Origin of the sequence: Zhongshania aliphaticivorans (assembly GCF_902705875.1) — a bacterium.
Lineage (GTDB): Bacteria > Pseudomonadota > Gammaproteobacteria > Pseudomonadales > Spongiibacteraceae > Spongiibacter > Spongiibacter aliphaticivorans_A.
In genome coordinates this window covers 2,018,497-2,133,839 of the sequence record NZ_CACSIK010000001.1, presented here as the reverse complement: position 1 = coordinate 2,133,839, position 115,343 = coordinate 2,018,497, and the positions used below count along the sequence as shown (strand labels likewise).

Sequence of the window (115,343 nt, the reverse complement as noted above, 5' to 3'; positions counted from 1 at the left end):
AACATCTATGCAGATTCAGCGCGATTTGGGCGCTGATATTGTGATGATTTTTGATGAGTGCACACCGTATCCCGCCACAGAAGCTGAAGCGAGAACGTCTATGGAGTTATCCCTGCGTTGGGCGGCTCGTAGTAAGGCGGCTCATCAAGGTAATGACGCTGCGTTATTTGGAATTGTGCAGGGTGGTATGTATCCGGAATTGCGTCAGCAGTCTTTGCAGGGTTTGAAAGATATTGATTTTGATGGCTTTGCTATTGGCGGACTTTCTGTTGGTGAGCCAAAAGATGAAATGTTAAAAGTCTTAGATTGTCTTGCCGAGGATATGCCGACAGAAAAGCCCAGATATTTGATGGGGGTGGGTAAGCCTTCGGATATCTTAGAAGCAGTTATGCGTGGTGTTGATATGTTTGACTGTGTAATGCCAACGCGCAATGCACGTAATGGTCATTTATTTACATCTACAGGGGTAATCAAAATTCGCAATGCCATTCATCGTTATAGTGATGCGCCACTTGATGAAAAATGTGATTGCTATACCTGTCAAAATTTCTCGCGGGCTTATTTGCATCATCTAGACAAATGTAAGGAAATTCTTGGGGCGCAGCTTAATACCATTCATAATCTTCGTTATTATCAAAATCACATGGCGGCAATTCGCCTAGCGATTGAAGAGGGGCGCCTAGCTGAATTTGCTGAGGAGTTTTATCGCGAGCAAGATGGTAGGGCTGATGTATAAGCTGGTGTTCTTTGTGCCCGTGTCTCATTGTGAGGCGGTGAAGCGGGCAGTGTTTGATGCCGGTGCTGGTGGACAGGGTGAGTATGAGAGTTGCAGTTGGCAGGTGCTTGGCCAGGGGCAATTCCTACCTTTAAAGGGCAGTCAGCCGTTTGTTGGCAGCCATGGGAAGCTAGAGATCGTTGATGAATTTAGAGTAGAAACATTGTGTGAGAAAGATTTTATTCATGGGGTAGTGGCTGCATTGAAAAAAGCACACCCTTATGAGGAGCCAGCTTATGAAATTTACAAGCTTGAAGTGATTTAAGCGAGGCCTATTGAGGGCTCTTAAGGGGGAATGCATGTTATATCAGCTTGGTGAGCGCCGTGTGCAGCTTGAAGGTAGTGGCCATTTTATTGCAGATAATGCCACTTTGATTGGCTCTGTGGTGTTAAAAGAAAACGCGAGTGTTTGGTTCAATGTGGTTATTCGTGGTGATGTCGACGATATCGTTGTTGGGGCACGTAGTAATATTCAGGATGGTTCGGTATTGCATACGGACGCGGGTTACCCAATGCACATTGGTGAAGACGTCACTATTGGTCACAAGGTGATGCTTCATGGCTGTACGATTGGCCAAGGAAGTTTGATCGGGATTAACGCGGTCGTGCTTAATGGCGCTAAAATTGGCAAAGGCTGTTTGATTGGTGCAAATGCATTGGTCACAGAGGGTATGGTGATACCAGATGGTTCGATGGTGCTTGGCGCACCGGCAAAAATCCGCCGCAACTTGAGTGCGGAAGAGCAAGAGGCGTTGATGTTGTCGGCCGCACATTATGTTGAGAATGGTCATCGCTTTGCTGCAGAGTTAAAGCCACAGGATAGCCTGTGAATAAGGTCAATGATAAGCCTGTAGCCTCACCTTGTGTATCCGTTTGTGCTTTGGATGAGGATGATGTGTGTACCGGCTGTTATCGTACAGTTAACGAAATTGGTGACTGGTCCGAGATGGATAACGCTCGTAAACGTGAAGTGATCATACTGGCTAACCAGCGATGTCGTAGCCGGTATGGCGATTTCGGGTAGTTGTGGGCTTGGTGCAAAAAAGCCGGAATTAGCGCCGGCTTTTTGCTTTGCTGTAGGCACGTACGGACTGAATTAGATTCCCTTTCATCTCTAAAATTTCAAAGTTATATTGATTGATGGTAAGGCCTACCGACCCTTCGGGGAATGATTCAAGCTTTTCTAATAGCAGGCCGTTCAGTGTTTTGGGGCCATCGGTTGGCAGGTCCCATTTCATGCTTTTATTAATATCGCGAATCGTTGTGGTGCCATCGACAAGGTAGCTACCATCAGATTGATGGATGATGTCTTCAGGGTTTGTGCTGAGATTAGAGGTAAATTCACCGACAATTTCTTCAAGTAAATCTTCTAGGGTAACGATGCCCTGCATAACGCCGTATTCATCTACAACAATACCAAGCCGGCGTTTTTGCTTTTGAAAATTAAAAAGCTGGGTATTGAGTGGTGTGCCTTCCGGTATAAAATAAGGAGTCCTAACCGCCTGCATTAATGCATCGCGTTGAACGCGGCCCTGAGCGTCAACACTGCTAATGATATCGCGTTGATGCAAAATGCCGACGATGTTGTCGATATCATTTTGGTATACCGGAATTCGTGTGAATTCGGCATCTCGTAATTTGCGAATAATAGTGTCGGTATCGGCGTCGGCGTCAATGCCGAAAACCTCATTACGGGGAATCATAATGTCATCCACGGTAACTTGTTCGAGGTCGAGGATGTTCATTAACATCCCCTTATGATGCTTGGGAATTAAGTGCCCAGCTTCGCCAACAATGGTACGAAGCTCATCTAGGCCAATATGCTCCGATCCATCATTTTTTTCTATTCGCGTAAGCTTAAGTACAAACTGTGTGACGTGGCTGACTAGCCAAATAACGGGAAACATAATTGACTTTAACGGCAGTAACACGTGGCTAACAGTGTAGGCCACAGCTTCTGATTTATAGGCCGCGATGGTTTTGGGGATGATTTCAGCAAAGATGAGGAAGACTAGGGTAAGGAGTATCGACGCTGGTACTACCGCATTATCACCATACAGTCTAATGGCGAGAATCGTCGCAATCGCGGCAGCTAAATTGTTAACTAAATTATTACCAATGAGAATGGTGCTGATTAGACTGTCTGGTTGCTCCAGCAGTTTAGAGGCGCGCTTTGCCCCGCGATGGCCAGACTTTGCGCGGTGACGAAGGCGATATCGATTAAGGGACATCATGCCAGTTTCTGACCCAGAGAAAAAACCGGACAGGACAATTAATGTAGCTAAAATACCAAAAAGAAGACCCAGCGGTGCCTCGTTCAAAAAGCCCAAAACCCATAGTTGCTAAAATAAGCGCTAATCTTGACTAAAAAACGAGGCTGCGACAAGCGTAATATTGACTACTGGTATATTACACAATAATTGATAGTGCGATTTTAGTACCGAGATAACCCAGTAATAAGCAGGCAAACGCCCAAAGCGTCCAGCGGATTGCTACTTTTCCACGCCACCCCAGCGCTACACGACCGCAAAGTAGAATGGCCAGTAACACCCAAGATAGTACTGAAAAAACGGTCTTGTGGATTAAGTGCTGGGCAAGTAGGTCATCAACGTAAATTCCCCCGGTTACAATTGCTAAGGTTAGCAATAGAAAGCCAGCCCAAATTAATTCGAACAACATGGCTTCCATGGTTTGTAAGGGCGGTAAAATACTGGGGAGGCCCTTTAAGTGGTGTTCGCGCAGCATTCTGTCTTGAAGTGCAAGCACTATTGCCTGAGTGGCGGCGATGGTTAGCACGCTGTAAGCCAAAATAGAGAGTAGAATATGGCAAAGCACGCCTAATGGCTGATGTTGCAGTAATTGCTGGCGCTCAGGGATAAATATTTCTGCTATTAGACTGATGGCAGCTAGAGGGAATAAAGGAATAAGCAGGCTGTGAAGCGGTCTGTGCATGCTAGCGAAAAGTATAATAAGGCAGATTAACCAAGTGATAAGCGATAGTACTTGGATAACACCTAAATCCATGCCGTTTTCGGTGTTAATCGCGGTAAAGGCGGCCATTGCGTGGCAGAGTGAGGCAGCGAGCCCCGTCATGAGGCTGGCTTTACTTAAGTGGCGATTCAGCGCTCGGTATTGCATGCTGGTTGCAATGGCGTAGAAAATAATGGCTGCGATGCTAGTGTATAAATTCATTGGTTAGTGTGGCCGTTATATCCGTTTGTGTGTACTGAGCGTTGGGTATGGATGATGACTCAGTTATACTGCTGCATTGTTTTGAGCATACCTTGATTTGTTGTGCTCAGCGTCCAGATTGTAAGCGGGTTCGTAATAGTATGTCGACACGAACCGTATTTTCATCTTAATCACTTATAGATTTCAGAGAGTTTGCGCATGTTTGAGAATTTAACCGAACGTCTATCCCAGACCTTACGCCATGTTACCGGACAGGCGCGGTTGAGTGAGGATAATATCGCCGATGCGATGCGTGATGTGCGTATGGCCTTGCTAGAGGCGGATGTGGCGCTGCCGGTTGTTAAAGATTTTGTTGATGCGGTAAAGGCTAGGGCTGTCGGGCAAGAGGTCAGCAAGAGTTTAAGTCCGGGGCAAATGTTTATTAAAATCGTCCAGCAGGAGCTGGAGCGAATTATGGGTACTCAAAATGAGACCTTAAATTTGGCGACGCAGCCGCCTGCTGTGATGTTAATGGCTGGTTTGCAAGGTGCAGGTAAAACCACCTCTGTTGCTAAATTGGCGAAATTTCTCCAAGAAAAGCAAAAAAAGAAAGTGTTGGTTGTTAGTGCCGATATTTATCGCCCTGCCGCTATCAAGCAGCTTGAGACATTGGCGGCAGATATAGGTGCGGGCTTTTTCCCCAGTAATATAGAGCAGAAGCCTGTTGATATTGCGAATGCCGCCATCGCTGAGGCGAAATTACGCTTTTATGATGTGGTTATTGTCGATACTGCGGGTCGTTTGCATATTGATGCTGACATGATGACCGAGATAAAGGATCTACATGCGGCGATTAAACCTATAGAAACCTTATTTGTTGTTGATGCAATGACAGGGCAGGACGCGGCTAATACCGCAAAGGCTTTTGGTGAAGCGCTGCCGCTAACCGGTGTTATATTAACCAAGGCAGATGCGGATAGCCGAGGCGGTGCAGCATTGTCTGTTCGTCATATTACTGGTAAGCCAATTAAATTTATTGGCGTTGGTGAAAAAACGGATGCGCTTGATCCGTTTTATCCTGACCGTATTGCGTCGCGTATTTTGGGTATGGGTGACGTGCTGTCACTTATTGACGAGGCTGAATCTAAGCTTGATAAAGATAAAGCTGAAAAACTGGCTAAAAAGCTCAAGAAGGGCAAAAAGTTTGATTTAGAAGATCTGCGCGATCAGTTGCAGCAAATGCAAAATATGGGTGGCATGAAGGGGTTGCTAGACAAATTGCCGGGAGTGGGCAATATGGCGCAAATGGCTCAGAGCCAAATGGATAACAAGATGTTTACTCGTATGGAGGCTATTATTAATTCCATGACGCCTGCTGAACGACGTAATCCTGATTTGCTAAATGGCTCACGTAAGCGTCGCATCACAAATGGTTCAGGTACTGAAATTCAAGATTTAAACCGCTTGCTAAAGCAACATAAGCAAATGGCTAAGATGATGAAAAAGATGGGCCAAAAAGGTGGGATGGCAAATATGATGCGAGGTATGGGTGGGATGATGCCACCTGGTGGTGGGCGTTTCCCTGGAATGTAATGAGTGCTTTTGCATTGCAGGGGTGGGTATCAGTACCGCCTCTGTAATGTGGAGGTACATTAGCTTTTCCAATTAACTGGATGATATTAAAGGCTATCCTTGGTGCTTGGTTTTGTAGAGATTGAGCATTTTCTTGGAGGTCTGTGAAATCGGCGCGATTCGCTAAGAAAAAGTGCGCTAAGTGTTTCATATATCATCTATTTCCCTTATAATTCCGCGCCTTTATGGCCTTGGTCATATAATCGCTTCGAATTTTTCGATAAGCAGGTTTGAAAACCTGCCCAATGTTAGGAAATGAAACAAGAATGGTCACTATTCGTTTGGCACGCGGCGGCTCTAAAAAGCGCCCATTTTATCATTTGACAGTTACTGACAGCCGCACTTCACGTGACGGACGCTTTATTGAGCGTGTTGGTTTCTTTAACCCAATTGCTCGTGGTAATGAAGAGCGTTTGCGCGTTGATAACGCGCGGGTTGATCACTGGGTTGCTCAAGGCGCTCAATTATCTGATCGCGTTGCAAAGTTACTTAAAGACTCAGCGGTAGCTGCGGCATAAGTGGCTGTGTTTACCCCGGAGAATCGGGTCGTAATTGCTAAGATTTCGGCAGTATACGGGGTGAAAGGGTGGGTAAAGGTGCACTCCTTTACTGACCCCATGAGTAATTTTTTTAATTATCGTGATGTCTATTTTTGCAAGTCTGGAAAATGGCAGCGAGCAGAGTTTGATGAATGCAAGGCCCATGGTAAGGGGATTGTCGGTCATTTGAAGGGCGTCGATGATCGTGACGTTGCTGCGACCTACTGTGGCCTAGAGCTGTCTGTAGCGGAAGCTCAATTACCTGCCTTAACGGGTGGTGAGTTTTATTGGCACCAGCTTGTGGGATTAAAGGTGGCGACAGTCTACGCGGTATCTGAGCCTGTATTGTTAGGTGAAGTGAAGCAGCTTCTTGAGACCGGCTCGAATGATGTTCTCGTGGTGGGTAAGTGTCCGGAAAGTTTGGATGATAAGGAACGGTTGATTCCTTATGTGCCAGAGCAATTTATTAAAGATATCAACCTTGAAAGTGGTTTGATATTGGTGGACTGGGATCCTGAGTTCTAGTTAAACAGGGCTAAGGAGGCGGTGTTTTTGGACATATCGGTGGTTAGTTTATTTCCCGAGATGTTTGCCGCAGTGAGCGATTACGGTGTAACGGGTCGCGCAGTTCAAAAAGGTTTGTTGAATGTTTCGTGCTGTAATCCTCGAGATTTCACCACGGATCGACACCAAACGGTAGATGACCGACCTTATGGTGGTGGTCCCGGCATGGTAATGATGACGGCGCCGTTGGAGCAGGCTATTCATGCTGCAAAAGCGTCGGTGGCACCAGGGGCAACGGTTATTTATTTGTCGCCACAAGGGCGCCAACTAGATCAGCAGGGCTTGTTAGGCTTAGCCCAGCGATCATCGCTCGTATTGTTGGCGGGCCGCTATGAAGGTGTAGACGAGCGTTTGGTAGAGGCCGAGGTTGACGAAGAGTGGTCTATCGGCGATTACGTATTAAGTGGTGGTGAGCTTGCTGCCATGGTAATGATTGATGGGATAAGTCGATTATTGCCTGGTGTGTTAGGGCATCATTTGTCGGCGGAGCAAGACTCATTTGCCGACGGTTTGTTAGATTGTCCGCATTACACGCGGCCAGAATATTACCGTGATAAAGCGGTGCCTGGTGTGTTGTTGAGCGGGAATCATGAGGCAATACGGCGCTGGCGCCTTAAGCAGTCGCTAGGTCGAACGTGGTTGCGTCGCAGAGATTTACTGCAACATGTAGAGTTGAGCGACGAACAAAATACACTGCTTGCGGAATTTATCCGCGAGCTTGACGATTAACTGACATCTAGCTGTGAAGCTATAAACTTTAGAATTTAGGAGCATGCCATGAGCACCAACAAAATTATTGCCGAACTGGAAGCAGAGCAGGCCACCAAAGAACTGCCGGACTTCAGCCCCGGTGACACTGTTGTCGTTCAGGTGAAGGTGAAAGAGGGCACTCGCGAGCGTCTTCAGGCTTTCGAAGGTGTTGTTATCGGTATTCGTAATCGCGCCCTTAACTCTGCTTTTACCGTGCGTAAAATCTCTCACGGTGTGGGTGTTGAGCGTACTTTTCAAACTTACAGCCCATTGATTGACAGTATTCAAGTAAAACGTCGTGGTGATGTTCGTCAAGCTAAACTGTACTACTTGCGTGAACTTAGCGGTCGTGCAGCGCGTATTAAAGAAAAGCTGGGCGCAAAAGCGTAAGTTTTTCTTGGTTTCAAAAAAGGCAGCCTCTGGCTGCCTTTTTTGTTTTTAGGGTACAAAGGCGAGAGACTCTTTAAGTTGTAGCTTTGTGAGTGGGCTTTGTTTAATTTAGCTAAAGCGCTTTGTCACTTGTTTCTTTCCAAACAAGATTCTTGCTGAAATAATGGTCGTGTAGATTTGTGATAGGTCGTGTTTTTTTGCCTAAATTTTAGGGTAGACGAAACTTGTCGTAATATAATCGTTCATAATTGAATGATTAGTATTGGTTGAATTTGGAGAAGTTATTTGAACAGTCATATAAAGGGTATTTTGAATCGTCTGCTTATGGTGATGGCCTTAGGGAGTGTGTTGCTGCCAATATCTGCTCAGGTGGCTGCCTCAGTAATTNTTGATAAGGCGGCAGACGAGGCGATTCGGGCTTCTTTTAAGGCAACAAGACCGGATATTGTAATTACAAATATAGAAGCGAGTGGTATACCCAGTCTTTATGTAGTGACAATGGATAATGGTCCAACCGTGTATTCAAGTGCTGACGGTAAATACTTTATTGCTGGTGATATGTTTGAAATTAGTGCCGCAGGTATTGAGAGTGTTGCTGAGAAAAAACTAAAGCCGGTAAGAAAGGAGCTACTTACACAGGTTAAGCGTGAAGACATGATTATCTTTAGCCCAGAAGGTGAAAGCAAAGGTGCTATATATGTCTTTACTGATGTTGATTGTGGCTACTGTCGTAAATTACATCAAGAGGTCCCCCAGTTAAATGCCATGGGTATAGAGGTGCGCTATCTCGGCTATCCTAGAGCCGGTTTGTCAGGGCCAACTTACGATAAAATGGTGTCGGCTTGGTGTGCTGATGATCCGAAATTAGCGATGAATGCTCTGAAAGAGGGGGGCTTGGTAGATCCAAAGACCTGTACAAATCCTATTGCGGCTGAGTATCAACTTGGCGCCCAAATGGGAGTGACCGGTACACCAGCTATAGTGTTAGAAGATGGAAGTATGATCCCTGGGTATAAAACGGCGGTTCAGTTAAAGGCTGCTGTGCTTAACTAGGCTTATTATCACCGATTGTTTGGGTAGCCCCTGAAAATTGATCTCTTGTCATTATGTGAGGTTTATAGTGGCGGTGGAGGTTTAAGCAGTTAGTTATTTTGTTTTTTAAAACCCCGATATTAAATCAATATTGGGGTTTTTTTTGGAATGCTAAAATTAGCGGATGTTTTCTAGGTGGGGCCGTATAGCTTGTAAAATACCTTTTAGGCATTTTGGGTTGGCGGCTACAATGTTGCCACTTTCATAGTAATCACCACCACCTTTGAAGTCGCTGACTAAACCGCCAGCCTCGCGGACCAATAAGATTCCTGCAGCGATATCCCACTTGCTTAGTCCCATTTCCCAGAAGCCATCTAAGCGTCCTGCGGCAACGTAGGCTAAGTCTAGCGATGCAGCGCCAGCGCGGCGGATACCAGCTGTTTCACTAGCAATAGCTTCTAGCCCCTTCATATAAGCAGAAATATGCTCTTCGCAGTGTGCTTTAAAGGGGATACCTGTGCCGATCAGTGCGCCTTCAAGGCTTGCGTTCATTGTTACCCGTACGCGGCGACCATTAACTTGGGCTCCACGCCCACGGCTTGCTGTAAATTCTTCACGGCGTATTGGGTCAAGGATCACAGCATGTTCTATTTGGCCTTGATGTACACAGGCGATAGAGATGGCGAAATGGGGGATGCCATGAATGAAGTTGGTCGTGCCATCAATGGGGTCGATTACCCACTGGTAAGGGCTGTCGGCGTTACCTGTTTGGCCTGATTCTTCACCTAGAAAGCCGTGGTCAGGGTACGCTTTTTGTAAATGGTAAATGATTTCTTGTTCGGCCTTGCGGTCTATTTCGGTGACAAAATCATTTTCGCCTTTGGTTTCAACCTGGACTCGGTCGATTTGTTCTGAGGCGCGCGCAATTAGGTCGCCGGCTTTGCGGGCGGCGCGCAATGCGATATTCAGCATGGGTTGCATAGTACTAAGGCCTTGATGTGCAAGCAATTGGACGCGCATTATAACAGAGACTAGCCGAGCTACGGAGGCCTAATTTAATTGTTTCGTTATGGCCTTCCTGTTAGACTGACGTCCCATCTCGTGGGGGCGGATAAACACAGTATTTGTCAGGCCCCTATATCTCTTAGCACTATCTAAAAAGGCATTACATGGCGCGTTTTATATTCGTCACCGGCGGTGTTGTTTCGTCCTTGGGTAAGGGCATTGCGTCAGCATCATTAGGTGCCATTCTTGAGGCGCGTGGTCTCAAAGTAACAATGCTCAAGCTGGATCCTTACATTAATGTAGACCCAGGCACGATGAGCCCTTTTCAGCATGGGGAAGTTTTTGTTACCGAAGACGGTGCAGAAACTGACTTAGATTTAGGGCACTACGAACGATTTATTCGTGCCAAAATGGCCAAAGGTAATAATTTCACTGCAGGTAGAGTGTATGAAACCGTATTGCGCAAAGAACGTCGCGGTGACTATCTGGGTGGTACGGTGCAAGTTATCCCCCATATCACCGATGAAATTAAGCGGCGTGTAATGGCGGGTGCGGGTGACGCTGATATTGCTATTGTTGAAATTGGCGGCACGGTTGGTGATATTGAAGGATTACCTTTCTTTGAGGCTGCGCGACAGTTAAAAGTTGAGTTAGGTGCTAAGCGCGCAATGCTTATGCATTTAACTTTAGTTCCTTATATTGCCACGGCGGGTGAAACCAAAACTAAACCTACCCAGCATTCTGTAAAAGAGCTTCGGTCTATAGGTCTACAGCCAGATATTTTACTTTGTCGCTCAGATCATGAAATTGACCAAAGTAGTCGACATAAAATCGCTTTGTTTACCAATGTTGAATCTCGTGCGGTTATTCCGTTGCGGGATGTGGACTCAATTTATCGAATTCCCTCGCTCTTAGCGGCGGAAGGCTTGGATGAGCTTGTAGTTGAGCGTTTTGGTTTGGAGTGCCCTGCTGCAGATTTGACCGAATGGGACCGAGTAATTGAAGGTGATTTACACCAAGATCAAACGGTTACTATCGCCATGGTTGGTAAATACATGGAGCTTCTCGATGCCTATAAATCACTTAATGAGGCATTAAAGCACGCAGGCATCCACAGCCGAACCAAAGTCGAAGTACGTTATATTGATTCGGAAGTTATTGAAAAAGAGGGCGTTGAATTACTGGAAGGTGTCGATGGTATTCTTGTTCCCGGTGGTTTTGGCAGTAGGGGTGTAGAGGGTAAAATTCGCACGGTCCAGTACGCCCGTGAAAATAAAATCCCTTATTTAGGGATTTGCCTTGGCATGCAAGTGGCCGTTATTGAATTTGCGCGCAACGTTTTAGGCTTAAGTGATGCTAATAGTAGTGAATTTAATGATGACGGCAAAAATCCAGTCATTGGTTTGATTACCGAATGGGTAACGGCTGATGGCGAAGTAGAGCAGCGGGCCCACGACGATGATCTGGGTGGCACCATGCGGTTGGGTGCACAGGTCTGTCATTTAGTTGAAGGTTCTGTCGTTGCCTCAGTGTATGGCGAAGAATCAATTACAGAGCGTCATCGTCATCGCTATGAAGTAAATAACACCTATGTTGATAGATTACAGGCCGGTGGCTTGAAGGTGGGTGGTTGGTCAGCAGATAAGAGCCTTGTTGAGGTCGTTGAAATCGCCGATCATCCTTGGTTTATCGCTTGTCAGTTCCATCCAGAATTTACGTCTACTCCGCGGGATGGACATCCCTTATTCTCAGGTTTTGTTAACGCAGTTATCGCGCATAGCAGTGAATAGGTATTGTCTGAGCGGTTGCGTAAAAAGGACGAGATATGAAAGATAAAGTCGTAAGTGTATCGGGTATTGAAGTGGCAAATGATCTGCCATTTGTACTGTTTGGCGGTATGAATGTACTGGAATCGCGGGATCTTGCCATGCAGGTTGCGGAGCATTATGTTGAAGTTTGTGGAAAGATGGGTATCCCCTATGTTTTCAAGGCATCATTTGATAAGGCTAATCGCTCCTCAGTTCACTCCTACCGAGGCCCAGGCATGGAGGAGGGCTTAAAGATATTTCAGGAGATTAAGCAAACGTTTAAGGTTCCTGTTATTACTGATATTCACGAAGTGCATCAAGCCGGCCCGGTTGCGGAAGTCTGTGATGTTATTCAGTTGCCGGCTTTTTTAGCGCGTCAAACAGACTTGGTTGCGGCGATGGCGGCGACAGATGCGGTTATCAATATTAAGAAACCGCAGTTTCTTAGCCCAGGTCAAATGAAGAATATCGTTGAAAAATTTGCCGAGTGCGGCAATGAAAAAATTATGCTGTGCGAACGCGGCAGTAATTTTGGTTACGATAATTTAGTTGTCGATATGCTAGGGTTTCGAGTTATGCGCGAAGCGAGCGGCGGGGCGCCCTTAATTTTTGATGTCACCCATGCCTTACAATGCCGAGACCCAATGGGGGCGGCATCTGGTGGTCGTCGAAATCAAGTTGTGGAATTAGGCCGGGCAGGAATGGCTTTGGGCATAGGCGGTTTATTTTTAGAAGCTCACCCTGATCCAGACAACGCCAAATGTGACGGCCCTAGCGCACTACCTTTGTCAGCATTAACCCCATTTTTAGAGCACATGAAAGCGGTGGACGAGACAGTGAAGTCCTTACCCGCATTGGATATTAAGTAATTTTTTAACTTACAACGGAGAAAGTTAATATGTCAGAGATTGTCGATATTAAAGCGTTTGAAGTCTTGGATTCACGGGGTAACCCCACTGTTGAAGCTGATGTCGTATTGGCGTCAGGTGCAGTAGGTAGTGCCTGTGCACCCTCAGGCGCATCGACAGGTTCACGAGAAGCATTAGAGTTGAGAGATGGCGATAAATCGCGTTATTTGGGTAAAGGCGTATTAAAGGCTGTAGCTAATATCAATACGACGATTCGCGATTTGTTGATCGGATTGGATGCGGACGATCAACGCGCCCTTGATGAAGCCATGATTGCTGCTGATGGAACTGAAAGTAAGTCAAATTTGGGCGCCAATGCAATTCTGGCAGTATCTTTGGCTGCGGCGAAAGCGGTCGCTATTGAAAAGGGTATTCCTCTCTATCAGCGTATTGCGCAAATTAACGGCACTGAGGGGCAGTACACCATGCCTGTGCCAATGATGAATATTATCAATGGTGGTGAGCACGCTGATAACAATGTTGATATTCAAGAGTTCATGATTCAGCCTGTTGGCGCTGAGACTTTTGCTGAAGCATTGCGTCAAGGTGCTGAAATTTTTCATGCCTTGAAAAAAGTGTTGGTTGGTCGTGGTTTGAATACAGCAGTTGGTGATGAAGGTGGCTTTGCACCAAACTTACCATCAAATGAAGCAGCCTTAGAAGCGATTGCAGAAGCCGTGGCCAATGCCGGCTATGAGTTGGGTAAAGATGTTACCTTGGCCTTAGACTGTGCATCATCTGAATTTTATAAAGACGGTAAATACTCTCTGAGTGGGGAAGGCAAAGAATTTGATGCTGATGGCTTTGCCGCATACCTTGATGAGCTAAGCCAGAAATACCCGATTATTTCTATTGAAGACGGTATGGATGAAAGTGACTGGGACGGTTGGGCTACGTTAACTCGTCGTGTTGGAGATCGGGTTCAGTTGGTGGGTGACGATTTATTTGTCACAAACACCAAAATCCTTAAGCGTGGTATTGATAACAGTATCGCTAATTCAATTTTGATTAAATTTAATCAAATTGGTTCGTTAACTGAAACGCTGGATGCCATTAAGATGGCTAAAGATGCAGGTTATACTGCGGTTATCTCTCATCGCTCAGGTGAAACAGAAGATACCACGATAGCAGATTTGGCAGTGGCAACATCGGCTGGTCAAATTAAGACGGGCTCTTTGTGTCGCTCTGATCGTGTTGCTAAATATAATCGCTTATTGCGAATTGAGGCCGAGCTGGGTGCAGCGTACCGAGGTCGAGAAGAGTTCCGAGCGTAATATAAAGGGGCGGCCACGGCCGCCTTTTTTGTTTTAAAAGTTTGAGACTTTCTAGGATTTTGTTCTGGAACAAAAATGAACATAACTATCGCGCGAAAGAGTGAGCTATGACTCGCCGCCGGCTGCTTTTATTATTGCTGGTGATTCTGGCCCTGCTGCAAGTGCGGTTGTGGACGGGTACGGGAAGCTGGGAGCAAATTGCCAGTTTACGTCGTGATATTGCCGTTCAAAATGAGACCAACAATGAGTTACGTCTACGAAATGAACGTTTATATGGTGAGGTTCGTAGTTTAAAGCACGATTTAGATAGTATTGAAGAGCGAGCTCGCAACGATATGGGGCTGATTAAATCTGGTGAGACCTTTTATCTTATAGTTGATGAATAGAACCTTAGCTAAGAACAAGAACGACTTAAATTTAAAAGGGCAAAATCGCCGTGACCGATAAAAGTCGTTTATGGGCGATTGTTCCTGCAGCTGGACGCGGCGCGCGTTTTGGTAGCGAACTCCCTAAGCAATATCTTCAACTCGCAGATAAAACCGTGATCGAGCACAGTATCGCTAAGTTATTGGCTATCAGCGATATCGTCACCGTCGTAGTGGCTTTACATCCCGAAGATACTTTTTTTGATTCCTTAGCGTGTGCAAATGATCCGCGGGTATCACGTGTGGATGGCGGTCTGGAGCGATCTGACTCAGTAGCGTGCGCACTGCAGTCATTGAATGCAGAAGATACCGATTGGGTGTTGGTTCACGATGCAGCACGCCCCTGTGTTTCACACCATGATATTACGCAATTAATAGAACGTGGCTGTGCTCATCAGGTGGGAGCGATTTTGGCTGTTCCCGTGGTAGATACCATAAAGCGAAGCACTGAGGATGGTGAAATCCAGAAAACCGTAGACCGTGAGCGGATGTGGCGGGCTTTAACACCGCAGTTGTTTCGTTATGGAGCGTTAACAAAGGCACTTACTTATTGTCGAGAGCATCAATTGAAGATAACTGATGAAGCCTCTGCCATGGAGCATTGTGGCGATAAACCGGCGCTAATAGCTGGAAGTCATCGGAATATTAAAATCACATACCCTGACGATCTTGCGATTGCAGAGGTGTTTTTATCTAGGGGTGGGCAATGAGTGCTATCAGAATTGGTCATGGCTATGATGTTCACCGAATCGAAAATGGCGATGGCATTCAATTGGGTGGCGTCCATATACCTTGCCCGTGGCGTTTAATTGCGCACTCCGATGGTGATGTCGCTTTACACGCCCTGTGTGATGCGATGCTTGGTGCTTTGGCGCTGGGGGATATCGGTAAGCACTTTCCAGATACTGATCCGCAATATTCCGGCGCCGATAGCAGGGATTTATTGCGTTACTGCAATAAATTGGTAGCTGAGCATGGATATCACCTCGGTAATGTGGATATTACGATTGCGGCTCAACAACCAAAATTAGCACCTTATATATTGGCTATGCGTGAATCTATCGCAACTGTTTTGGACGTTGCCGTTTCAGAAATAAGTGTAAAGGCAACAACAACTGAAAAGTTGGGTTTTGTAGGCCGCAGCGAAGGGATTGCTGTAGACGCTGTGTTGTTATTGGAGCGTAGTGATGCTGCCTGACTGGCCTAAAGCGCAAGGTGTTACGAATGTTTCTGGTGTCATAAAAGCACAGCCGCAAGATTTTATTGTAGAAGAAGTATTCCACGTCGAATTTAGTGATGACGGTGAATTCGACTGGTTGTGGATTGAAAAGGTTGGTGATACCACCGAGCACGTTGCGCGACAATTGGCCCGTCTAGCAGGCGTACAGCCACGGGCAGTGACCTATTCGGGGCAAAAAGATCGACACGCGGTGACGCGGCAGTGGTTCTGTGTTCACCTGCCAGGTAAGAACAAGCCGGATTGGTCTGTGCCGGAGGGGCAAACATGGCGGATTTTACGTCAAGGGCGTCATCGTCAAAAACTGCGTTTAGGTAGTCATCGCTACAACCGTTTTATGTTGAATTTAACAGATTTGAGCGGTGACCTTTCCCTTATAGAGCCGCGTCTACATAATATTAAGCTAGGCTTCCCAAATTATTTTGGCGAGCAGCGCTTTGGTTATGGTGGTGGCAATATAGCGGCTTGCCGCCAATGGTTTGCCGGCCAACTTACGCCAGGACGTTTTGAGCGTGGAATGTATTTGTCAGCAGCAAGAAGTCTTATTTTTAACACCGTGTTAGCTCAGCGAGTGACGACTGGACATTGGAATAAGGGTTTGCCCGGCGATATATTTGCACTGCGTGATAGTGGGAGTGTATTTTCTGAGGTGCTGGATGATCACGTTATCGAACGGCTTGAAAGAGGCGATATTCATCCAACGGGGCCAATGTTTGGCAAGCTAGGAAAGTTGTCATCTAATGCCGAGGTGGCACAGTTAGAAGAAAGTGTATTTGCTGAATTTTCAGACTTGTGTAGTGGCTTAATGAAAAACAATCTGACGATGGAGCGTCGAGCACTTCGAGTAATTCCAAAAGAGCTTCAGTGGCAGAGTCTGGATAAAAGAACCCTATCGCTTGCTTTTTCACTGCCTAGGGGCTGTTTCGCTACAGCGCTTGTGCGAGAATTGATCAATTACTAAGGGCGTTCACTGCTCTGATGTTTACTGAGAAGACACGGTGACAATTTTAAATTTGCAAGGTATTGGGATGACATCCCAGCGAACTCGAGATCGTTTGATTGAGCGTTTGCTTGAACAAGGCATAACTGACAAAGCGGTGTTAAATGTGATTAGAGGGACTCCTCGTCATATTTTCCTTGATGAAGCTTTATCCCATCGTGCTTATGAAGATAGCTCGCTGCCCATCGGCTTTCAGCAGACCTTATCACAACCCTATATTGTTGCTCGTATGACGGAGCTGCTTTTAGCTAATGGCCCCAAAGAGCGAGTATTGGAAGTGGGTACCGGATCGGGCTATCAAACAGCAATTTTGGCGCAGATGGTAGAGCGTGTATTCAGTGTCGAGCGTATTCGCCCACTTCAAGAAAAAGCTCGCCAAAGGCTTCGTCAATTAGGCTTGCATAATGTGCATTTACGGCACGCTGATGGTGGTATGGGCTGGAAAGAGCGTGGCCCCTTTGACGCTATTCTTTCAGCGGCTGCACCAGAAGAGGTTCCTGCTGAACTGTTAGAGCAACTTGCAGTGGGGGGGCGCCTTGTTATTCCTGTTGGCCCTGTGGGTAAGCAGCAGTCTTTATATGTTTACGATAAAACGGAAGATGGCGTGGAAGAGATGCTGATTGAACCGGTGTTATTTGTGCCGATGGTTACCGGTGTTGTGGTCGCTTAGCGATATTATTGAAATACCCTACGGGTGATAAGGAATTTTATGCAGGGATTTTCATTAGGGACATTCATTCGCGGTATGGCGATGGGAGCTGCTGATGTTGTACCAGGGGTTTCTGGTGGCACTATTGCTTTTATTACTGGTATATACGACGAGTTAATTGAAAGCCTTAAATCTTGCAATATACATGCTCTGAAAACCTTGTTTAAATCTGGCCCCCTCGCTTTTTGGCAGTCCGTTAACGGAAATTTTTTAATTAGCTTGCTACTTGGTGTCGTAGCTAGCGTTGTGTCTTTGGCGCGGTTGATATCATATGGTCTGCAGGAATACCCTGTGCCATTGGCTGCTTTATTTTTTGGTTTGATCTTAGCTTCCGCTATTATTGTTTATCGACAAATACCCCAGGGAGGGCGTCAGCTTGGCTGGTTGGTATTTGGGGTTGTTTTTGCCGTTGCGATTGGTGAACTGCGTCCTGCCGAACTTGCGGCGACGCCGCTGACGCTTTTTTTGTCTGGTGCGTTGGCGATTTGCGCAATGATACTGCCAGGAATTTCCGGCAGTTTTATTTTGTTGTTGCTTGGTATGTATGAGCCAGTAATTAATGCGGTAAAACAGCTAGAAGTCGTTTCTTTATTCAGTTTTGTTACTGGCTGTGCCGTGGGGTTATTGTTGTTTGTGCGCTTGCTGTCTTGGTTGTTGCTTCATTATAGAGCGCGTTTGCTTGCTACTCTAACTGGTATTTTACTGGGGTCACTTACGATAATTTGGCCTTGGAAGCTGGATGCTAGTGGCCAGCTTTTGAGCGAGTCATTGGCGCCTGGTTGGCATAACGTATTACCTTGGGAATATGCCGCTCAAGGTGCTCCACAGTTAATGGTGTCGACGCTCTTAGCAATTTTTGGAGTGATTTTCGTGTTGCTAATAGAGAAAATCGCGAAAAACAGCTGATTTTTTAGAATATTTTTTTCTATAACGCTGTTTTTAAATGATGGTAAGTAATTAATAGGGTGTTGGTGCAATGCTGCCTATCAACGAATTGCGGTTTAGATGAGTAGGGTTAGTATTATTTCGTTAACAAAATAGGTTTTTTTTGTGCTTATAAGGATGTGTACATGATGGCTTTGCTGAGAGTGATTTTCAGCATAATCGTCCTAATTTTAAGCGTTTCTGCGTGTAGCAGCAATGGCGGTTCTGCGCCTATTTCTGATCGTTATAATCCTTCCGAGCGTCCTCCGCCTTATTATATTGTCAGTGTTGGCGATACCTTGTTTTCGATAGCATGGCGTTATGGCTTCGATGTTCAAGGGTTAGCGAACGCTAACGGATTGGCTTCGCCGTACACAATTTATCCTGGGCAGGCATTAATGTTACAGGAAAGTACGAAGGCTTCCGTTGCAAGCAATAAACCCAAATCGAGCCCAGCTAAAGCAATGCCAAACCCTCCCGTTGCAAAGGTGAGTAAGCCGGCCAAAAAGTCTAAGGTTGTTGCAGCCCCTCCTGTTGTTAAGCCTGCGGTCACTACTAATGCTCCAAGGGATTCTTGGCAATGGCCGATAACAGGCCCATTACTGCGTTTATTCGTTGCCACTGGTCAGGCTCATAAGGGTATTGATATTAAAGGCAAGATGGGGGAGCCTGTACGTGCGTCTAAGGCAGGCGTAGTAGTGTATGCAGGTAGCGGTTTGGTTGGCTATGGGAACCTATTAATTCTTAAGCATTCTGATCGCTATTTAAGTGCTTACGGACATAATCGACGTTTATTAGTTAAAGAGGGGGATAGTGTAAAGGCGGGTGCTGTTATCGCAGAGTTGGGCGATAGTGGTACGGATTCGCCAAAAGTACATTTTGAAGTTCGTGTAGATGGTAAACCGGTAGATCCTTTGAAATTACTTCCTAGGCGCTGAACGCTGATTTTTTAAGGAGTATTTTTAAAGTATCACTTAAGTCGAGCAATATAACGAAAAGAAGGATTCGACGATGCGGATACACAAAGATAATAAGACATATCGTACAGGCTTAATTGAAATTAACACCGATGCCGCCGAAACAAGGCAAAAGCAAGGTGCTGAACGTCCTATCACAATCAATAAAGTTTCAAAAACAACGCGGTCTCGACGGCAGNATTCTGATCTTGATGCCACCCAGATGTACCTCAGTGAAATTGGTTTCTCACCATTATTAAGTGCCGAAGAGGAAGTTCATTTCGCTCGTTTAGCACGGCAAGGTGATGAGGCTGGCCGAAAACGTATGATCGAAAGTAATCTTAGGCTGGTGGTAAAAATATCTCGGCGATATTTAAACCGCGGCTTGAGTCTTCTCGATTTGGTTGAAGAGGGTAATCTTGGCTTAATTCGAGCTGTAGAGAAGTTTGATCCAGAGCGTGGTTTTCGTTTTTCTACTTATGCAACTTGGTGGATACGGCAAACAATCGAACGAGCTATTATGAATCAGACTCGGACGATTCGATTACCCATTCACGTAGTAAAAGAGCTTAATGGTTATTTGCGTGCTGAGCGTGAAATGACCCAAAAATTAGATCATATGCCGTCACCAGAGGAGATGGCTGAGGCACTTGATAAACCGGTGTCTGAAGCGAAGCGCTTGTGCGGGCTGAAAGATCGCGTCGGCTCTGTCGATGTGCCGCTAGCACAAGATTCTGATCAGGTTTTGCTTGATACAATTGCCGATTCTAATGCTTTAAATCCGAGCGATATTCTTCAGGGTGAGGATTTATCCAGCAATATTGATGAGTGGCTTGATGAATTAAGTGCCAAGCAGAGAGAGGTCGTTGTCCGTCGATTTGGCCTTCGTGGACATGAGTCCGCTACATTGGAGGAGGTGGGGCGTGAAATTGGTTTGACACGGGAACGTGTTAGGCAAATTCAGGTTGAGGCATTAAAAAGTATGCGTGTTTTATTTGAAGAGAATGGCTTGAGCGCAACCTCATTGTTTGCAGATAGTTTTAGTTAGTGTGTCTATTCCTTCAGACCTAAAAAAGCCCGCAATAGCGGGCTTTTTTAGGTCTGAACAATACGTGTCGTGTATCAGCGCTCTAAGTATTGTAGTTTGTTCGGTTTTCCAGCCCACTCTTCTGCATCAGCGGGGCCATCTTTCATTTCGGTGATGTTTGGCCACACTTCTGAGAGCTCTGCATTTAATTCTAAGAAAACTTGCTGATCATCTGGTAGCTCGTCTTCTGAAAATATTGCATTAACAGGGCATTCTGGTTCACACAATGCGCAATCAATACACTCGTCAGGGTGTATTACAAGGAAGTTTGGCCCCTCATAAAAACAGTCTACCGGACAAACCTCAACACAATCTGTGTGTTTGCACTTGATGCAATCTTCGCCTACAACAAAAGTCATTTCTGGTCAGCCCCTTTTATCCTGACTTGGGTGGTAATTCTTTAAAGGCGCGTATTGTAACACCAGTGAAAAAAATCGGTATAGCCTTAGTCTTAACAATAATTTAGTTGTGGGTTATCGTTTTTACTCGTTAGCCATTATTTTAATGGCATTAAGTGAGCTTTGCCTTAAGTGTATACAGCAATTCATGTGCTTGCCGCGGACTTAAGTTGTCGGGATCAATATCGCCAAGGGCGTCAATAACAGGGTGGTCGTCTACGGGCAACGAAAATAAATCCGTTTGTGGTCCTGCCGTTGTTAATTGATTGTGGGTAATGGCTTGGCTTTCAAGTTCTTGTAGTTTGGTTTTGGCCGCATTGACAACATTTGCTGGGATTCCAGCAAGTTTGGCAACTTGTAAGCCATAACTCCGGTTGGCCGGCCCTTCCTGAACTCTATGTAAAAACACGATATGGTCATTGTGCTCGGTAACACCAAGATGCACATTGGCTGCTTTAGGATAGCTTTCGGGTAGAACGGTTAGTTCAAAGTAGTGCGTAGCAAACAAGGTAAAGCCTTGTACACGATCCGCGAGATCAATAGCGCAAGCCCAAGCAAGTGAGAGGCCGTCAAAGGTACTAGTTCCTCGTCCTATTTCATCCATGAGGATAAGGCTTTTGTCGGTGGCATTATGCAAAATGTTGGCGGTTTCAGTCATTTCAACCATAAAGGTGGAGCGCCCGCCTGCAAGGTCGTCCGATGACCCAATTCGGGTGAAAATCTGATCCACTAAACTGAGCTTCACCGATTTAGCTGGGACAAAGCTACCAATGTGTGCCAGCAATACAATAAGCGCAGTTTGGCGCATATAGGTCGATTTACCACCCATGTTGGGCCCGGTAATGATGAGAGTGCGGCGGTCGTCGGCAAGTTTTACATCATTGGCGATAAAGGGTTCATCTAAAACACTTTCTACAACTGGGTGTCGGCCCTGTTCGATATCGAGTATTGCTTGATGGTGAAATTCGGGTTGGCAGAGCTCCAGCTGTACGGCTCGCTCCGCTAGATTCGCAATGACGTCAAGTTCGCACAGAGCCTGTGAGGATAACTGCAGCGCGATGAGTTCTTTATTTAAGGTGTCCAGCAGTTGTTCATAAAGAAATTTCTCACGAGCCAACGCTCGGCTTTTACTGCTTAAGGCCTTGTCTTCGAAGGTCTTTAGTTCTGGAGTGATGAAACGTTCAGCGTTTTTCAAGGTTTGCCGGCGAATATACTCTACCGGCGCTTGTGATGCTTGCAGTTTACTTATTTCAATATAATAGCCGTGCACACGGTTGTAACCGACTTTTAGGGTGCTTAGGCCTGTTTTCTCGCGTTCACGTAATTCCATTGCCAATAGAAATTCGCCCGCATCAGTGCTCAGGCTGCGCAGCTCATCAAGCTCGCTGTCGTAGCCTTCAGCGATAACGCCACCTTCTCGAAGCACCATTGGCGGGTTTTCGGACACCGCTTTGGCAAGAAGGGCGTCTAGGGAAGGGAATTCGCTAAGTTCAGTGCGCAGAGCTTGGAGATACGGTATATCTAGTGGCTTCAGCTGGCTTTGTAATAATGGCAGCGCGGCTAGTGAGCGTTGTAAACGTGATAGGTCTCTTGGCCGAGCAGAGCGCAAAGCGACTCTTGATAATATCCGTTCTAAATCACCGATTTGTTTCAGTGTGTCTCTAACTGTTTCAAAGTGATAGTTTTCAATTAGCTCGGCTACGCCACTCTGGCGTGCGGTGAGCGTCGCTTGATTTCGAAGCGGCCTATGAAGCCAGCGGCGAAGTAAGCGGCTCCCCATGGCGGTTTGGCAGCGATCAAATACTGATGCTAGTGTGTTTTCAACACCTCCACTAAGGTTAATATCTAACTCTAGGTTGCGGCGAGTGGCGGCATCCATTGCCACGGCGTCATCTCTAGACTCATGTTTTAATTGACGGATATGGGGCAGGGCGCTGCGCTGGGTGTCCTTTACGTACTGCAGTAAACAGCCAGCTGCGCCAATACCTTGACTTAGTGTATCGCAGCCAAAGCCGGCAAGGTCTTGTACGCCAAAGTGTTGGCAAAGGCTTCGCGTAGCTGCGTCAATATCAAACTCCCAGGGGGGTAGCTGTCGCATTCCTACGATTGCTGGCATTTCTTCAATAATAAGGTCTTCAGAAATAAGCAGTTCAGCGGGGCGGAGACGCTGTAATTCACTTAGAAAAGCGGTGTGGCTGGGCACCTCTAAGACTTGAAACCGGCCACTACTCATGTCCAATACGGCAAGACCTATGTGCTGCCCTTGACCGCACGCGGCTAATAAAAGCGTGTCTTTGCGTTCGTCTAATAAGGCTTCATCGCTGATAGTACCTGGGGTGACGATTCGTGCTACAGCGCGCTTAACGGGGCCTTTGCTGGTGGCGGGATCGCCAATTTGTTCACATATAGCAACAGACCATCCGCCTTTAACCAGCTTTGCCAAATAGCCTTCTGCTGCATGGTGAGGCACCCCGCACATGGGGATAGGTTGACCGCCAGATTTCCCTCTCGCGGTCAGGGTGATGTCTAATAGTTCGGCGGCGCGTTTGGCATCGTCGAAAAAAAGTTCGTAAAAATCCCCCATTCGATAAAAGACAATTTCATTGGGGTGTTCAGCTTTAATTTTTAGGTACTGCTGCATCATGGGTGTGTGGTTGGCACTAGCCTCGATGCTAGTGTTGGCGTCGATAGTCATAATCCAGAAATAGGCCTTAGTGTTGATGTAGGGGGCAGCGGTAGCATAGTGGTGCTTTTTGATTGACCGCTAGGCACCATTATTCTAATAAAGATGTTGTCCTGAGATAATGGAGCAAGAATACCAAATCAATAATAAAACCACTATGAACGTTAAATTCGCTGTTGCGGACTTTGCCACCTTTTTTGGGCAAGGAAAATGGTATGTCGGCTACCTTTGCCGGGGCGTGCGCGAACGGTGTGGATAGTGACATTAAATTGGGCTTTTTTTAAGCGAATGGCAAACATGCTGTCAGGACCTGCCGACCAAATTGCCAATACCCCCTCTGGACGAAGGGTTTGCGAAATGGCCTCCAAACCTTGTTGGGAATACAGCCAGTTGTTGTCGGCTTGAGTGAGCCCTTCAGGGCCGTTGTCGACATCGAGTAATATTGCATCATAGCGTTCTTGTGCCGTGTTTAGGAGCTCGGCAACGTCGCCATAGTGGACAGTGGTGCGTGCATCGCGCAAGGGGTTGTTGGCGCAGTTACCCAGTGGACCTTTGTTCCACTCTACAACTTCTGGGATTAGTTCGGCCACCGTCACTTGTGCCGATGAAGCGATATTTGCCAAGCTTGCCGAGAGTGTATAGCCCATCCCTAGGCCGCCTACCAAGACATGTGCATCTGCTTTGTTTTGTATTGCTTTGCAGCCAAGTTCAGCAAGTACTTGTTCTGAGTTGTAAACTCGGCTGTTCATCAGCTCACCTCGAACACCGGAAAGGCGAATCGAAAACTCCTCGCCGCGCTGTGATAGCTGAAGTTCTCCGCCACTATTTGGTATTTTTGCGGTACCGAGTTTTTTCCAAGGTGTCATGGCGGCTCTATCAGCTGGAGGTGATTAAGGCTGCGAACTTTACCATAGTTCGCCACCATGCTTATATCTCAGTGTTAACAGCAAGGTAGAAGGCGTTTGGCGGGCAAATTATCGGTATAGAAAGAATTTTCATTAGAGCATTGACAAGCGTTTCGATAATACTGATCATATATACAGTTGTGTGGCCGGCAGTGCGCTTGAGCCATCGTCATTAAAATCAATCTCCACAAGGGGTAGCGAGCACATGGATCCTAATAAGCAAAAAGCACTCGAGTCGGCGCTAGGTCAAATAGAGCGTCAGTTCGGCAAGGGTTCTATCATGAAAATGGGCGACAGCTCTCGTGAAGTGATGCCCTCTGTTTCTACAGGATCACTCGGCCTTGATATTGCGCTTGGCATTGGTGGCTTACCCTATGGACGTATTGTTGAGATCTATGGTCCTGAGTCGTCAGGTAAAACCACGCTTTGTTTGCAAGTGATGGCTGAAGCTCAAAAAGCAGGAAAGACTGTTGCCATCGTAGATGCCGAGCATGCACTTGATCCTCAGTATGCTGAGAAGCTGGGTGTTAACTTAGATGATTTATTAGTGTCGCAACCGGATACCGGAGAGCAGGCCCTAGAAATTACCGATATGTTGGTTCGTTCTGGTTCAGTTGACGTAATTGTTATTGACTCGGTAGCAGCCCTAGTTCCTAAAGCTGAAATCGAAGGCGATATGGGTGATTCACACGTTGGGTTGCAGGCGCGCTTAATGTCTCAGGCTTTGCGTAAATTAACCGGCAGTATTAAACAAACCAATACGCTGGTTATCTTTATCAACCAAATCCGTATGAAAATTGGCGTGATGTTTGGGAATCCTGAAACAACGTCAGGTGGTAATGCACTTAAATTTTATGCCTCTGTTCGTTTGGACATTCGTCGAATTGGTGCGGTAAAAGACGGCGATGAAGTTACCGGTAACGAAACTCGCGTTAAAGTGGTGAAAAACAAAGTATCGCCACCATTTAAACAGGCTGAATTCCAAATCTTATATGGACGCGGTATTTATCATCTAGGTGAGGTAATCGACCTTGGCGTTAAATTGGGTCTGGTTGATAAATCTGGCGCCTGGTATGCCTATAAAGGCGATAAAATTGGTCAGGGTAAAGCGAATGCTGCAAAATATCTCGCGGAGAACCCTGAGTCTGCTGCCGAAATTGAGGCCAATATCAGAGAGCAATTACTTCCAAAGCCAAGTGCTAAAAAAGCTGTAGAGGAGGCCGCTGAAGACTAATTTATCAGCAATAATTAGTCTGTGGTTCACCCTTTTACGTTCACAGCTTAAAACTATATATGGCAGGCACAGAGCAAGGTTGCTTGTGTCTAGTCAACTATAAGCGCTGTGAGGGTTAATTTACTCTGATATCTGCTCTGAAGCTGCTATTAACAAGCCCCAGTGTTTTCTGGGGTTTGTCATTTCTGTATTTAATTATATCTATTAATTATGTGTCGTCCTCTTTTTGCATCACTTCTGTCAGCTAACGTCATAAAGTGAATGTAGCTAAAACACACTGATTAGCTGCTGAATTAGCTTCTGACTGTTTATTACAGCAGTCTCCTTATTTTTCTTTGTTCATTCAAATCGTTCATGTTGTGCTAAAACTGTAAGGAAATGTCAATTTTTTTGTCCTCTAACGACATGGCCTTACAAGCATCTTTTGTTTCAGAATAAGCACCATCATTATTGGCGTAGTGTCGTACGATGAAAACAGTGCTTTTGTGTGTTTGTTTTGTTGGCTTGTTGCCACAGCTCGAGTTCACAAATGAAAACTAAATCGTATGTAATCGCTTATTGAAAAATGATAATTCTAATTATTGATCATCACTAATACGGGAGAACATAGATGGATATCAAAGATAAGGTCGCGATTGTTACCGGTGGGGCATCTGGTTTAGGCGAAGGAACTGTGCGTGCGTATGTTGCTAAAGGTGGAAAGGTAGCCATCTTTGATATGAATGCCGAGCGCGGTGCTGTCATTGTTGAAGAGCTTGGTGCGGATAATGTGAGCTTTCATAATGTAAATGTTGCTGATGAAGACTCTGTTGCAACTGCGATTGCCGAAGTAGTTGCCAAGTTCGGCGCTATCCATATTTGTAATAATTACGCAGGTATTGGTAATGCGGCAAAGACCTTAAGCAAAAATGGGCCGTTTCCTTTAGATGCTTATAAAAATGTTATCAATGTGAATTTGGTGGGTACATTCAACGTTGCCCGTCTTGTTGCTGAGCAAATGGCTAAGAATGCACCTTATGATGGCGCGAATGCCCGTGGTGTTATTATTAATACTGCATCGGTTGCTGCATACGAAGGCCAGGTAGGGCAGGTTGCTTACAGTGCGTCTAAAGGCGGTGTGGTTGGTATGACCTTGCCAATGGCTCGCGACCTTGCTTCCTATGGTATTCGTGTTAATACCATTGTTCCTGGTCTTATCCATACCCCACTTTTTGAATCGATTCCTGAGGCAGCATATAAGTCTTTGGAAAACAGTGTGGTAAATCCTCAGCGTCTTGGGCGCCCTGACGAAATTGCTCATCTATCCGTAATGATCGCTGAAAACGAATATATGAATGGCGAGTCAATTCGTTTGGATGGTGCTATTCGTATGCAACCTCGTTAAGACGTAGCTACTAGCTACTTCTCGAAAATAGCGGCTGCGGACACGCGGCTGCTATTGGGTTTTATACCCAGCTAATAAAGATAAATTTGTTCCAATAGTTGTGTTAGGGCTTGCGGACGTGAGTTTACCCAGTCACTTAGGCGAAGATTAAATTAAAAGCCTATTCTAAATTTCTTGGTTCTGTGAAAAACGTGATTACTGCATTATTAGGAGTCACTCTTGGTGTGGATGCGGTTATAGCAATGAATTGAAAGCAGTCTTACAAAATGACTGTCAGTATTTTTCGGGGAATCACCTCTGGCCTGATTATTTTAATAACGATGTGTATGTTGAACGTGGAGAGCATTATGAGTGATGAAGTGTTGGTAAGTGTCGTAGATGGCGTAATGATTGTGACCATCAACCGGCCTAAAGCGAAAAACTCAGTAAATCTTGCGGTGGCAAAAGGTATCGCTGCGGCAATGGAAGAATTAGATAGTAATGATGATATCCGCGCAGCTATTTTGACGGGTGCAGATAATACCTTCTGTGCTGGGATGGACTTGAAAGCGTTTGTCACTGGCGAAATGCCCGTCGTTGAAGGGCGAGGCTTCGCTGGTTTGTGTGAAGCGCCGCCGAAAAAACCGTTGATAGCTGCAGTAGAAGGTTTTGCTTTGGCGGGTGGCTTTGAATTGGCAATTAGTTGCGACTTAATTGTTGTTGCTGAAAATGCAAAATTTGGTATTCCAGAGGCCAAAAGAGGTTTGGCAGCGGCGGCTGGTGGATTGATGCGCTTGCCTCGTCAGATTCCATCACGAATTGCGATGGAAATGGCGCTAACAGGTGATTTTATTACGGCACAGCGTGCTTATGAATTAGGTCTGGTAAATAAAATTGTTGAAGCGGAAGGTGCACTAGAAGGTGCAAAAGCATATGCCCGTAGTATTGCTGCAAATGGACCGATGGCGGTTATAGCCAGCAAGAAAGTCGTTATAGATTCTCAAGATTGGCAGCAAGACGAGATGTTCTCGGAGCAAGCCAAAATAGTGGATGGGGTATTTACAAGTCAGGATGCGATTGAAGGTGCTACCGCCTTTGCAGAAAAGCGCGTGCCTAACTGGAAGGGCTGCTGAGCCTTTGATTTAATTATGAGGAATTTGAAATGAAAGAAGCTTGGATTATTGATGCTTGCCGTACACCACGTGGTATTGGCAAGGCGGGCAAAGGCTCACTGGCAGGTATTCATCCACAACAGCTTGGTGCAACAGTCTTAAAAGCATTGGCAGAGCGGACGCAATTAAATACCGCAGATGTCGACGATATTATTTGGGGAACCAGCTCCCAGCGCGGTGAGCAAGGTGGCGATCTTGGTCGGATGGCCGCATTAACAGCGGGTTACGATGTGCGAAGCAGCGCTGTTACTTTAGACCGCTTTTGCGGTTCGGGTATTACGGTAGTAAACCTTGCTGCGGCTTCAATTATGTCGGGTTTAGAAGATGTAGTGATTGCCGGTGGTACAGAGATGATGTCCAATTATGGACAGAACGGCAATGATCCAGCGATGTTTCTAGATAATGGCAATATGGTGTTGCGTGAAGCTCACCCGCAGCCTCATCAGGGTGTATGTGGTGACGCAATTGCCACGCTTGAAGGAATTAGCCGAGAAGACTTAGATAAGCTTGCATTAACCAGCCAGCAGCGTGCGGCGCACGCGATTGAGAATGGTTATTTTGATAAGAGTCTTGTCCCTGTTTATCGCGAAGATGGAACTTTGGCATTAGACAAAGAAGAATTTCCTCGCCCCAGTACCACCCTAGAAGGTTTGGCTGCACTAAAGCCGGCTTTTGCTGAGTTGGCTTATTACCCATTAGATGAAGCGGGTACCACCTATGCAGGTCTAGTTAATAATGTTTATCCAGACTTGAAAATTAGCCATGTACATCACGGTGGTAATTCTTCAGGGGTTGTTGATGGCGCTGCGGCTATTTTGCTGACCTCCCCAGAATACGCTAAAGAACACAACTTGAAGCCTCGGGCGAAAATTGTGGCGATGGCTAATATGGGCGATTCCCCAACCTTAATGCTGAATGCCCCCGTTCCTGCGGCGTTAAAGGCACTAAAAAATGCGGGTTTAACCGTTGACGATATTGATTTGTTTGAAATAAACGAAGCCTTTGCGGTTGTTGCTGAAAAGTTTATTCGTGATCTCAAGCTAGACCGTGACAAGGTAAATGTTAACGGTGGCGCGATGGCTTTAGGGCATCCGATAGGGGCGACCGGATCTATACTGATTGGTACATTACTTGACGAGCTTGAGCGCCGTGATTTAAAACGTGGCCTTGTGACAATGTGTGCGGCTGGTGGTATGGCTCCAGCAATTATCATCGAGCGTATCTAGTGGCTTGGTGATTAAAGGCGGCTTCTATGAAGACGCGCATTACCGAAATGTTGGGGATTAACTATCCCATCATAAAGGGCGGTATGCAGTGGGTTGGGCGCGCCGAGCTAGCCTCGGCGGTGTCCAATGCTGGTGGTCTCGGTATTTGACTGCCTTAACTCAGCCCACTCCTGATGATTTATATAAAGAAATACGCCGCTGTAAAGAAATGACAGATTCCGTAGCCTCAACAATACGGCGGGTGTCTTTCGGAACGCCATTGCCGAGCAAGATATAAAATTAGAAAAACGAGAAGGCAAAACGGACTTCTTTGATATTCAGCCTCTGGTTGCTGGTTGCTGGTTGCCGGGGACGGCAAAAGGTATTGGAAGGTGGTGATATAGACGACGGTATTTGGACTGCAGGCATGGTTATTGGGTTAATTAATGATATCCCTAGCTGCCAAGCGTTACTAGATCGAATGATGAGTGAGGCGCAGGCCATTATCCAACGTCGATTAACGGGTTTTTACCGTTAAACAAGAGCAAAGCGCATTCTGACGGTGAAAACTTAGTCAGAATATTTTATGCCTCGCGGTTTTGGTGAAATCAAGCGCGAGGCTTTTTTATGAGCTCTAAAACTAAACTTTGTGCGAAAAAGAGGGCGCTTGCTAGCTTCTTCAAATGACATTCAATAGCTTTAGCGGCGAATTAAATAATTTCAATCCTCCTAGGCCATAGCCTTAGGGCTTCAGCTTGACTAAAATGCACAGCTTTCGGGTATATTACTCTGGTTTCTCCTCGATCTAATAAATGCGAGGAAACATGAGCGGCACGCCCTATGTATTACCTGACGTTTAAGGAGCAGCGGTGGATTCGGTCAAAGTAGGAATATGTGGTTTAGGAACCGTAGGCAGCGGTACATTTGCAGTGTTGAAGCGAAATGCGGCAGAAATCTCTGCCCGTGTTGGTGCAGACATTGTGGTGGCGCAAATAGGTGCTCGTCGAGACAACCCTAAGTGCGATACCGGTGACGTTGCCATTAATCGCGATGTTTTTGCCATTGCTGAAAATCCCGAAATAGATATTCTGGTGGAATTAATCGGTGGCACTACGGTTGCAAAAGAACTCGTGCTAAAAGCCATTGCCAATGGTAAGCACGTGGTCACGGCAAATAAGGCCTTGATTGCTGAGCACGGCAATGAAATTTTTGCTGCAGCCGCTGAGCAAGGTGTGACGGTTGCGTTTGAAGCCGCTGTTGCCGGTGGTATTCCCATTATCAAGGCGCTTCGCGAAGGGCTGGCGGGCAATAAAATCCAGTGGTTGGCCGGAATTATCAACGGCACGGGCAATTTTATTCTTTCCGAAATGCGTGAAAAAGGCCGCGACTTCGCCGATGTCCTTGCTGAAGCGCAGGAATTAGGTTATGCCGAAGCAGACCCAACCTTTGATGTCGAAGGAATTGATGCTGCACACAAACTGGTGATATTGGCTTCTTTGGCATTTGGTATTCCGCTGCAATTCGATAAAGTCTTTACCGAAGGCATAAGTAAAATTGCTCAAGAAGATGTGACTTATGCGGAAGAGCTTGGCTATCGTATCAAGCATTTGGGTATTGCTAGGGGAACCAGTGAGGGTATTGAGCTGCGAGTACACCCCACACTGATTCCTGAGAAACGCCTAATTGCCAATGTAAATGGCGTTATGAATGCGGTGCTGGTGCAGTCTGATGCTGTTGGCCCCAGTCTATACTACGGCGCAGGTGCCGGCAGTGAGCCAACGGCGTCGGCCGTCGTGGCGGATGTTATCGACGTCGCCCGGTCATTGAGCTCGTCTCAGAGCAGCCGAGTGCCTTATCTGTCTTTTAAAACGGAATCGCTCAGTGCGCATCCTGTATTGCCTATCGATGCAGTAGAAACCGCTTATTATTTACGTATGACGGCGGTAGATAAGCCGGGTGTACTGTCTAAAGTTGCCCAAATTCTAAGTGATGGTGGCATTAGTATTGAGGCTCTGATTCAAAAAGAAGCGGCAGACAATGCAAATTTGGTTCCCATGATTATTCTGACTAATCGCACTATAGAAGCGAAGCTGTCTGCTGCGGTAAGTCAAATTGAAGGCTTAGAAAGTATTGTTGGCGAAGTGACGCGGATCCGGGTTGAGTCATTGGCCGGTTAATATCGCATTGTAGTTTGGGCACGGATGTCTATGGCGTCTGTCTCCAGCTTACGGTGAGTAATTTTGCGAGTGCGCTGTCATAGATAGTGCACGGAAATAAAATTAAGTAATGAGTACACACAAGTGAAATACATCAGTACCCGCGGCAAGGCGCCCGCCCTGAATTTTGAAGACGTTCTGCTTACCGGTTTGGCGCCAGACGGTGGTCTTTACGTCCCTGAGTCCCTGCCTAAATACAGCAAGGAGCAGATCGCTTCTTGGTCGTCATTGTCGTATACCGATTTGGCTTTTCAGATTATTCAGCCGTTTATCGGTGGGTGTATTCCTGATGATGATTTAAAAGCGATTATCGATGATACCTATGTTGATTTTCGTCACCCTGCAATCGCACCACTAGTGCAATTAGATCGCAATGAATGGGTGTTAGAGCTGTTTCAAGGTCCAACCTTGGCGTTTAAAGATTTTGCACTACAAATGCTGGGACGTTTACTCGATTACGTGCTTGAACGCCGCCATCAGAAAGTCGTCATTATGGGGGCTACGTCCGGAGATACAGGTTCTGCTGCCATTCAAGGTTGTAAGCGCTGCAGCAATATCGATATCTTTATTTTGCATCCCTATAAGCGCGTGTCTGAAGTCCAGCGTCGTCAAATGACCACGGTGGTTGGCGACAATATCCACAATATTGCTGTGAAAGGTCATTTTGACCACTGCCAAGCCATGGTGAAAGCCAGTTTTGCGGATCAAAGCTTTTTACCAGAAGATCGACAGCTGGTAGCGGTGAACTCTATCAACTGGGCACGTATCATGGCCCAGATCGTTTACTATTTTTACGCTGCTTATGCTGTTGGCGCACCAGATCGCTCAGTGAGCTTTTCGGTTCCTACCGGCAATTTCGGCGATATCTATGCCGGCTATTTAGCTAAGTGTATGGGGTTGCCAATAGAGCAATTGGTGGTCGCGACCAACCAGAATGATATTTTGCATCGCTTTATTAGCGGCAATACATTTGAAAAGCACGAATTGCAGCACACCTTGTCACCCAGTATGGATATTGTGGTGTCTAGCAACTTTGAGCGCATGTTATTCGATTGCTACGATCGTGATGGTGCTGCCATTGCAGATTTAATGAAGCGCATGGATACCGAAACTGTGTCTATTCCTAGCACTGCTTTTGCCAAAGTTAGGGAGTTATTTGACAGCCATGGTGTGGATGACGAAGCTACGGTTGAAACGATTGCGTCAGTCTATGATGCAAGTGAATACTTGCTAGATCCCCACTCAGCAATTGGTGTTAAAGCTGCGCGCGAATGCCGCCGCGATACCGCGACCCCGATGATTACCTTGGCCACGGCTCATCCGGCTAAATTCCCCGAAGCGGTGATGAAGGCGGGCTATCCAAGTGCGCCGGCCTTGCCGCACCACATGAGTGATCTCTTCGAATTAGACGAGCGTTATGAAGTGGTAGAGAATAAGTTGGGAGACGTGCACGCCTTTATTGCTGCAAATATTCGCGCTTAATCGGTGACTGATTTCCCCAAAATAATTGTGCGTAGTTCTACTGCCCCTGCATTTGCAGGGGCGGTTCCTCCCTTGCTTCAGCGTCTTTACGCCGCACGTGGTGCGCTTTGTGATAGTGATATTGAAACAGGTTTGGAGACCCTGCCTAAGCCTGAAATGAAAGGTTTGGCCGCGGCCTGCACCATGCTGGCAGATGCGATTGAAGATCAAAAACGCATATTGATTGTAGGTGATTTTGATTGTGATGGCGCGACGAGCACGAGTGTGGCTATGCTTGGTTTGCGTGCGCTGGGGGCAGGGCATGTCGATTATTTGGTGCCAAACCGATTTGAATATGGCTATGGTTTAACACCAGAAATTGTTGAGGTAGCCGCCGAGCGCCAACCCGACTTAATTGTGACTGTCGATAATGGTATTTCCAGCATTGACGGTGTTGCGGCAGCCCATAAGCTAGGTATTCCAGTCTTGGTAACGGATCACCATTTGCCGGGTGATAACTTACCTGACGCAGCCGCGATCGTGAACCCCAATCAATATGGCTGTCCATTTCCAGCTAAGTCTTTGGCCGGTGTTGGCGTGATGTTCTATGTCTTGCTGGCATTACGCAGTGAACTAAGAAGTAGAAAGTGGTTTTCTGAGTGTCGCGCTGAGCCTAACCTCGCTGAATTGCTCGATCTAGTTGCACTAGGAACAGTGGCAGATGTGGTGCCCTTAGAGCATGCTAATCGCGTTTTAGTCAGCCAGGGTTTAAGGCGCATTCGAGCAGGACGCTGCCGCCCCGGAATTACGGCTTTGTTGCGGGTTGCCGGTAAAGAGGCGAATCGTATCGTGGCCGCAGATATGGGCTTTGCTATTGGTCCGCGTTTAAATGCGGCTGGTCGCTTAGATGATATTAGCCTTGGCATCCGCTGCTTGCTGACTGAGAATGATGAGCTGGCGTTGAATTTAGCTGCCGAGCTGGATGACCTAAATAAAGAACGCCGTGCTATTGAGCAGAGCATGAAAGACGATGCGGTGCGAGCCTTGGCTCACCTGCAGCTAGATGCTAGCAATATTCCAAGTGGCATTTGTCTATACGATCCTACCTGGCACCAAGGGGTTGTTGGTATTCTTGCTTCGCGGATTAAGGAGCGCTATCACCGTCCTGTTATTGCCTTTGCCGATGCCGATGATGAAGAAATTAAAGGCTCAGCGCGCTCGATTCCCGGTTTGCATTTGCGTGACGCTTTAGATTTGCTTGCTAAACGGAATCCTGGCCTGCTAAGCAAATTTGGTGGTCACGCGATGGCGGCTGGATTGAGTCTGGCTAAAGCTGATTATTCTCGTTTTGAAAAAGCCTTTGATAACATAGTGACGGAGCTGACCACGCAAGATCAGTTGACAGCTGTAGTGCTGAGTGACGGGGAATTACAGCCTGAGCATTTCTCAATTGAGTTGGCAGAATTGTTGCGAAATGCAGGTCCTTGGGGGCAGAATTTTCCAGAACCCAAGTTTCACGGTAGGTTTAATCTCGTTCAACAGCGAATCGTCGGAGCGCGTCATTTAAAAATGGTATTGTCGCCTGTTGACGCAAGTCAGCAAGTTATTGATGCCATCGCATTCAATATTGATACTGAGCTGTGGCCTAATTTACACGTTAAATGGGTAGATGTGGTCTATAAACTAGACAGTAACTTGTTTAGAGAGCGCTTATCTGTGCAGCTCTTGGTTGATCATGTGCAAGCAGTCGCTGATTCTTCTTAAAAGCATTGAGTAACTCCGTCATTCGCCACTTGTTTTTGGATTACCCGTGGTCAATGTCTGGCTGAGCTTTGCTCAGTGCTGCGCTTCAGGTAAAATGCCCGCCTTTTCCACGTCTTACCGGATACTGTTCCATGTTAGAAGTTAACGCCATTCGCCAATCCCTAAAGAGCATGAGTGAAAGAACTGATGTGCTCCGGGGGTATCTTTGACTATGCCAACAAGAAAGAGCGTTTAACGGAAGTTGAACTTGAATTGGGCGATTCCGCTGTTTGGGATGATCCTAAGCGAGCGCAAGAGCTAGGTCGTGAGCGGGCCTCATTAGAGGCAGTAGTGGCGACGATAGAAGAGTTGGATGGTGGCGTTGCCGATTGCAGTGAGCTGCTTGATATGGCGGTTGAAGAGGGCGACGACGAAACAATAAGCGGTATGCAGGGTGACGTAGATCGTTTAGAAGCCTCTCTTGCGACCCTAGAATTTCGGCGCATGTTCTCCGGTGAGATGGACCCCAATAATTGTTATCTTGATATTCAATCTGGCTCCGGCGGCACAGAGGCTCAAGACTGGGCCAATATGGTGTTGCGTATGTACTTGCGCTGGTGCGAAAGCAAGGGTTTTAAAGCCGATTTGGTTGAATTATCTGACGGTGAAGTTGCCGGTATTAAAAGCGCGACCATTCATGTACAGGGAGAGTATGCGTTTGGCTGGCTGCGTACTGAAACAGGGGTGCATCGCTTAGTTCGTAAATCACCGTTTGATTCTGGCAACCGTCGTCACACCTCATTTTGTTCAGTATTTATTTCTCCTGAAATAGATGATGATATCGAAATAGATATCAACCCCTCTGATGTACGTACCGATACATATCGGGCCAGTGGTGCGGGTGGTCAGCATATTAACAAAACTGATTCGGCAGTGCGCTTAACGCATATACCCACCAATATTGTGGTTCAGTGTCAAAATCAGCGCTCTCAGCATCAGAACCGTGACAGTGCATGGAAAATGCTTAAAGCAAAACTGTATGAGCTGGAAATACAGAAACGCAGCAGTGCGGCACAAGAACTTGAAGACAACAAATCTGATATAGGTTGGGGTAGCCAGATTAGATCCTATGTCTTAGATGACCAGCGTATAAAAGATTTGCGTACCAATGTACAAACCAGCAACTGCGGTATGGTTCTGGATGGTGATCTGGACCAGTTTATTGAAGCGAGTTTAAAAAGCGGTCTGTAATAGCAAAATAGAGCAAACCTATTCTTATTGTTTAACCCCAAACGCTATTTTAAAGCGTTTGAGTCAAGGAAATTATCATGTCAGAGCAACACAACGAAACTGAGCAAACTCAGGAAGAAAACCGCTTAATCGCTGAACGTCGCGCTAAATTGTCGGCAATTCGCGAAAAGCGGAACGCATTCCCCAATCATTTTCGTCGTGAAGATTATGCCGACAAACTGCAATTAGAGTTAGGTGAAAAAGAAAAAGAAGCCTTAGAAATCTTGGATCGGCAAGCCAGTGTTGCGGGCCGCATCATGGCCAAACGCGGTCCCTTTATGGTGCTGCAAGATATGACGGGCCGGATTCAAGTTTATGTTGATAAAAAACAGTTGCCAGCTGAATTAACAGAAGAAATTAAAACCTGGGATATTGGCGATATTATTTCTGCGTCTGGTCCAGTTCATAAGTCGGGCAAAGGCGATCTTTATATTTACATGAAAGAGACTTCCTTACTGACGAAATCTTTGCGCCCATTACCTGATAAATTCCACGGTTTGCAAGATCAAGAAATTCGTTATCGTCAGCGTTATGTTGATCTGATTATGAATGAATCATCTCGACGTACCTTTGCAATTCGCTCAAAGATGATCAGCTCTATTCGCAACTTCTTGCAGCAGCGTGATTTTGTCGAAGTAGAAACACCGATGATGCAAGTGATTCCCGGAGGTGCCAGTGCGCGGCCGTTTGTCACTCACCACAATGCGCTTAGCATGGATATGTACTTACGTATTGCGCCTGAGCTTTATTTAAAGCGTTTGGTGGTGGGCGGTATAGAGCGCGTATTTGAAATTAACCGCAACTTCCGTAATGAAGGTCTGTCGACGCGTCATAACCCAGAATTCACCATGATTGAATTTTATCAAGCCTATGCTGATTACAAGGACTTGATGGATTTAACAGAAGCCATGTTGCGCAATACTGCGCAAGAGGTTTTAGGCACCACCACCATTAGCTATCAGGGTAGTGAATACGATTTCGCCAAGCCCTTCACACGTTTGTCGGTATTTGATTCTGTATTGCACTACAACCCAAATATTAGTGCTGAGCAATTAGCTGATATAACCCAGGCCACCGCCATTGCCAAATCACTTGGTGTGGACGTTAAAGATAGCTGGGGCTTGGGCAAAATACAGATAGAAATATTTGAAGAAACGGTAGAGCACAAATTAGATCAGCCTACCTTTATCACTGAATACCCCACCGAGGTTTCACCGCTAGCCCGTCGCAGTGATAACAACCCCTTTGTGACAGATCGTTTTGAATTTTTTGTTGGTGGTCGAGAGCTGGCAAACGGTTTCTCGGAGCTTAATGACCCAGAAGATCAGGCAGAGCGTTTTATGGCGCAGGTTGCTGAAAAAGAAGGTGGTGATGATGAGGCCATGCATTACGATGCTGACTACATTGCCGCCCTTGAATACGGCTTACCGCCAACCGCCGGTGAGGGGATTGGTATTGACCGTTTGGTAATGTTATTTACCGATGCACCATCGATTCGCGACGTATTATTATTTCCCCATATGCGTCCAGAATAAGCCCATGCTTAGGCCCAGACACATTCCTTGTCTGGGCCTTGTTAATCTAGCTGCCATAATCTCTTCATAGTTTCCTATAAATCCTGTCTAGACAGTCGCTTGGGCAACTATGCTATAGTGTTTGTCACGCGTTTTTAGCACTGGGGAATAACAAGATGAGTATCGAAAACGTCGATTTATTTGACGGTCTGATGCCGGAAGAAATTCAAATTTTACGTGACACCAGTGTGGTGCGGGAATTTGCCAAGAATACAGTATTAATTCACGAGGGTGACGTGGCAGACTCGCTCTACGTGGTGGAGTCTGGTCGCGTGAAAGTCTATTGCAGCGATAAGGGCGGTAAAGACTTTGTGTTGAATATTCTTGAGTATGGCGATTATTTTGGTGAGCTAGCTTTACTGGATGATGATAAGCGTTCTGCATCAGTTCGTGCGATGGAAGCCAGTAAAGTCCGTATTATTTATAAAGAAGATTTTAAAGCGATTTTGGATTTGCACCCCAATATCACTCGTATTCTTAATAAAAACCTAACCCGTCGTATACGTAAATTAACAAATGATGTGAAAAGTCTTGCCTTGCAAGATGTGTATGGCCGCGTAGTGAAGGTGCTAACCAGTTTAGCCCAGCCTGCGGCTGAAGATGGCAGTATGCGGATTGATGAAAAACTCACTCAGCAAGAGATAGCAGACCGAGTGGGCTCCTCCCGTGAAATGGTGGCGCGGATACTCAAAGACCTAACCATTGGTGAATATATCGATGTTGATGGTCGTCATATCGTCATAAGACGTAAGCTTCCAGAAAGTTATTAATAGTTTGTAGCCAACGATGCAGGGTGAGATTTTTTCGCCTTGCATTCTCGTAGTTTTACCACTGGCAGGAAATGCCAAACGCTATTGAATAACCGCCAAAGGTTTCCTCGGCATCGTCGCCGATTGGAAATTGCGTATTGGTATATTTTCGAGACATGATCGGAATATATACATAGGCCAAGGAAGCTTTCCACTTTTCGGATAGTTGGTGGTTTGCACCCGCAGAGATATGCCATTTAGCTAGTAAGTTGTTAAGTGTGGACTCGTTGCCATGTTTTATAACATTGCCTGCATGGTTAATGCCGGCAGTAATCTGGGTGCGCTCATTAAGCTGGAATTGTGCTCCTATTGAGCTGGCAAATTGGTCTTGCCCGCCAAAATCTGTGCTAACTATTATCTCATTAGGTGCATTTGCTGTTTCGGTATTAGACAGCTGTGTTGTTACGTTGCCAAGTGCCTCACTCCAGCTATACCAGTTAAGGTCGCCACCAATGCTGAGTTGCGGTGTAGCTTGCCAAGCGAAACCAATGCCTAACTCTTTGGGTAATTTAAGACCGTCAATTTCTGCAGAGTTATATTTTACTCGTCCCAGTCCCATCGCTTCAAAGTTAACGACTGCACTGCCATTTTGGAGTGCGAGTTTGGTGTCTGAGCCATATGCGAGACCAAGTGTGAGGGCGTTGCTTACGTCGTACTGAATACCGGCGCGCCAAGCGTAGCTGATACCGCTAAGGTCCTTAATATGAAGGCCAGCAAATCCGGTTTCTGCATCTGAGGTGTTTGGGAAGACTTGCTGTTCTGCTTGAGAATAATTAACCGAAGCGCTAAACCCAATTCTCAGCTTATCATTAACGCGCCATGCAATTGCAGGTGCCATTCTAAACACACCTATCAGTGCGCTTAATTCATCTTGATTTCCAAAAGTTGTGTTTAGATTCTTGTACTCATAACCAATGCCGCCTTGGGCAAAAACACCAAGCCCTATAGTTATATCTGGTGCTTTCTCAAGAGGGGTGGTCCAACCAATAGAAAGAAATGCGGTTAAGTCGTTGCTTGAGGCTTGCATGCTGTTCAGCGAGTCAGCATGACGGATGTGGGTCATAAAATAGGGCTCAATAACGGTGGAGAGCTGTGATGTGGTGGATTTTGCTATACCTGCGGTATTGTTATTAATGCTTAGCGGGTCGTGTGAATACCCAATATCGGTGCCGGCCATCGCTATAGAGTCGGAACCAAAGCCCAATGGAATGACACCGATACTCGCTTTACTTGGGCTTGATATTGACGCTAAAAGTGCAGCGGCAAGGATACTAAATCGTACTGTTGGTTGTTTATTCGTATTTTTTGCCACGGTAGCTTTCCTGATGAATATAAAATATACCGATTGGTATTTTTTAAAATATACCAATCGGTATATTCTTGCAAGGATTTACCTGTGCAAGTAGCTTGCGTATAAAGGCGGTGTGATGTGATAAGTGAGAACGGATTAATGTCTGTGGGTGAGGTAGGCGGTAAGCGTGAGCGAACACGGGCTTTGCTATTACTGAGTAGTGCGCAACAGTTTGCTAAACATGGCTATAACGGCGTCAGCATAGACTTGCTGGCAAAAGCGGCGAAATTATCGAAGGGCGCTTTATATGATCATTTTAAAAGTAAAGAAGATATATACATTCAAAGCACATCGCATTATTTAGTTAGTGTGCTTAAAACCATTAAACCGAGTGATGTAGAGAAGGGTTTGAATGCGGAACAAGCGTTGTTTCTCTACTTGGGTAAGTTTTTAGAACTGCTGCATAATGATTGGGTTGCCAGACGTTTAGTGTTGCGTGTAATCACTGAATCTACTGGCGAAAATGTTCAAGCAATTGCCCGTAAAGTGCTTACTGAGCCTTTTGAGTATACAGCCAGTTTGTTGTCAGCTTTTCGCCCTGAACTTGATGCAGAAGAACACCTGTTTTCGTTTTATTGTAATGCGATATTGCGAGAAGACTTTAAGGGTGTGATAGGTGCATTGAGCCCAAATGTAGGCGCGCTTACTGATTCGGATGCATTGTTAGATCATTTCCGAAAAGTATGGGCCTAATGTGTTTGCTCATATCGCTATTTGTCAACGACTAGGGCTGCGCTACCCTTGCTAAATCGTGCCTCTAGCAAGTCTCCTTTTTCGAGTGAGGTGGCGTCCCGCACAATCTTGCCTTCTGCGGTTGTGACAATAGCATAGCCACGATGCAAGGTTTGATTTGGACCAAGGGTGTTCAATTGCTGCCCCAGGTTTTTTACGGTGATCCGCGATTGTTTAAGCTGCAGCGCGATGGCATTTTTTAATCGTCGGCGCAGTTCCTCAATGTCACGATGCTTGTTCTTTAAATGGCGCTCCGGATTAAGAAGAGCCAGTTGTTGAGTTGCCGAAGCAAGCGATTGCCTCCGCCGTTGCTGGCTCTGCAGCCACTGTCTGTTTAAGCGAATTTCTAAACTGTCTAACCGCTGGCTTTGTTCCTGAAGTTGGCTGCGTGGATCGCGCAAGCGTAAACGAAGTGAGTGAAGCTTTTCGCTAGCCCGTGTGAGCTTGCGCCTTTGGCTATTAATAAGGCGCCCTTGCAGTAGATTGATGCGTGACACTATTTCAGCTTGATTGGGGCTGAGCAGCTCCGCCGCCGCAGAAGGCGTGGCAGCCCGAATGTCGGCAACAAAGTCACTGATGCTGAAATCCACTTCGTGTCCAACAGCGCTAACAACAGGCAGGGCAGAGTTATGGATAGCTTCTGCCACTTTTCGTTCGTTAAATGGCCACAGGTCTTCTAATGAACCACCGCCTCGTGTCACCAAAATAACGTCGAAGTTTTTGCGACCTTGGCTCGCCCAGATATTGGCTTGTAGCACAGCGTCTGCAATTTGTTGAGCGGCTAAATCGCCCTGTACTAATACCGGCAGTAAGCTAATTTGCATGCTGGGCCATCGCCGCTGAAGCACAGATAATATATCGTGTATGGCTGCGCCAGTGGGGGAGCTAATAACAGCGATATGGCGAATAACCTCAGGCAGCGCTTTCTTGGTGTCAGCGTCGAACCAGCCGGCTGTTTTTAGTTCCTGCTTAAGTAGCTCAAAGGCTTGTGCTAAAGCGCCTGCTCCAGCAGGCTGCATGCTGTCGACAATTAATTGATAATCGCCACGACCTTCATACAGGCTAACTTTTCCACGAACATTCACTTGTTGGCCAGGTTGGGGAGAAAAGCTGACCCGTGAATTACGTCCTTTAAAAAAAGCGCAGCGGATTTGTGCTCGGTTGTCTTTAAGGGTGAAGTACCAATGGCCTGAACTTGGTCGAGAGAGCGTGGATAGCTCGCCGCTGACCGTTACTTGTGCAAAGCAGTCTTCGAGTAATTGTTTGGCCAAGCCGTTTAATTGGCTGACACTCAGAGTTTGTGGCGGTTCTTGTATTGTCATGCGCACATTATACCAATATATAGGGTTTGGTCGTGAAGTATCGGTTTACTCTAGCGCGTCCATCAATTAAAATTGCGAGGATTCTAGCCACAGGCACCGGAATCAAAATATGCTACGTATTGCCCAAGAAGCCCTCACATTTGATGATGTTCTTCTGCTTCCTGGTTACTCCGACGTAACCGCCAAAGATGTTACTCTTAAGACCCAGCTTACCCGTAATATTTCTTTAAATATTCCACTGGTTTCAGCCGCTATGGATACGGTTACTGAAAGCCGGCTTGCGATTGCTATTGCCCAAGAGGGTGGCATCGGGATCATTCATAAAAGCATGACCATTAAGCAGCAGGCTCAAGAAGTTCGCGCTGTTAAGAAGCATGAAAGCGGCATTGTAAAAGATCCGATTACCATTGAAGCAAGCGCTCCTTTAAGTGAGTTGTTTGAGCTTCGTCGTCGCCACAAAATATCTGGCGTTCCCGTTTTAGATAAGGGTAATTTGGTCGGTATTGTCACCAGCCGTGATGTGCGTTTTCAGGAAGAGTTAGACGTTCCTGTATCCAGTATGATGACGCCCAAAGAAAAGTTAGTCACCGTGAAAGAAGGTGTTGATATGAGTGTGGCGCGCGAGCTGCTGCACCGTCATCGCATTGAAAAAGTACTGGTCGTTAATGATGACTTTGAACTTACGGGAATGATTACCGTAAAAGACATGAACAATGCACAAACCTACCCCTTAGCCTGTAAGGATAGTTCGGGTCAGCTACGGGTAGGTGCCTCGGTTGGTACTAGTGCTGATACCGATGACCGTGTTGCCGCCTTGGTTGCAGCTGGCGTTGACGTGTTGGTTGTAGATACCGCGCATGGCCATTCATTAAATGTATTAAATCGGGTGCGTTGGATAAAAGAAACATACCCTCAAGTCGATGTGATTGGTGGCAATATCGCGACAGGCGCAGCCGCTCTTGCGTTGGTTGAAGCTGGGGCAGATGCGGTTAAAGTGGGTATTGGCCCAGGCTCTATCTGTACTACACGTATTGTTACTGGGGTGGGTGTGCCGCAGATCAGTGCTATTGCCAATGTGGCCGAAGCACTTAAAGCGACTAATGTTCCTCTTATTGCGGATGGCGGTATTCGTTATTCTGGTGACTTATCTAAAGCCGTCGTGGCTGGCGCTAGCGCTGTGATGATGGGGTCGATGTTTGCCGGAACGGAAGAAGCGCCTGGCGAAGTGGAATTATTCCAAGGCCGTACTTATAAGTCGTATCGCGGCATGGGGTCTCTTGGTGCGATGACTAAAACCCAGGGGTCAAGTGATCGCTATTTTCAAAATGCCGAAGATGGAGCTGAGAAATTAGTCCCCGAAGGTATTGAGGGCCGCGTTGCTTATAAAGGCTCACTTTCTGCCATTGTGCATCAATTAATGGGTGGCTTGCGTTCGGCAATGGGGTATACCGGAAGTATCGATATGAAGACGATGCGCACGATGCCTGAATTTGTTCGCGTTACCTCTGCGGGTATGAATGAAAGTCACGTTCACGACGTAAGTATCACAAAAGAAGCGCCAAATTACCCAACCTAGTAAGGTGCTATTTAAGCGCTGTTGCATACTAAGAAAACTCGCTGCTGAATAATGCAGCGAGTTTTTGTTTGTTTGAACTACTTGTAAATCCTACTGAAAAATAGTGAGAGAACTGCTGTGTCAATGCCTGATATACATGCCCACCGAATTTTGATTCTTGATTTTGGTTCACAATACACGCAGCTAATTGCACGCCGTATTCGTGAAATTGGAGTCTATTGTGAAATTCGTGCCTTCGATATCAGCGATGAGGATATTAATGAATTTAATCCTTCTGGGTTTATTCTCGCGGGTGGTCCTGAATCAGTAACCGAAGCTGGATCACCGCGAGCGTCACAATTGGTGTTTGAACTCGGTGTGCCAGTGTTGGGAATTTGCTACGGCATGCAGACCATGGCCGAGCAAATGGGCGGCAAAGTAGAGGGCTCACCGGTTCACGAGTTTGGCTACGCGCAAATTAAATTAGAAGCGGCTGGTAGCCTTACCGCAGACATTGCTGATCACATTGATAGCAGTGACGGTAAGGCGCTACTCGACGTCTGGATGAGCCACGGCGACAAGGTTATTCGTCTTCCTGAAGGCTTCGAAGTATTGGCCTCGACACCTTCTTGCCCGATTGCTGCCATGCAATGTGAGGCCAAGAAATTCTACGGCGTGCAATTTCACCCCGAGGTGACTCACACCCTGCAAGGTCAGCGCATTTTTGAACATTTTGTCTTGAAACTCTGCGGCTGCGAGGCCCTGTGGACGCCGGCTAATATAGTTGAAGACGCTATCGTTAAAGTGCGCGCCCAAGTGGGTAAGCAAAAAGTATTGCTGGGGCTTTCTGGTGGTGTAGACAGCTCGGTCGTTGCTGCATTGCTACACAAGGCCATTGGCGATCAGCTGACCTGCGTGTTTGTCGACAACGGTCTACTTCGTAAAAACGAAGGCGATCAGGTCATGGAAATGTTTGCCAAGAATATGGGGGTTAAAGTCATTCGCGCGGACGCGGAAGAGGCCTTTTTAAGTAAATTACTTGGCGAGTCAGATCCAGAGAAAAAACGCAAAATTATCGGTAATACCTTTATCGAAGTATTTGACCAAGAGGCGACCAAGCTTAAAGACGTTAACTTTTTGGCGCAGGGGACTATTTACCCTGATGTCATTGAGTCGGCGGCGGCAAAAACCGGTAAGGCCCATGTGATTAAATCCCACCATAACGTCGGCGGTTTACCGGATGATATGGCCATGGATTTGGTAGAGCCTTTGCGCGAGTTGTTTAAAGACGAAGTGCGCCGCATTGGTCTTGAGTTAGGACTGCCCTACGATATGGTTTACCGCCACCCGTTTCCAGGCCCCGGTTTGGGTGTGCGAATTTTGGGCGAGGTGAAAAAAGAATACGCCGATGTACTCAGAGAAGCCGACGCTATCTTTTTGGAAGAGTTGCACAAAGCTGGCTGGTATCACAAAACCAGCCAGGCTTTCGCCGTATTCCTTCCTGTTAAATCAGTTGGCGTCGTTGGTGATGCCCGCCGTTACGAATACGTCATTGCATTGCGCGCGGTAGAGACCATCGACTTTATGACCGCACGCTGGGCGCATTTGCCTTACGAACTGTTAGAAACGGTTTCAAATCGTATTATCAATGAAATCAAGCAAGTTTCCCGCGTGGCCTATGATGTTAGCAGCAAGCCGCCTGCCACCATTGAGTGGGAATAATAGATATTTGCTTAAGACCGATGTAGTAGACCTCTTTAGATAATAAGTCTTGACCCTTATAGTGTTACTCATGGTATGTCCTTCGGCTAGCTAGGGCGTGAATAACGATGCCATGAGTTTCACGTTAAAGCTGGCCGATTCTTTATTGCTCCTTATATTGTGGTCAGCCAATAAGTTTGGATTGTTGATCATAGTCGCTGAGTTTGCGGACTATCTGGCACTCAGATACGGTCTCGTTACGGCAGCTTTGTGCCAGTTCATTTAAGCTTTCTTCTAGTTTTTCCAATTCTTGAATTGTACTGCGAATTTTTTCTAGTTGATTTTGGATGGTCTGATTTATTTCAGCACAGGGGGCTTGCTTATCCATCTGTAGGCGGACGAGGAGTTTGAGTTCACTCAGTGGAATCTGTAATTCGCGGCATCGACGAATAAACACGATTCGCTCTATATCTGCCTCGCTGTAATCGCGGTAGCCGTTGGCACTCCGGCGGGCTTCGGGCAATAGGCCGATGTCTTCGTAGTAGCGTATAGTTTTGCTGGCCAGCCCAGTGTGTTCTGCTAGTTCATTTATTTTCATGGCGCTTGACCTTCCAGTTACTTGAAGGTTTAGTATAGCGATATCATTCTGAAAAGCGAATTCTACTATGTCTGATTGTTGTGGTACTGAAGCACGAAACCGCCAGGAACGGATTTTACTGTGGATAGTGTTGGTCTTGAATGGCGTGATGTTTTTTGTCGAGTTCATCGCCGCTTGGCTAGCGCATTCCAGTGGTCTCATGGCGGATTCTTTAGATATGTTGGCTGATACCCTTGTGTATGCTGTCAGCCTGTATGCGGTGGGGAAAGGTCTGTCACTAAAGGCTAAGGCCGCCTTTCTCAACGGCAGCTTACAAATGATTCTAGGGATTGGCGTTTTTATTCATATTGCTTGGCGAATCTGGGAGGGAAGTACTCCGAGCACGCATATTATGGGATGGATTGCCGGTTTGGCTCTGCTGGTTAATGTCAGCTGCTTTGCGCTGTTGTATCGTTTCCGTAGCGGCGACGTTAATATGCGGGCAAGCTGGATATGTTCACGCAATGACATGCTTGCCAATGCGGGAGTTATTCTCGCGGCAGGGCTGGTGCAGTATTGGTCTTCGCCTTGGCCGGATTATGTGATCGCTGTGATTATTGCCGGTATTGTGGTGCGTTCGTCTTATGGTGTACTGGTACAGGCGAGGGCTAGTTTAAAGCAGGCAATTGAAGAAAAAGCTGGCACTGCGAGTTTTAATCAAAGTTAATTAAATTGTACACCACTGCGTCGACGCAGTTAGCTATTAAGCTAACTGCTCATGTAAAGCGCGGCGATAAGCGATGACACCCGGAATAAGGCCGGTCACTAAAGCGGCGGTGAGAACAGCGAGTAGGTAGCTTGCTGATTGCATAGTGAAGAGATTTAGATCGATAAATACACTAAATCGCTCAGCAAGAAAATTCCCCGATACCACAGTGGCAAAGCTTAACAACATGATGGCCAAGAGCATCGCGCCAAAGGTTATTAAAGCCGCCTCGGCTTCAATCAACGCTAGAATGAACCATGGTGATGCGCCAATGGCTCGCATTACGGCAATTTCTTCTTTGCGTTCGCGTATTGAGGCCAGCAACATAGCCGCCAAGCCCAGCAGTGAGGCTAAGAGTATAAGCGCCGAAATCAGTCGTAAGGTGTGTTCTACTGTTGCCATTAGCTGCCAAAGTTGGCTTAGCGTCACCCCTGGCAGAATGGCGCGTAGTGGCTCATATTTGTAAGTGTTTATTTGGCGTTGGAGTTGAAAGGTCGCCATTCTGGACTTTAGTCCCACCATAAACGCCGAAATCGCCTCAGGGTTGCTGTGCGCGGCATTGATGTCTTGACTTGTACCGTTCGAACTTGCTGTCGTTACACGGCTTTGGCCTTTGCTATGGATTGCGTCAATACCTGCTAGGTGAACATGCAGGGTTTGATCGACCGGTGTGCCGGTGGGCTCAAGAATTCCTACCACTTTAAACGGATTGTCAGTGTGTTGGTTAAAGCTGGTACGGCCTAAACCGTGGGCGAGTATTAATGTATCCCCTAATTGATAGTTCAGTTCGCGCGCTACATCACTGCCCAGTACCACATCAAAAACACCAGTGAATATCTCGCCTTGTTTGATTGCCAGTGGCTTGTCTTGTCCATAACGGAAATAGCTGAAATAGTCGCCTGTGGTCCCCATGACAGAGTAGCCTTGGTGAGAGTCCCCCAGTGAAATGGGAATTGTCCACGCAATACTCGGATTTGAGGCAATGTTTTGATAGCTTTGCCAAGAAATGGTATTGCTGGCACTGCCGATACGGAACACTGAATAAAGTAGTAAATTTATATCGCCGGTACGGGCGCCGACGATAAGATCAATACCAGAGACCGTGTTGTTGAAACTACTTTTGGCTTGTTGGCGAATTTGCTCAACACCTAGTAAAACAAAAATACTCACTGTGATCGCTAATAGGGTAAGCAGGGCAGAGCCCTTGCGGTTTTTGAGGCTGGAGATTGCGAGGCGTAAAAACATTAAACTTGCTCCCCGACTTTATTGATGTCTGATATGGCTTCGACCCTAGAAAACATCTTTGCCAAAGCTAGGTCATGACTGACAAAAATAAGCGCGGTGCGGTGCTGATTCACTTGTTCTAAGAGTAATGACATAAATACATCACGGTTATACTCGTCTAATGCCGACGTTGGCTCGTCAACAATAAGCAGTTCTGGTTGGTTGATTAGAGCACGCGCTATGGCGACTCGCTGTTGTTGGCCAATACTGAGGCGCGCGGTTGCTTGTTGATGTAGTTGCTTATCAATTTTAAGCGAGATCAGTAGTTCAGTGGCGCGCTGGGTGGTGTTGCGGCTTCCGCCAAAATAGGCGGCGAGTTTTATATTCTCAATGGCGCTAAGATAGGGAATTAAGTTAAATTGTTGAAATACCACGCCGATATGCTGGGCTCGCCATTTATCGCGCTTCCGACCACTGAGCTTATTAATTGGCTTGTCCAAGATCGTAATAGTGCCAGAGTTTGGTAGCAAAATACCCGCAAGCATATTTAAAAGTGTGGACTTTCCTGCGCCAGAGGGGCCATGAATGAAAACCCGTTCGCCGGCTTGCAGAGACCACTGGGGGATTTCCAGTACTGGGCTTGTGGCATCGCCGTAAACCACACTTAGATCTTGAATTGATACAAGCAAGGCGTGAGTTCCTATTGTTTAATGATGAGTAAATTATTTATATGATATAACGTTTCATTTCTGTGGGCCACGTTTCTGGGTGACACACGTTGGAGGTTATTTTGGCACATCGTTGTTGGTATTGTTTAAAGCGATATATTGTTCCCTTTGCTTTAATTTTAATGAGTGTTTACTCCGTGCAGGGTCAGGCAGAAGGCGTTCAAAAGTCCGAATCCTATCTTGATATTGAGTGGACAGATTTGATGCCCAAAGACGACCTTGACGCTATTCTAAATCCACCAGAGTATCTAGATGATATTGTCGATGGCTCCGTTGAAGATCAGCTCAGTGAGCTGGGCCAACTGTCGCTACCGGAGGCCGATGATAGCCGTTATCAGCAGGCCTTGGTGTCGAGCCGAGTTGTAGAGGAGTTTGATGGAAAAGCCATACGGCTTCCTGGTTTTATTGTGCCACTGGCGTTTGGTAGTAGCCAGCAAGAGGTTACTCGTTTTTTTCTAGTGCCGTATTTCGGTGCCTGTATTCATGTGCCACCACCGCCACCTAACCAAATCATCTACGCTGAATTTGATAAAGGCTTTAAATTAGAGTCTTTGTACGACCCATTTTTCCTCTCGGGTGTGCTGAGTACTACCATGGTCGAACACGAGACAGCGACAGCAGCGTATGTCATTAAAGTTGAAAAAATAGAGCCCTATTCAGAATAAAAGCTAAGGTGAAACAACGCAGTCAAAGAGGTCTTTTTCGAGTTGATCAAGTGCGCTTTTTTCAATGCTGATGCATTCGATACGGCTATCCAAGCTATCATCGAGTTCGGCTTCGCTTAGAACACCATCGGCTTTATTGTACGTAACTATGCCTTGATCAGTGATAAAGACGCCTTTGATGCGCTCCGCATCAATGCCTAGAAATAGTTTGTAGAGGCTAGCAGCGCTAAATACCCATTGGGGGTTAAAGATCCAGCCGCGGCTGTAAAACCCCTCACCAGTATTGTCGATGCTAAGGTAACCTTCTTCCGTCATTTGCGGCGTTTCTAATACCGAGGCTCCAGTGTCATGCTCGTGGTGATGGCGGGGGTGGGTATGTTGTTCGGCTGACGTTAGTAGCCAGTCAATATCCATTTGCCCCTGGCTCACCTGGTAGACGGATTTATTGTCGAGGTTCATTATTTTATCGAGATAGTCTAATAATGCAGGAAAATCTTCGACTTGATATTGCTCGGCTTTGTTGGCAACAATAATATCGGCAATAGCCAATTGTTGTTTGAAGGTTGAATGCTCAGTGTAACGCGGGTCATGGACCTTTCTGGCGTCAACCAAGGTGATGGTGGCTCGCAGATCAAGGACTTCTTTGTAGTGTTCCGCTGCCAATACAGCAAGTACCTCTTTCGGGTGCCCAAGTCCGGTGGGCTCAATCAGTAATCGGTGTGGCTTGGCACGGCTGAGCAACATATTTAACGCAATTTGCATTGGCAAACCGGCCGCACAACACATGCATCCGCCGGGTACTTCACGGATAAATACGCCTTGCCCCTCAGTTTCTTGTCCACTGAAAACACTGCCGTCGATGCCAACTTCGCCAAACTCATTCACCAAAACTGCCCAGCGTTCATTGTCGGGTTTTTGCTTTAGTAAATGTAGGATGGCGGTCGTTTTTCCGACGCCAAGAAAACCAGTGATGACATTGGTTGGAATGGCTATTAATTTAGACATATTGTGCGTTTCCAAGATTCTGCGCGCGTTTTTATAAAGCGTATGGCACGGTCAGCCGATCTCATCATTTCTATGACGGACAGCCGTGTTTTAAATTATCCCATTTGTTGTATTGGGTCGGTATGTGTTTGGAATTCAATACTATGCGGGATGTTTTTCTGCATACCAAGCGTGGAGTAATCCAGCCTGAAAAAATTGTATGGGGATTTTAAAATTGCCGGCGGCAATGATATTAGCAACGTCCTCTGCTGGTAGCAGTGCAATGTCATCACGATAGTGTGCTCGAAGTTGTTCTATGTTTTCTTCGCTAATGACGTCACCGGTTTTAAGCATGTGTAACCAGGTTTCTAGCAGAGATTGGCCATGTTCAGAGCTTAAATCGGTAGCAAGGTCTGCACTTACCAAAAGACCAGCTGGGTTGAGGCGGTTGGCAATCTCCGAAAAAAACTGAATTCGTGTGTCCTTATTAAGAATAAAATGTGAGACTAATATTGAGCACGCTGCATCAAATTTTGTCGTTGTTTCTAAGCTGTCAAGATAGCCGTTATGGAAGGAACAGCGGTTCTCTAGTCCGAGTTTTGTGAGCCGCTGGCGACAGATAGTTAGCATGGCTGATGACGGCTCAACTGCGGTAAATGTCCAACTGGGATTGGTTTGCGCTAAGTTGATTATTTCTGAGCCAGTGCCTGGGCCAACACACAGAACATTGGCATTGTTGCTTAACTTGCTAAGGCTTGCGTTAATGAATACATGGAGGGCGTGGTGAAGCGGCGCCATTTTTTTCCATTGCTCATCATAGTTTGGCGCCACGTTTTCAAAATGCGCAGTTACTTTATCTTGTTGTGTATTCATTTTGCACTGTGTTGGCTGTTGCAGTGACAGCGAAGGCTGTTGCATAAGTTATGGTTGCGAATATGTCCGATGGTAATGAGCAGCGCACCGAATAATGACGCGATTTTTTCACCCGTCTCACCAAACAAGTCGTGCCCCCAAAAAGCAGTGAAGCTGAGTATGGTGAGCCCTAATATTCCGATAACCATAACGCTCATTTTTAGATGCTGGCGGCAACCCATTGTTAAGGCAATTAAACTTGTAGGCAGTACGGCCAATAAAAGCCACTGATGGAAGTGTTGGTCGGCAACAATATTGGTGGTTAGTACCGGTAGAATGACAAGCGCGACGGGTAGGATTAGGCAGTGTATGCCGCAAAGGACAGACAGGCTAATCGCGGCTTTGTCTATGTGGGAAGATAGGCTGTTCACATGTTCTCCAATTATAATTGTTGCAAGCGTGTTATTCGCTAGGCTGCGATTGTGGCGCAATCCTTACATAAGCAATGCAATTCGATTTGTGGGCTTTTGAGGAAATAATCCGCTTCTTCCACATTGTTTTTTAAGGTGTTAATGAATGTTTTTTTAATACCAATTTCTTTCACATTGTTACAATTATCACAGATGAGAAACTGAGGGATTTCGTGAGTATGGCCGCAGCTAATGTGAGAGCAGGCAACATATTTGTTTGCAATATGAAGCTTATGCGCCAAGTTTTCACTGGCGAGAAAATTCAGTATTCGATACATGGTTGTTGGCGGCAGCGTTTCGCCAAACTCTTCACGCATGTAATCAACAAGTTCATAAGCAGACTGAGCTTTCTGAGAGGTGAGTAAACCGGTCAAGACACGTCTGCGCTTTTGGGTGAACTTTACGCCATTTTTGCGGCAACTGGCTTCAGCGTGATCGAGGATTTGCTTAATATCACTCATAAACTGTTTACCTAAAGAAAACCTGATGCTGACTATTGTCTAGTGTGATCGCTCCTTGTCGGCCTTTTACTATCCACTGAACCTGCAGTGAATGGATGGCTGGGAAACGGTTGGTAAGCTGGGTAGTCAGTGAATATAACTTATCAGTTTGCTCACAATGGAAGAGGTAGTGAGACTCTATATCACTGTGTTCACTGTGTTCTTCGTGATCATTTTTTTTGGTCACTGAAGTAAAGTCAGCCGAATGGTTTTTCAGCTGACATAAATCATTTTCAAATTGAAATAGTGTCTTTGTATTTGCAAGAGATTGGCGTACATCATTTAGTAATGATTGCTGTTCCGTGGTTTCAGCGTGCCCCTCAAACCCCAGCAGATTTACCGCTGGGGAGTGAAGCTGAATACTAAGTTGATTACCTTCTAACACTACAAATAATTCGGCAGTACCATGCACATGAGCTTGACCAGATTCATGGTGTTCATGATGCTCTGAATGTTCATCATTTGCGGTGACGGTAGGGCTGCTTAGTAGCAGCACCCACAAAGTATTAAAGACGAAAAACCAGTATGACATTGTTACCTTAATCCCTTGTATGACGATATTTATAAAGACTTACCGTTAAAACTGTCCTCTTAGCCCGATGCTAAGTCCTCGTCCTGGTAAAGGTGCGAGATTTTTCAAAAAGGAGGAATGCACTCGGGCTTCTTCGTCGGTCAGATTGCTGGCATTAAAGTACACGGTGAGATCATTATTGCTGACTTCAAATGTGTATGCCATTTCAGCGTCAACTAGTGTGTAGCCGTCTGTTTCGGTCTCTAGGTCAGATGCCATATTTTGTTCAAAATAGTGCGATACGCTCAGAGCCGCATCCCAGCCTTGGTGTTGATAGCGTAATTGGCTACCTAGGCGTAATGGTGGGATTCTGGGTAGGTTGCCACCGTCGTCGAGTGTGCCACGTACTGAATCACCCCAGATATTTAGAGAGAAGGGCGTCGAAAACTGCCATGCGAGCTGGGCCTCAAGGCCGTATAAGGTTACGTCTGCTTGCTCAAATACATAGACAGGTAGGGCGCCGTGGTCATGCTCTTCTTCGTGCTCCTCTTCACCTTCGCCTTCTTCGTGATCGTGATCCTCTATGTCTTCACTGGTGTAGCCGGTGTTGCGCTCGTAGTAGTAATTTTCCACTTGGTTATAGAAAACGTTCACGACCCAGCCAATATTGCCGGAATGCTTACGTAGGCTTAAATCAATATTATTGGATACTTCTTCTTCAACATTATTGCCCTCATGAAAGTGGGGGTCTTCGCCGTCATGCAGCCAGAATAACGCACCTACCTCGAAACTGCCGGTGCCGATATGAGCGCCATACGAAAACAGTTCTGACGCGCTTGGCGCCCGCTGAGCGTGAGTCAATGAGACCGTTGCGTTGTAGTCTTCAGTGAAATCCCAGACTACGCCCACGGAGAGGCTGTAGGGATTGAAATCCAATTCGTCAAAATGTAGCAGCTCGTCTTCGTCATGGCCAAAAGCGATGGGGTCGGCATCAAGAGTGACTTTCTCGACGCGAGCACCTAATTGCCATAAGAAGTCGCCGAAGTGCTTTTCCTGCATCATCGCTATGGCGTAGCTTTCTGTGCGGCTTGGCGGCGTGAAGGCTTCTTCTCCAATAGCCTCAAAATCTGAGGTCTTGACCTCTAGGGAGAGGGCGCCACGCCAGCCGTCCATTTCTTGCAGAAGTAGGTCGACTCTAGCCTGTAAGGTTTCGTTGCTGAAAATGGTGCCAATGCCGCCATCTTCGATCTCGGCATGTTCGTAGTCGGTATAGCCAATTCGGGTGTTTACACCGCTTAACCAAGGGGTGTCTAAGGATAGCTCACTGATCAGTTGCCAGCGTTCTTGTTTGAGGTCGGAGAGGACGTTAGCTTCCTCTTCTTCATGCTCGTGCTCTTCACCTTCTTCCTCTTCTTCGTGTTCCTCTTCATGCTCATGGCCTGGAATACCGTTGACTCTCTCTAAGTGTCCGTAGGCTAAACCGATATAGCCATTGTCCAGAAGCAGACTGCCACCAATGTTGAAGCCTTTGCTTTCCGATGCACTATTTTCTAGTACGCCATCGGCATGTTCCTCGTGGCCTTCTTCCTCATGTTCTTCCTCGGTTTCAAGTACCGCGATGCCGGGTATTTCGTAGTCGCTACCATCGCGCCAGAAGGCATCCACATGGACGGCGATTTTATCGTTACCGCCGGTGTAGGCTGCAGAGATTTCGTCTTCATCAGATACGGTATTGTGTCCAACTGAGTACGCACCCTTAGCTTCGCTAGAAGAGGGGACGCGGTCATCGACGATATTAACTACGCCGCCAATAGCACCGGAGCCATAGAATAAGGTGGCGGGGCCGCGGAGTATCTCGATTTGTTCCGCTGTACTTGCTTCTGTAGCGACCACGTGGTCTGGGCCAACGCGGGAGGCATCACTGACATCTAAGCCGTTCTGAGTAATTAATACCCGAGGCCCATTTAAGCCCCGAATGATTGGGCTACTTGATACCGGTCCGAAATAGCTTGAGTGTACGCCAACTTCGTTCTTTAAGGTCTCTCCCAAGGTTGCAGCTTGTTTACGGCGAAGTTCGTCGCCGGCAACAACAGTAACGGGTTGAGCTGATTCCATAATGGATGCGTGGAAAGGGGTGGCGGTTACATCAATTTGCTCAATAGCAGAACGCTTAAGGGTAATCTGCTGAGAATCAGTTTGTCCGGGATTAAATAAAATATTTTTATGGCTATAGCCAGGTGCGGTGATGTGTATTTCACGGGCGGATGCTGGGTCTGCGTCTAAATTGAAGCGACCGTTGGCATCGCTACTCGCTTCTACCTTGCTGCCGACAATGCTAATTGAGGCGTTGTCGATAGGATCACCCGAGGCATCAATAATCTGGCCGGTAAGAGCGTGGCTTAAGCCTGAAAGGCCCAGTCCAGATACGGTTAATAGGGCGAGCATACTCGCGGAATGCTTCATTACAGACTCCTAATCACATATATATACTCAACTGTGCTTTGTTAAGCCTCTGTTGAAAAGTAAGACGAACTTCGTTTTTACGCTTGCAAAGGGCGCCCAAGCTGGGGCTATATTTTCTTTGGTGAGCGAATAATAATGAAATGATATAACGTATCTTAATATGGCTTGGCATGGGTGAGCAAGTGTCGATAGTAATTAATCTCAGTATTGAGGGCTTATAATGACGTAGTTGGAGTTTGTTGCCGTGTAGCGAGGGGGCGAATAGTGGCGCAGGGTTTGAAGTACTTTGACGATTGTTAACTACATGTTTGAAGACGTTTGTTATTGCTTAACTATGTTCGTTCAGGGTTTCTCTGTGTGGTTGAGTTGGTGTTTGAGCGATAGCTACTCTTTATGACCGCGTTGAGCAAAGCTAGAATGGCTTTTATCTACAGCGGAATTTTTAAAATCTTAGAAGGGTTCGCATGATATTAATTATGAAATCAGAGTTTGAAAACCTTCAGCATAATGATGACTTTTCCTACGATGTAGACAGCAACTCAAACAAGCAAGTGCTGAAAATCTATTGCGACGACGCTTTGATAGCAAAGAAAATAAAGTTAAAAAAATCGATACGCTATTTTGGTGTGCGTAATTACCAAGATTTTTTGACACAAGATTAAGTTGGCGTAAACCGTGTTGATTGATCCTTGGCATTGTATTTACTTAAGTGCGTCGCGCGTAATGAATCCTTCGTTAATGAGTTGTTTTAAAATAGTCCTGCACTTGTCTTGAAGCATATCTCTTAACAAGCGAATAGCAGGTGTAATCGATTGCCGGCTAGGACAGATCAACCAAAGTTCACTTGCTTTGGGGGTGTAATCAGGGATAAGCGTAATCACTCTTCCGGCGAGAATGTCTGATGACATGTCTAGGCATGACTTTATGGCGATACCTTTTCCTGCCACACACCAGCGTCTCACTAGGTCACCATCGTTAGAGGCACGATTGCCGTTCATTTTAATTTTGAAATCACTGCCAGCGCGTGAGAACGTCCATGTGTTGTGCAAAATATCGTGGAGTTGATAGAACAAGCCGTTATGTGGCGGAAGCTCGTGGGGATGCTTTGGTGTGCCGTATTTCTGGAGATACTCGGGTGTTGCACACAGTAGTGAAGGAACATTACATATTTTAAAACCGTAGAGGTTGGCATCTGCCGGTGAGCCATAGCGCAGTGCGACATCAACGGCGTCTCTGTAAAAATCGATGGTACTGTCACTAATATTAAGTTTGAGGCGAATTTTTGGGTGATTAGACATGAACTCATCCAACCATGGGCTGACCATATTACGACCCAAGTCTGATGACAGGGTAAGCCGTAATTCGCCCTCGACAGTATCGGGATCTTCTTGAATGTTCTGCTTGGCTAAGTCAAGCATTGAAACAGCTTGCTGGCACTGCGGAATATAGCGTTCACCGGCGTTCGACAGCCGAAGCTGCCTCGTTGTTCGGACAAATAACTCCGTCCCTAACGTTTTTTCGACTCGCTTCAATGCGGCACTTGCGGTGGCAACGCGCATGTCTAAATGGGCCGCAGCGGCGGTAATGCTGCGAAATTCAGCGACTTTGAGTATGACTTGGAGGTCTTCTAACAGCATATATTCAATTTATTTTTGATAAAGTTTCTATTATTATGCTGTTTATGAGGAGGTAATCAAGCGCTATTCTTTCATCAACTTAAATGATCCCTTGGAGAAAACGATGAAAGCTATTGGCTACCGACATTCATTAGCGATTGAAGACGCTGAGTCACTTGTTGATATTGAACTGGATACGCCCAAGGCGGTGGGGCATGACTTGCTTATTAAAGTGAGTGCCATCGCAGTGAACCCAGTAGATTATAAGATTCGCCAGAATGTCGCACCAGAAGACAATGCTTATAAGGTAATAGGCTGGGATGCGGTTGGTGAAGTCGTCGCTACCGGTGAGGCGGTTACGCAGTTTGAACCGGGCGACCAAGTTTATTATGCAGGGGATCTTACGCGCCCAGGCAGTAACGCTGAGTATCAATTAGTAGACGAGCGCATCGTTGGCCGTAAACCCAAAAGTTTATCTGACGCAGATGCAGCAGCCTTACCGTTAACGACAATTACCGCTTGGGAATTATTGTTTGAGCATTTAAAGATACCCCAGCAAACCCCCGGTTCTGCTGAAAGCTCAAATGACGTTATTTTAGTGGTCGGGGCTGCCGGTGGCGTGGGCTCCATCTTTATTCAGCTGGCGAAAGCACTGACTGGCGCAACGATTATTGCCACTGCGTCGCGAGAAAGCTCCGCCGCATGGGTGAAAAAACTAGGTGCCCATCATGTCGTTGACCATACCCAAGATCTCAAGCCACAGATTGACCAGCTTATTGCGGAGAAAGGTGTTGGGCCGGTCACGCATGTTGCTAGTCTTAATAGCACGGAAACCTATTTCGACAGCTATATAGATTTGCTTGTTCCCTTCGGAAAAATAGCGCTTATCGATGACCCAGAATCCTTTGATGTCGCTAAGATAAAACCCAAAAGCTTATCTTTACACTGGGAATTTATGTTTGCTCGCTCAATGTTTGATGCCGCAGATAAACACGAGCAAGGCCTATTACTGAACCGCGTCTCTGACTTGGTAGATCAAGGCTATATTCAAACCACGGCGGGTAAAAACCTAGGGACGATTAACGCGCAAAATTTAAAAACTGCCCATGCTGAACTGGAATCTGGCAGATCAATAGGCAAGATCGTATTGGCAGGTTTTTAGGCCTATTCAGTGATGATCATCGGCCTAAATGTCGCCATGTTAAGGCGCTATGTAGGCTGAGATTAATGGAATGCAATATCGAGTGGTGATGTTATGGGAAAAACTATTTTAATTACAGGAGCTACAGATGGCATTGGCTTGGAAACAGCCAAAGCACTGGTAACGCAAGGCCATCGAATTCTATTGCATGGCCGCAGTGAGCAAAAGCTGAACGAGGTTCAGTCAATGCTAAGCCAGTATGACAAGGGCGTGGTAGTCGAGTCTTACCTTGCTGATCTCTCCGATTTGGCGGCGGTCGAGGCATTTGCGAAGAAGATCATTGAAGGTCACAGTAAGCTCGACGTTCTAATTAATAATGCTGGGGTGTTTAAATTAGCGAAGCCGATGACATCAGATAAATTAGATACTCGATTTGCTGTTAATACTATTGCCCCTTATCTACTTGCCCAGCGTTTACTGCCACTTTTTTCTGCGGACGGGCGGATCATTAATTTGTCCTCTGCGGCGCAGGCGAGTGTTGATTTACGCGCAATGACGGGAGAGCGCGAACTGGACGATGACTTCACTGCTTATGCCCAAAGTAAATTGGCTATTACCATGTGGTCTTTCTATTTGGCCGGCGTATTGAAAGCGAGTGGGCCAGCGGTTATCGCGGTAAACCCTGGTTCAATGTTAGCGAGTAAAATGGTCAAAGAAGGCTTTGGTGTGTCGGGCAAGGACTTGTCGATTGGAGTTGAGGTACTTTGCCGCGCCGCGTTAGCAGAAGAATTCGCTGCGGCGTCTGGAAAATACTTTGATAATGATGCGGGCCAGTTTTCATTGCCTCATAGTGATGCCTTAGATTCCAACAAGGTTGAGGGCTTGGTGAGTTGTATTGAAGCGGTTTTACTTCGCGTATTAGGGTAAGAAGCCGCTAGATTAAGAGCGGTTATTTACAGCATTATGAATATTCAATGTTAACCCGCCCGTTTATCTGGTTTGCTGTTGTAGTGGCTTAATTGGATTACTGTTCTGAGGTACGCATAGATAGTTGGGTTGGCCTTCTGGTAGAATTCGAGTAATTTTTGTAATTAAATTACAATATTCGTTCGGTTGTTTCTATTTGGGAGTTGGGTTATATGGCGAAGTATATCGTTGGTGCATACGCGACGGTGCCGCAATCAGATAAATGGGATGCACAGTTACAAGCTGAGTACCTAGACGGTATTAAAGATTTAGATAATATTGGGGGCGTTGAGCATGCCTTTGCTGGCAGTTTACATCCCGAAGACGATGATTGGTTCTTGGCAAATATTAATCCTGAGTGGGATTTTGTCTTTACCGGTGTGCCCGGCATTATGGGGAATATTGCGGCGAATCCCAAATTTGGAATCGCTTCTGATGATGCTTCTGGTCGTGAAGCAGCGTTGGCATTTTATGAGAAAATGCGACTTGCCGTACATAAATTAAATACCTTTGTAAATCGTCAAGCCGTTACACATGTCCAATTGCAAACAAGCCCTAATCAGGCTGTTGCCGCGTCTTCAGCAGCGTCTCTCACAATGTCGTTGACCGAAATGCAGTCATGGGATTGGGGTGGCGCAACGCTAGTCATTGAGCATTGCGATACTTTTGTAGCAGGCCAAAAGCCGTCAAAGGGGTTTTTGTCTATTGAGGATGAGCTTGCTGTTATCGCTTCGCTTAATAAGGAGTTTGCTTGCAATATAGGCATTGCAATCAACTGGGGGCGTTCAGCGCTGGAAACACGGAGCATTGATGGCCCGTTGGAGCATATCAAACTGGCTGTTGAATCAGACTTGCTGCGCGGTTTGATGTTTTCTGGTGTGAGTGATGAAGCGTCGCCTTATGGTGTGTGGGAAGATACTCATATGCCGCCCGTGTTGCCATATGTTGATGGTCGGGATGTTTACTCAGCGGAAAAATCGCTACTCACAGAAGATCAAATTTCTCGCTGCCTTCAGGTGGTTGATTGGTCGCAGCTCCAATATTTGGGATTAAAAATAGGCGTGTGTCCCAAGACACTATCAGCCGCTGAGCGGGTGAGGTGTAATCAAGAAACTCTAGCTATGATTGTTAGACTGTCGGCGAGCTTTAACCCTTCATCAAGTCTGTAACAGAGTATTATTAACTAGATCTTTGATGACATAATACGCTAGAGAACGGGCGCTATCGTAGCGTGCGGTCGAAAAATACTTACGGGATTGCAGGGTAAAAGGTATATAGAACAGTAGTGGATGAATTTAGCGATGAATATTGGATGCACAAAGCACAGGCTTTGGCATTGCGTGCAGATGCCTTAAATGAAGTGCCTGTTGGGGCATTAATTGTTCGTGATAATGTGGTAATTGGTGAGGGTTTTAATCAACCAATTACTCAGCATGACCCAACTGCCCACGCGGAAATTATTGCTCTGCGAAATGCTGGGCAATCGGAAGCCAATTACCGACTTCCTAATGCCACTATGTATGTCACCGTTGAACCTTGTGCCATGTGCGCCGGGGCTATTATTCATAGTCGGGTATCGCGGCTCGTATTTGGTGCAACAGAACCAAAGGCGGGGGCAGTGTGCAGTCATTTGCAGTTGTTTGAGCAACCACAGATGAATCATCGAGTTACATGGCGAGGTGGTGTTCTGGCAGTTGAGGCGACAGCAATATTGAAGGCATTTTTTGCGAGGCGGCGTGAAGAAAAGCGCGTTTTAAAGAGTCAGACGCTTTAATTGCAAAATACTTACCAGAATGGTCGGACTGAGCTTTGACTGTTTGATTTTAGCTTGGTATGTCGGGGGCGTTTTGATTAATATCACTAAGATATTGCTACGTTAATAGTTTGAATAATATAACTGAAAAAAAATGTTTAGTAGACTTAAAATTTAGTGCCAGAAATCGCAATTGTAACGCTGGGGCATGAAACGTGCTTGTCACCGGTATTAGCAATTATTGTATCTGTTAAACCAGCAAGGATAAATAATTAGCTTCGGTGGTAAGCAAGCTTAGCGGCTGGCCATGGGGTTTCAGTAAATGAGTACGATTAAATTATTGCTGTATATGTACCCATTAGTTAATTTTACTCTTGCTACAAGTTTGCGCAGGATTTGTGCGTAAGGTTTACTAAATAGGCATAAACCGGTGAGTTTGCTTAGACTAATAATTGTACTTTTATAACCAATAATCACGAAAATAATTTGATTGAAGAGGCTTAGGTGAATCTCCTACATAACAAAACTGGTTCAGTCGCATTATGGTGTCTGTTAATTACTTTTTTTGTACCGGCTACAACGGCCGCTACCATTTCAGTACATAAAAAGTTCCACAAAGTAAAAGCCCTTGAAAAAAAAGCACTGCTTGCTAAAGAAAGTAAACAAATGCTCTTGTCAAAAACGGTTTCTATCGATGCGACTCGCGATGATATTAATCTAATTGAGCCGGTGAATAATTCAGATTTTAGTAATAAGTACCTTCCAATTTTCGGCGTAAATGGTGATTCTGAAATTCGGACAAGCTCACTCAGCACTCGCGGGCTCGGTAATTTCACTAATGCCATTGGCTTGCGATCGTCTAACCTAATCGTTTTTGATAGGGAGGTTTTACCCCGTCGGTCTATGTTAAATACCGCGATCGCAGATGTTGCTAAGGTAGAAGCTTTGCGGGGGCCGCAGGGCACACTTTTTGGTCAAAATGCCTCAACAGGTGTCATTCAGTATGAAACAAGGCGACCAAAATTAGACACGTTTATAGGACGGATCTCTGTACAGGCAACGGAATATGAGGGCTTGGAGACCAAGGCGGCAGTTAACCTGCCTGTAGGAGAACAGTGGGCTGTTCGTATGAACGCCCAACGCAGTGAAGTTGGTGGCTGGATTCGTAATGAATATCCTGGTGGCGAGGATATTGGTGCCGGATTATCTGAGGGACTTCGCGGACAATTATTATTTGCGGGTGATCCTCATTTCAATGTTCTGCTGCGGATGGAATATTCAGAAAGTATGAGCAATTGCTGTGCATCAGTGATTGACGAACTTGTTCCTGATTTTGGGCCGACACCGATTGTTCGCATTGATAATGGCGTGGTGTCGGCGTCCTCCTACAATATGATTGATCCTGAACCGAGCTTTAAGGAGTTTGGTATCCCGGTTGCCTCGAAAAATACCGCGGTTAGTTTCCAGAAAATTGAAAATTTCGGCGTATCGGCCGAGCTCAATTACACCTTAGCTAATGGAATACCCCTCAGTTATATCGCTAGTTTTCGCGATTTTGAGATTCACGGTAATTCTGGATCATCGTCATTTAAATTTCCTTTGGAGCGTGAAATCCGTGCCGGAACTGAGGGCGTGGGTGTCGTTCAGCAAGAGCTCAACCTAAGCTCGATTGGTGAAAATTTGTGGAGCTGGGTAGTTGGTGTGTTCTTTCATGATACCGTTGGCAGTCGTTCTGAAGTGACCGATGGCTGTATTGGTGGCGCCGGCGCGTCATCTCGAGGCGTAATAGAAGATGGGGTGCTAGTGGCTTGTGTGTCAAAGGATTCTGCACTTGCGTTTATTGATGATTATCAGCAGAAGGGCAGGCAAGATCGCACATTACTTCAGGCCGATCGTAATCTTTCGTCAGCTCAGTACACCTCTAATTTCACCAATACCGCAGTTTATGGACAGGTCGGGTATCAAATTTCACCTCAAATCGATGCCACTCTGGGCTTTAGGGCGCTGTACGAGAAAGGCTCCGCTGGTTTTACCTCACTATGGTTGCGCCCCCCAGAAGAGGGTTCTGGCCTAGAAAACTACGCGGAAGTAAAAGCCATGGCAAATGATGATATGTCATTGGTCCGCAGAGATTCCATCAGTGCGAACTTTGCAGATACAAATTTTGACCTTACCTACAAGTCGGTATTGGGCTACCAATTTAGTGACGCTATCCGTGGTTATGTGAATTATTCTACGGGTTATAAGGGGCCTTCTTTTCATGTAACGAGTAATTCAAATTTGCAGCAGCCTGAATACTTTCCTACGCGACCGGAAAAATCGACTAATTTTGAAGTCGGTTTGAAAACCACCTTATTCTCGAATCGCATGTTTTTTGATGTTACTTATTTTGATATGGCGATAAAAGATTATCAGGTTCAAACACAGCTACTAGCTGACGAATCTAGTGCCACCTATGGCGGCTTTATTAATGCTGACAAAGTCCGGTCTAGCGGTGTTGAGGCTGATATGGTGTATAAGTTTGCAGATAATTTAAAGTTGATCGGTAGTTATGCACTATATGATGCGGTGTACGATACTTTTTCAAGTACGAAGGTAAATTGCCCCGGTGGAAACTTACAGTATCGCTGTAGTGTTGTAGACGGTAAGCAAGTATTTGATCAAAGTGGGCTGGCCCTTCCGAATAATGCGGAGGAACAGTTGCGGATGACAATTAATTATCGGCGTAAACTAGGCCGCACTGACTGGAGTGCCGACATCCGTAGCGTATGGCGTTACGAAAGCGAGAAAACGCCAAACACTTCTTTACTCGTAGAGAACGCGGCACCTAATCCTGCTTTCGATGTATTGGATCTCTACCTAGGATTAGGTAACGCTAAGCTGCGGTTTAATTTTTTCTTAAAAAATCTGCTAAATCACCGCTACACAACGAATAAGTCAGTGAGTTCTGGCGGGGATCGTGTCGCTTACGCTTATCCGCGAGACTATCAACGGTATCTCGGAGGCAGTGCCAGTTACAATTTTTAATCCTTACTTTACTGCGTTGCTAAACAAGTGATGAGTTTGAGCGCATGAATTGGACTGTAGTCGACACACGTTAATGAAATGTGTGGCCAATAAGGAAAAATATCTAGTATTTATAGACACAAAAAAGCCGCCCGAGGGCGGCTTTTCAAGTACTTAGATCAGCTACTTACATTGTCACTTCAGTAATTTCTACAGAAGCAATGCGTTTACCTTCTTCAGCACCTTCCTGGAATGATGCGATTTGATCGAAGTTCATGTAGCGATAAATCTCGCCAGACATGGCATCCAAATCTTTGCAGTATTCCATGTATTCCGCTGGTGTTGGCAGGCGGCCTAATAATGCACCAACCGATGCCAGTTCAGCAGAGGTCAGATAAACATTAGCGCCATTACCTAGGCGGTTAGGGAAGTTACGAGTTGAGGTCGACAACACAGTAGCGCCATCGGCTACACGCGCTTGGTTACCCATACACAATGAACAACCTGGCATTTCCATGCGTGCACCAGATGCACCGAAAATGTTGTAGTAACCTTCTTCCATTAAGGTGTGCTGGTCCATTTTGGTAGGAGGCGACAACCATAGACGGGTAGATAGGGCGCCTTTGTTGGCGTCCAGTAATTTACCTGCCGCGCGGAAGTGACCGATATTGGTCATGCAGCTACCAATGAAGACTTCGTCGACTTTGTCACCAGCGACTTCAGATAGCAGTTTTGCATCATCTGGGTCGTTCGGGCAGCAAACCACAGGCTCTTTTAGCTGATCCAAATCGATTTCGATAACGGCTGCGTATTCTGCATCCGCGTCACCTTCGAGAAGGCTTGGGTTAGCCAGCCATGCTTCCATGTTTGCGGCGCGACGCTCAAGGGTACGCTTGTCACCGTAGCCTTCGCTAACCATCCAGCGAAGCAAAGTGATGTTTGAGCGCAGGTATTCAGAAATTTCTGGAATACCTTGCTTAATAGTACAGCCAGCAGCAGAGCGCTCTGCCGAGGCGTCAGATAATTCAAATGCCTGCTCAACGGTTAAGCCAGCCAAGCCTTCGATCTCAAGAATGCGGCCAGAGAAGATATTCTTCTTGCCTTTTTTCTCAACGGTCAAGTGACCTTCTTTGATCGCTTGGTAAGGTATGGCATGAACCAAGTCACGTAGAGTAATGCCAGGCTGCATTTTGCCTTTAAAGCGAACCAATACTGATTCAGGCATATCTAGTGGCATAACGCCGGTGGCCGCAGCGAAAGCAACCAAACCAGAACCAGCTGGGAAGGAGATCCCCATTGGGAAGCGTGTGTGTGAGTCGCCGCCAGTACCGACAGTGTCTGGCAATAACATCCGGTTTAGCCAGCTGTGAATGATACCGTCGCCTGGGCGCAGTGAAACACCGCCACGGGTCATGATGAAGTCAGGCAGATTGTGCTGCGTGTCGATATCGATTGGCTTGGGGTAAGCCGCCGTATGACAGAAAGACTGCATGGTTAAGTCGGCAGAAAAACCAAGACAAGCTAGGTCTTTTAGCTCATCGCGAGTCATGGGGCCAGTGGTATCCTGAGAGCCCACGGTGGTCATTTTAGGCTCGCAGTAAGTGCCTGGGCGAATACCCGTGCCTTCAGGTAAACCACAAGCGCGGCCAACCATTTTTTGCGCCAAGGTGTAGCCTTTACCGGTATCTTCAGGCTGCTCTGGCAGACGGAAAAGAGTAGATGCCGGTAAACCTAATGATTCACGTGCTTTGGTTGTTAGGCCGCGACCGATAATCAGATTGATACGGCCACCAGCGCGGACTTCGTCGAGAAGGACGGGTGATTTGAGTTCGAAGGTGCTCAGTGTAGCGCCAGTGTCTACGTTTTTGATAATGCCGTCGTAGGGACGGATTTCAATAACGTCTCCCATGTTGAGGTCGTCGACAGGAGCTTCAAATACCAATGCACCCGCGTCTTCCATAGTGTTGTAGAAGATCGGTGCAACTTTACTACCGATACAGACGCCGCCAGAACGTTTGTTGGGTACGCCGGGCATATCGTCGCCGAAGAACCACAGTACCGAGTTAGTCGCAGATTTACGTGAGGAGCCAGTACCCACAACATCACCTACGAAGGAGATAGGGTGGCCTTTTTTCTCTAACTCTTTAATCAGTGTCAGTGGACCAACACTGCCTTGGACGTCAGGCTTGATACCGTCGCGTTCCATTTTGAACATCGCGAGTGCGTGTAATGGAATGTCTGGGCGTGACCATGCATCAGGTGCTGGCGACAAGTCGTCGGTATTGGTTTCGCCGGTGACTTTAAATACGGTGTTAACAATACTTTCTGGTACTTCTGGGCGGTTAGTGAACCATTCGCCATCAGCCCAGCTTTGAATAACTTCTTTAGCCAACGCATTGCCTGCTTTTGCTTTTTCTTCTACGTCGTGGAAGGCATCGAACATCAACAAAGTGTGTTTAAGTTCTTTAGCGGCTGCTTCGGCAAGCTCACTGTCGTCGAGGAGTTCAACTAAAGTGACAATGTTGTAGCCGCCATGCATATTACCGAGTAGGGTTACTGCTTCTAGCTTGGTAATTAATGGGCTGCTGGCTTCACCTTTGACAAGTGCTGATAAAAAGCCTGCTTTAACGTAAGCAGCTTCATCAACACCGGGTGGTACTCGGTTGGTGATCAGGTCGACGAGCGTGGTTTCTTCGCCTGCAGGTGGGTTTTTGAGTAACTCAATAAGTCCCGCAACTTGTTCTGCATTCAGGGGCTGGGGAACAATCCCTTGCGCGGCGCGTTCGTCAACGTGTTTCCGGTATGCTTCGAGCACAGTGTAACTCCTCTTTTCAGTTTCGGTACCCGCATCCGCCGGGATCGCCGGGGCCGGGGCTATCGATGCCCATCATCGATGCGAAATAGGGGGCTGCAAGTATACTTAAAAACCCTACTCAGGTTAAGTGAATTACTGCACTTGCCAGCGCTTGGGGCCTTAGCTTACCCTTAATCCTTTAGTTTTGATTTTATTTGGAGTTTAGTTTGTCGGTGGTGATCCCGCGAGTAGTTACCCCTTGTATTGGTGTTTGTTCTACAGCGCTAGGGGATGACGTATGCCGAGGCTGTAAACGTTACAGCCATGAAGTGATAGCTTGGAATGGGTATACAGACAAGCAAAAACAAATTATTGATGAGCGTCTCGACGGTTTTCTCATCCAGGTAATGTCAAATAAATTAACAATTCGAGACCCGCAAGTTTTAGCGTGGCAGTGCCAAACCCAGCGGGTACGTTACCCCGCTCATAAAAGCCCGTATATTTGGTTGTTTCAGTTGCTGAGGGCTGGTGCAGGTCAGATTGTTGAACCCATTCAATTCGGTTTTATCGTTGATGTGCAATATCAGGATGTTTCTTTGTCTGAGCTTCGCGATATGGTAGATCGAGAGTTCTATTTACTTTCGGAAGCGCATTACCAACGGTATATTGGGATGTATTTGCAATCGGACAAATAAATTTTGGGGCTGCAGTTATGAATGGTTTCGGTATTTAGCTGCAACACTTACGCACGCGATGCGTACCGAGTTTGTTATACTTGACAGGTTTTTTGTCATTCGGATACCTGTTCATGTCAGTCGATATTAGCGAAATTCTAGCTTTTTTACCCTGTGAAACGCCCCAATCATGGGTGGATGCGGCGTTAATGCACCCTGAAGAAATGCTGATTGATCACGCTAATTGCGAAAAAAAGGCAGCTGGGACGGCGCTGAATTTAATGTTCCGTTATGTCGATAAGCCTGATTTGTTAACGAAAATGTCAAAATTGGCTAGAGAAGAGTTACGCCATTTTGAACAAGTCATGGCTATTATGAAAAAGCGCGGTGTGGCGTATCGGCATTTATCATCGGCTCGTTATGCAAATGGTTTACGCACTGAAGCACGGACAAGTGAACCCCATAAGTTAACCGATATCCTTATAATTGGTGCTTTGATTGAGGCGCGTTCTTGCGAGAGGTTTGCCCGCATAGCGCCCTTGCTAGATAGTGAGTTGAGTGCGTTTTATACGTCTTTATTAAAGTCTGAGTCACGTCACTTTAAAGATTATCTAAGCCTGGCAAAGCAATATGCCAATGAGGATATTGCACCTCGAATTGATGTTTTTAAACAGCAGGAACAGCTTTTAATTGAAAGCGAAGACGAGGTGTTTCGCTTTCATAGTGGGCCACTGGCTGCCTAATTTTAAACTTGCTGCATTAGATGAATGACCCAGTTTCTACAAGTTGTCGGGCGACTTCAGCTATAGGGCGGCCTTGTCGGTCAGCATTTTTGCTGAGTAAATCTTTGGCCTGTTCATCGGTAAGTCCATAGGTTTCGGTGATGAACTTCTTGGCGTTATTCAGGGTTTGGCGAGCGTCAATTTCAGGTTTAAGGGCTTGTACTTCAGTTTTTAAGCGGTCAATACTATAAAAATAACTCAAAGTAATGTCGATTAATGATTGCAATAGTACCGGCGGTATATCGTCAATGGCGTAGAGGCTGATACCCGCCTCAGCAGCTAGTCGGTTAATACTTTCTGACTGCTTTTTCCCAAGTTTAATAACAGTTCGTGGGCTTGATTGATCTAATTGCACCAAGTGTTCTAATGTGTCCCTGTTTGGGGAGTTGGTGTCTACTAGGATTATTTCTGGATGCATTGCCCCCACAAGTTGGTATATGTCTGTGTTGTGATCGTTGATATTGACTAATTCGATGCCCGCCCAGTCTAAAATGGGATCGATTTTATTTACACGGGTATCGTCGATGTCGATCAGCAATACTTTCATTTGAGCAGTTAAACCTCTTTTTGAATGTTGATAAGTCGTAATGCAGGGATATCTGCTTTAGAAAGGCTTTGTTGTTCTAGGTATTTAATAATACCGCCGACACTGATTACCTTACCGTCTAAAAACTGATTTGGGCCGATGTGTTGGGATTTCATCAGCATGTTTTTTTCATGTAAATTACCTTCGGTTTTCCGGTCAATGCTTGGGCTTTCAATACCTAGTGCCTCGGAAGCCATGCGGAATAGACCTGGCTTGTAAACAGCTGCGACGGTTTCCTCAATGTTGATTGGTGTTGTGAGCTGCCCCCAGCGATACATCTGCGATATGAACCATTCGGCATGATTCAGCCAAGGGAAATTTGCGGAGTAACGATGAAATACATGAAAGTCTTCAACTTTCTCCGGTGCTTGACCAAAATGCTTTAGCGACGATCCTGTCAGTGACATGGCTACCGTTTCTTCTGGCAGTGCAATATACGGCGCTTGACTGATTACCTTTGCTGTTGATTTACGGTTTTCTTTTTTATCAAGCCATACGCAGGCTTTAATCAAAGCTCTTAATATCGCTTGGTGAGTAGCAGGGTGCTCTTTTGCCCAGATTTCACTCACCGCGAAAACTTTTTCTGGGCTGTTGTTCCAAAGTTGGTATTTTGTGGCGACAACGTGACCAAGGTTTTGCTGCACAGCCAAGGTATTCCAAGGCTCACCCACACAAAATCCATGTATGTCACCATCGGTCATCGCTGTAACCATTCTTGGCGGTGGAATCACTACAATTTCAATATCGCGATCAGGATCAATTCCCGCACTTGCTAGCCAGTAGCGAAGCTCATAGCTCTGGGTGGAGCAGGGGTAGACAATGCCAAAACGCAATTTAGGCCGTTTATTGCGTTTGTTTTCTTCAACAACACATTGGAGTGCTTGGGCGGCAATAAGCGGACTGAATTCGCTTCGTGGGTCGATGGAAAACAAGTGATCGTAGAGGTCGTTATTAACAGTGATGGCGTTACCGTTTAAGTCGAGAACCATCGCACTAATCATGTCTATTTTTGGGCCACCCACGCCGAGCCGAGAGGCAACAGGAATGGATGCTAGCATTTGTGCTCCATCGAGAATGCCTAGCCCGACTTTATCGCGAATTCCAGCCCAAGATGTTTCTCTAGATAGGGAAACGTTTAATCCTTCGCTGCGGAAGTAGCCTTTTTCGTTTGCTATCACCAAGGGGGCGCAGTCGGTTAGGGGTATAAAGCCCAGAGTGATATCGGTTTTTTCTAGTTTCAAAGCAGTTTTTGAACTTGTAGGACTCATTTTAAGCTCCTTTTTTACTTGCAGCGGGTTTCATGTTGCTGATTGTTATATCGCTCTGGCTAGAAATGGGCGTTTTTTGCCCCTCGGGGTAAGCGTTAGTGCGTATTCTTGGTGCAAAAAATGAAAGGAGTGATGCGGCAAAATTTTTTTTGTTACTGGCATTATGACTTACATAAGTGCATTTTTGGAGGTGAGGGGGCATAAGTTGTGAGGGTGAATAACTTTTTCTCGTGTCCAAAGTGCAATGCGTATTTAGAAATCTTGTTTGTTTTGTTTTAAGTTTGAATGTTGTCATTGCGTTAGCGCTAAAGGCCATTGTGCCTTGGTGTATCAGTAACGCTTTTGCTTGAGTTTCTGATTCAGAGCCTAGATTTGAGTAATCCGTATGAGTGCCGGGTTGTGTGCCGGGCAGCATGTTGCTGGCTTGTAAATTATGTAGCAAGTTTTTACTGCGCTCCGCCTATGTAGTCCATTTTATAAATAGCTGGCCCACTAATGTATTTATATGATCGCTTTATACTCGTCATTAAGTGCCTTAAGGCGTTAGCACAATCTGGGCCATGTTGGCGTGTTTTTTCGTATAGGCTCTTTGCTTTTGAAAAAGCGCGGATACCCTTTTAATTTAGTTAAGTGGAGTGGTTTATTTGAGGAGGGGTTGCGCCTTTTTTGTATTTTTCTGTTACATAGTTACAGCGAGGTTGCCGTGACGTCATGGCCTTATGCCATATATTCTGACCTAGTAAGACGATGTGGTGGGTTGATGTTGCTTGGCGTATCTGGGCTTGCTAGTGAGTGGAGCTTAATACGATGATTTACCTGCTAGGTAATACGTGGAATTGCTTTGATTTTTTATAGCGGCTTGGACTGCAGTATTAATGAGTTGTCACTGGCTTCGAGGTACCAAAGTTTGCTATCCCAGTCACCAAGCACAATACGTTCAGCTTTTTGATGGCTAATGGTGAGTTGGTGCCGATATGGTCGATGAGTGTGTCCGTGAATGAGCCTAGTGCAGTGGTGTTGCTGCATAATGTTGCTTACCGCATCCGCATTGACATCCATAATGTCTTCGGCTTTGTTGCTGTTTGCTTCATTGCTAGCCATGCGCATGTGCTGGGCTATGGCGCGGCGCTCTTCTAGAGATTTGCTGAGTGCTTCGTGTTGCCACACAGGGTCACGAGTCATGGTTCTAAATTGCATGTAGGCATGATCATCTGTGCATAGGCTATCACCGTGCATAAGCAGTGTTGGCTCACCGCAGAGTGAAATAACACTGGGGTCTGGTAGGAGTGTGGCGCCTACTTCGGAGCAGAAGCTGCTACCTATCAAAAAATCTCGGTTGCCATGCATAATAAAAATTGCCACTCCGCGCTTTTTAAGAGTCGCTAAGGCTGACTTTACGGATTGTATTAGGTCAGAAGTATCGTCATCGCCAATCCAGCCTTCAAAAAAATCACCGAGGATATATAGAGATTTAGCCTTAAGGGCGGTGGTTTGAAGGAAATGGAAAAACGCCCGGGTTATATCCGGGCGCGTTTCATCCAGATGTAGGTCTGAGATAAATAGAGTGGTCATGCAGCTATCAGTCTACCCATACCGCTTTTTCTATAACCACATCTTCAGCGGGAACATCCTGATGGCCGGCGGCGCTAGTTGTCTTGACTGCTTTGATCGCATTAATGACGTCAAGCCCATCAACAACTTTTGCAAAAACCGCATAGCCCCAGCCTTGCATAGTTTTACTGCTGTGATTTAGGAAGTCATTGTTCTTTACGTTAATGAAAAACTGAGCGCTGGCAGAATGAGGGTCGCTAGTGCGTGCCATTGCTAGTGTGCCAAGTTCGTTTTTAAGGCCATTATCGGCTTCATTTTCGATTTGGCTGCGAGTTTCTTTTTGCTTCATACCGGGCTCAAATCCACCACCTTGAATCATGAAGCCATCGATAACACGGTGGAATATGGTGCCATCATAATAACCATCAACAACATATTGTTTGAAGTTTTCAGATGTTTTTGGTGCGTTTTCGAAGTCGAGCTCAATTTTAATGTCGCCGAAATTTGTAGTGAAGATAATCATTTACGCGGATCTCGCTTATAACCGGAAATTAAAGTCGCTATAATAAGGGTTTTGGCTTCGGGGCGAAACCGGCGGTAGTCGACAAGTAGTTATCTCGTGATAAATACTTTGCCTCAGCTGTTCCCTCTAAATGGCCGATATTGAACATCTGGAACCTTTCAATGACTGATAATGTAGTATCTGGTAATAATTTTCTTCGTACTATCGTAACGGAAGACATTGCTTCTGGCCGTTTAAGTGGTGAGCTTGTTACCCGCTTTCCCCCTGAGCCTAATGGCTTTTTACATATTGGTCATGCTAAATCGATTTGTTTGAATTTTGGTCTTGCAGAGCAATTTGGTGGCCGTTGTCATTTACGTTTTGATGACACCAACCCTGCAAAAGAAGAGCAGGCTTATATTGATGCTATTCAGGAAGATATACGCTGGTTGGGTTTTGAATGGTCGGGACCGATTCGGTACGCCTCTGATTACTTCGATACTCTTTTTGAATACGCGGTGCATTTGATTCGAAATGGAAACGCTTATGTCTGTGATCTCAGTGCCGATGAGGCAAGGGAATATCGTGGCACGTTAACGGAACCGGGTAAAAATAGCCCGTATCGTGAGCGCAGTGTTGAAGAAAACCTTGCATTGTTTTCGGATATGAAAGAGGGCGTCTTTGATGAAGGGCACTGCGTATTGCGGGCGAAAATTGATATGGCTGCCCCCAATATTAATCTTCGTGACCCCATCATTTATCGTATTCGCAAAGTTAGCCACCATCAGACTGCCGATAAGTGGTGTATCTACCCAACCTATGATTTTACTCATGGTCAATCCGATGCGCTTGAGGGAATAACCCACTCGATCTGTACCTTGGAGTTTGAAGACCATCGTCCTTTATATGAGTGGTTCATTGCTAATTTGCCGGTGCCAGCACAACCTAAGCAATATGAATTTGCTAGGCTTAATGTGAATTATACGGTGACCAGCAAGCGTAAATTGAAAATGCTGGTGGATGAAAAGGTAGTTGATGGTTGGGATGATCCGCGCATGCCGACAATTGCAGGAATGCGTCGCCGAGGGTTTACCCCAGCTTCATTGAAGCGCTTTTGTGAAATGGTGGGGGTTGCTCGCAGTGAAGGAGTGGTCGATGTGGCAATGCTTGAGCACGCTATCCGTGACGACCTTGATAAAAATGCGCCACGGGCAATGTGTGTTATGGAACCGCTGAAAATTGTCATCACTAATTACCCTAGTGAAAAAGTGGAGTGGTTGACTGCGCCAGGACATCCAAATCGCGATGACCTAGCTGAGCGCAGCTTGCCCTTTAGCCGTGAAGTGTTTATCGAGCGTGATGATTTTCGCGAAGAGGCAAATAAAAAGTTTAAGCGTCTAGTACTAGGTAAAAAAGTGCGTTTACGTAATGCTTATGTCTTACTAGCAGAGTCTGTGGTTAAGGACGCTGATGGAAATGTTGTCGAAGTGCATTGCACTTATGATGATGCAAGTCATGGTGCTGATCCGGCAGATGGTGTTAAACCGAAGGGTGTTATTCACTGGGTTTCAGCTAGTCATGGCAAGCGTGCGACAGTTAGACTTTATGATCGTCTGTTTAGTCATGAGTCACCGGATAGAGGCGGTGAAGAATTCCTTGACCATGTTAACCCTGACTCTTTGCGTGTATTGGAGGGTTGCTGGATAGAGCCAAGTTTGGCAGATGCTCTCCCCGAGGCGAGCTTTCAGTTTGAGCGTACGGGTTATTTTGTAGCAGATCGAGTTGAGCATCGCAGTGATGCGCCGGTATTTAACCGCTCTATTGCTTTGCGAGATACTTGGAATGGCGGCCAGTAAAACGCCTCACAGAAATGGGTAGCAAGGTCTGAGCTATTAAGGGCTCAGACACAAATTTTAACTAGGTTGTTAGCTGAGAGTTAATGGCCTTCTAAGGTTACAAACGATTTTTATGACGATTCAAATTTATAACACCTTAAGCCGGAGTAAACAGCCCTTAGTGCCATTATTGGATGGCAAAATTAATATGTATGTCTGTGGTATGACGGTGTATGACTATTGTCATCTTGGTCACGCACGGGTGTTGGTCGCCTTTGATGTGATTACCCGTTATTTGAGAGCCAAAGGCTTTGATGTCAATTATGTGCGTAATATCACTGATATCGACGATAAAATTTTACGTCGCGCTGAGGAAAATGACGAGCCCTATGAGGTGTTAACTGAGCGCTTTATTCAGGCTATGCATGAAGACGCTGCTCGCTTGGATATTATGCCCCCAGACCAAGAGCCTCGGGCCACGGCGCATATTGGCGATATATTGGCGATGATTGGACAGTTACTTGAAAAGGGATTTGCGTATAAGGCGTCAAATGGTGATGTGTATTATCGAGTAACCGCTTTTGCTGATTACGGTAAGTTGTCCGGTAAAAAACCGGATGAGTTATTGTCTGGTGCCCGTATCGCGGTAGATGAGGCTAAAGAAGACCCTCGTGATTTTGCGCTATGGAAGGCGGTAGCTGACGGTGGGGTAAGTTGGCCCTCTCCTTGGGGAGATGGTCGACCTGGTTGGCATATTGAGTGTTCAGCGATGTCGACGTGCTGCCTAGGGGATACTTTTGATATTCATGGCGGTGGCCCAGATTTGGTTTTTCCTCACCATGAAAATGAGATTGCGCAATCAGAGGCGGCGACGGGTAAGCAATACGCGCAGACTTGGATGCATGCTGGTGCGGTGCGTGTCGATAATGAAAAAATGTCCAAATCCTTGGGTAATTTTTTTACGATCAGAGAAATATTAGATAAGTACCACCCGGAAGTGGTTCGGTATTTTCTTATATCCAGTCATTACCGCAGTGCCATCAATTATTCAGAAGATAATCTTCAAATTGCTAAGCAAAATTTAGAGCGTTTTTACCACGCTTTTAAAGGTTTGGATGTAGGGGAGGTGATACCGTATCAATCTCTTGATAGAAGCGATGATTATGTTCAACGCTTTGATGCTGCCATGGCAGATGATTTCAATGCGCCGGTAGCGCTCGCGGTGCTTTATGACATGGTGCGGGAGTTGAATAGTGCAAGGGAGGCTGGAGGCGATAAGCTGGCATCTTTAGCGATTACGCTAAAGTCTTTGGCGGCCACCTTGGGTATATTGCAATTATCTGCAGATGCATTTTTGCAAGCCGGTAGTGATGACCATCTAGCTGCGGCAGATATTGAGGCGCTTATCTTAGAACGAGTGCAGGCTAAGAAAGATCGCTTATTTTCCCGTGCTGATGAAATTCGTGATTCCCTCAAGGATCAGGGTGTAATTTTGGAAGATAGCCGTGAGGGAACAACCTGGCGTCGGGCGTAGTGTGCGACGGTGCATGGAAGTCGTAGGGGGTATTAATCTTTTGGCTGCTTATACCGATGGTAGGTAGTCAAAATAAGTAGCATCAAGGTGTAGCCACTTAAAACCCCCAGCGTGTTGGCAAGCCCATCTTGTATTGACGTATCTCGCCCTGGCGAAAATTGTTGGCCATATTCTAGTAGCAAACCATAGATGACGATGCCCGCAGCGTATTTTATTCGTTGCTTATGTGTATTCGCCAGCGGAAAGACGAGCGCCATGAAGAGGGCGTAGGCACCAAAGTGCTGTGCTTTGTCCCAGATATTGATGTCTATTGTGTTTGTCGTTGGTAGCAGTGAAAGAGCGGTAATTAATACCGCGTAAAGCAGTATTACGACGAGATAAGCTTTATGTAGCAGGCTGGTCATTTGGAGGGGGCTTTATAGTCGTCAATTTGTAGTCCGCTGAGTTGTTTCTGCGCTGCTAACACAGCGACATTGATATCTGCTTCGTCAGCATAATCTTCCATGTCAAATTTTTTGTAGTTAAAGCTTACCGATGCAAAGGGTTTTGGGAATTTTGATTTATCCCAAGATTTTTCAATGCGCCAGCCATCGTATTCGGCTCTAATTAAATAAAGCGGGAGCTTGGTTTTTTTTGCCAGCATCATGGCGCCTTGTTTCATTTCGTGTCGTGGGCCGCGCGAACCATCTACGGTAAAGGCGATAGATTTGCCTTTGCGCGCAGCCCGCAATAACTGGAAAAAAGCGTCTTTGCCTCCACGGCTGGGTGAGCCTAATGCTACTTCGTAGTCGTAACGCTCCATGACCTTAGCAATGGCATAGCCAAAATGATTTTGGGACGCGATGGAGGCAACACCCTGATTGCGGAAATAATATACCAGTGGCATAAGCTCATCGTGATATACGGCCATGACGCAAGGGTGCTCTATATCTAACTGGGATTTGAATTTTATCGTTTTCATTACCCAAAAAAATATTTGCAGAACACCGGTAAGCAGGGCTCGCACAATTTTTTTCACTGGTCCAATTTTTTTTGGTGGCTTGTTTGCCCTGGCCATTTATAAATTACCTATTAAGCGATAGCTTTTTCGCCGGAGTCAACGCTTTGGAAAATAAGGGTGTTAATCGTCATCGGGCCTACGCCGCCAGGAACTGGCGTGTACGCGCTAACGCGGTCTTTGAGCGGGGCTAGTTCAATGTCGCCAACACCGCCGGGGTGATAGCCAGCGTCAATGACCACGGCGCCATCTTTAACCCAAGAGGCCTTGATGAATTCAGGCTTGCCAACGGCGCCCACTAAAATGTCAGCTTGTTTTATCAAGCCCTCTAAATTCTGAGTGCGGGAATGGCAAATAGTAACAGTGGCATTGGCTTCGAGCAGCATCATTGCCATAGGTTTACCAAGAATCGCGCTGCGACCCACTACAACGGCGTGCTTGCCCTCAATGTCAATTTTGTAATGCTCTAGTATCCGCATAATACCTTTGGGTGTGGCGCAGCCATAGGCATCTTCTCCCATAGCCATGCGGCCAAAGCCGAGGCAGGTAACGCCGTCGACATCTTTGTGCAATGAGATGGCGTCAAAGCAAGCGCGTTCGTCAATTTGCTCCGGAACAGGATGCTGTAACAAGATACCGTGAACATTGGGGTCGTTATTTAGTTCATCAATTTTTGTGAGGAGTTGTTCAGTTGTTGTTGATCCTGGCATCTCGACGGCAAGTGAATCCATGCCAACACGTCGACATGCGTTGCCTTTCATCTTAACGTATGTGGCAGAGGCGGGGTCGTCACCGACAAGTATGGTGGCCAAAATTGGAGTGCGGCCGTTAGAGCGGTCTTTTAGGGCTGCAACTCGTGTATTTAATTGTTCTTCCCAGCTTGCCGCTAGGGTTTTCCCGTCTAGAATCAATGCCGTCATTCAGAATGGTCTCGTAATAAAAAGATGATTCAAATTAGAGTGTTATTGTCTCACGGCGTTAAAGTGCAGGCCAATAAATCAAGTGAATAATTTTTCCCTAAACCGTTGACGAGAATAAAAGGTCTGCGTATCATGCGCAGCTCCTGTAGCGGGGCTTACGGGAAACGAGAAATCGGGGTATAGCGCAGTCTGGTAGCGCGCCTGCTTTGGGAGCAGGATGTCGGGAGTTCGAATCTCTCTACCCCGACCATTTTTCGTATCTCAGTTCGGACGGTATTGCGCCCGTAGCTCAGCTGGATAGAGCAACGGCCTTCTAAGCCGTCGGTCACAGGTTCGAATCCTGTCGGGCGCGCCATTTACAGGACAGTTTTATTCCCAATGGTGGCCGTAGCTCAGTTGGTAGAGTCCAGGATTGTGATTCCTGTTGTCGCGGGTTCAAGCCCCGTCGGCCACCCCATTATATTTTCACTTCGTTAGTTCCAAATACGCGTTTAAGCAACATGCTGCGCGCCTTTCTTTCAGATCATTTTCCTTTTAGATCATTTTTATGAATTATTTTTTTAAGCCTCTATTCAAATATCGGCGATCGTTATACATTACGTGTGTTTCCGAACTCGAACCCTGACACTTTAGAGTAAGTATAGTGGCTAAAAGTATAGGTTCAGTGCGTGCTGGGGCCTTTTTGGTTTCGATGCACCTGTATGTCAGGTATGGATAGAGGAAATGATTCGGCTTGGCATTCCTTGGCAAGGCCTTGTTCCTTTTTTCTACTTCGTGACGGCTTTAAGTAATCCTTACCGAGCTTTTGTTATCTGAGTAGATGGGTAATTGTAAAATTAATTACCCATCAGGGATGATTTGATTCGGTTGACTCAAAAATATGTGTGAGCTAAGTCTCATAAAGCAATTTTTGTAAAAGAGATGCGTGATAAAGCTTGGCAGTTTAATGAAAACGGAGTACTACGTTGGTAACGGGTGCGTATTCTGCTGCGGCTTAGTTTGCCATTGTTTAGGGGCTCAGAATACCGCCTTAACACTTGCTTAGTTAATTGCAGTGAGCATTGATGCCACCTAGACCATAGCGTGTGTTTTGATTCATTTTGCTTATTTTAGCGATAAATAGTGTCTTAACTAACGGATGAAATGGGTGTCCATTTATTGCTGTGGTTCACTAGCAATACAGCCACATTTCTTTATGTATCTAAGGGTGGCGTTAGTGCAGGGAAAAAGCTGTTTTTTTTGATCTCTTTAGTTTTTCTTTTCAAACGGAGTTGTCTAATGAAGTTCTCTCGCAGACTAATGTCTGTCTCGTTTTTCGTTTCGTTTTTGATGACTTCGTCAATTGCGTCGGCGGATGCTTTGACGGATCTTCTTAATACCTTGGGCTTGCCCCAGTTGCTATCCGAAGTAGGCTCAACAGTCGGTACTGTGGGGGCTTCAGTGCTCGATCCAGTGGGCACCGGAGATAATGATTTTCTCGGAGTGGATGTGTTAAACCCTGAGGATGATCTGGGGGCAACCGTTGGTGGTTCAGGCGAATTGACTGGTTTTGGGAATAAAACCGATTCTGAAACGGCGATACCGCTAGATGCTCTTGGTTTAAGCGAATTGTTAAATACCTTAGGTTTAACTTACGAGGCTGGGTTTGCTACGCAGCTACGTGGGCTCCTTGGTCCTGAGGGCGTGATTACAGAGGGTTTGGTGGATGCGTTGCAGACCATACCGGCTGCGTTGGAACTGCCCGGGCTTGCTATGGGGGATGGGCTAGTTATCGATGGGGCTGAAAACGGTCTGATCGGTTTGTCGGTACTTGATTCTGGGTCTGGCGGTAATGGCGGTGCTATTGGTGTAGCGATTTTGTCAGGTGAAAATTCAGGGAATGGTGATTCGCTTGGTGTCGCTGTTCTGTCGGGGAGTAATTCTGGAAATAGCGATGCCATTGCCGCTGGTATTCTGTCCGGTGAGAATGTTGGTAATGGCGGTAACATCGGTATTGGCGTCTTAAGTGGAGACACTGCTGGAAACGGTGAGAGTGTTGGGGTGGGCGTACTTAATGGTGCCAATTCAGGCAATGGCGACACTGCGGGGGTAGCTGTCTTAAGTGGCGATAACTCAGGCAATGCAGTGCTTGCCGGTGTGGCTGCGTTAAATGGCGCTAATTCGGGTAACTCAGATACCATCGCGGTGGGTGCCATTAACGGTGAGAACTCTGGGAATGCAGGTGTTATAGCGGTTGGCGCATTAAATGGACCTGAATCTGGTCAGGGTGGGCTGGTTACTGTTGTTGCAGCTAATGAGCCTACTACGGATTCAGATGATGATGGTGGCGATACTGACAGTAGTTGTACTGGTGCAGGTTCAGTTGCTTGCGGGGAGCAATTGCAGTTGGCAATGTTAGATAGCTGCAAAGATGTTGACGGTGATGGTGTTTGTGATGAGAGAGATGAATGTCTTAATACGCCCGCGGACATGCCTGTTTTTCTGACTGGCTGTCATCTCACTGAAGACGCTCCACTAGTTTTGCGTGGTGTTAATTTCGAATTTGATAAGGCGGACCTAACTCCTGAGTCATACCCAATATTGGAGCATGCAGTGAGGGTATTGGCTGCGCAGCCTGCGGCGCTAGTCGCGGTAGACGGGCATACCGATTCTAAGGGGAGTGATGCTTACAATATGCGGCTTTCTTATCAGCGTGCTAGCACTGTCTACAGTTACTTGATTGATTCTGGTATTGCCAGTCATCGTTTGGCCTATCGGGGTTTTGGGGAGAGTGTGCCGATTGCTTCAAATGTTATGGATGATGGGAGTGATGACCCTGTAGGTCGTGCGGAAAATCGCCGAGTTGAGTTAACTATTCTCGATGGCGAAACCTTTAGTGGGGTTAAGCAAGAGAACGTTTCAGAGTAAATAGTAGGCGTAATATTAGCGACCGGCAGCGGGGCTTTCCTCGCTATCCCTCGGGCTTGCAAAGTACGCTCCTTGTCTAATCAGTATTGAATTTAACGCATATTTAAGGACTAGAATTATGGCTATTGATTTTCCGCCGGCGTTACCACCACACTTAAGTACTGTCGCACAAATAACGACTTCTGCTGCAGCGAACGCTCCCTATGTAGGTTTGGTCAACGGCTATGAGCTGCGAGTCACCGGTGAGCATTATTTAAATAACACTGAGTTAGCTGCAATTTTTAATACGGCAAAAACGCCGTCCCAAGCTATATTTTTGATGAGCTCTTTAACGCTGCGTAAGGGTCATCTATTAGTGTCGATGAACTATGCCCCCGATGGCAACCTTGTTTATATTCACGCTGTACAAGCGACATTAGCGGCAGTAGATAATGATGCAGTGGGTAAATATTTTACCGGCCTGGAAGGCGATGTGGATCTAACGCGCGCTGAATTTGAGCGTGCCCGCGTGATGGCAAATGTTGAGAGTATACGAACAGGCGTAGATTATTCGGCAAGATTCTTGGTGGATCAAAGCCAACCAGAAGTAGCTCGTCTGGTATTTGATGCGGAGCCAGTTGTTGATTTCGACAAGACGGATGTTTTTGTTCAAATTGGTAATCAAGGGAGTCGTTATGTTGGGCGCTATTTTGGCGATGTTGGCATAAGTCATAATTTTGGAGATGGAAGTCGTGTGGGCTTGGGGTATGAAACCGCGTTTACAGATCTAGGGGAGTCTCGTGACGGCGAGGATTACCACCGAATTCAGCTTTCTGCGGATAAGCCTTTTTCAACAGGTTTGTACGGTGTGGCAGCCAGTCATACTGAATATGCGCAAAATCTTGGTACCGTAACTGGAAGCTCAACCACCAGTGGGTCGGGCTTGGTTTGTAGTATTTTATCGCCAATAGGTTTGTGTACGCCTAGTACCGTAAGTACGACGCAGAATATTGAACTTGATGCCGATATTAATATTTTGTCACTGACGGGGGAGCAAGTCTTAGCGAGTGATTTGTCTTACCGATTAAATTTGTTTGAACGCATTGAATATATCGATTCACAATTAGATGTGGATGGCATTGGTAGCTTACAGGATGAGAAGTACGGTACCTTGGAGCTGGGTGCTAAATATTTTTCTGTTCAAGCAGTGGGTGAAAATCAATTCCGTTGGTCTGCTCAATTATCGTTTAAGGCGGGTATAAGCGGTGATAGTGGAACGCTGGGGACTTATGACGATTATAGTGCTGATTATTTTGCCGCCAACCCAGGAGCAGCTTCGGCACCTGAAGTTGTTCCTGCTGCGCGAACGGCTGAATTCGTTACGATTTTACCGAAAATCGCGGCTAATTTGCCTTTTTCAGATGATACGGAGCTTAACCTTAGTTTCTTTGCTCAATATGCTGATGAGCAATTACCACAGCAACAGCAATGGGTGCTTGGCGGGATGAAGTCAATCAGCGCCTATTTGCCTGGAGTGTTGTCAGGAGACTCAGGGTATTTTGGTGAATTAAATCTACAACATACTTTGCATATTGCCAGCGTGGATATAAGTGCGTCGGTATTTGCTGAGTACGGTGCTGCGTGGTTTGAGAATGTGTCTGGAGCGGCGGGAGATGAGCGAAGTATTGTTGATGCTGGGATTAGGATTTCGGCAGATTTGGGCTGGGGGGTTAAATTAGACGCCGTAGCAGCAAGGTCTGTCGCAGATGATGGATTTGCATCGTCAGAAGAGCTTGAAGATCTGGAGGCTGACTTTTACGTAGTGTTAAAGAAAGTCTTTTAACGATTACTTGCATGGCATCCCCTTGGTCTTCTCTGCTACTGGGGTGTCATGCTAATTTGTCTTGGTGTTTGTTAGGCTTGTTAACGCAGGCAGCTTAAGTAGGACTTAATACAGTTATCCAGCCCCATCTCAATGGCATCAATGGTGAAAGCATGCCCAATAGAGACCTCTAGTAAGTTGCGAACACTATTTTTGAATAAGAATAAATTATGCAGATTTAAGTCGTGACCTGCATTTAAGCCAAGTCCCACTTCGTAGGCGACATCACTGGCCTCAATAAATTGATTTAAAATATTATCTTGATGTTGTGAGCCAAAACTTTCTGCATAAGGACCAGTGTAAAGCTCTATGCGGTCGGCACCAATGTCTTTTGCAAGGCGTATTTGGGTGGGAGAAGGGTCCATAAATAGACTTACCCGAACACCTAGATTTTTGAGCTCAGCAATGATTGGCGCAAGCCGGTCACCATCTTGTTGGAGGTCAAATCCGTGATCGGAGGTGAGTTGGCTATTTGTATCAGGGACAAGAGTACATTGAGCTGGCTTGGTTAAGCGAATGATTTCCATAAAACCAGGGTAGTCGCTTACGCCAGGTCGAGCGCTCTTTGTTGCCGGCGCAAAGGGGTTTCCTTCAATGTTAAATTCTACTTCAATCATGCTTGCTAATTCATAGCAATCATCGGCACGGATGTGTCGTTGATCAGGTCTTGGGTGCACTGTAATGCCATTGGCGCCTGAAGCAATACATCGCGCAGCGTGAATGGCAACACTGGGGTATTCCGTATCCCGTGAATTTCGAATTAAGGCAATTTTGTTTAGATTAATACTGAGAGCAGTCAATGAAATCCCTCGCGCATAGGCGCAATTATGGTTGCTATTTCACTTTGGTGCTAATGATTAATATCGGTTCGACTGGCACGTCACTCATATAGTTGACGGTGTGAGTCTTGCTGATGGCGATATCACGAACCACATTTTGCCCATCGATGACTCTGCCAAAGACGGCGTAACCGTCTCGGCCCATGCGTGCATCTAAGTTAAGATTCATACGCATATTGATGAAAAATTGTGAGCGCGCGCTGTTAGGATCGTCAGTGCGAGCCATGGCTACAGTCCAGCGTTCGTTCCGCAGCTTACTTGATTTAGATTCGTTAATGATGGCGTCGCGATTTGGTTTTTCTACCATATCCGCAGTAAAGCCACCGCCCTGAACGGCAAATCGCTGAATAACACGATGGAAGATGGTCCCATTATAAAAGCCACTATTAACATAGTTGAGGAAATTCTTAACGGTGATGGGGGCTTTTTGTGGGAAGAGTTCGATAGAAATGTCGCCTTTAGAGGTTGTCATAACCACAACTGGATTTGGGGATAAATCATCAGCATGGGCAGGTGTTGTGATTACACAACATAAAAGCAATAAAAGTGCGGTAAAGTTACGCATCATTACCCCCAGTCAGACCGGCGCTTAGGCATCATGCGGGGGACAATAAGGGCAATCATGACGCCGATAAGGACTGCAAAAGCGCCATTTAAAAAGAATTCATTTTCCTTGTCTTCTCGCAGGCGAGCATTGTCTGTTTTAAGTACGTCGACTTCACTGCTGAGCATTTGGTTGGATTCAAGTAGGCGACGGTTATCTTCATCTAATTTGATGCTGTTTGCCGAAATCCGCTTAATTTCTTCTAGTTGCTCCGTGAGATTTGTATTTTCCTTGTTGAGCTCATTGACAACGCTGTTTGTTTTTTCGCTAGATTCCGTTGAATTTTCTAATTGAATACGCAGGTCTTTATTGGTGGCAGAAAGCGCTTCAATGCGTTTTTTGTTGGCTTCAAGCTGGCTGCGGGCTGAAGGTGACGAGCTCAGATAATGGCTTGGTAGCCAGCCCTCAACGCCTTTGCTCGTTTTCACTTGAGAATACCCGCTGTCTTTGTTGGTGCTTATTAGCTCAAGTTTCTCTCCGCTGGGAAGGCCACGGTGGATAATCCGGTATTTGGACCCGTCGCCAACGCGTAGCGGCACATATATTTTATCACTGATGTAACGGGTTTCTGCAAAAGATGCACTTGCCAGGCTAAATAAGATGGCTGATAAGCTAAATATAAAAAATTTCTTCACAGGATTTTCCACGTTAATAAGATACGCTAAATATATAACAAACAAGGATAAAGCACTTGCTGGAGTAGTTCAATTTTCCTTTGTTAAGGCAGTACTTTTTTATAGGGTTTTACGAGCACTTTGGCATAGACGCCCGCTTGTATATAAGGGTCGCTGTCTGCCCACTGCTGCGCTTCCTGAAGTGATTGAAATTCAGCGATAATTAAACTTCCGCTAAAACCGGCTTCACCTGGGTCTTCTGAGTCAATGGCTGGATGAGGGCCGGCTATAATAAGGCGGCCTTGTTTTTTAAGGTCTTCAAGACGGGCAAGATGGGCGGCGCGGGCACTTTGACGCTTACTTAAGCTGTCTTGAACGTCTTCACTAATGATGGCGTATAACATGTTGTTCTAACCTACTCTGAAAATATCTTCGAAACTAAGGGCAGTAAGCTTTTCAATTCGCTTTACTAAGTAAAATAATGCGCCCAGCATGACTAAGGTGCAGGGGAGGGCAATGACGGGAAAGCTAAGTCCTGTCATTTTTCCCAGTTCGGCACTGTACTCTGCGGTACCGGGTGGGCTGACGAGAAGAACTTTTGCTAAGGCGTAATTTAGTGTCGCGGATAAAAAAAACGACAAGGCAACAAGGTAAGTTGCATTTCGCAGCGCTTTATCAAACAGATTACTGTTATCGTGTTTTTTTAAGGCGTGGTTAATTTTATCTGTATGTATCACATCATCGTTAAACAGAAAGGTTTTGATGAGTGGGTAGGGTGTGTACAGTGATATTAGTGTAGCAATGCCAATGATAGCGGGGATACTTGCTTCTTTGATAGCAATATACTCTGCATCTAGTTCTAGCAAGCTTATACCGCCAGTTAGTAATACACTGATAAACCCTAATATTGCGAAAGCATTGGCACGGCGAGTCTTAACGAAGTCATAAAGGCCAAATCCTAATGGGAAGGCGAGAGCAATCACGATACTATAGCGTGCGCCTAGGTAGGTATCGCCGCTGAGTTTGGTTAGTATCAGGGTGGGAATGACGATATTGAAGAGTAAATTGACGACCATGCTATGTCGTTGGCTATTTTTTTGAGTTGTGCTTGCCTGCTCAGGCATGACGCTTCCTGTGGTGGTAGTTAAGTAGAGGTAATCCGCCCACTATACCCATTTTAATTTTTCACCACTAGCCTATTAAGGGATTTGACATGATTGTTGATTTGCATACCCATACCACTGCTTCCGATGGTGGCTTGAGTCCCCAAGAGTTAGTGGCACGTGCGCAACAATGTGGTGTAAAACTGCTCGCCGTTACCGACCATGACACTATTGACGCTTATCAAATAATTGACGAACTAGCGGTTAATGAATTGCAAATTATTGCAGGTATTGAATTATCCTGCACATGGTCAGGGGTTAATATTCATGTACTTGGCTTGGGGATTGATACCAATAGTGGACGCTTAAAGTCTGAACTGGCGGCTCAGCGTGTAGCGCGAAGTGAGCGTGCTGTCATTATTGGTGAGCGATTAGCTAAGTTAGGGTTTGTTGGAACTTATGAAGGCGCTGCCGCGTTAGCCGAGGGGCGTGCAATTGGACGTCCAGATTTTGCCCGTTATATGGTGTCTGCAGGTTATGTCGATTCAATGGCGACAGCATTTGATAAGTACCTTGGCGCAGGAAAGGCTGGAGACGTTAAGGCGATGTGGCCAGCCATTGAGACCGTCGTTGAGTGGATAACCTCTTCTGGCGGTGTTGCTGTTCTCGCTCACCCCTTACATTACAAGCTAACAAATGCAAAATTGCGACGAATGTTAGTGGATTTCAAAGAAGCGGGCGGGGAGGGTTTGGAGGTTTGTAATGGCAGGCCGTCACCACAAGATTTAAATTATCTAAAGCAGCTTTGTCAGGATTATAGTTTTGAGGCATCTGCCGGCAGTGATTTTCATCAACCAAATAATTGGTCTGAGCTAGGCTGTCGCGCAGAGGTAGTAGCCCCTTGTCAGCCAGTTTGGGCGCGGTGGGCACAGTCAGAATAAATTGAATACATCATTGAGGGTCTTGCATTGAGTCAGCTTTTCCAAATACACCCAGAAAACCCCCAAGCGCGTCTTATTAAACAAGCAGCAGATATTATTCGTGCGGGTGGGGTCGTTGCATTTCCAACCGATTCGGCTTATGCGTTGGGATGCCAATTAGGTGATAAATCAGCGCTAGAGCGTGTTCGGGCAATACGTCGTCTCGACGACAAACATAACTTTACATTAATGTGTAGCGATCTATCTGAGCTGGGTACTTATGCGAGGGTAGATAATAGTGCTTTTCGCCTGCTTAAGGCCCACATTCCAGGGCCTTATACTTTTATCTTGCGTGCCACACCTGAGGTACCCAAGCGTTTATTACATCCAAAACGTAAGAGTGTAGGGTTGCGTGTTCCGGCTAATCAAATATGTTTAGATCTCATGGCTGAGTTGGGTGAGCCATTAATGAGTGTGAGTTTGATTTTACCTGGCGAAGATGTGCCAATGACCGACCCCTATGATATTCGCGACACTCTTGGTGGATTGCTGGATTTAGTTATTGATGGCGGTTATTGCGGCATGGAGGCGACCTCAATTGTAGATTTGGTCGACGATGCGCCAGTTGTCATGCGTCATGGCTTGGGCGATGTGAGTCAATTTGAGGATTCGCTGTGACCGAAGCTAAGTTACACGTATAATCCCGCACTTGGTAGATGATATCGTGAGATCTCAGTAATAGTGCAAGATGACTCTTCAGACAAAAGCAGCGTAGAACCGCTTGGCTTACCCCTAACCTCAGTGTCAGGAACTCCCGGGCCTGAAGCCGTGGCTGGGCGGCTTGAACCCATCCCCGAAAGTGCTCGTGAAGCGATTGAAATTGTTAGTCTTAAAGCAATTCGTCAGCAACCTCAGCAGGGCGAGATGCCGTTTGCTGTGGTGCAGGGTAAACCGTTAACTGAAATCCCTAAAGACTTGTATATTCCGCCAGAGGCTTTGGAAGTTTTTCTTGAAGCATTTGAGGGTCCTCTAGACCTCTTGCTATACCTTATTAAACGGCAGAATCTTGATATTCTTGAAATCAACGTGGCGCAGATTACTGATCAGTATATGCAGTACGTGAATATGATGAGTGCCGTACAGTTTGAACTGGCCTCGGAATATCTCTTAATGGCGGCGATGTTGGCTGAGATTAAGTCGCGAATGTTGCTGCCGCGCTCGGCGGATGTGCTGGATGATGAGGAAGACCCGCGTGCGCAGTTGATTCGCCGATTACAGGAGTATGAGCGATTTAAGCAAGCAGCTGAGAATATTGATCAATTACCGCGAATGGGACGAGATAATTATGCCGTTACCATTGAACCGCCGCCACTTGCGAAACAACGAGCGGAGCCAGATGTAGATTTAAAAGAATTACTACTTGTGCTGGGTGAAGTATTGAGACGTGCAGATTTGTTTGAGAGCCATCAGGTGCAACGCGAAAAACTATCAACACGTGAGCGGATGTCACAAGTATTAGCAGTGTTACGTTCAGATAGTTTTGTACCCTTTGTAACCTTATTTAAAGTAGAAGAGGGGCGTTTAGGGGTTGTGGTTACCTTCTTGGCGATTATGGAATTGATTAAAGAGTCGCTAGTAGAAATCGTTCAGTCAGAGGCCTTCGCGCCAATTCACGTAAAAGCGAAAGTGATATGATACCGGATATACAGCAATTAAAACGTATCGTCGAGGCGGCGTTGATGGCAGTTGGGCGACCTCTAACGCTTCAGCATATTGCGGAGCTTTTTGACCCTGAAGAGCGGCCTACTACCGGCGATATCCAAGATGCCTTAAATGCCATTAAACAAGATTGTGACGGGCGAGGTTTTGAACTCAAAGTTGTCGCAAGTGGGTATCGCTTGCAAGTGTGTGATGACTTAGCGCCGTGGGTTGGGCGCTTATGGGAAGAAAAGCCCCAGCGTTATTCTCGTGCTATGTTAGAAACACTCGCTTTAATCGCTTATCGGCAACCAATAACACGTGGCGATATTGAGGATATACGTGGTGTCGCTGTGAGTTCGCAAATTATTAAAACAATGTTAGAGCGTGAGTGGGTTCGCGTAGTTGGTCATAAAGACGTACCAGGTCGTCCTGCAATGTATGCCACCACGCGCAAGTTTTTAGATTACTTTAATTTGCGCAATTTAGATGAGCTGCCGAGTTTAGCCGAAATAACCGATCTTGATACACTTAATGGTGAATTAGAATTAAATACCGGTGAATTTGCAGAAGATACGTCCAGTAGTGACAATGACATTGCCGAAACCGAAACCGAAACCGAAACCGAGAGCGGGTCTGAGCAGGAAGTAAACACGGATTCATCCAGCGAGCGAATCGATGATCAGGTTTATGACCAAGACTACCCACCTGAGACCAATTTTTAATGATACAAACAGATGAAAAACTACAAAAAGTACTTGCGCGAGCCGGTTTAGGTTCACGCAGAGAAATGGAAAAAGTGATCAGCGAGGGGCGAATTTTAGTCGATGGCAAAGTGGCGACGCTTGGTGACCGGGTAACAAATAATGTCAAAATTCAAGTTGACGGTAAGCCTTTACGCCTAGATTCAGCCACAGCTAAGCCGCGTATTTTGTTGTATAACAAGCCTGAGGGCGAAATATGCAGTAGAAAGGACCCTGAGGGTAGGCGTTCAGTCTTTGATCGCTTACCGCGTTTACAGGGCGAGCGTTGGATATCGGTAGGGCGTTTAGACTTCAACACAACGGGCTTATTATTGTTTACCACTGACGGTGATTTAGCCAATAAATTAATGCATCCCTCCACAACCATTGAGCGCGAATATTTGTGCCGCGTGATGGGTAATGCCAACGAAGACACCTTAACGCGTTTGAAAGAAGGCGTGCAGCTAGAGGATGGTCTTGCAAAGTTTACCGATATTGTCGATGGCGGCGGTGAGGGGATAAACCATTGGTATTATGTAGTTATCATGGAGGGGCGTAATCGTGAGGTGCGGCGTTTGTGGGAGTCCCAAGAGCTGCAGGTGAATCGTTTAAAAAGGGTGCGTTACGGCTCGGTGTTTATCCCGTCTAAAGTGAAGGTTGGGCAGTGGACGGAACTGGGTGATAAAGAGATTGCAGACGTGTATGGCATGGCTGACCTAGCGGTACCTGAGGTGGCTATTCCAGCCGGAGGGCGAGGACGAAGAACTCGCTGAGGGTACTCGCTGGCATCATACTGAATTAATAAAAAAGGCCCAGAGGGCCTTTTGTTTAAAAGCGTTTATTTTAAGCTTACTTCAGTGAAACGCTTGTTTTTGAAGAGCTGTGGCAGTATCAATACCGTCCCAGTGATCGGTGCGTCCCTCTCGCCAGCCAGACATCCACTCCTGTTTTAGTTGCTCTTGATTGTGGGGACAATTGTCTTTTTGCCTACCGGAAATACCGGCTTGATAACCACGTTGATATGCTCTTTCTGTCATGTCGCGTTTCTGTCTTCTCATAGGGCATTAGCCTCCACGTATTTAGTCAACATGTCGCTACGGTATTGCTTAGTCGCGCAACAACCGATTTTCTGTCACCATCGCGATGGGTTACAGCGCGATAGATCTTCATGTAACCAAACTTTCATATACTTCGTCGAAGACCTATTACTTATAAGCGTTACAAGGTTTAGACGTAAGTTGAATAAGACGCTAAGTTATTGTTCGCTATATTGAAAAAAATTATTACTAGTACTCAGTTGAGGGTTTATGAGCCAAAAGTACTCGTTTATTGCTACTTGCCCTAAGGGTTTAGAGCAACTTTTAGCGTCTGAAGTCGCATCCTTGGGTGCTGAGGTAGGGCGTGAGACAGTGGGGGCGATAAATTTTGTCGCAAATATTGCTACTGCCTACCGAGTTTGCCTGTGGTCTCGCTTAGCAAACAGAATCTTGCTTGTTTTAGCAGAATATCGCGGTGAGAGTGCAGATGCTTTATATCAAGGGCTGAGAGAAGTGGAGTGGGGGGGGCATCTTTTGCCCACCAGCAAAATCACCGTAGATTTTAATGGTCAATCCAATGATATTAGGAATACCCATTTTGGCGCCTTAAGAAGTAAAGATGCGATTGTAGATTATTTCTTGGCCAAGGGGACGCTGCGCCCAAGTATTGATAAAGACAATCCTGACGTACGTATAAACGTTCGGCTTCGTAAAGGTTTTATTACTGTTGCCATCGATTTGTCGGGTGAGAGTTTGCATCGCAGAGCCTATCGTAGCAGTGGAGCAATGGCACCATTGAAAGAAAATTTGGCTGCTGCGCTGTTGCTGCGCGCAGATTGGCCGGGTATGGCAAGTCGGGGCGGCGGCTTAATTGACCCCATGTGTGGCTCAGGAACCTTGTTAATAGAAGCCGCCATGATGGCAATGCAAATTGCACCAGGTCTCCTTCGGCGTCGCTGGGGTTTTCTTGGCTGGCAAGGGCACGATGAGGCAAGCTGGGAATCATTATTAGATGAGGCGCACGCTTTGCGCACAAAAGCGATGGCCCGAGAGTGGCCAGAAATACGTGGTTACGACGCCAATGGCAAGGTTGTAGCTCAAGCTGAAGAAAATATAGACAATGCTGGGCTTGACCGATTTGTTAAGGTGTCGCGGCGTGAGTTGGCGCAATTGTCGCTGCCTACGCACAAGGTACTTCCAGAGGGTTTGTTAATAAGCAACCCACCCTATGGTGAGCGGTTGGGTGAGCAGGCGGAGCTGCTGCATTTGTATCGTCATCTTGGCCAAGCCATGAAGGCCCATTTCCTTGGTTGGCAGGCGGCCATATTTACTGGCAATCCCGACTTAGGTAAGCGCATGGGAGTGCGTAGCTATAAACAATACCAGCTTCTAAATGGCACCATTCCTGCTAAATTATTGCTGTTTAATATAAAGCCAGACGCATTTGTTACTGAACGAGACCATTCATCATCTAAAACCGATAAGGATACTCCCTCAATACCACTCACCGCGGGTGGGCAAATGTTTGCCAATCGCTTGCGTAAGAATTTAAAGCGCTTGAGTAAATGGAAAAACAAGAATGAAATAGAATGCTATCGAGTCTATGACGCCGATATGCCTGAATATGCGGTAGCGGTTGATTGTTATGGAAGTGCCGTACATATCGCCGAATACATGGCGCCAGCGACGATATCTGAAGAAGATGCGGAGCGGAGACTAAGCGAGGTGATAGAGGCGGTCAGTCAGGTATTCTCTATTTCAGCAGGAAATATTGCGATAAAGGAACGTCGGCGTCAGCGTGGCAAAGACCAATATCAACGTCAGGCACCTAGAAATACGTTTATCGAGCTAAGAGAGGGGCAGGCGAAAATCTTGGTTAATCTCTATGATTATCTTGATACAGGCTTATTTCTTGACCACCGTCCAGTTCGCTTAGATATAGCTGCACGAGCACGTGGCAAACGCTTTTTGAATTTGTTTAGTTATACCGCGGTCGCCTCAGTGCAAGCGGGCATTGGTGGCGCGCGTTTTACTACATCGGTAGATATGTCTCGTACCTATTTGCAGTGGGCGCGTCGGAATTTGTCATTGAATGGGCTTAGTGAGGCCCGACATCGTACCGAGCATGCCGATTGTCGAAAATGGTTAAAGACCTGCGAAGAACAATATGATCTGATTTTGCTGGACCCGCCGACATTTTCAAATTCAAAACGTATGGATGATGTTTTAGACACTCAGCGGGATCATAGTGAATTAATTGCAGATGCAATGCGCTGCTTAGCATCGGATGGTTTGTTGATTTTTTCTACCAATAAACGTGATTTTGTCTTGGATAGCGGTGTCTCGCAGGACTATAAAGTTGAAGATAAAACGCGCTGGTCGCTCGACGAAGATTTTTCTCGCGGTGGCAAACCAATTCACTACTGCTGGTATATTAGCCACCCATAATGGGTGGCATTCTCACTTTTTAGGTCTTGTTTAGTAGCTATACCCTAAGCGAAGGCCGTAAGTGTCTAGTCCTCTATTATTATCATCGTTGAGAATACTACCGTTTGAAATATGATCCATAAAAATGCTGGCAGAGAAGGAGTCATTTATCTGATAACCAGCGCTAATTTCAAATCTAAACAGTATTCTCGACCCTAGTTCGCGTTTATCATCTGATTTCTTTTCTAGATCACCATCGTGTACTGCAAAACCGCCGCCTAGCTCGGCATAAAATGGCGATGAACCGAAGATAAGCCGGCCAGTGCCACCAAGATAAGCATAGCTAGTGCCGTCAGCTAGGTTTATGACCGCGCCGCCATGTCCGTATAGTCCTGAGTTATCGAAACGTTTTAGCAAGTGATGATAGGCAAAGTTTATGTCTGGACCATCTTCTGTTTCGCTGGCGATAGGACCTTTGTTGTGGGCCAGTGCGCCAGCAATAATGATTTTCTCAGGCAGGGCGTTGGTGGTGGAAGTATCGGCGTGAGTGGTGATACTGATTAACAGTCCCGTTATTGCAAGGCAGAAAGGACGTATACACTTCATTGTTGTCATTCTTATTTTCCTAAAAAATCATTGGGGCTTAAGGGTATTGGGTTGTTCGATAATACGCGGAAAAATATTAGCGAAAATAGTAGGTGGGCTGCAGTCCGCTTGCTTGCTACATCAATAAATGGGTGCGTTGATAGCTAAAAAAGGGCGCAGCAGATGTTGCTGCGCCCAGTAAAAATCAGATTAATGTGACATTGGCTGCTTGAGGGCCTTTTTGACCGGTGGTGACATCAAACTCTACTGCTTGACCTTCGGCAAGCGTTTTAAAGCCTGAGCCGCCAATCGCGCTAAAGTGAACAAAAACGTCAGGGCCAGAGTCTTGCTCAATAAAACCAAAGCCTTTAGTTTCGTTAAACCATTTTACTTTACCAGTGCTTCTGGACATGTTTTGTACCTCGTTAGGTAGTTGCCTTTTTTGGTGCTTGAGCTGAGATAGGCAGGGACTTATGAAACAGAACGAGGTACTAAAATCGACTTCGTGTTGCTATATACATAAAACCAAGCTGCATCCATAGCCAGCAAACCCATTATATACATACTCGAAAGCACGATAGGAAGACTTTTGCACCCTAAAAAGTGAATTTTTTATTTCGTTTTTCTAGGCGGTAAACCCGTGTGCTGAGTGAGTATTTTACGGCCTTTACCCTGTTTTGATACCCAGTTGGCTGGTTGGCGCGGTGGTACTAAGTGTTTTTTGCCGTAACCAATGAGATCTCTACGGCCCATGCTTAGCAGTGAATCTCTGATGGACGGCCAGCCCTCAGGGTCGTGATAGCGTAAATAGGCTTTGTGGAGACGGCGCTGTTTTAAGCCTTTGGCGCTGATGACGTTTTCACTGTTTCGCGATACTTTCTTTAGTGGGTTTTTCCCTGAGTAATACATAGCCGTGGCGTTTGCCATGGGCGAGGGGTAAAAGGCTTGAACTTGGTCGGCACGAAACCCATTGCCCTTTAACCACATTGCAAGTTGCATCATATCTTTATCGCTAGTGCCGGGATGGGCAGCGATAAAATAGGGGATTAGATATTGTTCTTTGCCGGCCTGTTTGGAGTATTTATCAAACATCAATTTAAACTTGTCGTAACTACCCATACCCGGTTTCATCATCTTGGAAAGCGGGCCATCTTCTGAATGTTCGGGGGCTATTTTTAAATAACCGCCGACATGATGGGTTACGAGTTCTTTAACATATTCAGGGGTTTCTACCGCAAGGTCATAACGCAGCCCCGACGCAATCAAGACTTTCTTGACGCCATTTAACTCACGAACGTCACGGTAAAGGTCAATTAATGGTGTTTGATCGGTATTCAAACTTTTGCAAATACTGGGATACACACAAGAAAGGCGCCTACAGCGACTTTCGATTTCAGTGCTTTTACAGTTTAAACGCCACATATTGGCAGTTGGCCCGCCAAGGTCAGAGATGACACCGGTGAATTCAGGGGTTTTATCTCGGATGTTTTCGACTTCCTTGACAATTGATTCGTGCGAGCGGCTTTGGATTATTCGCCCTTCGTGTTCAGTGATAGAGCAAAAGCTACAGCCGCCAAAGCATCCCCGCATAATATTGACGGAGAAACGAATCATATCGTAAGCGGGAATTTTGGCTTTGCCGTAAATGGGGTGGGGTTTGCGTTGATAGGGAAGCTCAAAGACCCAGTCAAGTTCGTCTGTGCTAAGGGGAATTGGCGGCGGGTTTAGCCAGACTTCTTGGTCGCCGTGACGTTGTACAAGAGCGCGTGCGTTGCCGGGGTTAGTTTCTAGATGGAGTACCCTTGCGGCATGGGCATAATTTACGGGGTCGTTTTTTACCAGTTCGTAATCGGGTAAGCGAATAACTGTCTTGGCTACATCCGTGCCAATTTTACGCGCTTGTAGAGGGTCGATGATTCGAACGGCTTGCACCTCATCAGCAGGCTTGTTAGCAATGGTTGTTTCGTTTTCATCTTTCTTGCAACTGTCTGTAGCGCTGGTGTCTACATAGGGACTTGTGATGGGGTCAACTTTGCCTATTTGATCTACGCTCGCTGAATCTATCACTGTCCAGCCCGCAGGAATGTCTCTAGTGACAAAAGCAGTACCACGTAAATCCCTAATACTGGTAATTGCGTCGCCTCGGCCTAAGCGGTGTGCAACATCGATAATTGCTCGTTCAGCGTTGCCGTAAAGTAATAAGTCGGCACGAGAATCGAGTAGCACAGATCTGCGGACCTTGTCGCTCCAGTAATCGTAATGAGCAATACGGCGGAGGCTCGCTTCAATGGAGCCGATGATGATTGGGGTTTCTTTATAGGCTTCACGGCAGCGTTGTGAATAGACAATTACGGCCCGGTCTGGGCGTTTACCGCCTTCATTGTTCGGTGAGTAGGCGTCGTCATGACGCAGGCGTCTATCCGCTGTATAGCGGTTGATCATCGAGTCCATATTGCCCGACGCCACGCCAAAAAATAGATTGGGTTGGCCAAGCTGCTTGAAGGGTTCTGCTGATTGCCAGTCCGGCTGTGAGATAATGCCAATGCGAAAGCCCTGTGCTTCAAGTACGCGACCAATAACGGCCATGCCAAAGCTGGGATGGTCTACATAGGCGTCGCCAGTCACAATGATGATATCGCAGCTATCCCACCCCAATGCATCCATCTCAGCCCGCGATGTTGGGAGGTAGCTAGCGGTGCCGAAACATTCGGCCCAGTAAGGGTGATGGCTAAATATGGCTTTAGGTGTTTGCATAGCAGATGACATGGGGCACAGGGTTTCGAGTGAACTGATCATTATACGTGATAATGTGATGACTTGCTGCCCAGATAGAGCGCTTGAGTAAATATAAAATAGCGCAGTAAGTGCTTGAATTTTTTAGCAAATGAATACTAAATAGATGTCTGGTTGGCAGGTTTGTGGCAAAGGGGCCCAAAATGGAGTGGTTAAATAACAATATTGCATACTGGCATTGGATGGTTTTTGGTATGTTGCTGGTAGCAAGCGAGATATTCATACCAAGCTTTGTCATGATCTGGTTTGGTGCCAGTGCAATCGCTGTAGGTTTGATTTTAGCCGCAATTGAGATGCCGTTTAGCGTTCAGCTGCTGGTTTGGCTGATTATGTCGGTGATCGATCTCGGCATCTGGTTTAAATTTGTTCATCCTAAAATGAAGAATAAAACCTTGTCAGGAATGTCGCGAGAGCAGGTGGTGGGGCAGGAAGGTATGGTCATTAAACTAGGCGCAGAGTTTGGTCACGGTACGTTGCGATTTTCGATTCCAGTGCTCGGTAGCGATGAGTGGCAATTTATTTGTAAGGAGCCCGTGGCGGTTGGTGAGCGAGTGGTTGTTGATGACATATCGGGTAACTCATTGATTGTAAAATTGGGCGCTGGCCAAGTGTGATGAGTTGTATCTTATAAAAATATAGTAACTACAAATTCAAGGAGAAGTGCGATGGATGGCTTGGCAGTTGTAGCGGCATTGGCAATATTGGTAATCGTCACTATGGCGAAAGGGGTTCGTACCGTACCTCAGGGCTATAAGCATATTGTTCAGCGCTTGGGTAAATACCATGTGACCCTAAATCCGGGGTTGAATTTTATTATTCCTTATATTGATGATGTTGCTTACAAACTTACCACCAAAGATATCGTCTTGGATATTCCCTCGCAAGAAGTCATCACCGAAGACAATGCTGTGATTATTGCGAATGCGGTTGCCTATATCAATATCGTGTCTCCTGAAAAGGCGGTGTATGGGGTTGAAAACTATACGCTGGCAATTCAGAACCTGGTGCAAACGGCGTTACGTTCGATTATCGGCGAAATGGCCTTAGATTCAGCCTTGTCATCACGGGACCAAATCAAAGCGAAATTAAAGGCCGCGATTTCGGATGATATTGCCGATTGGGGTATTACCCTGAAAACGGTTGAAATCCAAGATATAAACCCGTCAATGACAATGCAACAAGCTATGGAGGAGCAAGCCGCCGCGGAGCGTCAGCGTCGAGCTGCGGTAACCAAAGCCGAGGGCGAAAAACAAGCTGCTATTCTGGAGGCCGATGGCAGATTAGAAGCATCCCGTCGTGACGCTCAGGCACAGGTTGTTTTGGCTAAAGCCAGTGGCGCCGCAATAAGTGTGGTATCAGAAGCTGTAGGTGATAAAGACTTACCGGTTTTATATTTGTTAGGTGAGAAATATGCCGACGCATTAATTGAATTGTCCAATTCAAATAATGCCAAGACTGTTATTTTACCTGCAGATTTGCCACAGGCCTTACGGGGTATGCTTAACAAGGTGTAAAAGCACTTATATTTAAAATACGGTGATAAATAGAAGGTTAATTGCAGTTCATGGATCACACATATCGATTGGTAATTAGTTGCCCAGACCGGGTTGGTATTGTAGCTCGAGTTAGCCAGTTTGTAGCCGATCAAGGTGGCTGGCTTACAGAAGCTAATTATCACGCAGATGCAGATAATAATTGGTTTTTTATGCGCAATGAAATTCGCGCTGACTCACTACGTATGGGGGCAGAAGCTGTTCGCGACGCATTTGCGCCTATTGCGCAAGAATATGAAATGGCTTGGGAATTAGTTGATTCCTCGGTAAAGCGCAAAGTCGTTATTCTAGCGAGCCATGCTTCTCATTGTATTGCCGATATTTTACATCGCTGGCATAGCGGTGAACTAGATTGTGACATTCCCTGTGTTATCTCAAACCATGAAAATCTTAGAAGCATGGTGGAGTGGCACGGTATTCCATTCGAGTATGTAAAGATTGACCCTGAAAACAAGATGCCAGCTCACACGAAAATCATGGAGCTAACCGCAGAATACCAAGCTGATTGCGTGGTGTTAGCTCGCTATATGCAAATTATTCAACCGGAGTTTTGTCGTGCTTATTCGGGTCGAATGATAAATATTCATCATAGTTTTTTGCCCTCATTTATTGGCGCTAATCCCTATCAGAAAGCGTTTGATAGAGGGGTTAAACTCATCGGTGCGACCAGTCATTATGTGACTGAACAGCTTGATGAGGGGCCAATTATTGAGCAGGATGTCATCAGAGTGTCACATAGACATAGCAAGGACGACCTTGTTCGACTTGGTAAAGATGTAGAAAAATCCGTGTTGGCGCGTGCGTTACGGAATCACATAGAAGATCGGGTGCTAGTACTCGGTAATAAGACGGTAGTGTTTGATTAACTTACTAAAAAATCGATATGTAATAAAATTGTCACCAAATGTCGTTTTAATGCTGCTTACAAATATTGCTAAAAAAGGGTAGAGGGATGACTGCAACCACCATACTGATAGTCGACGACGAAGCCGCAATTCGTGAAATGATCCGCGTTGGGCTCGAACTTGCTGGATACGAGTGCCTAGAAGCGAGTAACGCACAGGACGCTCACGGTATTATTGTGGATCAGCGCCCCGACTTGGTTTTGTTAGACTGGATGATGCCGGTAACCAGCGGTTTGGAATTACTGCGTCGTTTACGTCGTGATGATGTTACCCGCGATTTATTGGTCATCATGCTTACGGCAAAAGATGATGAAGATAACCGCGTTCAGGGCTTGGATGTTGGCGCTGACGATTATATTACAAAGCCATTTTCGTCTCGTGAATTGATGGCGCGGATAAAAGCGATTATGCGCCGATCTACCAGCCGAGAGTTGGAAGAGAGTATCGAGGTTGGCGGCTTAAAGTTAGATCCCGCTAGTCATCGAGTTTTTGTGGATGCTCAACCTTTAGATATGGGGCCTACAGAATTTAAACTGCTCAAGTTTTTTATGACCCATCAAGAACGTGCTTATAGCCGTGGACAATTACTTGATCAGGTTTGGGGTAGCAACGTCTATGTTGAAGAGCGAACGGTTGATGTTCATATTCGCCGCCTTCGTAAAGCATTACAAACCGAGCTGCGCGATTGCGGTTTACTTATTCAAACTGTTCGCGGCACCGGATACCGTTTTTCTACCACGGGTGTTTGCGCCTAGCGCTAATTAATTAATGCGCTACTACAGTTGGAAAACCGAATTATTGCGTATTAGCCTACCTGTCACCGCCGTGGCAGGAGCTTGTACAATCTTTGATTTAGGTGTCTGGCCACTATTTGTTACAGCGTTATTGGCATGTGGATGGTTGTTAAGATCACTCCAGCATTTGTCGGATTGGTTGTATAGCGGTGCAAACAGTGAGCCTCCGGAGGCAATGGGTATGTGGGGGCAGGTTTTTGATGTCATTTATGACATGCAACGTGATGCAACACAAAATACGAATAAATTACAGGCAATGATCGATTATCTCCATTCATCGTTTGCGTCTATGTCAGATGCTGTCGTGATGTTAGATCCGCAGGGCAATATTGAGTGGTGTAATGCCTCTGCAAACGAGCTTTTAGGCTTGCGTGAGTCTGATGATGTTGGCCGCCAGTTAGTTAATCTTATTCGAAGTCCGGCATTTTTACGTTATTTTGAAGCGGAGAGTTATCAAACCTCGCTTGAAATGATGTCTCCGGTAAATAACCATATCAACCTTAGTGTTAGTGTCAGCTTTTTTGGTCAGCGCAACCGCTTGTTATTTGCCCGCGATGTCACCAGGACTCACCGCTTGGAAAAAATGCGGAAAGATTTCGTTGCGAATGTTTCACATGAATTGCGTACGCCGTTAACCGTTATCAACGGCTATCTCGAGACTTTTTCTGAGCACGGTGGCGAAAATGCCCGCTGGGATCGCGCGGTAAGTCAAATGTTACAGCAGTCACGACGTATGCACATGCTGATTCAAGATCTTATGCTCCTGTCGCGATTAGAGGCTGTTCCCAAGGCGGGGGAAGAGTCGTTAATTAGTATGCGTTCATTAATGGAGATGATTCGCGAAGAGTGTGCCACTGCGGCCAAGGGCGAGCGCAACTTGCTGATAGAGTGTGATGATAGCGTTGCCATTAGCGGTAGTGCGAATGAATTACGCAGTGCATTCTCAAACCTTGCGATGAACGCGGCTCGGTATACTTCGGACAAAGATACAATCATTTTACGTTGGTACTGTGATGATAATCATGCGTATTTCGAAGTTGAAGACACTGGTATCGGGATTGAGCCTCAGTATATCCCTCGCTTAACCGAGCGCTTTTATCGTGTAGATCAAAGTCGGTCCATAGATACTGGGGGAACAGGGTTGGGACTGGCTATCGTTAAACATGTGTTAATTCGGCATCGCGCTGAGCTGCGAATACGTAGTGTTCCTGACCAAGGTAGCGTGTTTAGCTGTGTTTTCCCCCGTTCAGCGGCAGTGGAGACAGTGTCATCATAATCGTCGAATTATTCCGATAATCTGTCACATATCTGTCATAATTCGCCTATAGAGTGGCTGCTTTAAGGCATTGAATTGGTATGAGGGAGGGTTTGTGGGTATTAAACAGTATTTGGTCGGAACGCTAGTTGCGCTGTCATCGGTGACAGTAACCGGAGCTACTGAGGTAGATGCAGCGTTGCCTGAATATACTAATGCCTCCGGTGTGTCTGGAAATTTGTCTAGTGTTGGTTCAGATACCCTAGCAAACCTTATGACGTTATGGGGCGAAGACTTTAAACGGTACTACCCAAATATCAATATTCAAATTCAGGCTGCGGGCTCGTCTACTGCTGCACCGGCTTTAACAGAGGGTACTTCTAATATTGGTCCCATGAGCCGGAAAATGAAGGGCAAGGAAATAGAGGCGTTTGAAAATAAATTCGGTTATAAGCCTACGGCCATACCGGTAGCAATTGATGCCTTAGCGATTTTTGTTCATAAAGATAACCCTATTGAAGGCATGACAATGTCGCAGGTTGATGCGGTTTTTTCGAGTACTTACCGGTGTGGGCACCCCGATAGTATCGAGACATGGGGTGGTTTGGGCATGAGTGGCGCGTGGTCGGCACGTGATGTCCAAATGTTTGGTCGTAATTCTGTGTCAGGTACCTACGGTTACTTTAAAGAAAAAGCGCTATGCAAAGGTGATTTTAAGAACGGAGTCAATGAACAACCCGGCTCGGCATCGGTAGTCCAATCTGTTTCTACCTCTGTAAATGGTATTGGTTACTCGGGCATTGGCTATAAAACCTCAAGTGTTAGGGCTGTTCCTCTGGCCAAAGGTGCAAATGACGAATTTGTGACGGCGACATTTGAAAACGCGACATCTGGCGCATATCCGCTGTCTCGGTTTTTATACGTTTATGTAAATAAAGCGCCCAATAAGCCATTAGCGCCTTTGGAGCGTGAATTTTTAAAATTAGTACTCTCAAAACAAGGGCAAGAAGTAGTCGTAAAAGATGGTTATGTTCCACTGCCGGCGAGTGTTGTCGAGAGGATTCGCGACAAGATGGGGCTGTAGTTAATTCTGCTGTAACCAAATAAGGCTAGCGTTTTCGAAGATATTGCCGCAAAACGTACGCGGCAATTTAGCATCCGCATATTGATACTGGCCCACCCTCAAAATGCCACATTGTGTATATTGAAATTCAGCGAGCTATAAGAAATGAGTCAATCTGAGGTACGTGCTACCGCTACCGCCTACCAACAGTGGCGTCAGGCTAAAAATGTGATTACGGCAACAACGATTACTGCAGGTGGTATCGGGGTGCTTTTTGCAATTTTGCTTATTTTCTTTTATTTGCTATATGAAATTATGCCTTTGTTTCGTTCGGCATCTGTGCAAGAGGGTATTGAGTTTGAGGCTAACGCAAATGCCCCAGCTTTATATTTGGCCATGGAAGAGCAGGCTGAGATTGCCTTTAGGTTGGGCGAAACGGGGGAGGCCAAGTTTTATCAATTAAGTGATGGCACATTATTATCCACAACAGATTTACCCTTAAATGGTGTGGATATTTTGAGTTTTGCACTGGAGTCCGAAGAAAGTCGAATATTTGCTTTGGGGCTTAGTGATGGCAATGTTCTGATTGCGAAACACGATTACCGTATCAGCTATCCAAATGATAAGCGTTTGATTAGTCCAAAATTGAGCTATCCATATGGGGAGTCGGCATTTACCTTAAGTAATGGGCTTGCCGTAGAACAAATTGCAATTAGTGACAGTGATGAGTCGCTACTGATTATCGGTGTAAGCAATGGCAAGCTGCTGGGCCGTAGATGGATTAAAGAAGAAGACTTCTTGAGTGAAGAGGTGACTTTAAGTGAAGAGGAGGTTCAATTACCTAAATTAGACATCACCCCTAATCAAGTGCTGATCGACCCCGGTCAAAGATGGTTATATGTTTTGGGCAGTGATGGTGGCTTTCGACTTATTGACCTGCGTAAGCAAACGGTTGCCGATCGAGGGTATTTATTCGATACCGGATCATTGAGTCAAGCGAGGTTTTTGCTCGGCGGTATTTCATTAATGGTCGCCAGTGATCATGGTGCAGTAGGTCAATGGTTTGTGGTGCGGGATAAGGCGCGAGAATCAGGTTACCGGCTACAGGCGGTGCGCCATTTTGATATTCCCAATGGCGGTAGCGCGGCCTTAGTGACTGAGCATCGCAGAAAAGGCTTTGCAAGCGTCAGCTCAGATGGGCAGTTAGCCTTATTTTACACCACCTCACACCGGCGTTTATTGAGCAAAGACCTCTCCGTAGGCTCGGTGCAGACAATGGCTATTTCGCCACGCGCCAATAAATTGTTAATTGAAACATCGGGTGGGAGTTTAAAAACTTTCGCTTTGCATAATGAGCACCCAGAGTTGTCATGGTCTGCGCTGTGGAGCAAGGTTTGGTATGAAAGTTATCCTGAGCCAGATTATGTTTGGCAGTCATCGGCAGCGAATAATGATTTTGAAGCGAAATACAGCTTCGCACCTTTAGCGTTTGGAACATTGAAAGCCGCTTTTTATGCGATGCTTGTTGCGGCCCCTTTAGCTATTTGTGCGGCCATTTATACGGCGTATTTTATGGCGCCGGCTCTCCGTCAAAAAACCAAGCCATTAATTGAGCTAATGGAAGCCTTGCCAACCGTTATTCTCGGTTTTTTAGCCGGCTTATGGTTGGCTCCCTTTATTGAGAAAAACTTACCGGCGGTATTTTCATTATTTATTCTCCTGCCTGTTGGTATTTTAGTGTTTGCTTGGACGTGGTCGCGATTACCAGCAAACTTTCGACGTCATATCCCAGATGGCTGGCATTCGCTACTGCTTGTTCCTGTGGTGCTTGCGATAGTATTTGTGTGTGTGGAGTCTAGCGCACCGATTGAGCGTGGGCTCTTTGACGGGGATATGCGGGCATGGTTGACCAACGACATGGGGGTTTCCTTCGATCAGAGAAACGCACTGGTAGTTGGCATAGCAATGGGGTTTGCGGTAATCCCAACCATTTTCTCTATTGCCGAAGATGCGATTTTTTCAGTTCCCAAGCATCTTAGCTATGGCTCACTAGCCTTGGGCGCTACCCCGTGGCAAAGCTTAGTCGGTGTGGTGATGCCAACAGCCAGTCCCGGTATTTTTTCGGCTCTGATGATTGGTATGGGGCGAGCGGTGGGTGAAACGATGATTGTCTTAATGGCGACAGGTAATACGCCCATTATGGATGCGAATATTTTTGAGGGAATGCGGACACTTGCGGCCAATATCGCGGTTGAAATTGGTGAAACCGAGGTTGATAGCTCGCATTATCGGGTGTTGTTTCTAGCCGCGTTTGTGTTGTTTATTTTCACTTTTGTGGTGAACACCATTGCCGAAACAGTGCGTCAACGGTTACGCACGCGCTACGGAAACCTCTAGTTGTCATTGTTATATTGCTTGCTGGATAAGTGCAAGTTTACGGGAAGTTAGCTTATGTCATTGTACGACGATAATAAACAAAGCTTTATGCAATGGTGTAAGCGCGGTGAGCCCATGATTTGGTTAAACGCCGCCGCTGTCACGGTGAGTACACTGGCTGTTGTTGGTTTGCTTTTATTGTTGGCGGTCCGAGGCTTTGGTCATTTTTGGCCGGCGGCGGTTATGCAGTCTAACTATGTATTACCTGGCGAAGTCCCAGTTGCGGTAATGGCCGAGCATGTTGAATCTGAATCGGTGCCCATAGAACAATTACTCAGTGCGGGGTTTAACATTGATACCAAGGAAAACTTTGTTGAAAGACAGCTAGTCAAACTCGGAAATAGAGACGTTAGCGGTGCGGATTTTAAATGGGTAATTAGTCAATATTTGCAAGACATTAGCTACCCAGAAAATGCAGTGGTTATTGAGCGACGAGAGTGGGGAAATTTTTACGGATATTTACAAAGTATTAAAGAGCGTGGCACCAAGGTCACAAGTGCTGAAAACAACGATGTTTGGAGTGAGTTTCAGCTTCGGGTTGATAGGGCCGAGAAGCTTTATAAGCAAATTGAGAAAATTGAGAAAGGTGATATAGGCGCAATAAATTATCGGCTGGAGAAGTTACGCTTAAGTGAGCGGAAGATAGAGCTTAATGAGGAATTATCAGCTAGTCGACGTTTACAAATAAAGGCTGACCTACTGGCAGAGCGGGCTGAGCTTGACGCCCAATACAAGATAATGCAGTCCCAACTTTCTGAGTTATATCAAGAGTGGCGGCGCGACAGTTTTATTATGGAGACTGCGTCGGGTAAAACAAGAGAACTACAAATTGCCACAGTGGTTCACGCATACCAGCCTAATGGGATGAGCTTATTCCAAAAGATTAGCTTTTATTTTGCGAAGTTTGGTGAGTTTTTAAGTGATGAACCCCGTGAGGCAAACACGGAAGGGGGTATTTTTCCTGCGATCTTCGGCACCGTCATTATGGTGCTAATTATGTCGATTATGGTGACGCCTTTTGGTGTGGTTGCGGCAGTTTATTTACGTGAATACGCCAAGCAAGGGGTGATGACACGGATTATTAGGATTGCTGTTAATAATTTGGCCGGCGTTCCCTCCATTGTTTATGGTGTATTTGGCTTAGGATTTTTTATTTACTTCTTGGGTGCTGAGATGGACAAGGCGATGTTCCCTGAAGCCCTACCAGCGCCCACCTTTGGTACCCCCGGCTTGCTGTGGGCGTCGGTTACTTTAGCCTTGTTGACCCTGCCGGTGGTGATTGTTGCGACAGAGGAAGGTTTAGCGCGTATTCCACGTAATTTGCGGGAGGGCAGCTTGGCGCTTGGCGCCACCAAGGCGGAGACGCTGTGGCGAATAGTGTTACCCATGGCTAGTCCGGCAATGATGACGGGCTTAATTCTGGCTGTTGCAAGGGCTGCAGGGGAGGTGGCACCGTTGATGTTAGTGGGTGTTGTTAAATTGGCACCTTCGCTACCCGTTGATGGCAACTTCCCTTATTTCCACTTAGACCAAAAATTTATGCATCTTGGTTTTCACATATATGATGTTGGTTTTCAAAGCCCAAATGTAGAGGCCGCACGGCCATTGGTGTACGCGACCGCGTTGCTGCTGGTGGTTATTATTGCCTTGTTAAACTTCAGTGCAGTCGCTTTGCGAAACCATCTTCGTGAAAAATATAAATCACTAGAACTGTAGGTCAGAGTAATATGAATATAAGGTGGCGAGTGTTATGACTAGTGATAAATCACAGCTAAAGGCGCACGCAATTAATATGGAAACCCTTGGCAGGTATGGTGCGGAACAATCTTCTATCCACGATGAGGATATTACGCTCACCGTTGATAATTTGGATTTATATTACGGTGAAAAACAAGCCTTGTTTGACGTTAATATGGTCATTCCACGCAAGAAGGTGACGGCGTTTATTGGCCCGAGTGGATGTGGTAAATCGACCTTATTGCGATGCTTTAATCGAATGAATGATTTAGTGGATACCTGTCGAATCGATGGTGGTATCGCGTTAGATGGATCGCCTATTTATGATAAACGCGTAGATGTGGCAACATTACGTCGACGAGTTGGTATGGTATTCCAGAAACCAAATCCTTTTCCAAAATCAATATATGAAAATGTTGCCTATGGCTTGCGGATTCAAGGAATAAATAAAAAGCGTGTCCTTGATGAAGTGGTCGAGCGCTCTTTGCGTGGCGCGGCGTTGTGGGACGAAGTCAAAGATCGACTACATGATAATGCCTTGGGAATGTCTGGCGGTCAGCAGCAACGTTTGGTGATAGCGCGTACAATCGCGGTAGAACCTGAGGTACTATTGCTGGATGAACCCGCATCTGCACTAGACCCCATTTCAACCCTGAAGATTGAAGAACTTATTTACGAACTAAAAGACAAATACACCATTGTTATTGTCACCCATAATATGCAACAGGCAGCGCGGGTGTCTGACTACACTGCATTTATGTATATGGGCAAGTTAATTGAATTTGATAATACCGATACCCTGTTTACAAATCCAAGCTATAAGCAGACTGAAGATTATATTACTGGTCGTTATGGCTAAAATTTCGCTGAACGATTTTGGAGAGAACTCATGACAGAGAAGAGTGCGCATTCACACCATATTTCGCAGCAGTTTAATGCCGACTTGGATGACATAAAAACGCGAATGCTGGAAATGGGTGGCTTGGTAGAGAAACAAGTTGCAGACGCTACCAACGCGTTTATGAATTTAGATACTGGCCTAGCATCGGATGTGAAACAGGGTGACAACCTTGTTAACAGCCTTGAGGTCGCTATTGATGAGGAATGCACGATCATTTTGGCTAGACGCCATCCCGCTGCCAGTGATTTACGTTTAGTACTGTCTATTAGCAAGATTTTAAGTGACCTTGAGCGGATGGGTGATGAAGCAAGCAAGGTGGCAGAAAGTGCGATACGACTCACCGAACTTGGCGGTCTACCTCGCAGCGTTTTAGAAATTCGTCATATTGGTGATCATGTCTCTGGCATGGTACGGAACGCGCTTGACGCGTTTGCACGTCTTGATATCGACTTGGCTTTAGCGGTGGCAGAAGAAGACAAGGCCGTTGACCTTGAGTACGGCACCGCAATGCGCAGCCTTGTGACCTATATGATAGAGGACCCGCGCACGATTTCATCGGTGTTGCAGGTTATGTGGGCCTTACGCTCCTTGGAGCGCGTGGGTGACCACGCTAGGAATATTGCTGAGCACGTTATTTACTTAGTAAAAGGTGCGAATGTACGCCATGTTGATATTGATGAAATGGCGGCAACAGTACAGGAGTAGTGAGCTTAATTCAGCACTTACCCCGGACCTAGGGGAAGGCCAATGGCAAGCCATGCGCTTAGTAGGATTGACCAGGAAAATAAAAATACCAAAGAATAGGGGAGCATAAGTGCAATCAATGTACCCATTCCCGCTGAGTCATCATGGCGTTGCATAAATGCCACTACCACGCCGAAGTAGGGCATTAACGGTGTAATAATATTAGTACTAGAATCGCCGATTCGATACGCCATCTGTGCTGACTCGGGATCGACACCGAGTAAAAACAGCATGGGAATAAAAATGGGCGCAATCAATGCCCATTTTGCTGAAGCACTACCTATTAATAAATTTATAGCTGCACTCACAAAAATAAAGCCTAGTAGCAAGCTTGTTTTGGATAAGGCTAAGCCTGCCAGCCAGTTTGCGCCATTAATTGCTGAAATCGCTCCCAAGCCAGTCCAATTAAAGTAATTAACAAACTGGGCGGCGAAGAACATTAATACTAGATAGCCAGACAAACTGTTTATTCCGCTTTCCATGCCGGCAATCCAGTCATGATGGCGCTGGTATTTACCCGTGCTATAGCCAAATATCAAACCGCTAATTGTTGCGTACAGCGCTATGAACACGACAATTCCATTAAGCAATGGTAGTGCAGTCAAACCATTGGGATCTGGATTTCGTAACAGGCCTTGCTCAGGCAGAACTAAATAAATTAATAGACCGATAAAGATGAGGCTAAAGACAGCGACTCTACGCAGTGCTCTTTTTACTTCAGGTGATGCGATATATTGGCGTTCTTCAGTGTTATTACTTGATGCGTTGGGTTTAGAGAGTCGTGGTTCGACAATTTTTTCGTTTACCCAAGCGCCGGTAACCGTAATGAATAATGCTGATACCAAGGTGAAATAATAGTTAGCACTGGTGAGAACTTCTCGATTTGGCGACACTAGACTCACCGCCTCGGTACTTATTCCAGACAGAATAGCGTCAACGGGGCCAAGTAATAGATTTGCGCTATACCCGCCAGACACACCCGCAAATGCGGCGGCGATGCCCGCTAAAGGAGATCTCCCGGCAGCTTGAAACATTAATGCCGCGAGTGGAATGAGGACTACATAACCCGAATCAAAACCTATGCTAGACATCACACCCGCAAAGACCACAAAACTACTAAGTATTCTGGGTGGAGCGTTCGCGGTGAGTCGTTTGAGTACATGGCTTAGCAAACCTGAGTGTTCTGCAACGGCGATACCCAATATTGCAACCAATACCGAGCCTACGGGGGCGAAATGGATGAAATTATTGACCGTATTGCTAATGATCCAGTTTATCCCTTCACGGCTTAATAAGGATTTCGCCGAAATAAGATCTTGTGTCGCGGGGTGTACAGCCGAAAGTTGTAAATATGCGGCAATGGCCGAGACAGCAATAATGGCAATGCAAAAGTAAATAAACAATAGCACCGGATTTGGGAGCCTATTTCCCGCCATTTCTAGGGCGTTAAGCCAGCGTTGTATTAGTGGAAGACGCGGTTTGGCATTGTGCATAGACGGAGACCTGTTTCTGCGTGACTAGTTATGACTGAAAAGGATTAGTTTAGCGAATTTCAGTGCGAGATATATGAGGCTTTGCAATTAATTGTTGCAGTTCTGATTGTGGTTAGCACATAAAAAGCCGTGATCCAATTAAAGGGGCGGCGCGTCCAAGGAGATAGTGAACAGCGTCATTGTGTTACAAGAACGGGGTAGTCTGGAAAGCGTATCAGTGAGTGAGAAGTCAGCAATTGCTTAGCGCTAATGTTAGACTACGCTGTTAGAACGGCTGAGTGTATAGCGCCGCAAGCAGCCCGGTAGAATACGTTATATGGCTATATGTCTTTATATAAGCGCTCTAGAGTCACTGTTTTTTGTAAGCGAGGAGAAGGATCTAGGTGAGTAGTTCAACAGGGAAAGTGACTAAACCGGGCTTTAAAGCCATGTTTAGCCTTTATCTCGCCATGATAAGTGTGGGAATGGGGCAAACTGTTGTTTTTGCCATATTACCGATGCTGGGGCGAGAGCTTCATTTGGATTTGCTGGTATTTAAGCTGCCTTTTTCTGACCTTGTACTGGAACCTCGCGAACTGGCAATCACCACATTGTCGGCGTTAACAGCATTTGTATTCTTCATCGCTGCGCCAAAATGGGGGCGGTTAAGTGACCGGCTGGGTAGAAAACCACTCATTATTCTAGGTTTATTTGGCTATGTTGTCGGTACACTTGCGTTTAATGGGGTGGCTTATTTAGGCCTTACAGGCGTTTTGTTGGGAACTACGCTGTTCATCTGTTTAATTCTTAGTCGTGCCTTCCACGCGGTTATTATGTCGCCAACACATCCTGCTTCTGCCGCGTATATGGTTGATGTAACTTCGGTACATGAGCGAACCAAAGGTATGGGTAAGCTTCAGGCCTGTAATCAGCTCGGTGTTATGTTAGGACCCGCTTTGGCGTGGTTTGTTAGTATTAGTTATTTAGCTCCTCTTTATATTCAAGCTGTTGTGTCATTTATTGCCGGGCTTTTAGTTTGGCGCTACTTACCCGCCATTCCTGTCTCTAATACTAGCGGTAAGAAGTTGGCGAAGTTGGCTTATTTTGACCCACGTTACCGTATGTTTATTATTATCGGATTTGTTATCTTCAGTTTACTGGGTATGGTCCAGCAGACACTGGGGTTCTATTTTCAAGATATGCTCAATATTGACGGGGTCCGTGCTGCGCAATTATTTTCTGCCGCCATGGTGGTTTCGTCAGTCGCCATATTGGGAGCGCAGTTTTTTGTGGTAAGACGCTACACCGGCTTACCAATGGGACTGTTACGGGTAGGACTGCCTTTCATGTTGTTGTCATATTTAATGCTGGCAAACGCAAACGGCCAATGGATGTTGTTTGTTGCCATGGGCTTATTTGGCTTTGGTATGGGCTTAACTGGACCGTCATTTACTGCGAGCGCAACAATGGCCGTCGAATCCCATGAACAAGGAGGTTTGGCTGGGCTGTTAGGTGCGATTGCAGGGCTTGGGTTTATGATTGGTCCACTGGTTGGTGGGGTGCTGTATCGCCTTGCTCCGAGCTACCCATATTGGTGTGCCGCCATTGTCATGGTGACGATCATCTTGATCTTGACATTTGTTGATAATGGATCAAAGAAATAGCTTTGTGACAGTCTGGTTAAAATTTATGCTGTTTTGTCTGGGCACCATGAACGGTGCCTTAGGACTGTAATCTACACGTTTATCCACAAGCTTATTCACCTTAACTGGGGAAAACTTTCGAAGGCGGTGGAAGAGAACATAAAACTGGGAAATATCTATCGTTGTGATCTATTTTAGATATATGCCAGTGATACGAAGCGTATTTGCCATTGTTTTCGTATTTTTGCCGGCGTTTAATGGGGATAATGATGGCGTTGCTGTTTTTTAGCGTCCAAATACTCGTCATGGGCCAATATTCAAAGGCATAGAACTAGAGAGCTATACTATGGGATTTAACAAATTGCCTAAATTATTACCCCTTTGTATTGGGGTTTTGATGGTGAATGATGCCATGTCTTTGGGTTTGGGGGCGGTAAACTTAGATACAAAGCTCGGTCAGCCATTGTTCGCACGCATTCCAGTATTTGGTGCCGAGGGCGTAGGTAGCCCTGATGTATTGATAACACTTGAGTCCGTTGTTGATCCTGATACCGGCTTTGATATTGGTAATATTGATACGCGCTCCCTCTCAGTTGCAGGCGAGATACAAGAAGATGGCAGCGGTACTATTTATCTGCGCAGTGATACTCCCATTAATGAACCGTATTTATATTTTTCTATCAAGGTTCGTTGGCCTAGTGGTGCCTTGACGAGAGATTACACTTTATTACTTGATTTGCCAGACTCGTCATCAATTCCAGAAAATACCGCATTAACAGATCAAACTGTATCGAGCTCTAATTCTTCAGCTACTGTAAAAGCACCACCAAGTGATGATTTAAGTCTTCCACTACAAACGGATGCTATGTTGCCGCCTATCGTAAGCTCGTCTCAGGGAAGTCGATTGAATACAGTGCCGAGTATTGGGCCTGACACTGCGTTTTATATGACGGCGCGGGGCGATAGCTTGTGGAGTATTGCGCGCCGAGTAGCCCGTGCTAAGGGCGGAACTGCCAATGATTGGATGTCGCGGTTATACAGTAATAATCCGGGTGCTTTTATTCGCAATAATCGTAATTTATTAAAAGAGCGTGTGACCCTCGATTTATTTGATAGTGTTTTAGAATCTAAAGAGGTTCCGCCAACACCATCAATAAAGCCTAAAGATAAGCAGGAGCAGCTGCTAACTAGCGGTGTGACAAAAACACCCAGTGGTCCCCGGCCAGAAGTATTAAACCCGGTTCGCCGTGAGCGCGAAGACGACAATGAGCCTGTAGAAGAGGCTTTAACTGAGTCGCAATTTTTAAATAAGAATCTAAGCGATGTTCAAACAGAATTTGCTGAGGTATCAGAGAATATTACTGCTATGACCAAAAAGTTGGCGTTATTGCAGTCTCAGCTAGATGATTTAAATGCTCAAGTTAAAGCGCTTAATGGTGTTGATTCAACAAACAAAGCTGAGTTTGCAGATGATGAGGGCTTTGGTGAAGGCGATTTACCTCAGCGCGAATCTACGGTGATTGCAGTAAGTCCTGAGGATGGTGTCAATGCGGGTGAGATTGCCGCGCTTGCGGCAGAAGGTAATCAAGCTGTTGATGCACCGCCTGGGAACACCAGTGTTGTTAATCTAGGTAGCGTTAAGGAAGCTAGCGGTGTTACGGCAGTTACCAATAATATTGATGGTGACACTGCAGAGAGTACAAATGCGGTATCGAGTACATGGTCATGGCTGTGGTGGTTCGTACCGGTAGTAGGGCTTATTTTACTATTGCTACGGTACCGGAAGGCCTCAAGGGAAAATGATTCTTCTTTTGTAGGACACGATACAGAAGCAGTGGGTGGTTTAGCTGATGTTAATGCCGCAGTCCAAGCGAAAGCGCAGGCAGAGTTAGCCTCTGTAAAAGACAATTTTAATGATATTTTTTCAGCACTTGATGCGAAACCGACGGGCTTGCTTACTGAGAATGAAATAAAGCCAAAGCCTGATCCTATTGAAGATCATTTTGCTGCTCCAGACGATGTTATTTCTCAAAGTAGAGTTATGCCTAGTCAATATGCTCAGCCAGAAATTGCGGTGAGCCAGAAGGCTAGCTTAGCGGATATCGATGACGATTTCTTTGCAGATCTTGATGAAGATGCGCTTTTACAAAATGGTGGCTCTAGTGATGAGCAAGAGCTTATTGATCTAGATATTCCAGATTTAGATGATAGCTGGCTGGGTGAGGACGTTGACGGAGGCGATGTTAGCGCTAGGGCTGGTGCTTGTTTAGAGTTGGGTGACTATAGTGGCGCAAGACAGATTTTAGAGCAGGAAATAAGTACGAATGACGATGTTAATTTGAAAATGCAGCTTTTGGATGTGTATGCACATGAGGCTGAACAAGACGCATTTGAAGGTTTAGTATTACAAATTGAGTTTTCGTCACCAGATGAAGAGGTTCTTAGAGAAATTGATGTACTAAGAGAGTTAATGACTGCAAGAGTTAATTCTTTTAGCAATGGCGGGGCTGAATGAGGTAGTCATGACGGCCGCAAAAAAGCTTAGTTATTTATTGTTAGAAAATAATGCGGATTACCTTGTTATTAATAAAGCTCCAGGCGTTAACCTGCATCGTAATCACCATGATGAGAGCTTATTAGATATCTTGCATCGAGATTTTCCTGGAGAGTCTTTGCATTTGGTACACCGGCTTGATGACGCGACGTCGGGTTTGTTACTCATTGCTAAAAATGTAAGTGCTGCCGCTGAATTTGGTCGTTTATTTGCTAGCAGAGAGGTTGAAAAATTCTACTTTGCCCTTGCTGAAGGCAAGCCTTCAAAAAAACAAGGAATGATTGTTGGCGATATTAAAAAGAGCCGAAGCGGTAGCTATTTGCTAAGTAGAACTCGCAGCAACCCTTCTATAAGCCAGTTTTTTAGCTACGCTCTAGTGGACGGGCTTAGGGGCTATTTATTGCGGCCTCATACTGGGAAAACCCATCAGCTAAGGGTCGTAATGAAAAGCTTGGGTGTTCCGATTCTTGGTGATACACGCTATGGACCTCGCAAGCAACAATGCGACCGTATGTATTTGCATGCAATGGCATTACGCTTTCAGTTCAATGGTTGTGAGCAGCTTTATGTTTGCCTACCCTCGCAAGGCGACGCATTTTTAAATGAGGATCTACAGGCCATACTAGAAAGCTGTAATCCACCATGGCATTGTAAATGGCCCAGCATACATTAACCCCTACAACTGGTATTAATGTTGTTAAGAGAAATAGTCAATTAATTGCTTCATAAAGAATAAGGCAGCAGTGTGAATTCAAGTGAATCTTCAGAACTTTTAATAAAGTTAAATCGTGAAACTTCAAAAATATTATGGAAAGATTTGCAGCGCTTTTATGCCCAAGGGGCAGTATTAGTTGTCGCGCCGGGCGTGGATCTAGTTGCTACTGCAGCATCTGTTGCAAATGATGAGGCTGAAGAAATTTCAGCGTTAATGAAAAATGAAAAATTAATAAAGGCAACTGAATACATTGCAACAACATGGTTGGCAGAGAATTGTGAAGTCTGGGCTGTGGTTGTTGCACCGTGGGTCTTGGTACAAAAAGAGCGGAATTTACCGTGATAAATACCCAGGAGAAGACGTTTGTTGAAGAGCTTGATGATCGTCTGCTGTCATTCTTTCGTGATCAATCTGAAGGCTTTGATATCCCACCGGCGGTTTTGTATCGTTTAGAAGGCTTTATAGAAGCTGGTTTAGTCTTGGGATTTATAAATCCAAAAGAAATAAAGCGGCGTCTTTATGATCTTGCAATACAGTATGGTGGCGAGGAAGCTGGTGAACTTTACCATAATGATGAGCGAATTATCCTCCATGTGTTAATGCCGGAAGCACCGGTTTATCCTTCAACTAAATCATGATTGATTCTCAGGCATGAGCAGCGCAGGCAGCTTAGGCGATTTTCTTCAGAAGTTGCGTGAAGTTGGCGAGCATAATGGTCACCGCTACTTATTGTTTTTGAGTGGTTCGCAGTCCTGGGCGAATGAGCAAATTGCTCGATTAGCATTGCAAGATAGTGAGTCATTGCTGGTTTCTGAAGACTCAATTGGATGCGTTAACCCCAAAAACGCGAAGCGCCAACTCGGTAAAGAGTTTCGATCTGTCATCATTAACGCGTATACATCGCAATCAGTGGATGATTATTTAGCCGCCGCTGGTACCTTAATGGCAGGTGGGGTTTTGATTGTCATTTGCCCAGAGTTCTCCCAATGGCCAGGTTATTTTCAATCAAACTCTGAGCACATAAAAGACAATAAAGAGTCGTTTTTTATACAGAGATTATTGTCGAAAGTACCGATGGCAGAGGGTGTGTATCACCTTAATGAAAATTCTTTTTTAAGCCAGCTTCCACAACTCCGTCTACCTAATAAACAGGCGTGCTGGCAAACAATCTTACCGAATCAGGACCAACAAGCGGCAGTAAGCGCTATTGTTAAAGTGGTAAAGGGGCGATCGTGGCGACCACTTGTTATTCGTTCAGACAGAGGAAGAGGTAAATCATCGTCACTTGGCATTGCGGTGGCCAAGTTATTTGAAATGGGTGCTTGCAGTCGGGTGGCAATAACAGCACCAGGTATAGATTCCGTGCATGCAGCGTTTCGGCATGTACAGCGTCTACTGCCGCAAGGTAAAAGTGTTGATAATTGTTTTACTTATCACCATGCAATATTGAAATTTCTACCGGCGTGTGAACTTGCTGCCAGTGGTGAGTGGGATCTGGTTTTAGTAGACGAAGCGGCAGCGCTGCCGGTGACATTATTGCACCGTTTATTACGTCGTTACCCACGGTTAGTATTTTCTACCACAGTACACGGCTATGAAGGCAGCGGCCGGGGATTCGATATTCGTTTTAAGGATATTCTTCAAAAAGAACGTCCCCAATGGCGACGTTGTGAACTTCGTATTCCCGTGCGGTGGTCAAATACTGACCCGCTTGAAGCGTGGTTGAATAGCGCTTTTTTATTAAACGCAGAACCGATTGCCGAGCCGGCTGGGGAAGACGTTCAAGTACGCATATTAGAACCAGATTGTTTGAAAGACGAAGATATACTCAGTCAAGTCTTTGGTTTGTTGGTGCAGGCGCATTACCAAACTTCACCTCGTGATTTACAGTATTTAGTCGATTTGTCGTGTGTTGTTATTGTCGCGGAAAGTCGGGGGATTATTGTTGGGGTATGCCAATTACTTCCTGAAGGAGAGCTTGCCCTGGAACTTGCTAAGGCGGTTGCCTGTGGTAAGCGAAGACCGCTTGGTCATTTAGTTGCGCAAAGGCTTACTCATCTTAGCGGAAATACTCGATATGCTCGCCTACCAAGCTATAGAGTCAATCGCATTGCAGTGGCTGCAGCTTTTCGGCGCAGGGGTGTTGGCGGTCGCTTATTAGATTTTGCAACGACTTACGCTCAGCAACAAAAAGCGGCATTTCTATCATCTAGTTTTGCAGCAACCGCAGATGTTGTTTCTTTTTGGCAGAAAAGTGGTTTCACCTCATTATGGTTAGGGAGTCGACGTGACTCATCTAGTGGCGCATATTCATTGATAGTCGGTAAAGGTATAGGGTGTGAATTGGAGACAGGTTTTACCAATTTACATGCGCAGTTTAGAGTTGATATACCCCTAACGGTTCGTAATGTTCACTCTCACTTAGACGCAGAGACCTTGATGGCTTTGTTGGAAGGGGATTATTCTGGTGATGGGCTCAGCGAAAGGGATCTTAATAATGTACGACGTTATTGTGTGCAAGAATTAATTTTTGAGCAGGCAGTTGCAAGTTTAATACGTATTTGTGTTCATATAAATTTTCGCTCTTCTGTGGGTGCTGAATTAGCATTCGAATTACTCTTATTTGGGCATGATTGGTCTAGCATCGCATCGCAATACAAGTTGGCAGGACGAGCGGAAGTAGAGCAACAATTACGATGTGTAATCAACCAAGCATTAATAAAATATGATGAACTGGAGGAAATATGAGCAGTATTTTTACAAAAATTATTCAAGGTGAGTTACCGGGTCACTTTGTTTGGGAGGATGAATACGCGGTTGCTATTTTGACGATTGAACCCATCCAAGACGGTCATCTATTGTTGATTCCTCGTCA

Annotated in this window: 109 protein-coding genes and 3 tRNA genes (2 of these 112 only partly in view); 76 read left to right on the top strand and 36 right to left on the bottom strand. The window is 46.0% G+C overall.

Annotated features, from left to right (window positions below; all coding sequences use genetic code 11):
* The 4 genes in view from tgt to AELLOGFF_RS09740 are tightly spaced (at most 34 nt apart) and all read left to right on the top strand, a layout consistent with a single transcriptional unit that may run on beyond the window.
* Positions 1-736 carry the 3' portion of a tRNA guanosine(34) transglycosylase Tgt gene (tgt, locus tag AELLOGFF_RS09755; RefSeq protein ID WP_200842634.1) on the top strand. 389 nt of this gene lie to the left of the window's left edge, so only the last 736 of its 1,125 coding nucleotides appear in the window; the start codon falls outside the window, past its left edge; its stop codon occupies positions 734-736.
* Positions 729-1,040, top strand: a complete 312-nt coding sequence (locus AELLOGFF_RS09750; RefSeq protein WP_159268561.1) for an NGG1p interacting factor NIF3 — start codon at positions 729-731, stop codon at positions 1,038-1,040. The genes tgt and AELLOGFF_RS09750 overlap by 8 nt, the downstream gene beginning before the upstream one ends.
* A 34-nt stretch (positions 1,041-1,074) precedes the next feature.
* A complete protein-coding gene (locus AELLOGFF_RS09745) occupies positions 1,075-1,605 on the top strand; it encodes a gamma carbonic anhydrase family protein (RefSeq protein WP_159268560.1) in 531 nt (176 codons plus the stop codon).
* A complete protein-coding gene (locus AELLOGFF_RS09740; RefSeq protein WP_159268559.1) occupies positions 1,602-1,799 on the top strand; it encodes a DUF1289 domain-containing protein in 198 nt (65 codons plus the stop codon). The genes AELLOGFF_RS09745 and AELLOGFF_RS09740 overlap by 4 nt, the downstream gene beginning before the upstream one ends.
* Before the next feature lie 28 nt (positions 1,800-1,827).
* Here AELLOGFF_RS09740 and AELLOGFF_RS09735 read toward each other — a convergent pair whose 3' ends face one another.
* Together AELLOGFF_RS09735 and AELLOGFF_RS09730 are read right to left on the bottom strand one after the other, a co-directional pair.
* Positions 1,828-3,096 (bottom strand): HlyC/CorC family transporter, encoded by a 1,269-nt coding sequence (locus AELLOGFF_RS09735; RefSeq protein WP_159268558.1) that lies wholly within the window; start codon positions 3,094-3,096, stop codon positions 1,828-1,830.
* A gap of 88 nt (positions 3,097-3,184) precedes the next feature.
* Entirely contained in the window at positions 3,185-3,967 is a 783-nt protein-coding gene (locus tag AELLOGFF_RS09730; protein WP_159268557.1) for a cytochrome C assembly family protein, read from the bottom strand.
* Positions 3,968-4,165: 198 nt separating this feature from the next.
* On the opposite strand from AELLOGFF_RS09730, the gene ffh reads away from it, so the two are divergent.
* From ffh to AELLOGFF_RS09700, 6 genes are all read left to right on the top strand, one after another.
* Positions 4,166-5,539 carry a signal recognition particle protein gene (gene ffh / locus AELLOGFF_RS09725; protein ID WP_159268556.1) on the top strand — a complete coding sequence of 458 codons (1,374 nt, stop codon included), beginning with the start codon at positions 4,166-4,168 and terminating at the stop codon, positions 5,537-5,539.
* Positions 5,540-5,844: 305 nt separating this feature from the next.
* Positions 5,845-6,096: a 30S ribosomal protein S16 gene (gene rpsP / locus AELLOGFF_RS09720; protein WP_159268555.1), complete on the top strand. Its 252-nt coding sequence runs from the start codon at positions 5,845-5,847 to the stop codon at positions 6,094-6,096.
* Positions 6,097-6,642, top strand: coding sequence for a ribosome maturation factor RimM (rimM, locus tag AELLOGFF_RS09715; protein ID WP_159268554.1), 546 nt, complete (start codon positions 6,097-6,099; stop codon positions 6,640-6,642). It abuts the gene before it with no gap.
* A gap of 27 nt (positions 6,643-6,669) precedes the next feature.
* Positions 6,670-7,410: a tRNA (guanosine(37)-N1)-methyltransferase TrmD gene (gene trmD / locus AELLOGFF_RS09710; RefSeq protein WP_159268553.1), complete on the top strand. Its 741-nt coding sequence runs from the start codon at positions 6,670-6,672 to the stop codon at positions 7,408-7,410.
* Positions 7,411-7,458: 48 nt separating this feature from the next.
* Positions 7,459-7,821 (top strand): 50S ribosomal protein L19, encoded by a 363-nt coding sequence (gene rplS / locus AELLOGFF_RS09705; RefSeq protein ID WP_159268552.1) that lies wholly within the window; start codon positions 7,459-7,461, stop codon positions 7,819-7,821.
* 285 nt (positions 7,822-8,106) lie between these two features.
* On the top strand, positions 8,107-8,874 hold the full coding sequence (locus tag AELLOGFF_RS09700) for a thioredoxin fold domain-containing protein (RefSeq protein WP_159268551.1): 768 nt from the start codon (positions 8,107-8,109) through the stop codon (positions 8,872-8,874).
* Between the two features lie 156 nt (positions 8,875-9,030).
* Here the strand turns inward: AELLOGFF_RS09700 and AELLOGFF_RS09695 are convergent, their stop codons facing one another.
* Positions 9,031-9,834, bottom strand: a complete 804-nt coding sequence (locus AELLOGFF_RS09695; protein ID WP_159268550.1) for an inositol monophosphatase family protein — start codon at positions 9,832-9,834, stop codon at positions 9,031-9,033.
* Positions 9,835-10,022: 188 nt separating this feature from the next.
* Here AELLOGFF_RS09695 and AELLOGFF_RS09690 point away from each other — a divergent pair, with 188 nt between their 5' ends.
* From AELLOGFF_RS09690 to rpoS, 11 genes are all read left to right on the top strand, one after another.
* On the top strand, positions 10,023-11,648 hold the full coding sequence (locus tag AELLOGFF_RS09690) for a CTP synthase (protein ID WP_159268549.1): 1,626 nt from the start codon (positions 10,023-10,025) through the stop codon (positions 11,646-11,648).
* Positions 11,649-11,683: 35 nt separating this feature from the next.
* Positions 11,684-12,535: a 3-deoxy-8-phosphooctulonate synthase gene (gene kdsA / locus AELLOGFF_RS09685; RefSeq protein ID WP_159268548.1), complete on the top strand. Its 852-nt coding sequence runs from the start codon at positions 11,684-11,686 to the stop codon at positions 12,533-12,535.
* A gap of 29 nt (positions 12,536-12,564) precedes the next feature.
* The gene (gene eno / locus AELLOGFF_RS09680; RefSeq protein WP_159268547.1) at positions 12,565-13,848 is read left to right on the top strand and encodes a phosphopyruvate hydratase; all 1,284 of its coding nucleotides are present in this window, start codon (positions 12,565-12,567) and stop codon (positions 13,846-13,848) included.
* 107 nt (positions 13,849-13,955) lie between these two features.
* Positions 13,956-14,234, top strand: coding sequence for a cell division protein FtsB (gene ftsB / locus AELLOGFF_RS09675; protein WP_159268546.1), 279 nt, complete (start codon positions 13,956-13,958; stop codon positions 14,232-14,234).
* Between the two features lie 50 nt (positions 14,235-14,284).
* The gene (ispD, locus tag AELLOGFF_RS09670) at positions 14,285-14,983 is read left to right on the top strand and encodes a 2-C-methyl-D-erythritol 4-phosphate cytidylyltransferase (protein ID WP_235035651.1); all 699 of its coding nucleotides are present in this window, start codon (positions 14,285-14,287) and stop codon (positions 14,981-14,983) included.
* Positions 14,980-15,471 (top strand): 2-C-methyl-D-erythritol 2,4-cyclodiphosphate synthase, encoded by a 492-nt coding sequence (ispF, locus tag AELLOGFF_RS09665; protein ID WP_159268545.1) that lies wholly within the window; start codon positions 14,980-14,982, stop codon positions 15,469-15,471. Before ispD ends, ispF begins: the two co-directional genes overlap by 4 nt.
* The gene (gene truD / locus AELLOGFF_RS09660) at positions 15,461-16,471 is read left to right on the top strand and encodes a tRNA pseudouridine(13) synthase TruD (RefSeq protein ID WP_235035673.1); all 1,011 of its coding nucleotides are present in this window, start codon (positions 15,461-15,463) and stop codon (positions 16,469-16,471) included. The genes ispF and truD overlap by 11 nt, the downstream gene beginning before the upstream one ends.
* A gap of 67 nt (positions 16,472-16,538) precedes the next feature.
* A complete protein-coding gene (locus AELLOGFF_RS09655) occupies positions 16,539-17,180 on the top strand; it encodes a protein-L-isoaspartate(D-aspartate) O-methyltransferase (RefSeq protein WP_159268543.1) in 642 nt (213 codons plus the stop codon).
* Positions 17,181-17,219: 39 nt separating this feature from the next.
* Positions 17,220-18,125: a DUF368 domain-containing protein gene (locus tag AELLOGFF_RS09650; RefSeq protein WP_159268542.1), complete on the top strand. Its 906-nt coding sequence runs from the start codon at positions 17,220-17,222 to the stop codon at positions 18,123-18,125.
* A 164-nt stretch (positions 18,126-18,289) separates the two neighbouring features.
* A complete protein-coding gene (locus AELLOGFF_RS09645) occupies positions 18,290-19,081 on the top strand; it encodes a peptidoglycan DD-metalloendopeptidase family protein (protein WP_235035650.1) in 792 nt (263 codons plus the stop codon).
* A gap of 73 nt (positions 19,082-19,154) precedes the next feature.
* Positions 19,155-20,147, top strand: a complete 993-nt coding sequence (gene rpoS, locus AELLOGFF_RS09640) for an RNA polymerase sigma factor RpoS (protein ID WP_159268541.1) — start codon at positions 19,155-19,157, stop codon at positions 20,145-20,147.
* Between the two features lie 74 nt (positions 20,148-20,221).
* Here the strand turns inward: rpoS and fdxA are convergent, their stop codons facing one another.
* The 3 genes from fdxA to AELLOGFF_RS09625 all read right to left on the bottom strand — a co-directional run bounded on the left by fdxA (position 20,222) and on the right by AELLOGFF_RS09625 (position 24,133).
* The gene (gene fdxA / locus AELLOGFF_RS09635; RefSeq protein ID WP_159268540.1) at positions 20,222-20,545 is read right to left on the bottom strand and encodes a ferredoxin FdxA; all 324 of its coding nucleotides are present in this window, start codon (positions 20,543-20,545) and stop codon (positions 20,222-20,224) included.
* A 151-nt stretch (positions 20,546-20,696) separates the two neighbouring features.
* On the bottom strand, positions 20,697-23,279 hold the full coding sequence (gene mutS, locus AELLOGFF_RS09630) for a DNA mismatch repair protein MutS (protein WP_159268539.1): 2,583 nt from the start codon (positions 23,277-23,279) through the stop codon (positions 20,697-20,699).
* Between the two features lie 152 nt (positions 23,280-23,431).
* Entirely contained in the window at positions 23,432-24,133 is a 702-nt protein-coding gene (locus tag AELLOGFF_RS09625) for a spermidine synthase (protein ID WP_159268538.1), read from the bottom strand.
* 244 nt (positions 24,134-24,377) lie between these two features.
* Here AELLOGFF_RS09625 and recA point away from each other — a divergent pair, with 244 nt between their 5' ends.
* From recA to AELLOGFF_RS09565, 12 genes are all read left to right on the top strand, one after another.
* Positions 24,378-25,406, top strand: a complete 1,029-nt coding sequence (gene recA, locus AELLOGFF_RS09620; RefSeq protein WP_159268537.1) for a recombinase RecA — start codon at positions 24,378-24,380, stop codon at positions 25,404-25,406.
* A gap of 610 nt (positions 25,407-26,016) precedes the next feature.
* Positions 26,017-26,790, top strand: a complete 774-nt coding sequence (locus AELLOGFF_RS09615) for an SDR family NAD(P)-dependent oxidoreductase (protein WP_159268536.1) — start codon at positions 26,017-26,019, stop codon at positions 26,788-26,790.
* Between the two features lie 347 nt (positions 26,791-27,137).
* On the top strand, positions 27,138-27,902 hold the full coding sequence (locus tag AELLOGFF_RS09610; RefSeq protein ID WP_159268535.1) for a crotonase/enoyl-CoA hydratase family protein: 765 nt from the start codon (positions 27,138-27,140) through the stop codon (positions 27,900-27,902).
* A 29-nt stretch (positions 27,903-27,931) separates the two neighbouring features.
* The gene (locus AELLOGFF_RS09605; protein ID WP_159268534.1) at positions 27,932-29,167 is read left to right on the top strand and encodes an acetyl-CoA C-acetyltransferase; all 1,236 of its coding nucleotides are present in this window, start codon (positions 27,932-27,934) and stop codon (positions 29,165-29,167) included.
* Between the two features lie 26 nt (positions 29,168-29,193).
* Positions 29,194-29,316: a nitronate monooxygenase gene (locus AELLOGFF_RS09600; RefSeq protein WP_200842633.1), complete on the top strand. Its 123-nt coding sequence runs from the start codon at positions 29,194-29,196 to the stop codon at positions 29,314-29,316.
* Positions 29,317-29,477: 161 nt separating this feature from the next.
* Positions 29,478-29,684, top strand: coding sequence for a hypothetical protein (locus AELLOGFF_RS09595; RefSeq protein ID WP_159268533.1), 207 nt, complete (start codon positions 29,478-29,480; stop codon positions 29,682-29,684).
* A gap of 331 nt (positions 29,685-30,015) precedes the next feature.
* Entirely contained in the window at positions 30,016-31,323 is a 1,308-nt protein-coding gene (locus AELLOGFF_RS09590) for a homoserine dehydrogenase (RefSeq protein ID WP_159268532.1), read from the top strand.
* Between the two features lie 123 nt (positions 31,324-31,446).
* Positions 31,447-32,844: a threonine synthase gene (gene thrC, locus AELLOGFF_RS09585; protein ID WP_159268531.1), complete on the top strand. Its 1,398-nt coding sequence runs from the start codon at positions 31,447-31,449 to the stop codon at positions 32,842-32,844.
* A 3-nt stretch (positions 32,845-32,847) separates the two neighbouring features.
* Positions 32,848-34,587, top strand: a complete 1,740-nt coding sequence (gene recJ / locus AELLOGFF_RS09580; RefSeq protein ID WP_200842632.1) for a single-stranded-DNA-specific exonuclease RecJ — start codon at positions 32,848-32,850, stop codon at positions 34,585-34,587.
* Positions 34,588-34,718: 131 nt separating this feature from the next.
* Positions 34,719-35,817 (top strand): peptide chain release factor 2 gene (gene prfB, locus AELLOGFF_RS09575; RefSeq protein WP_159268530.1). Its coding sequence is split into 2 segments (ribosomal slippage): positions 34,719-34,793 and positions 34,795-35,817, totalling 1,098 coding nucleotides; the frame shifts between segments, so codons are not numbered across the junction.
* 77 nt (positions 35,818-35,894) lie between these two features.
* Positions 35,895-37,391: a lysine--tRNA ligase gene (gene lysS, locus AELLOGFF_RS09570; RefSeq protein ID WP_159268529.1), complete on the top strand. Its 1,497-nt coding sequence runs from the start codon at positions 35,895-35,897 to the stop codon at positions 37,389-37,391.
* A gap of 155 nt (positions 37,392-37,546) precedes the next feature.
* Complete coding sequence (locus AELLOGFF_RS09565; protein WP_159268528.1) at positions 37,547-38,200, top strand: Crp/Fnr family transcriptional regulator; 654 nt, start codon at positions 37,547-37,549, stop codon at positions 38,198-38,200.
* A gap of 55 nt (positions 38,201-38,255) precedes the next feature.
* On the opposite strand, the gene AELLOGFF_RS09560 is transcribed toward AELLOGFF_RS09565, so the two are convergent.
* The gene (locus tag AELLOGFF_RS09560; protein ID WP_159268527.1) at positions 38,256-39,551 is read right to left on the bottom strand and encodes an OmpP1/FadL family transporter; all 1,296 of its coding nucleotides are present in this window, start codon (positions 39,549-39,551) and stop codon (positions 38,256-38,258) included.
* A gap of 117 nt (positions 39,552-39,668) precedes the next feature.
* Between AELLOGFF_RS09560 and AELLOGFF_RS09555 the strand changes: the two genes are divergently transcribed.
* Positions 39,669-40,283, top strand: coding sequence for a TetR/AcrR family transcriptional regulator (locus AELLOGFF_RS09555; RefSeq protein ID WP_159268526.1), 615 nt, complete (start codon positions 39,669-39,671; stop codon positions 40,281-40,283).
* A 17-nt stretch (positions 40,284-40,300) separates the two neighbouring features.
* Here AELLOGFF_RS09555 and xseA read toward each other — a convergent pair whose 3' ends face one another.
* Positions 40,301-41,644 (bottom strand): exodeoxyribonuclease VII large subunit, encoded by a 1,344-nt coding sequence (xseA, locus tag AELLOGFF_RS09550; protein ID WP_159268525.1) that lies wholly within the window; start codon positions 41,642-41,644, stop codon positions 40,301-40,303.
* Between the two features lie 109 nt (positions 41,645-41,753).
* Here xseA and guaB point away from each other — a divergent pair, with 109 nt between their 5' ends.
* A complete protein-coding gene (gene guaB, locus AELLOGFF_RS09545; protein WP_159268524.1) occupies positions 41,754-43,220 on the top strand; it encodes an IMP dehydrogenase in 1,467 nt (488 codons plus the stop codon).
* A 123-nt stretch (positions 43,221-43,343) separates the two neighbouring features.
* Positions 43,344-44,921: a glutamine-hydrolyzing GMP synthase gene (gene guaA, locus AELLOGFF_RS09540; RefSeq protein WP_159268523.1), complete on the top strand. Its 1,578-nt coding sequence runs from the start codon at positions 43,344-43,346 to the stop codon at positions 44,919-44,921.
* Positions 44,922-45,084: 163 nt separating this feature from the next.
* On the opposite strand, the gene AELLOGFF_RS09535 is transcribed toward guaA, so the two are convergent.
* On the bottom strand, positions 45,085-45,498 hold the full coding sequence (locus AELLOGFF_RS09535; protein WP_159268522.1) for a MerR family transcriptional regulator: 414 nt from the start codon (positions 45,496-45,498) through the stop codon (positions 45,085-45,087).
* A 67-nt stretch (positions 45,499-45,565) separates the two neighbouring features.
* Between AELLOGFF_RS09535 and AELLOGFF_RS09530 the strand changes: the two genes are divergently transcribed.
* Positions 45,566-46,204: a cation transporter gene (locus tag AELLOGFF_RS09530; protein ID WP_159268521.1), complete on the top strand. Its 639-nt coding sequence runs from the start codon at positions 45,566-45,568 to the stop codon at positions 46,202-46,204.
* 36 nt (positions 46,205-46,240) lie between these two features.
* On the opposite strand, the gene AELLOGFF_RS09525 is transcribed toward AELLOGFF_RS09530, so the two are convergent.
* A complete protein-coding gene (locus tag AELLOGFF_RS09525; protein WP_159268520.1) occupies positions 46,241-47,488 on the bottom strand; it encodes an ABC transporter permease in 1,248 nt (415 codons plus the stop codon).
* On the bottom strand, positions 47,488-48,156 hold the full coding sequence (locus tag AELLOGFF_RS09520; RefSeq protein ID WP_159268519.1) for an ABC transporter ATP-binding protein: 669 nt from the start codon (positions 48,154-48,156) through the stop codon (positions 47,488-47,490). The genes AELLOGFF_RS09525 and AELLOGFF_RS09520 overlap by 1 nt, the downstream gene beginning before the upstream one ends.
* A gap of 101 nt (positions 48,157-48,257) precedes the next feature.
* Between AELLOGFF_RS09520 and AELLOGFF_RS09515 the strand changes: the two genes are divergently transcribed.
* Entirely contained in the window at positions 48,258-48,860 is a 603-nt protein-coding gene (locus AELLOGFF_RS09515; protein WP_235035649.1) for a DUF3299 domain-containing protein, read from the top strand.
* Positions 48,861-48,863: 3 nt separating this feature from the next.
* Here the strand turns inward: AELLOGFF_RS09515 and AELLOGFF_RS09510 are convergent, their stop codons facing one another.
* The 6 genes from AELLOGFF_RS09510 to AELLOGFF_RS09485 all read right to left on the bottom strand — a co-directional run bounded on the left by AELLOGFF_RS09510 (position 48,864) and on the right by AELLOGFF_RS09485 (position 54,640).
* Entirely contained in the window at positions 48,864-49,865 is a 1,002-nt protein-coding gene (locus AELLOGFF_RS09510) for a CobW family GTP-binding protein (RefSeq protein ID WP_159268518.1), read from the bottom strand.
* A gap of 141 nt (positions 49,866-50,006) precedes the next feature.
* Entirely contained in the window at positions 50,007-50,717 is a 711-nt protein-coding gene (locus tag AELLOGFF_RS09505) for a class I SAM-dependent methyltransferase (protein WP_159268517.1), read from the bottom strand.
* Complete coding sequence (locus tag AELLOGFF_RS09500; protein WP_235035648.1) at positions 50,714-51,127, bottom strand: MerC domain-containing protein; 414 nt, start codon at positions 51,125-51,127, stop codon at positions 50,714-50,716. Before AELLOGFF_RS09500 ends, AELLOGFF_RS09505 begins: the two co-directional genes overlap by 4 nt.
* A 38-nt stretch (positions 51,128-51,165) precedes the next feature.
* Positions 51,166-51,627 (bottom strand): Fur family transcriptional regulator, encoded by a 462-nt coding sequence (locus AELLOGFF_RS09495; RefSeq protein ID WP_159268516.1) that lies wholly within the window; start codon positions 51,625-51,627, stop codon positions 51,166-51,168.
* A gap of 7 nt (positions 51,628-51,634) precedes the next feature.
* The gene (locus tag AELLOGFF_RS09490; RefSeq protein WP_159268515.1) at positions 51,635-52,198 is read right to left on the bottom strand and encodes a ZrgA family zinc uptake protein; all 564 of its coding nucleotides are present in this window, start codon (positions 52,196-52,198) and stop codon (positions 51,635-51,637) included.
* Positions 52,199-52,243: 45 nt separating this feature from the next.
* Positions 52,244-54,640 carry a TonB-dependent receptor gene (locus tag AELLOGFF_RS09485; protein WP_159268514.1) on the bottom strand — a complete coding sequence of 799 codons (2,397 nt, stop codon included), beginning with the start codon at positions 54,638-54,640 and terminating at the stop codon, positions 52,244-52,246.
* A gap of 476 nt (positions 54,641-55,116) precedes the next feature.
* Here AELLOGFF_RS09485 and AELLOGFF_RS09480 point away from each other — a divergent pair, with 476 nt between their 5' ends.
* A complete protein-coding gene (locus tag AELLOGFF_RS09480; RefSeq protein WP_159268513.1) occupies positions 55,117-55,302 on the top strand; it encodes a hypothetical protein in 186 nt (61 codons plus the stop codon).
* Between the two features lie 39 nt (positions 55,303-55,341).
* On the opposite strand, the gene AELLOGFF_RS09475 is transcribed toward AELLOGFF_RS09480, so the two are convergent.
* Positions 55,342-56,277, bottom strand: a complete 936-nt coding sequence (locus AELLOGFF_RS09475) for a LysR family transcriptional regulator (protein WP_159268512.1) — start codon at positions 56,275-56,277, stop codon at positions 55,342-55,344.
* A 103-nt stretch (positions 56,278-56,380) separates the two neighbouring features.
* On the opposite strand from AELLOGFF_RS09475, the gene AELLOGFF_RS09470 reads away from it, so the two are divergent.
* The 5 genes from AELLOGFF_RS09470 (at position 56,381) to AELLOGFF_RS09450 (ending at position 63,143) form a co-directional block, all read left to right on the top strand.
* Positions 56,381-57,418: a zinc-binding alcohol dehydrogenase family protein gene (locus AELLOGFF_RS09470; protein WP_159268511.1), complete on the top strand. Its 1,038-nt coding sequence runs from the start codon at positions 56,381-56,383 to the stop codon at positions 57,416-57,418.
* Between the two features lie 93 nt (positions 57,419-57,511).
* Positions 57,512-58,324 carry an SDR family NAD(P)-dependent oxidoreductase gene (locus AELLOGFF_RS09465; RefSeq protein ID WP_159268510.1) on the top strand — a complete coding sequence of 271 codons (813 nt, stop codon included), beginning with the start codon at positions 57,512-57,514 and terminating at the stop codon, positions 58,322-58,324.
* Positions 58,325-58,536: 212 nt separating this feature from the next.
* Entirely contained in the window at positions 58,537-59,532 is a 996-nt protein-coding gene (locus AELLOGFF_RS09460) for a DUF4862 family protein (protein WP_159268509.1), read from the top strand.
* 116 nt (positions 59,533-59,648) lie between these two features.
* Complete coding sequence (gene tadA, locus AELLOGFF_RS09455; protein ID WP_268818550.1) at positions 59,649-60,137, top strand: tRNA adenosine(34) deaminase TadA; 489 nt, start codon at positions 59,649-59,651, stop codon at positions 60,135-60,137.
* Between the two features lie 483 nt (positions 60,138-60,620).
* Entirely contained in the window at positions 60,621-63,143 is a 2,523-nt protein-coding gene (locus tag AELLOGFF_RS09450; protein ID WP_159268508.1) for a TonB-dependent receptor, read from the top strand.
* Between the two features lie 166 nt (positions 63,144-63,309).
* On the opposite strand, the gene acnB is transcribed toward AELLOGFF_RS09450, so the two are convergent.
* Positions 63,310-65,937 carry a bifunctional aconitate hydratase 2/2-methylisocitrate dehydratase gene (acnB, locus tag AELLOGFF_RS09445; protein WP_159268507.1) on the bottom strand — a complete coding sequence of 876 codons (2,628 nt, stop codon included), beginning with the start codon at positions 65,935-65,937 and terminating at the stop codon, positions 63,310-63,312.
* A gap of 212 nt (positions 65,938-66,149) precedes the next feature.
* Here acnB and AELLOGFF_RS09440 point away from each other — a divergent pair, with 212 nt between their 5' ends.
* Both AELLOGFF_RS09440 and AELLOGFF_RS09435 read left to right on the top strand, forming a co-directional pair.
* Positions 66,150-66,611, top strand: a complete 462-nt coding sequence (locus AELLOGFF_RS09440) for a DUF1289 domain-containing protein (RefSeq protein ID WP_327785484.1) — start codon at positions 66,150-66,152, stop codon at positions 66,609-66,611.
* 113 nt (positions 66,612-66,724) lie between these two features.
* Positions 66,725-67,333 (top strand): tRNA-(ms[2]io[6]A)-hydroxylase, encoded by a 609-nt coding sequence (locus AELLOGFF_RS09435; protein WP_159268505.1) that lies wholly within the window; start codon positions 66,725-66,727, stop codon positions 67,331-67,333.
* Between the two features lie 16 nt (positions 67,334-67,349).
* Here the strand turns inward: AELLOGFF_RS09435 and AELLOGFF_RS09430 are convergent, their stop codons facing one another.
* The 4 genes from AELLOGFF_RS09430 to AELLOGFF_RS09415 all read right to left on the bottom strand — a co-directional run bounded on the left by AELLOGFF_RS09430 (position 67,350) and on the right by AELLOGFF_RS09415 (position 71,300).
* Entirely contained in the window at positions 67,350-67,919 is a 570-nt protein-coding gene (locus AELLOGFF_RS09430) for an ANTAR domain-containing response regulator (RefSeq protein ID WP_159268504.1), read from the bottom strand.
* Between the two features lie 8 nt (positions 67,920-67,927).
* On the bottom strand, positions 67,928-69,226 hold the full coding sequence (locus tag AELLOGFF_RS09425; protein WP_159268503.1) for a CmpA/NrtA family ABC transporter substrate-binding protein: 1,299 nt from the start codon (positions 69,224-69,226) through the stop codon (positions 67,928-67,930).
* 849 nt (positions 69,227-70,075) lie between these two features.
* Positions 70,076-70,798 (bottom strand): UDP-2,3-diacylglucosamine diphosphatase, encoded by a 723-nt coding sequence (locus tag AELLOGFF_RS09420; RefSeq protein WP_159268502.1) that lies wholly within the window; start codon positions 70,796-70,798, stop codon positions 70,076-70,078.
* 7 nt (positions 70,799-70,805) lie between these two features.
* Entirely contained in the window at positions 70,806-71,300 is a 495-nt protein-coding gene (locus AELLOGFF_RS09415; RefSeq protein ID WP_159268501.1) for a peptidylprolyl isomerase, read from the bottom strand.
* 161 nt (positions 71,301-71,461) lie between these two features.
* Here AELLOGFF_RS09415 and AELLOGFF_RS09410 point away from each other — a divergent pair, with 161 nt between their 5' ends.
* Positions 71,462-73,135 (top strand): glutamine--tRNA ligase/YqeY domain fusion protein, encoded by a 1,674-nt coding sequence (locus AELLOGFF_RS09410; protein WP_159268500.1) that lies wholly within the window; start codon positions 71,462-71,464, stop codon positions 73,133-73,135.
* Between the two features lie 112 nt (positions 73,136-73,247).
* On the top strand, positions 73,248-74,648 hold the full coding sequence (gene cysS / locus AELLOGFF_RS09405; protein WP_159268499.1) for a cysteine--tRNA ligase: 1,401 nt from the start codon (positions 73,248-73,250) through the stop codon (positions 74,646-74,648).
* 32 nt (positions 74,649-74,680) lie between these two features.
* Here cysS and AELLOGFF_RS09400 read toward each other — a convergent pair whose 3' ends face one another.
* From AELLOGFF_RS09400 to folD, 3 genes are read right to left on the bottom strand one after another with little or no spacing between them, the layout of a single operon-like run.
* Positions 74,681-75,052: a VanZ family protein gene (locus tag AELLOGFF_RS09400; protein ID WP_159268498.1), complete on the bottom strand. Its 372-nt coding sequence runs from the start codon at positions 75,050-75,052 to the stop codon at positions 74,681-74,683.
* Positions 75,049-75,705, bottom strand: coding sequence for a lysophospholipid acyltransferase family protein (locus AELLOGFF_RS09395; protein ID WP_159268497.1), 657 nt, complete (start codon positions 75,703-75,705; stop codon positions 75,049-75,051). Before AELLOGFF_RS09395 ends, AELLOGFF_RS09400 begins: the two co-directional genes overlap by 4 nt.
* 14 nt (positions 75,706-75,719) lie before the next feature.
* Positions 75,720-76,565, bottom strand: coding sequence for a bifunctional methylenetetrahydrofolate dehydrogenase/methenyltetrahydrofolate cyclohydrolase FolD (gene folD / locus AELLOGFF_RS09390; RefSeq protein ID WP_159268496.1), 846 nt, complete (start codon positions 76,563-76,565; stop codon positions 75,720-75,722).
* Positions 76,566-76,738: 173 nt separating this feature from the next.
* Here folD and AELLOGFF_RS09385 point away from each other — a divergent pair.
* The 5 genes from AELLOGFF_RS09385 (at position 76,739) to AELLOGFF_RS09365 (ending at position 81,294) form a co-directional block, all read left to right on the top strand.
* Positions 76,739-76,815 (top strand) — tRNA-Pro (locus tag AELLOGFF_RS09385).
* A 28-nt stretch (positions 76,816-76,843) separates the two neighbouring features.
* Positions 76,844-76,920: transfer RNA gene (locus AELLOGFF_RS09380), tRNA-Arg, on the top strand.
* Between the two features lie 26 nt (positions 76,921-76,946).
* Positions 76,947-77,022 (top strand) — tRNA-His (locus AELLOGFF_RS09375).
* An 821-nt stretch (positions 77,023-77,843) separates the two neighbouring features.
* Positions 77,844-79,472, top strand: coding sequence for an OmpA family protein (locus AELLOGFF_RS09370; RefSeq protein ID WP_159268495.1), 1,629 nt, complete (start codon positions 77,844-77,846; stop codon positions 79,470-79,472).
* 118 nt (positions 79,473-79,590) lie between these two features.
* Entirely contained in the window at positions 79,591-81,294 is a 1,704-nt protein-coding gene (locus AELLOGFF_RS09365) for a ShlB/FhaC/HecB family hemolysin secretion/activation protein (protein WP_159268494.1), read from the top strand.
* An 80-nt stretch (positions 81,295-81,374) separates the two neighbouring features.
* On the opposite strand, the gene AELLOGFF_RS09360 is transcribed toward AELLOGFF_RS09365, so the two are convergent.
* The 5 genes from AELLOGFF_RS09360 to AELLOGFF_RS09340 all read right to left on the bottom strand — a co-directional run bounded on the left by AELLOGFF_RS09360 (position 81,375) and on the right by AELLOGFF_RS09340 (position 84,514).
* A complete protein-coding gene (locus AELLOGFF_RS09360; RefSeq protein WP_159268493.1) occupies positions 81,375-82,133 on the bottom strand; it encodes a pyridoxine 5'-phosphate synthase in 759 nt (252 codons plus the stop codon).
* Positions 82,134-82,167: 34 nt separating this feature from the next.
* Complete coding sequence (locus AELLOGFF_RS09355) at positions 82,168-82,644, bottom strand: peptidylprolyl isomerase (RefSeq protein WP_235035647.1); 477 nt, start codon at positions 82,642-82,644, stop codon at positions 82,168-82,170.
* A gap of 95 nt (positions 82,645-82,739) precedes the next feature.
* A complete protein-coding gene (locus AELLOGFF_RS09350) occupies positions 82,740-83,411 on the bottom strand; it encodes a TIGR04211 family SH3 domain-containing protein (RefSeq protein WP_159268492.1) in 672 nt (223 codons plus the stop codon).
* An 83-nt stretch (positions 83,412-83,494) separates the two neighbouring features.
* Positions 83,495-83,794 carry a YciI family protein gene (locus AELLOGFF_RS09345; protein WP_159268491.1) on the bottom strand — a complete coding sequence of 100 codons (300 nt, stop codon included), beginning with the start codon at positions 83,792-83,794 and terminating at the stop codon, positions 83,495-83,497.
* A gap of 6 nt (positions 83,795-83,800) precedes the next feature.
* Positions 83,801-84,514: a VC0807 family protein gene (locus tag AELLOGFF_RS09340; protein ID WP_159268490.1), complete on the bottom strand. Its 714-nt coding sequence runs from the start codon at positions 84,512-84,514 to the stop codon at positions 83,801-83,803.
* Positions 84,515-84,603: 89 nt separating this feature from the next.
* Between AELLOGFF_RS09340 and AELLOGFF_RS09335 the strand changes: the two genes are divergently transcribed.
* The 5 genes from AELLOGFF_RS09335 to rluB all read left to right on the top strand — a co-directional run bounded on the left by AELLOGFF_RS09335 (position 84,604) and on the right by rluB (position 88,627).
* Positions 84,604-85,434 (top strand): PHP domain-containing protein, encoded by an 831-nt coding sequence (locus tag AELLOGFF_RS09335; protein ID WP_159268489.1) that lies wholly within the window; start codon positions 84,604-84,606, stop codon positions 85,432-85,434.
* A gap of 27 nt (positions 85,435-85,461) precedes the next feature.
* Positions 85,462-86,091 (top strand): L-threonylcarbamoyladenylate synthase, encoded by a 630-nt coding sequence (locus AELLOGFF_RS09330; RefSeq protein ID WP_159268488.1) that lies wholly within the window; start codon positions 85,462-85,464, stop codon positions 86,089-86,091.
* Positions 86,092-86,262: 171 nt separating this feature from the next.
* A complete protein-coding gene (locus tag AELLOGFF_RS09325) occupies positions 86,263-87,108 on the top strand; it encodes a segregation and condensation protein A (RefSeq protein ID WP_419183923.1) in 846 nt (281 codons plus the stop codon).
* Complete coding sequence (gene scpB, locus AELLOGFF_RS09320) at positions 87,105-87,836, top strand: SMC-Scp complex subunit ScpB (RefSeq protein ID WP_200842631.1); 732 nt, start codon at positions 87,105-87,107, stop codon at positions 87,834-87,836. Before AELLOGFF_RS09325 ends, scpB begins: the two co-directional genes overlap by 4 nt.
* Positions 87,836-88,627, top strand: a complete 792-nt coding sequence (gene rluB / locus AELLOGFF_RS09315; RefSeq protein WP_159268487.1) for a 23S rRNA pseudouridine(2605) synthase RluB — start codon at positions 87,836-87,838, stop codon at positions 88,625-88,627. Before scpB ends, rluB begins: the two co-directional genes overlap by 1 nt.
* A gap of 81 nt (positions 88,628-88,708) precedes the next feature.
* Here rluB and rmf read toward each other — a convergent pair whose 3' ends face one another.
* Entirely contained in the window at positions 88,709-88,912 is a 204-nt protein-coding gene (gene rmf, locus AELLOGFF_RS09310; protein WP_159268486.1) for a ribosome modulation factor, read from the bottom strand.
* Positions 88,913-89,161: 249 nt separating this feature from the next.
* Between rmf and rlmKL the strand changes: the two genes are divergently transcribed.
* Entirely contained in the window at positions 89,162-91,339 is a 2,178-nt protein-coding gene (gene rlmKL / locus AELLOGFF_RS09305; protein ID WP_159268485.1) for a bifunctional 23S rRNA (guanine(2069)-N(7))-methyltransferase RlmK/23S rRNA (guanine(2445)-N(2))-methyltransferase RlmL, read from the top strand.
* 30 nt (positions 91,340-91,369) lie between these two features.
* On the opposite strand, the gene AELLOGFF_RS09300 is transcribed toward rlmKL, so the two are convergent.
* The 3 genes from AELLOGFF_RS09300 to AELLOGFF_RS09290 all read right to left on the bottom strand — a co-directional run bounded on the left by AELLOGFF_RS09300 (position 91,370) and on the right by AELLOGFF_RS09290 (position 94,669).
* A complete protein-coding gene (locus AELLOGFF_RS09300; RefSeq protein ID WP_159268484.1) occupies positions 91,370-91,933 on the bottom strand; it encodes an acyloxyacyl hydrolase in 564 nt (187 codons plus the stop codon).
* 175 nt (positions 91,934-92,108) lie between these two features.
* Positions 92,109-92,315, bottom strand: a complete 207-nt coding sequence (locus AELLOGFF_RS09295) for a cold-shock protein (RefSeq protein WP_159268483.1) — start codon at positions 92,313-92,315, stop codon at positions 92,109-92,111.
* Positions 92,316-92,515: 200 nt separating this feature from the next.
* On the bottom strand, positions 92,516-94,669 hold the full coding sequence (locus AELLOGFF_RS09290; protein WP_159269343.1) for a YgiQ family radical SAM protein: 2,154 nt from the start codon (positions 94,667-94,669) through the stop codon (positions 92,516-92,518).
* Positions 94,670-94,839: 170 nt separating this feature from the next.
* On the opposite strand from AELLOGFF_RS09290, the gene AELLOGFF_RS09285 reads away from it, so the two are divergent.
* From AELLOGFF_RS09285 to phoU, 10 genes are all read left to right on the top strand, one after another.
* The gene (locus tag AELLOGFF_RS09285; protein ID WP_159268482.1) at positions 94,840-95,310 is read left to right on the top strand and encodes an NfeD family protein; all 471 of its coding nucleotides are present in this window, start codon (positions 94,840-94,842) and stop codon (positions 95,308-95,310) included.
* A gap of 51 nt (positions 95,311-95,361) precedes the next feature.
* Complete coding sequence (locus tag AELLOGFF_RS09280) at positions 95,362-96,210, top strand: SPFH domain-containing protein (protein WP_159268481.1); 849 nt, start codon at positions 95,362-95,364, stop codon at positions 96,208-96,210.
* Between the two features lie 50 nt (positions 96,211-96,260).
* Entirely contained in the window at positions 96,261-97,115 is an 855-nt protein-coding gene (purU, locus tag AELLOGFF_RS09275; RefSeq protein WP_159268480.1) for a formyltetrahydrofolate deformylase, read from the top strand.
* Positions 97,116-97,201: 86 nt separating this feature from the next.
* The gene (gene phoB / locus AELLOGFF_RS09270; RefSeq protein WP_159268479.1) at positions 97,202-97,909 is read left to right on the top strand and encodes a phosphate regulon transcriptional regulator PhoB; all 708 of its coding nucleotides are present in this window, start codon (positions 97,202-97,204) and stop codon (positions 97,907-97,909) included.
* 13 nt (positions 97,910-97,922) lie between these two features.
* The gene (phoR, locus tag AELLOGFF_RS09265; RefSeq protein ID WP_159268478.1) at positions 97,923-99,224 is read left to right on the top strand and encodes a phosphate regulon sensor histidine kinase PhoR; all 1,302 of its coding nucleotides are present in this window, start codon (positions 97,923-97,925) and stop codon (positions 99,222-99,224) included.
* A gap of 94 nt (positions 99,225-99,318) precedes the next feature.
* Entirely contained in the window at positions 99,319-100,287 is a 969-nt protein-coding gene (locus AELLOGFF_RS09260; protein ID WP_159268477.1) for a PstS family phosphate ABC transporter substrate-binding protein, read from the top strand.
* Positions 100,288-100,431: 144 nt separating this feature from the next.
* Positions 100,432-102,663, top strand: coding sequence for an ABC transporter permease subunit (locus AELLOGFF_RS09255; RefSeq protein WP_159268476.1), 2,232 nt, complete (start codon positions 100,432-100,434; stop codon positions 102,661-102,663).
* A gap of 54 nt (positions 102,664-102,717) precedes the next feature.
* Positions 102,718-104,418: a phosphate ABC transporter permease PstA gene (pstA, locus tag AELLOGFF_RS09250; RefSeq protein ID WP_159268475.1), complete on the top strand. Its 1,701-nt coding sequence runs from the start codon at positions 102,718-102,720 to the stop codon at positions 104,416-104,418.
* Between the two features lie 76 nt (positions 104,419-104,494).
* Positions 104,495-105,298 (top strand): phosphate ABC transporter ATP-binding protein PstB, encoded by an 804-nt coding sequence (gene pstB, locus AELLOGFF_RS09245; protein WP_268818562.1) that lies wholly within the window; start codon positions 104,495-104,497, stop codon positions 105,296-105,298.
* A gap of 30 nt (positions 105,299-105,328) precedes the next feature.
* Complete coding sequence (phoU, locus tag AELLOGFF_RS09240) at positions 105,329-106,045, top strand: phosphate signaling complex protein PhoU (protein WP_159268473.1); 717 nt, start codon at positions 105,329-105,331, stop codon at positions 106,043-106,045.
* 17 nt (positions 106,046-106,062) lie between these two features.
* Here the strand turns inward: phoU and AELLOGFF_RS09235 are convergent, their stop codons facing one another.
* Positions 106,063-107,577 (bottom strand): AbgT family transporter, encoded by a 1,515-nt coding sequence (locus AELLOGFF_RS09235; RefSeq protein WP_159268472.1) that lies wholly within the window; start codon positions 107,575-107,577, stop codon positions 106,063-106,065.
* A 383-nt stretch (positions 107,578-107,960) separates the two neighbouring features.
* Between AELLOGFF_RS09235 and AELLOGFF_RS09230 the strand changes: the two genes are divergently transcribed.
* From AELLOGFF_RS09230 to AELLOGFF_RS09200, 7 genes are all read left to right on the top strand, one after another.
* Positions 107,961-109,220 (top strand): MFS transporter, encoded by a 1,260-nt coding sequence (locus AELLOGFF_RS09230; protein ID WP_159268471.1) that lies wholly within the window; start codon positions 107,961-107,963, stop codon positions 109,218-109,220.
* 325 nt (positions 109,221-109,545) lie between these two features.
* Positions 109,546-111,714, top strand: a complete 2,169-nt coding sequence (locus AELLOGFF_RS09225; protein ID WP_159268470.1) for a FimV family protein — start codon at positions 109,546-109,548, stop codon at positions 111,712-111,714.
* A 7-nt stretch (positions 111,715-111,721) separates the two neighbouring features.
* Positions 111,722-112,426, top strand: a complete 705-nt coding sequence (locus AELLOGFF_RS09220) for a TIGR01621 family pseudouridine synthase (protein WP_235035646.1) — start codon at positions 111,722-111,724, stop codon at positions 112,424-112,426.
* A gap of 72 nt (positions 112,427-112,498) precedes the next feature.
* Positions 112,499-112,810, top strand: coding sequence for a DUF2288 family protein (locus AELLOGFF_RS09215; RefSeq protein ID WP_159268468.1), 312 nt, complete (start codon positions 112,499-112,501; stop codon positions 112,808-112,810).
* A complete protein-coding gene (locus AELLOGFF_RS09210; RefSeq protein WP_159268467.1) occupies positions 112,807-113,106 on the top strand; it encodes a hypothetical protein in 300 nt (99 codons plus the stop codon). The genes AELLOGFF_RS09215 and AELLOGFF_RS09210 overlap by 4 nt, the downstream gene beginning before the upstream one ends.
* A 13-nt stretch (positions 113,107-113,119) precedes the next feature.
* Entirely contained in the window at positions 113,120-115,216 is a 2,097-nt protein-coding gene (locus AELLOGFF_RS09205) for a GNAT family N-acetyltransferase (RefSeq protein WP_159268466.1), read from the top strand.
* Positions 115,213-115,343: the 5' portion of an HIT family protein gene (locus tag AELLOGFF_RS09200; RefSeq protein WP_159268465.1), read on the top strand. The gene runs 262 nt beyond the window's last position; only the first 131 of its 393 coding nucleotides appear in the window; the start codon lies at positions 115,213-115,215; its stop codon lies beyond the right edge, outside the window. Before AELLOGFF_RS09205 ends, AELLOGFF_RS09200 begins: the two co-directional genes overlap by 4 nt.

Excerpts from the sequence above, each read along its gene's own strand:
- AELLOGFF_RS09750 (WP_159268561.1), top strand. The coding sequence starts at position 729 with ATGTATAAGCTGGTGTTCTTTGTGCCCGTGTCTCATTGTGAGGCGGTG.
- AELLOGFF_RS09745 (WP_159268560.1), top strand. The coding sequence starts at position 1,075 with ATGTTATATCAGCTTGGTGAGCGCCGTGTGCAGCTTGAAGGTAGTGGC.
- AELLOGFF_RS09730 (WP_159268557.1), bottom strand. The coding sequence starts at position 3,967 with ATGAATTTATACACTAGCATCGCAGCCATTATTTTCTACGCCATTGCA.
- ffh (WP_159268556.1), top strand. The coding sequence starts at position 4,166 with ATGTTTGAGAATTTAACCGAACGTCTATCCCAGACCTTACGCCATGTT.
- rpsP (WP_159268555.1), top strand. The coding sequence starts at position 5,845 with ATGGTCACTATTCGTTTGGCACGCGGCGGCTCTAAAAAGCGCCCATTT.
- rplS (WP_159268552.1), top strand. The coding sequence starts at position 7,459 with ATGAGCACCAACAAAATTATTGCCGAACTGGAAGCAGAGCAGGCCACC.
- AELLOGFF_RS09695 (WP_159268550.1), bottom strand. The coding sequence starts at position 9,834 with ATGCAACCCATGCTGAATATCGCATTGCGCGCCGCCCGCAAAGCCGGC.
- AELLOGFF_RS09690 (WP_159268549.1), top strand. The coding sequence starts at position 10,023 with ATGGCGCGTTTTATATTCGTCACCGGCGGTGTTGTTTCGTCCTTGGGT.
- kdsA (WP_159268548.1), top strand. The coding sequence starts at position 11,684 with ATGAAAGATAAAGTCGTAAGTGTATCGGGTATTGAAGTGGCAAATGAT.
- eno (WP_159268547.1), top strand. The coding sequence starts at position 12,565 with ATGTCAGAGATTGTCGATATTAAAGCGTTTGAAGTCTTGGATTCACGG.
- ftsB (WP_159268546.1), top strand. The coding sequence starts at position 13,956 with ATGACTCGCCGCCGGCTGCTTTTATTATTGCTGGTGATTCTGGCCCTG.
- ispF (WP_159268545.1), top strand. The coding sequence starts at position 14,980 with ATGAGTGCTATCAGAATTGGTCATGGCTATGATGTTCACCGAATCGAA.
- truD (WP_235035673.1), top strand. The coding sequence starts at position 15,461 with ATGCTGCCTGACTGGCCTAAAGCGCAAGGTGTTACGAATGTTTCTGGT.
- AELLOGFF_RS09655 (WP_159268543.1), top strand. The coding sequence starts at position 16,539 with ATGACATCCCAGCGAACTCGAGATCGTTTGATTGAGCGTTTGCTTGAA.
- AELLOGFF_RS09650 (WP_159268542.1), top strand. The coding sequence starts at position 17,220 with ATGCAGGGATTTTCATTAGGGACATTCATTCGCGGTATGGCGATGGGA.
- AELLOGFF_RS09645 (WP_235035650.1), top strand. The coding sequence starts at position 18,290 with ATGATGGCTTTGCTGAGAGTGATTTTCAGCATAATCGTCCTAATTTTA.
- fdxA (WP_159268540.1), bottom strand. The coding sequence starts at position 20,545 with ATGACTTTTGTTGTAGGCGAAGATTGCATCAAGTGCAAACACACAGAT.
- mutS (WP_159268539.1), bottom strand. The coding sequence starts at position 23,279 with ATGACTATCGACGCCAACACTAGCATCGAGGCTAGTGCCAACCACACA.
- AELLOGFF_RS09625 (WP_159268538.1), bottom strand. The coding sequence starts at position 24,133 with ATGACACCTTGGAAAAAACTCGGTACCGCAAAAATACCAAATAGTGGC.
- recA (WP_159268537.1), top strand. The coding sequence starts at position 24,378 with ATGGATCCTAATAAGCAAAAAGCACTCGAGTCGGCGCTAGGTCAAATA.
- AELLOGFF_RS09615 (WP_159268536.1), top strand. The coding sequence starts at position 26,017 with ATGGATATCAAAGATAAGGTCGCGATTGTTACCGGTGGGGCATCTGGT.
- AELLOGFF_RS09610 (WP_159268535.1), top strand. The coding sequence starts at position 27,138 with ATGAGTGATGAAGTGTTGGTAAGTGTCGTAGATGGCGTAATGATTGTG.
- AELLOGFF_RS09605 (WP_159268534.1), top strand. The coding sequence starts at position 27,932 with ATGAAAGAAGCTTGGATTATTGATGCTTGCCGTACACCACGTGGTATT.
- AELLOGFF_RS09600 (WP_200842633.1), top strand. The coding sequence starts at position 29,194 with ATGAAGACGCGCATTACCGAAATGTTGGGGATTAACTATCCCATCATA.
- lysS (WP_159268529.1), top strand. The coding sequence starts at position 35,895 with ATGTCAGAGCAACACAACGAAACTGAGCAAACTCAGGAAGAAAACCGC.
- AELLOGFF_RS09565 (WP_159268528.1), top strand. The coding sequence starts at position 37,547 with ATGAGTATCGAAAACGTCGATTTATTTGACGGTCTGATGCCGGAAGAA.
- xseA (WP_159268525.1), bottom strand. The coding sequence starts at position 41,644 with ATGACAATACAAGAACCGCCACAAACTCTGAGTGTCAGCCAATTAAAC.
- guaB (WP_159268524.1), top strand. The coding sequence starts at position 41,754 with ATGCTACGTATTGCCCAAGAAGCCCTCACATTTGATGATGTTCTTCTG.
- guaA (WP_159268523.1), top strand. The coding sequence starts at position 43,344 with ATGCCTGATATACATGCCCACCGAATTTTGATTCTTGATTTTGGTTCA.
- AELLOGFF_RS09535 (WP_159268522.1), bottom strand. The coding sequence starts at position 45,498 with ATGAAAATAAATGAACTAGCAGAACACACTGGGCTGGCCAGCAAAACT.
- AELLOGFF_RS09530 (WP_159268521.1), top strand. The coding sequence starts at position 45,566 with ATGTCTGATTGTTGTGGTACTGAAGCACGAAACCGCCAGGAACGGATT.
- AELLOGFF_RS09525 (WP_159268520.1), bottom strand. The coding sequence starts at position 47,488 with ATGTTTTTACGCCTCGCAATCTCCAGCCTCAAAAACCGCAAGGGCTCT.
- AELLOGFF_RS09510 (WP_159268518.1), bottom strand. The coding sequence starts at position 49,865 with ATGTCTAAATTAATAGCCATTCCAACCAATGTCATCACTGGTTTTCTT.
- AELLOGFF_RS09505 (WP_159268517.1), bottom strand. The coding sequence starts at position 50,717 with ATGAATACACAACAAGATAAAGTAACTGCGCATTTTGAAAACGTGGCG.
- AELLOGFF_RS09495 (WP_159268516.1), bottom strand. The coding sequence starts at position 51,627 with ATGAGTGATATTAAGCAAATCCTCGATCACGCTGAAGCCAGTTGCCGC.
- AELLOGFF_RS09490 (WP_159268515.1), bottom strand. The coding sequence starts at position 52,198 with ATGTCATACTGGTTTTTCGTCTTTAATACTTTGTGGGTGCTGCTACTA.
- AELLOGFF_RS09485 (WP_159268514.1), bottom strand. The coding sequence starts at position 54,640 with ATGAAGCATTCCGCGAGTATGCTCGCCCTATTAACCGTATCTGGACTG.
- AELLOGFF_RS09480 (WP_159268513.1), top strand. The coding sequence starts at position 55,117 with ATGAAATCAGAGTTTGAAAACCTTCAGCATAATGATGACTTTTCCTAC.
- AELLOGFF_RS09475 (WP_159268512.1), bottom strand. The coding sequence starts at position 56,277 with ATGCTGTTAGAAGACCTCCAAGTCATACTCAAAGTCGCTGAATTTCGC.
- AELLOGFF_RS09470 (WP_159268511.1), top strand. The coding sequence starts at position 56,381 with ATGAAAGCTATTGGCTACCGACATTCATTAGCGATTGAAGACGCTGAG.
- AELLOGFF_RS09465 (WP_159268510.1), top strand. The coding sequence starts at position 57,512 with ATGGGAAAAACTATTTTAATTACAGGAGCTACAGATGGCATTGGCTTG.
- AELLOGFF_RS09460 (WP_159268509.1), top strand. The coding sequence starts at position 58,537 with ATGGCGAAGTATATCGTTGGTGCATACGCGACGGTGCCGCAATCAGAT.
- AELLOGFF_RS09435 (WP_159268505.1), top strand. The coding sequence starts at position 66,725 with ATGTCAGTCGATATTAGCGAAATTCTAGCTTTTTTACCCTGTGAAACG.
- AELLOGFF_RS09430 (WP_159268504.1), bottom strand. The coding sequence starts at position 67,919 with ATGAAAGTATTGCTGATCGACATCGACGATACCCGTGTAAATAAAATC.
- AELLOGFF_RS09425 (WP_159268503.1), bottom strand. The coding sequence starts at position 69,226 with ATGAGTCCTACAAGTTCAAAAACTGCTTTGAAACTAGAAAAAACCGAT.
- AELLOGFF_RS09420 (WP_159268502.1), bottom strand. The coding sequence starts at position 70,798 with ATGACCACTCTATTTATCTCAGACCTACATCTGGATGAAACGCGCCCG.
- AELLOGFF_RS09415 (WP_159268501.1), bottom strand. The coding sequence starts at position 71,300 with ATGATTATCTTCACTACAAATTTCGGCGACATTAAAATTGAGCTCGAC.
- AELLOGFF_RS09410 (WP_159268500.1), top strand. The coding sequence starts at position 71,462 with ATGACTGATAATGTAGTATCTGGTAATAATTTTCTTCGTACTATCGTA.
- cysS (WP_159268499.1), top strand. The coding sequence starts at position 73,248 with ATGACGATTCAAATTTATAACACCTTAAGCCGGAGTAAACAGCCCTTA.
- AELLOGFF_RS09400 (WP_159268498.1), bottom strand. The coding sequence starts at position 75,052 with ATGACCAGCCTGCTACATAAAGCTTATCTCGTCGTAATACTGCTTTAC.
- AELLOGFF_RS09395 (WP_159268497.1), bottom strand. The coding sequence starts at position 75,705 with ATGGCCAGGGCAAACAAGCCACCAAAAAAAATTGGACCAGTGAAAAAA.
- folD (WP_159268496.1), bottom strand. The coding sequence starts at position 76,565 with ATGACGGCATTGATTCTAGACGGGAAAACCCTAGCGGCAAGCTGGGAA.
- AELLOGFF_RS09370 (WP_159268495.1), top strand. The coding sequence starts at position 77,844 with ATGAAGTTCTCTCGCAGACTAATGTCTGTCTCGTTTTTCGTTTCGTTT.
- AELLOGFF_RS09365 (WP_159268494.1), top strand. The coding sequence starts at position 79,591 with ATGGCTATTGATTTTCCGCCGGCGTTACCACCACACTTAAGTACTGTC.
- AELLOGFF_RS09355 (WP_235035647.1), bottom strand. The coding sequence starts at position 82,644 with ATGACAACCTCTAAAGGCGACATTTCTATCGAACTCTTCCCACAAAAA.
- AELLOGFF_RS09345 (WP_159268491.1), bottom strand. The coding sequence starts at position 83,794 with ATGTTATACGCCATCATTAGTGAAGACGTTCAAGACAGCTTAAGTAAG.
- AELLOGFF_RS09340 (WP_159268490.1), bottom strand. The coding sequence starts at position 84,514 with ATGCCTGAGCAGGCAAGCACAACTCAAAAAAATAGCCAACGACATAGC.
- AELLOGFF_RS09335 (WP_159268489.1), top strand. The coding sequence starts at position 84,604 with ATGATTGTTGATTTGCATACCCATACCACTGCTTCCGATGGTGGCTTG.
- scpB (WP_200842631.1), top strand. The coding sequence starts at position 87,105 with ATGATACCGGATATACAGCAATTAAAACGTATCGTCGAGGCGGCGTTG.
- rluB (WP_159268487.1), top strand. The coding sequence starts at position 87,836 with ATGATACAAACAGATGAAAAACTACAAAAAGTACTTGCGCGAGCCGGT.
- rmf (WP_159268486.1), bottom strand. The coding sequence starts at position 88,912 with ATGAGAAGACAGAAACGCGACATGACAGAAAGAGCATATCAACGTGGT.
- rlmKL (WP_159268485.1), top strand. The coding sequence starts at position 89,162 with ATGAGCCAAAAGTACTCGTTTATTGCTACTTGCCCTAAGGGTTTAGAG.
- AELLOGFF_RS09300 (WP_159268484.1), bottom strand. The coding sequence starts at position 91,933 with ATGACAACAATGAAGTGTATACGTCCTTTCTGCCTTGCAATAACGGGA.
- AELLOGFF_RS09295 (WP_159268483.1), bottom strand. The coding sequence starts at position 92,315 with ATGTCCAGAAGCACTGGTAAAGTAAAATGGTTTAACGAAACTAAAGGC.
- AELLOGFF_RS09290 (WP_159269343.1), bottom strand. The coding sequence starts at position 94,669 with ATGTCATCTGCTATGCAAACACCTAAAGCCATATTTAGCCATCACCCT.
- AELLOGFF_RS09285 (WP_159268482.1), top strand. The coding sequence starts at position 94,840 with ATGGAGTGGTTAAATAACAATATTGCATACTGGCATTGGATGGTTTTT.
- AELLOGFF_RS09280 (WP_159268481.1), top strand. The coding sequence starts at position 95,362 with ATGGATGGCTTGGCAGTTGTAGCGGCATTGGCAATATTGGTAATCGTC.
- purU (WP_159268480.1), top strand. The coding sequence starts at position 96,261 with ATGGATCACACATATCGATTGGTAATTAGTTGCCCAGACCGGGTTGGT.
- phoB (WP_159268479.1), top strand. The coding sequence starts at position 97,202 with ATGACTGCAACCACCATACTGATAGTCGACGACGAAGCCGCAATTCGT.
- phoR (WP_159268478.1), top strand. The coding sequence starts at position 97,923 with ATGCGCTACTACAGTTGGAAAACCGAATTATTGCGTATTAGCCTACCT.
- AELLOGFF_RS09255 (WP_159268476.1), top strand. The coding sequence starts at position 100,432 with ATGAGTCAATCTGAGGTACGTGCTACCGCTACCGCCTACCAACAGTGG.
- pstA (WP_159268475.1), top strand. The coding sequence starts at position 102,718 with ATGTCATTGTACGACGATAATAAACAAAGCTTTATGCAATGGTGTAAG.
- pstB (WP_268818562.1), top strand. The coding sequence starts at position 104,495 with ATGGAAACCCTTGGCAGGTATGGTGCGGAACAATCTTCTATCCACGAT.
- phoU (WP_159268473.1), top strand. The coding sequence starts at position 105,329 with ATGACAGAGAAGAGTGCGCATTCACACCATATTTCGCAGCAGTTTAAT.
- AELLOGFF_RS09235 (WP_159268472.1), bottom strand. The coding sequence starts at position 107,577 with ATGCACAATGCCAAACCGCGTCTTCCACTAATACAACGCTGGCTTAAC.
- AELLOGFF_RS09225 (WP_159268470.1), top strand. The coding sequence starts at position 109,546 with ATGGGATTTAACAAATTGCCTAAATTATTACCCCTTTGTATTGGGGTT.
- AELLOGFF_RS09220 (WP_235035646.1), top strand. The coding sequence starts at position 111,722 with ATGACGGCCGCAAAAAAGCTTAGTTATTTATTGTTAGAAAATAATGCG.
- AELLOGFF_RS09205 (WP_159268466.1), top strand. The coding sequence starts at position 113,120 with ATGAGCAGCGCAGGCAGCTTAGGCGATTTTCTTCAGAAGTTGCGTGAA.